General features: G+C 68.7%; 115 protein-coding genes, 1 tRNA gene and 1 riboswitch (2 of these 117 only partly in view). Of the genes, 50 read left to right on the top strand and 66 right to left on the bottom strand.

What is annotated here, in order from left to right; genetic code table 11:
- Window positions 1–584, bottom strand: the 5' portion of a protein-coding gene (locus tag RS83_RS17500; protein WP_045280953.1) for a PHP domain-containing protein. It extends 292 nt beyond the left edge of the window; 584 of the gene's 876 nt are visible here — the first part of the coding sequence; the start codon lies at window positions 582–584; the stop codon falls past the left edge of the window.
- Window positions 585–684: 100 nt separating this feature from the next.
- Between RS83_RS17500 and RS83_RS17505 the strand changes: the two genes are divergently transcribed.
- The 3 genes from RS83_RS17505 to RS83_RS17515 are packed head-to-tail and all read left to right on the top strand — an operon-like array spanning window position 685 to window position 4,079.
- Window positions 685–1,707, top strand: coding sequence for an endonuclease/exonuclease/phosphatase family protein (locus tag RS83_RS17505; RefSeq protein WP_045280702.1), 1,023 nt, complete (start codon window positions 685–687; stop codon window positions 1,705–1,707).
- A gap of 37 nt (window positions 1,708–1,744) precedes the next feature.
- Window positions 1,745–3,154, top strand: a complete 1,410-nt coding sequence (locus tag RS83_RS17510; protein WP_045280703.1) for an aminopeptidase P family protein — start codon at window positions 1,745–1,747, stop codon at window positions 3,152–3,154.
- A gap of 10 nt (window positions 3,155–3,164) precedes the next feature.
- Entirely contained in the window at window positions 3,165–4,079 is a 915-nt protein-coding gene (locus RS83_RS17515) for a phosphotransferase (RefSeq protein ID WP_045280704.1), read from the top strand.
- On the opposite strand, the gene RS83_RS17520 is transcribed toward RS83_RS17515, so the two are convergent.
- From RS83_RS17520 to RS83_RS17530, 3 genes are read right to left on the bottom strand one after another with little or no spacing between them, the layout of a single operon-like run.
- Window positions 4,066–4,719, bottom strand: coding sequence for an alpha/beta fold hydrolase (locus RS83_RS17520; protein WP_052679169.1), 654 nt, complete (start codon window positions 4,717–4,719; stop codon window positions 4,066–4,068). The genes RS83_RS17515 and RS83_RS17520 overlap by 14 nt on opposite strands.
- Window positions 4,716–5,345 carry a DUF4870 domain-containing protein gene (locus tag RS83_RS17525; protein WP_156153245.1) on the bottom strand — a complete coding sequence of 210 codons (630 nt, stop codon included), beginning with the start codon at window positions 5,343–5,345 and terminating at the stop codon, window positions 4,716–4,718. Before RS83_RS17525 ends, RS83_RS17520 begins: the two co-directional genes overlap by 4 nt.
- Entirely contained in the window at window positions 5,342–6,052 is a 711-nt protein-coding gene (locus tag RS83_RS17530) for a general stress protein (RefSeq protein ID WP_045280705.1), read from the bottom strand. The genes RS83_RS17525 and RS83_RS17530 overlap by 4 nt, the downstream gene beginning before the upstream one ends.
- An 87-nt stretch (window positions 6,053–6,139) precedes the next feature.
- Here RS83_RS17530 and RS83_RS17535 point away from each other — a divergent pair, with 87 nt between their 5' ends.
- The 3 genes from RS83_RS17535 to RS83_RS17545 are packed head-to-tail and all read left to right on the top strand — an operon-like array spanning window position 6,140 to window position 9,044.
- Window positions 6,140–7,408 carry a magnesium transporter MgtE N-terminal domain-containing protein gene (locus tag RS83_RS17535; protein ID WP_045280706.1) on the top strand — a complete coding sequence of 423 codons (1,269 nt, stop codon included), beginning with the start codon at window positions 6,140–6,142 and terminating at the stop codon, window positions 7,406–7,408.
- Entirely contained in the window at window positions 7,408–7,926 is a 519-nt protein-coding gene (locus RS83_RS17540; protein WP_045280707.1) for a DUF1003 domain-containing protein, read from the top strand. Before RS83_RS17535 ends, RS83_RS17540 begins: the two co-directional genes overlap by 1 nt.
- Window positions 7,923–9,044: an Mrp/NBP35 family ATP-binding protein gene (locus RS83_RS17545; RefSeq protein WP_045280708.1), complete on the top strand. Its 1,122-nt coding sequence runs from the start codon at window positions 7,923–7,925 to the stop codon at window positions 9,042–9,044. The genes RS83_RS17540 and RS83_RS17545 overlap by 4 nt, the downstream gene beginning before the upstream one ends.
- Window positions 9,045–9,098: 54 nt before the next feature.
- On the opposite strand, the gene RS83_RS17550 is transcribed toward RS83_RS17545, so the two are convergent.
- Complete coding sequence (locus RS83_RS17550; RefSeq protein WP_045280709.1) at window positions 9,099–9,785, bottom strand: hypothetical protein; 687 nt, start codon at window positions 9,783–9,785, stop codon at window positions 9,099–9,101.
- Window positions 9,782–10,156: a twin-arginine translocase TatA/TatE family subunit gene (locus tag RS83_RS17555; protein ID WP_045280710.1), complete on the bottom strand. Its 375-nt coding sequence runs from the start codon at window positions 10,154–10,156 to the stop codon at window positions 9,782–9,784. Before RS83_RS17555 ends, RS83_RS17550 begins: the two co-directional genes overlap by 4 nt.
- Before the next feature lie 86 nt (window positions 10,157–10,242).
- On the opposite strand from RS83_RS17555, the gene RS83_RS17560 reads away from it, so the two are divergent.
- Window positions 10,243–10,881 carry an O-methyltransferase gene (locus RS83_RS17560; protein WP_045280711.1) on the top strand — a complete coding sequence of 213 codons (639 nt, stop codon included), beginning with the start codon at window positions 10,243–10,245 and terminating at the stop codon, window positions 10,879–10,881.
- A 104-nt stretch (window positions 10,882–10,985) separates the two neighbouring features.
- On the opposite strand, the gene RS83_RS18635 is transcribed toward RS83_RS17560, so the two are convergent.
- The 3 genes from RS83_RS18635 to dapE all read right to left on the bottom strand — a co-directional run bounded on the left by RS83_RS18635 (window position 10,986) and on the right by dapE (window position 13,525).
- On the bottom strand, window positions 10,986–11,159 hold the full coding sequence (locus RS83_RS18635) for a DUF3117 domain-containing protein (RefSeq protein ID WP_017203323.1): 174 nt from the start codon (window positions 11,157–11,159) through the stop codon (window positions 10,986–10,988).
- Between the two features lie 93 nt (window positions 11,160–11,252).
- On the bottom strand, window positions 11,253–12,470 hold the full coding sequence (locus RS83_RS17565) for a membrane protein (protein WP_045280712.1): 1,218 nt from the start codon (window positions 12,468–12,470) through the stop codon (window positions 11,253–11,255).
- A complete protein-coding gene (dapE, locus tag RS83_RS17570; RefSeq protein WP_045280713.1) occupies window positions 12,452–13,525 on the bottom strand; it encodes a succinyl-diaminopimelate desuccinylase in 1,074 nt (357 codons plus the stop codon). Before dapE ends, RS83_RS17565 begins: the two co-directional genes overlap by 19 nt.
- A 130-nt stretch (window positions 13,526–13,655) precedes the next feature.
- Here dapE and dapD point away from each other — a divergent pair, with 130 nt between their 5' ends.
- Both dapD and RS83_RS17580 read left to right on the top strand, forming a co-directional pair.
- Entirely contained in the window at window positions 13,656–14,600 is a 945-nt protein-coding gene (gene dapD, locus RS83_RS17575) for a 2,3,4,5-tetrahydropyridine-2,6-dicarboxylate N-succinyltransferase (RefSeq protein ID WP_045280714.1), read from the top strand.
- Between the two features lie 234 nt (window positions 14,601–14,834).
- Complete coding sequence (locus RS83_RS17580) at window positions 14,835–16,217, top strand: DEAD/DEAH box helicase (protein ID WP_045280715.1); 1,383 nt, start codon at window positions 14,835–14,837, stop codon at window positions 16,215–16,217.
- A gap of 103 nt (window positions 16,218–16,320) precedes the next feature.
- Here RS83_RS17580 and RS83_RS17585 read toward each other — a convergent pair whose 3' ends face one another.
- From RS83_RS17585 to RS83_RS17610, 6 genes are all read right to left on the bottom strand, one after another.
- Entirely contained in the window at window positions 16,321–17,616 is a 1,296-nt protein-coding gene (locus tag RS83_RS17585; protein ID WP_082071716.1) for a citrate synthase, read from the bottom strand.
- A 193-nt stretch (window positions 17,617–17,809) separates the two neighbouring features.
- Complete coding sequence (gene dapC, locus RS83_RS17590; protein ID WP_045280716.1) at window positions 17,810–18,922, bottom strand: succinyldiaminopimelate transaminase; 1,113 nt, start codon at window positions 18,920–18,922, stop codon at window positions 17,810–17,812.
- Window positions 18,923–18,930: 8 nt separating this feature from the next.
- Window positions 18,931–19,251, bottom strand: a complete 321-nt coding sequence (gene fdxA / locus RS83_RS17595; protein WP_045280717.1) for a ferredoxin — start codon at window positions 19,249–19,251, stop codon at window positions 18,931–18,933.
- A gap of 9 nt (window positions 19,252–19,260) precedes the next feature.
- Window positions 19,261–19,731, bottom strand: a complete 471-nt coding sequence (locus tag RS83_RS17600; RefSeq protein WP_230113702.1) for a histidinol dehydrogenase — start codon at window positions 19,729–19,731, stop codon at window positions 19,261–19,263.
- A gap of 55 nt (window positions 19,732–19,786) precedes the next feature.
- Window positions 19,787–20,101, bottom strand: a complete 315-nt coding sequence (locus RS83_RS17605; protein ID WP_045280718.1) for an AzlD domain-containing protein — start codon at window positions 20,099–20,101, stop codon at window positions 19,787–19,789.
- Window positions 20,098–20,811 carry an AzlC family ABC transporter permease gene (locus tag RS83_RS17610; protein ID WP_045280958.1) on the bottom strand — a complete coding sequence of 238 codons (714 nt, stop codon included), beginning with the start codon at window positions 20,809–20,811 and terminating at the stop codon, window positions 20,098–20,100. The genes RS83_RS17605 and RS83_RS17610 overlap by 4 nt, the downstream gene beginning before the upstream one ends.
- A 102-nt stretch (window positions 20,812–20,913) precedes the next feature.
- On the opposite strand from RS83_RS17610, the gene RS83_RS17615 reads away from it, so the two are divergent.
- Window positions 20,914–21,462: a helix-turn-helix domain-containing protein gene (locus RS83_RS17615; RefSeq protein ID WP_045280719.1), complete on the top strand. Its 549-nt coding sequence runs from the start codon at window positions 20,914–20,916 to the stop codon at window positions 21,460–21,462.
- Window positions 21,463–21,532: 70 nt separating this feature from the next.
- Here RS83_RS17615 and RS83_RS17620 read toward each other — a convergent pair whose 3' ends face one another.
- Window positions 21,533–22,357, bottom strand: a complete 825-nt coding sequence (locus tag RS83_RS17620) for a hypothetical protein (protein WP_045280720.1) — start codon at window positions 22,355–22,357, stop codon at window positions 21,533–21,535.
- 282 nt (window positions 22,358–22,639) lie between these two features.
- On the bottom strand, window positions 22,640–24,553 hold the full coding sequence (gene typA / locus RS83_RS17625; RefSeq protein ID WP_045280721.1) for a translational GTPase TypA: 1,914 nt from the start codon (window positions 24,551–24,553) through the stop codon (window positions 22,640–22,642).
- Between the two features lie 101 nt (window positions 24,554–24,654).
- On the opposite strand from typA, the gene RS83_RS17630 reads away from it, so the two are divergent.
- Together RS83_RS17630 and RS83_RS17635 are read left to right on the top strand one after the other, a co-directional pair.
- The gene (locus RS83_RS17630; RefSeq protein WP_231587805.1) at window positions 24,655–25,455 is read left to right on the top strand and encodes a CPBP family intramembrane glutamic endopeptidase; all 801 of its coding nucleotides are present in this window, start codon (window positions 24,655–24,657) and stop codon (window positions 25,453–25,455) included.
- 80 nt (window positions 25,456–25,535) lie between these two features.
- Window positions 25,536–25,751 carry a hypothetical protein gene (locus RS83_RS17635; protein ID WP_045280722.1) on the top strand — a complete coding sequence of 72 codons (216 nt, stop codon included), beginning with the start codon at window positions 25,536–25,538 and terminating at the stop codon, window positions 25,749–25,751.
- A 191-nt stretch (window positions 25,752–25,942) separates the two neighbouring features.
- On the opposite strand, the gene RS83_RS17640 is transcribed toward RS83_RS17635, so the two are convergent.
- The 5 genes from RS83_RS17640 to RS83_RS17660 form a co-directional block, all read right to left on the bottom strand.
- Window positions 25,943–26,446, bottom strand: coding sequence for a PH domain-containing protein (locus RS83_RS17640; RefSeq protein WP_231587806.1), 504 nt, complete (start codon window positions 26,444–26,446; stop codon window positions 25,943–25,945).
- A 62-nt stretch (window positions 26,447–26,508) separates the two neighbouring features.
- The gene (locus RS83_RS17645; RefSeq protein ID WP_045280724.1) at window positions 26,509–28,188 is read right to left on the bottom strand and encodes a dipeptide ABC transporter ATP-binding protein; all 1,680 of its coding nucleotides are present in this window, start codon (window positions 28,186–28,188) and stop codon (window positions 26,509–26,511) included.
- A complete protein-coding gene (locus RS83_RS17650; protein WP_045280725.1) occupies window positions 28,185–29,138 on the bottom strand; it encodes an ABC transporter permease in 954 nt (317 codons plus the stop codon). Before RS83_RS17650 ends, RS83_RS17645 begins: the two co-directional genes overlap by 4 nt.
- On the bottom strand, window positions 29,128–30,057 hold the full coding sequence (locus RS83_RS17655) for an ABC transporter permease (RefSeq protein ID WP_045280726.1): 930 nt from the start codon (window positions 30,055–30,057) through the stop codon (window positions 29,128–29,130). The genes RS83_RS17650 and RS83_RS17655 overlap by 11 nt, the downstream gene beginning before the upstream one ends.
- 92 nt (window positions 30,058–30,149) lie before the next feature.
- Window positions 30,150–31,799, bottom strand: a complete 1,650-nt coding sequence (locus RS83_RS17660) for a peptide ABC transporter substrate-binding protein (protein WP_045280727.1) — start codon at window positions 31,797–31,799, stop codon at window positions 30,150–30,152.
- A gap of 245 nt (window positions 31,800–32,044) precedes the next feature.
- Here RS83_RS17660 and RS83_RS18865 point away from each other — a divergent pair, with 245 nt between their 5' ends.
- A complete protein-coding gene (locus RS83_RS18865; RefSeq protein ID WP_156153246.1) occupies window positions 32,045–32,254 on the top strand; it encodes a hypothetical protein in 210 nt (69 codons plus the stop codon).
- A gap of 63 nt (window positions 32,255–32,317) precedes the next feature.
- On the opposite strand, the gene gcvP is transcribed toward RS83_RS18865, so the two are convergent.
- From gcvP to RS83_RS17700, 8 genes are all read right to left on the bottom strand, one after another.
- Complete coding sequence (gcvP, locus tag RS83_RS17665) at window positions 32,318–35,164, bottom strand: aminomethyl-transferring glycine dehydrogenase (RefSeq protein ID WP_045280960.1); 2,847 nt, start codon at window positions 35,162–35,164, stop codon at window positions 32,318–32,320.
- 61 nt (window positions 35,165–35,225) lie between these two features.
- Entirely contained in the window at window positions 35,226–35,621 is a 396-nt protein-coding gene (gene gcvH / locus RS83_RS17670) for a glycine cleavage system protein GcvH (RefSeq protein ID WP_045280728.1), read from the bottom strand.
- Window positions 35,618–36,802, bottom strand: a complete 1,185-nt coding sequence (locus RS83_RS17675) for a glycine cleavage system aminomethyltransferase GcvT (RefSeq protein ID WP_045280729.1) — start codon at window positions 36,800–36,802, stop codon at window positions 35,618–35,620. The genes gcvH and RS83_RS17675 overlap by 4 nt, the downstream gene beginning before the upstream one ends.
- Window positions 36,803–36,956: 154 nt before the next feature.
- A riboswitch (glycine riboswitch) is annotated at window positions 36,957–37,051 on the bottom strand.
- 140 nt (window positions 37,052–37,191) lie between these two features.
- Window positions 37,192–38,052 carry an ABC transporter ATP-binding protein gene (locus RS83_RS17680; protein WP_045280730.1) on the bottom strand — a complete coding sequence of 287 codons (861 nt, stop codon included), beginning with the start codon at window positions 38,050–38,052 and terminating at the stop codon, window positions 37,192–37,194.
- Window positions 38,049–38,906, bottom strand: a complete 858-nt coding sequence (locus RS83_RS17685; RefSeq protein ID WP_045280731.1) for an ABC transporter ATP-binding protein — start codon at window positions 38,904–38,906, stop codon at window positions 38,049–38,051. The genes RS83_RS17680 and RS83_RS17685 overlap by 4 nt, the downstream gene beginning before the upstream one ends.
- On the bottom strand, window positions 38,903–39,886 hold the full coding sequence (locus RS83_RS17690; RefSeq protein WP_045280732.1) for an ABC transporter permease: 984 nt from the start codon (window positions 39,884–39,886) through the stop codon (window positions 38,903–38,905). Before RS83_RS17690 ends, RS83_RS17685 begins: the two co-directional genes overlap by 4 nt.
- Window positions 39,879–40,874, bottom strand: coding sequence for an ABC transporter permease (locus RS83_RS17695; protein ID WP_045280733.1), 996 nt, complete (start codon window positions 40,872–40,874; stop codon window positions 39,879–39,881). Before RS83_RS17695 ends, RS83_RS17690 begins: the two co-directional genes overlap by 8 nt.
- Before the next feature lie 42 nt (window positions 40,875–40,916).
- A complete protein-coding gene (locus RS83_RS17700; protein WP_045280734.1) occupies window positions 40,917–42,605 on the bottom strand; it encodes an ABC transporter substrate-binding protein in 1,689 nt (562 codons plus the stop codon).
- 258 nt (window positions 42,606–42,863) lie between these two features.
- Between RS83_RS17700 and RS83_RS17705 the strand changes: the two genes are divergently transcribed.
- Genes RS83_RS17705 through RS83_RS17735 form a run of 7 tightly spaced genes read left to right on the top strand, consistent with a single transcriptional unit; the run spans window position 42,864 to window position 50,195 of the window.
- Window positions 42,864–43,580, top strand: a complete 717-nt coding sequence (locus RS83_RS17705; protein WP_045280735.1) for an NUDIX hydrolase — start codon at window positions 42,864–42,866, stop codon at window positions 43,578–43,580.
- Complete coding sequence (nadA, locus tag RS83_RS17710) at window positions 43,577–44,911, top strand: quinolinate synthase NadA (protein WP_045280736.1); 1,335 nt, start codon at window positions 43,577–43,579, stop codon at window positions 44,909–44,911. The genes RS83_RS17705 and nadA overlap by 4 nt, the downstream gene beginning before the upstream one ends.
- The gene (nadB, locus tag RS83_RS17715) at window positions 44,908–46,452 is read left to right on the top strand and encodes an L-aspartate oxidase (protein WP_045280737.1); all 1,545 of its coding nucleotides are present in this window, start codon (window positions 44,908–44,910) and stop codon (window positions 46,450–46,452) included. The genes nadA and nadB overlap by 4 nt, the downstream gene beginning before the upstream one ends.
- Window positions 46,452–47,303, top strand: a complete 852-nt coding sequence (gene nadC / locus RS83_RS17720; RefSeq protein ID WP_045280738.1) for a carboxylating nicotinate-nucleotide diphosphorylase — start codon at window positions 46,452–46,454, stop codon at window positions 47,301–47,303. Before nadB ends, nadC begins: the two co-directional genes overlap by 1 nt.
- Complete coding sequence (locus RS83_RS17725) at window positions 47,303–48,439, top strand: cysteine desulfurase family protein (protein WP_045280739.1); 1,137 nt, start codon at window positions 47,303–47,305, stop codon at window positions 48,437–48,439. Before nadC ends, RS83_RS17725 begins: the two co-directional genes overlap by 1 nt.
- 23 nt (window positions 48,440–48,462) lie before the next feature.
- Complete coding sequence (locus RS83_RS17730) at window positions 48,463–49,410, top strand: glycosyltransferase family 2 protein (RefSeq protein ID WP_045280740.1); 948 nt, start codon at window positions 48,463–48,465, stop codon at window positions 49,408–49,410.
- Window positions 49,411–49,421: 11 nt separating this feature from the next.
- Window positions 49,422–50,195 carry an SDR family NAD(P)-dependent oxidoreductase gene (locus RS83_RS17735; RefSeq protein ID WP_045280741.1) on the top strand — a complete coding sequence of 258 codons (774 nt, stop codon included), beginning with the start codon at window positions 49,422–49,424 and terminating at the stop codon, window positions 50,193–50,195.
- Window positions 50,196–50,216: 21 nt separating this feature from the next.
- Here the strand turns inward: RS83_RS17735 and RS83_RS17740 are convergent, their stop codons facing one another.
- Window positions 50,217–52,259 (bottom strand): ABC transporter ATP-binding protein, encoded by a 2,043-nt coding sequence (locus RS83_RS17740; RefSeq protein WP_419760998.1) that lies wholly within the window; start codon window positions 52,257–52,259, stop codon window positions 50,217–50,219.
- A gap of 162 nt (window positions 52,260–52,421) precedes the next feature.
- On the opposite strand from RS83_RS17740, the gene RS83_RS17745 reads away from it, so the two are divergent.
- Complete coding sequence (locus RS83_RS17745; protein ID WP_045280743.1) at window positions 52,422–53,897, top strand: MDR family MFS transporter; 1,476 nt, start codon at window positions 52,422–52,424, stop codon at window positions 53,895–53,897.
- A gap of 57 nt (window positions 53,898–53,954) precedes the next feature.
- Here RS83_RS17745 and RS83_RS19025 read toward each other — a convergent pair whose 3' ends face one another.
- Window positions 53,955–54,101 (bottom strand): hypothetical protein, encoded by a 147-nt coding sequence (locus RS83_RS19025; RefSeq protein ID WP_197072151.1) that lies wholly within the window; start codon window positions 54,099–54,101, stop codon window positions 53,955–53,957.
- Window positions 54,102–54,202: 101 nt separating this feature from the next.
- On the opposite strand from RS83_RS19025, the gene RS83_RS17750 reads away from it, so the two are divergent.
- Window positions 54,203–54,796, top strand: coding sequence for a 1-acyl-sn-glycerol-3-phosphate acyltransferase (locus RS83_RS17750; RefSeq protein WP_045280744.1), 594 nt, complete (start codon window positions 54,203–54,205; stop codon window positions 54,794–54,796).
- A 65-nt stretch (window positions 54,797–54,861) separates the two neighbouring features.
- Window positions 54,862–55,386: a DUF6328 family protein gene (locus tag RS83_RS17755; RefSeq protein WP_045280745.1), complete on the top strand. Its 525-nt coding sequence runs from the start codon at window positions 54,862–54,864 to the stop codon at window positions 55,384–55,386.
- Between the two features lie 11 nt (window positions 55,387–55,397).
- Here RS83_RS17755 and RS83_RS17760 read toward each other — a convergent pair whose 3' ends face one another.
- Complete coding sequence (locus tag RS83_RS17760) at window positions 55,398–55,934, bottom strand: Dps family protein (protein ID WP_045280746.1); 537 nt, start codon at window positions 55,932–55,934, stop codon at window positions 55,398–55,400.
- Between the two features lie 90 nt (window positions 55,935–56,024).
- Between RS83_RS17760 and RS83_RS17765 the strand changes: the two genes are divergently transcribed.
- From RS83_RS17765 to RS83_RS17780, 4 genes are all read left to right on the top strand, one after another.
- Window positions 56,025–56,498 (top strand): GNAT family N-acetyltransferase, encoded by a 474-nt coding sequence (locus RS83_RS17765; RefSeq protein ID WP_045280747.1) that lies wholly within the window; start codon window positions 56,025–56,027, stop codon window positions 56,496–56,498.
- 106 nt (window positions 56,499–56,604) lie between these two features.
- Window positions 56,605–56,904, top strand: coding sequence for a Fe-S cluster assembly protein HesB (locus RS83_RS17770; protein WP_045280748.1), 300 nt, complete (start codon window positions 56,605–56,607; stop codon window positions 56,902–56,904).
- Window positions 56,905–57,047: 143 nt separating this feature from the next.
- Complete coding sequence (locus tag RS83_RS17775; RefSeq protein WP_045280749.1) at window positions 57,048–57,722, top strand: hypothetical protein; 675 nt, start codon at window positions 57,048–57,050, stop codon at window positions 57,720–57,722.
- A gap of 62 nt (window positions 57,723–57,784) precedes the next feature.
- Window positions 57,785–58,129 carry a LysR family transcriptional regulator gene (locus RS83_RS17780; RefSeq protein WP_045280750.1) on the top strand — a complete coding sequence of 115 codons (345 nt, stop codon included), beginning with the start codon at window positions 57,785–57,787 and terminating at the stop codon, window positions 58,127–58,129.
- Between the two features lie 3 nt (window positions 58,130–58,132).
- Here the strand turns inward: RS83_RS17780 and RS83_RS17785 are convergent, their stop codons facing one another.
- Both RS83_RS17785 and RS83_RS17790 read right to left on the bottom strand, forming a co-directional pair.
- Complete coding sequence (locus RS83_RS17785; RefSeq protein WP_045280751.1) at window positions 58,133–59,797, bottom strand: ABC-F family ATP-binding cassette domain-containing protein; 1,665 nt, start codon at window positions 59,795–59,797, stop codon at window positions 58,133–58,135.
- Between the two features lie 68 nt (window positions 59,798–59,865).
- Window positions 59,866–60,429, bottom strand: coding sequence for an alpha/beta fold hydrolase (locus RS83_RS17790; protein WP_045280752.1), 564 nt, complete (start codon window positions 60,427–60,429; stop codon window positions 59,866–59,868).
- 236 nt (window positions 60,430–60,665) lie between these two features.
- Here RS83_RS17790 and RS83_RS17795 point away from each other — a divergent pair, with 236 nt between their 5' ends.
- From RS83_RS17795 to RS83_RS17805, 3 genes are all read left to right on the top strand, one after another.
- A complete protein-coding gene (locus RS83_RS17795; protein ID WP_231587807.1) occupies window positions 60,666–61,154 on the top strand; it encodes a hypothetical protein in 489 nt (162 codons plus the stop codon).
- Window positions 61,151–62,128 (top strand): cation transporter, encoded by a 978-nt coding sequence (locus RS83_RS17800; protein WP_045280754.1) that lies wholly within the window; start codon window positions 61,151–61,153, stop codon window positions 62,126–62,128. The genes RS83_RS17795 and RS83_RS17800 overlap by 4 nt, the downstream gene beginning before the upstream one ends.
- Before the next feature lie 80 nt (window positions 62,129–62,208).
- Window positions 62,209–63,051, top strand: a complete 843-nt coding sequence (locus RS83_RS17805) for a hypothetical protein (protein WP_045280755.1) — start codon at window positions 62,209–62,211, stop codon at window positions 63,049–63,051.
- On the opposite strand, the gene RS83_RS17810 is transcribed toward RS83_RS17805, so the two are convergent.
- From RS83_RS17810 to RS83_RS17825, 4 genes are all read right to left on the bottom strand, one after another.
- Entirely contained in the window at window positions 63,039–63,749 is a 711-nt protein-coding gene (locus RS83_RS17810; RefSeq protein WP_045280756.1) for a hypothetical protein, read from the bottom strand. The two genes, RS83_RS17805 and RS83_RS17810, sit on opposite strands and share 13 nt — an antisense overlap.
- Window positions 63,750–63,777: 28 nt before the next feature.
- Entirely contained in the window at window positions 63,778–64,044 is a 267-nt protein-coding gene (locus tag RS83_RS17815) for a hypothetical protein (RefSeq protein WP_045280757.1), read from the bottom strand.
- A gap of 182 nt (window positions 64,045–64,226) precedes the next feature.
- A complete protein-coding gene (gene ychF / locus RS83_RS17820) occupies window positions 64,227–65,300 on the bottom strand; it encodes a redox-regulated ATPase YchF (RefSeq protein ID WP_045280758.1) in 1,074 nt (357 codons plus the stop codon).
- A 48-nt stretch (window positions 65,301–65,348) separates the two neighbouring features.
- On the bottom strand, window positions 65,349–66,089 hold the full coding sequence (locus RS83_RS17825; protein WP_045280759.1) for a class I SAM-dependent methyltransferase: 741 nt from the start codon (window positions 66,087–66,089) through the stop codon (window positions 65,349–65,351).
- A gap of 60 nt (window positions 66,090–66,149) precedes the next feature.
- Here RS83_RS17825 and RS83_RS17830 point away from each other — a divergent pair, with 60 nt between their 5' ends.
- Both RS83_RS17830 and RS83_RS17835 read left to right on the top strand, forming a co-directional pair.
- Window positions 66,150–66,743 carry a 3'-5' exonuclease gene (locus RS83_RS17830; protein ID WP_045280760.1) on the top strand — a complete coding sequence of 198 codons (594 nt, stop codon included), beginning with the start codon at window positions 66,150–66,152 and terminating at the stop codon, window positions 66,741–66,743.
- A 91-nt stretch (window positions 66,744–66,834) separates the two neighbouring features.
- On the top strand, window positions 66,835–68,187 hold the full coding sequence (locus RS83_RS17835) for a DNA recombination protein RmuC (protein WP_045280761.1): 1,353 nt from the start codon (window positions 66,835–66,837) through the stop codon (window positions 68,185–68,187).
- Between the two features lie 11 nt (window positions 68,188–68,198).
- Here the strand turns inward: RS83_RS17835 and RS83_RS17840 are convergent, their stop codons facing one another.
- Together RS83_RS17840 and glpX are read right to left on the bottom strand one after the other, a co-directional pair.
- Window positions 68,199–68,489, bottom strand: a complete 291-nt coding sequence (locus RS83_RS17840; protein ID WP_052679172.1) for a hypothetical protein — start codon at window positions 68,487–68,489, stop codon at window positions 68,199–68,201.
- A gap of 169 nt (window positions 68,490–68,658) precedes the next feature.
- Entirely contained in the window at window positions 68,659–69,645 is a 987-nt protein-coding gene (gene glpX, locus RS83_RS17845) for a class II fructose-bisphosphatase (protein ID WP_045280762.1), read from the bottom strand.
- Window positions 69,646–69,830: 185 nt separating this feature from the next.
- On the opposite strand from glpX, the gene fbaA reads away from it, so the two are divergent.
- The gene (gene fbaA / locus RS83_RS17850) at window positions 69,831–70,859 is read left to right on the top strand and encodes a class II fructose-bisphosphate aldolase (protein ID WP_045280763.1); all 1,029 of its coding nucleotides are present in this window, start codon (window positions 69,831–69,833) and stop codon (window positions 70,857–70,859) included.
- Window positions 70,860–70,936: 77 nt separating this feature from the next.
- Here the strand turns inward: fbaA and RS83_RS17855 are convergent, their stop codons facing one another.
- From RS83_RS17855 to RS83_RS17865, 3 genes are all read right to left on the bottom strand, one after another.
- On the bottom strand, window positions 70,937–71,467 hold the full coding sequence (locus tag RS83_RS17855; protein ID WP_045280764.1) for a DUF6264 family protein: 531 nt from the start codon (window positions 71,465–71,467) through the stop codon (window positions 70,937–70,939).
- Between the two features lie 240 nt (window positions 71,468–71,707).
- Window positions 71,708–72,499 (bottom strand): IclR family transcriptional regulator, encoded by a 792-nt coding sequence (locus RS83_RS17860; RefSeq protein ID WP_045280765.1) that lies wholly within the window; start codon window positions 72,497–72,499, stop codon window positions 71,708–71,710.
- Window positions 72,500–72,501: 2 nt separating this feature from the next.
- Entirely contained in the window at window positions 72,502–73,545 is a 1,044-nt protein-coding gene (locus RS83_RS17865; protein WP_045280962.1) for a 4-hydroxy-3-methylbut-2-enyl diphosphate reductase, read from the bottom strand.
- A gap of 136 nt (window positions 73,546–73,681) precedes the next feature.
- On the opposite strand from RS83_RS17865, the gene xseA reads away from it, so the two are divergent.
- The 5 genes from xseA to RS83_RS17890 all read left to right on the top strand — a co-directional run bounded on the left by xseA (window position 73,682) and on the right by RS83_RS17890 (window position 77,966).
- A complete protein-coding gene (xseA, locus tag RS83_RS17870; protein WP_045280766.1) occupies window positions 73,682–74,959 on the top strand; it encodes an exodeoxyribonuclease VII large subunit in 1,278 nt (425 codons plus the stop codon).
- 61 nt (window positions 74,960–75,020) lie between these two features.
- On the top strand, window positions 75,021–75,251 hold the full coding sequence (locus RS83_RS17875) for an exodeoxyribonuclease VII small subunit (protein ID WP_045280767.1): 231 nt from the start codon (window positions 75,021–75,023) through the stop codon (window positions 75,249–75,251).
- Window positions 75,248–75,892, top strand: a complete 645-nt coding sequence (locus RS83_RS17880) for a DUF4245 family protein (protein ID WP_045280768.1) — start codon at window positions 75,248–75,250, stop codon at window positions 75,890–75,892. Before RS83_RS17875 ends, RS83_RS17880 begins: the two co-directional genes overlap by 4 nt.
- Window positions 75,889–76,548: a carbonic anhydrase gene (locus tag RS83_RS17885; RefSeq protein WP_045280769.1), complete on the top strand. Its 660-nt coding sequence runs from the start codon at window positions 75,889–75,891 to the stop codon at window positions 76,546–76,548. The genes RS83_RS17880 and RS83_RS17885 overlap by 4 nt, the downstream gene beginning before the upstream one ends.
- The gene (locus RS83_RS17890; protein ID WP_045280770.1) at window positions 76,545–77,966 is read left to right on the top strand and encodes a class II fumarate hydratase; all 1,422 of its coding nucleotides are present in this window, start codon (window positions 76,545–76,547) and stop codon (window positions 77,964–77,966) included. Before RS83_RS17885 ends, RS83_RS17890 begins: the two co-directional genes overlap by 4 nt.
- 121 nt (window positions 77,967–78,087) lie before the next feature.
- Here RS83_RS17890 and RS83_RS17895 read toward each other — a convergent pair whose 3' ends face one another.
- The 3 genes from RS83_RS17895 to RS83_RS17905 form a co-directional block, all read right to left on the bottom strand.
- A complete protein-coding gene (locus tag RS83_RS17895) occupies window positions 78,088–79,470 on the bottom strand; it encodes a PhoH family protein (RefSeq protein ID WP_045280771.1) in 1,383 nt (460 codons plus the stop codon).
- 159 nt (window positions 79,471–79,629) lie between these two features.
- Entirely contained in the window at window positions 79,630–80,760 is a 1,131-nt protein-coding gene (locus tag RS83_RS17900; protein ID WP_045280772.1) for an aminotransferase class V-fold PLP-dependent enzyme, read from the bottom strand.
- A 44-nt stretch (window positions 80,761–80,804) separates the two neighbouring features.
- Window positions 80,805–81,584, bottom strand: coding sequence for an isoprenyl transferase (locus tag RS83_RS17905; RefSeq protein WP_045280963.1), 780 nt, complete (start codon window positions 81,582–81,584; stop codon window positions 80,805–80,807).
- Between the two features lie 98 nt (window positions 81,585–81,682).
- On the opposite strand from RS83_RS17905, the gene trhA reads away from it, so the two are divergent.
- A complete protein-coding gene (trhA, locus tag RS83_RS17910; RefSeq protein WP_045280773.1) occupies window positions 81,683–82,411 on the top strand; it encodes a PAQR family membrane homeostasis protein TrhA in 729 nt (242 codons plus the stop codon).
- 21 nt (window positions 82,412–82,432) lie between these two features.
- Here the strand turns inward: trhA and RS83_RS17915 are convergent, their stop codons facing one another.
- On the bottom strand, window positions 82,433–82,723 hold the full coding sequence (locus RS83_RS17915) for a hypothetical protein (protein ID WP_045280774.1): 291 nt from the start codon (window positions 82,721–82,723) through the stop codon (window positions 82,433–82,435).
- Window positions 82,724–82,791: 68 nt separating this feature from the next.
- On the opposite strand from RS83_RS17915, the gene RS83_RS17920 reads away from it, so the two are divergent.
- A complete protein-coding gene (locus tag RS83_RS17920) occupies window positions 82,792–83,178 on the top strand; it encodes a DUF4307 domain-containing protein (RefSeq protein ID WP_045280775.1) in 387 nt (128 codons plus the stop codon).
- Between the two features lie 97 nt (window positions 83,179–83,275).
- Window positions 83,276–83,764, top strand: a complete 489-nt coding sequence (gene greA, locus RS83_RS17925; RefSeq protein WP_045280776.1) for a transcription elongation factor GreA — start codon at window positions 83,276–83,278, stop codon at window positions 83,762–83,764.
- 184 nt (window positions 83,765–83,948) lie between these two features.
- Here the strand turns inward: greA and ilvA are convergent, their stop codons facing one another.
- Together ilvA and RS83_RS17935 are read right to left on the bottom strand one after the other, a co-directional pair.
- Complete coding sequence (gene ilvA, locus RS83_RS17930) at window positions 83,949–85,178, bottom strand: threonine ammonia-lyase (protein ID WP_045280777.1); 1,230 nt, start codon at window positions 85,176–85,178, stop codon at window positions 83,949–83,951.
- A complete protein-coding gene (locus tag RS83_RS17935) occupies window positions 85,175–86,371 on the bottom strand; it encodes an AI-2E family transporter (protein WP_082071720.1) in 1,197 nt (398 codons plus the stop codon). Before RS83_RS17935 ends, ilvA begins: the two co-directional genes overlap by 4 nt.
- 112 nt (window positions 86,372–86,483) lie before the next feature.
- Here RS83_RS17935 and RS83_RS17940 point away from each other — a divergent pair, with 112 nt between their 5' ends.
- Both RS83_RS17940 and RS83_RS17945 read left to right on the top strand, forming a co-directional pair.
- On the top strand, window positions 86,484–87,752 hold the full coding sequence (locus tag RS83_RS17940; protein ID WP_045280965.1) for a winged helix-turn-helix domain-containing protein: 1,269 nt from the start codon (window positions 86,484–86,486) through the stop codon (window positions 87,750–87,752).
- The gene (locus RS83_RS17945; protein WP_045280778.1) at window positions 87,749–88,651 is read left to right on the top strand and encodes a hypothetical protein; all 903 of its coding nucleotides are present in this window, start codon (window positions 87,749–87,751) and stop codon (window positions 88,649–88,651) included. The genes RS83_RS17940 and RS83_RS17945 overlap by 4 nt, the downstream gene beginning before the upstream one ends.
- Before the next feature lie 26 nt (window positions 88,652–88,677).
- On the opposite strand, the gene RS83_RS17950 is transcribed toward RS83_RS17945, so the two are convergent.
- From RS83_RS17950 to RS83_RS17960, 3 genes are all read right to left on the bottom strand, one after another.
- Entirely contained in the window at window positions 88,678–89,244 is a 567-nt protein-coding gene (locus tag RS83_RS17950) for a LemA family protein (protein ID WP_045280779.1), read from the bottom strand.
- Between the two features lie 92 nt (window positions 89,245–89,336).
- On the bottom strand, window positions 89,337–90,650 hold the full coding sequence (locus RS83_RS17955) for a D-arabinono-1,4-lactone oxidase (RefSeq protein ID WP_045280780.1): 1,314 nt from the start codon (window positions 90,648–90,650) through the stop codon (window positions 89,337–89,339).
- A complete protein-coding gene (locus tag RS83_RS17960; RefSeq protein ID WP_045280781.1) occupies window positions 90,647–91,894 on the bottom strand; it encodes an alanine racemase in 1,248 nt (415 codons plus the stop codon). The genes RS83_RS17955 and RS83_RS17960 overlap by 4 nt, the downstream gene beginning before the upstream one ends.
- A 101-nt stretch (window positions 91,895–91,995) precedes the next feature.
- Here RS83_RS17960 and RS83_RS17965 point away from each other — a divergent pair.
- A tRNA-Leu gene (locus tag RS83_RS17965) sits at window positions 91,996–92,068 on the top strand.
- Between the two features lie 17 nt (window positions 92,069–92,085).
- Here the strand turns inward: RS83_RS17965 and RS83_RS17970 are convergent.
- The 11 genes from RS83_RS17970 to RS83_RS18020 form a co-directional block, all read right to left on the bottom strand.
- On the bottom strand, window positions 92,086–92,787 hold the full coding sequence (locus RS83_RS17970) for a DedA family protein (protein WP_045280782.1): 702 nt from the start codon (window positions 92,785–92,787) through the stop codon (window positions 92,086–92,088).
- A gap of 85 nt (window positions 92,788–92,872) precedes the next feature.
- Complete coding sequence (locus tag RS83_RS17975) at window positions 92,873–93,721, bottom strand: hypothetical protein (protein WP_045280783.1); 849 nt, start codon at window positions 93,719–93,721, stop codon at window positions 92,873–92,875.
- Window positions 93,722–94,021: 300 nt separating this feature from the next.
- Entirely contained in the window at window positions 94,022–95,566 is a 1,545-nt protein-coding gene (locus tag RS83_RS17980; protein ID WP_045280784.1) for an NAD(P)/FAD-dependent oxidoreductase, read from the bottom strand.
- 20 nt (window positions 95,567–95,586) lie between these two features.
- Complete coding sequence (locus tag RS83_RS17985) at window positions 95,587–96,888, bottom strand: S8 family peptidase (protein ID WP_045280785.1); 1,302 nt, start codon at window positions 96,886–96,888, stop codon at window positions 95,587–95,589.
- Entirely contained in the window at window positions 96,885–97,427 is a 543-nt protein-coding gene (locus tag RS83_RS17990) for a DUF501 domain-containing protein (RefSeq protein WP_045280786.1), read from the bottom strand. The genes RS83_RS17985 and RS83_RS17990 overlap by 4 nt, the downstream gene beginning before the upstream one ends.
- 47 nt (window positions 97,428–97,474) lie before the next feature.
- Window positions 97,475–98,035: an FtsB family cell division protein gene (locus tag RS83_RS17995; protein ID WP_230113742.1), complete on the bottom strand. Its 561-nt coding sequence runs from the start codon at window positions 98,033–98,035 to the stop codon at window positions 97,475–97,477.
- A gap of 57 nt (window positions 98,036–98,092) precedes the next feature.
- Window positions 98,093–99,373, bottom strand: a complete 1,281-nt coding sequence (gene eno, locus RS83_RS18000; RefSeq protein WP_045280788.1) for a phosphopyruvate hydratase — start codon at window positions 99,371–99,373, stop codon at window positions 98,093–98,095.
- Between the two features lie 136 nt (window positions 99,374–99,509).
- Window positions 99,510–100,169 carry an O-methyltransferase gene (locus RS83_RS18005; protein ID WP_045280789.1) on the bottom strand — a complete coding sequence of 220 codons (660 nt, stop codon included), beginning with the start codon at window positions 100,167–100,169 and terminating at the stop codon, window positions 99,510–99,512.
- Between the two features lie 46 nt (window positions 100,170–100,215).
- Window positions 100,216–101,169: a CPBP family intramembrane glutamic endopeptidase gene (locus tag RS83_RS18010; RefSeq protein ID WP_045280790.1), complete on the bottom strand. Its 954-nt coding sequence runs from the start codon at window positions 101,167–101,169 to the stop codon at window positions 100,216–100,218.
- Between the two features lie 3 nt (window positions 101,170–101,172).
- Complete coding sequence (locus tag RS83_RS18015; RefSeq protein ID WP_052679173.1) at window positions 101,173–102,198, bottom strand: DUF1648 domain-containing protein; 1,026 nt, start codon at window positions 102,196–102,198, stop codon at window positions 101,173–101,175.
- Entirely contained in the window at window positions 102,195–102,545 is a 351-nt protein-coding gene (locus tag RS83_RS18020) for a GntR family transcriptional regulator (protein ID WP_045280791.1), read from the bottom strand. The genes RS83_RS18015 and RS83_RS18020 overlap by 4 nt, the downstream gene beginning before the upstream one ends.
- Before the next feature lie 100 nt (window positions 102,546–102,645).
- On the opposite strand from RS83_RS18020, the gene RS83_RS18025 reads away from it, so the two are divergent.
- Window positions 102,646–103,116, top strand: a complete 471-nt coding sequence (locus RS83_RS18025) for a DUF4442 domain-containing protein (RefSeq protein WP_045280792.1) — start codon at window positions 102,646–102,648, stop codon at window positions 103,114–103,116.
- On the opposite strand, the gene RS83_RS18030 is transcribed toward RS83_RS18025, so the two are convergent.
- Window positions 103,097–104,101 (bottom strand): LacI family DNA-binding transcriptional regulator, encoded by a 1,005-nt coding sequence (locus RS83_RS18030; RefSeq protein ID WP_045280793.1) that lies wholly within the window; start codon window positions 104,099–104,101, stop codon window positions 103,097–103,099. The genes RS83_RS18025 and RS83_RS18030 overlap by 20 nt on opposite strands.
- A gap of 102 nt (window positions 104,102–104,203) precedes the next feature.
- On the opposite strand from RS83_RS18030, the gene RS83_RS18035 reads away from it, so the two are divergent.
- Genes RS83_RS18035 through RS83_RS18055 form a run of 5 tightly spaced genes read left to right on the top strand, consistent with a single transcriptional unit; the run spans window position 104,204 to window position 110,494 of the window.
- The gene (locus RS83_RS18035) at window positions 104,204–105,214 is read left to right on the top strand and encodes an alpha/beta hydrolase (RefSeq protein WP_082071721.1); all 1,011 of its coding nucleotides are present in this window, start codon (window positions 104,204–104,206) and stop codon (window positions 105,212–105,214) included.
- Window positions 105,211–106,227 (top strand): alpha/beta hydrolase fold domain-containing protein, encoded by a 1,017-nt coding sequence (locus RS83_RS18040; RefSeq protein WP_052679174.1) that lies wholly within the window; start codon window positions 105,211–105,213, stop codon window positions 106,225–106,227. The genes RS83_RS18035 and RS83_RS18040 overlap by 4 nt, the downstream gene beginning before the upstream one ends.
- A 37-nt stretch (window positions 106,228–106,264) precedes the next feature.
- Window positions 106,265–107,563, top strand: coding sequence for an MFS transporter (locus tag RS83_RS18045; protein ID WP_052679194.1), 1,299 nt, complete (start codon window positions 106,265–106,267; stop codon window positions 107,561–107,563).
- Window positions 107,560–109,260, top strand: coding sequence for a CocE/NonD family hydrolase (locus RS83_RS18050; protein WP_052679175.1), 1,701 nt, complete (start codon window positions 107,560–107,562; stop codon window positions 109,258–109,260). The genes RS83_RS18045 and RS83_RS18050 overlap by 4 nt, the downstream gene beginning before the upstream one ends.
- 4 nt (window positions 109,261–109,264) lie before the next feature.
- On the top strand, window positions 109,265–110,494 hold the full coding sequence (locus RS83_RS18055; RefSeq protein WP_045280794.1) for an APC family permease: 1,230 nt from the start codon (window positions 109,265–109,267) through the stop codon (window positions 110,492–110,494).
- Between the two features lies 1 nt (window position 110,495).
- Here RS83_RS18055 and RS83_RS18060 read toward each other — a convergent pair whose 3' ends face one another.
- Window positions 110,496–110,678, bottom strand: partial view of an AraC family transcriptional regulator gene (locus RS83_RS18060; protein ID WP_045280971.1) — the 3' portion only. Its footprint extends 597 nt past the window's final position; only the last 183 of its 780 coding nucleotides appear in the window; its start codon lies beyond the right edge, outside the window — the gene reads right to left on this strand; it ends in the stop codon at window positions 110,496–110,498.

Here is a 110,678-nt window from a genome sequence, read left to right on the forward strand (position 1 = left end):
GCCACGCCCCCCGCATCCGCGATCAGCTGCACGGCGGTCAGCGGGTCGGGCGCGTAGTGCGGCTCGTAGTACCCCTCACGCGGGTGCAGGATGCCGTCGAAGGCGGCGCTGCGGTCCGCGACGATCCCCCTGGCGACCAGCGCGTCGGCGATATGCGGGCGGCCGACCGTGGCATCCCCCACCGTCTGATCGACCACATCCGACCACTGCAGGTCGTAGTCGCGGCCGATGTTGCGGACGATGCGCTCGGCCCGACCGATCCGGTCCTCCCTGATGCGTTCCGTCTCGGCACGCAGCGCGGCGTCGTCCGGATCGAAGAGGTACCCGAGCACGTGCACGCTGCGCCACTCGTGCTTCGCCGAGAGCTCCATGCCGGGCAGGAACGTCATTCCGAGCATCCCGGCTGCCTCGCCGGCCTCGCCCCACCCGCTCGTCCGGTCGTGATCCGTGAGGGCGACCGTGCGCAGCCCGTGCGCGTGGGCCTGCCGGATCACCTCGCCGGGGGCCTCCGTGCCATCGGAGTGGTTGGAGTGCAGGTGCAGGTCTGCTGGACCCGCAAACCGGCGGGGGTGATCTTCGGCCATCCTCCGAGCGTACCGAGCGTCGCGCACGGCGGACGCGAACACCCCGACCACGGCCGCGCGAGGCAGGGACTTCACAGCCACTTCTCCTACCCTGGAGGGGATGCTTCGACTCCTGGGGATCCTGTTCACCGTGCTGCTCGCGATCGCGACGGCGGTGCTGGTGTGGCCGCAGTTCTTCCGTCTGGAGCAGACCTATCCGTTCGCCCAGCTGGTGTCTGTGCGCGGCCTGGTGATCGGCGGTCTGCTGGTGGTCGCGGTGCTCGCGCTGCTGCTCCTGCTCATCCGTCCGCTGCGAGGGTTCGCCGCCTCGGTGCTGATCATCGCGCTGCTCGGGGCCGGCGCATCCGGCATCATCGGGGCGACTCGCGGCTTCGGCACGACCGCGCTGCCGGAGAAGACCGACAGCAGCGTCCGCGTGCTCACCTGGAACACCGCAGGAGAAGCCGTCTCCGCCGAGACCATCGCGCAGGAGATCCTCGACCAGAGTGCCGACATCGTCGCTCTCCCCGAGACCACCGAGGCCGTCGGCGAGCGCATCGCCATCATGCTGCGCGAGCAGGGGCATCCGATGTGGGTGCACCATGTGCAGTTCCGTCCCGATGTGCAGGACGGCCCGCAGTCCTGGCAGACCACCGTGCTCGTCTCGCCCGAACTCGGCGAGTACTCGGTGATCCAGTCATCGGAGGATGGCTCGAGCAACACCGGCTCGGTGCCGAGCGTCGTGCTGATGCCGATCGACGGCACCGGCCCGACCATCGTCGCGGTGCACGCGGTCGCTCCTCGCATGGAGGAGATGGAGCAGTGGAAGTCCGACCTCGACTGGATCGCCGACCAGTGCCCGCAGGGCGACGTGATCCTCGCCGGTGACTTCAACGCCACGATCGACCACATGGCGACGCTGGGTGTCGACGGCGGAGACATGGGCTACTGCCGTGACGTGGCCTCTCGCACCGGCAACGGGCTCGCCGGTACCTGGCCGAGCTCGCTCCCTGCCCTGGCAGGCGCCCCCATCGATCACGTGATGGCATCGCCGAACTGGACGCCGACCGGATCGATCGTCCGTGAGGACGCCGCCGGCAGCGACCACCGTGCGCTCGTCGTGCAGCTCGAGCCGGCCGGCTGAGCTCCCGCCCGCAGCCACCAGGTGACAGACTGGAGGGATGAGCACCGCAGAACGCGACACGATCGCCGAGCCCACCGTCGAGAACAGCACCACGAACCGCAAGCAGCCCTTCCCCCGCGGTTTCCTCGACACGATCTCGACCGGCTGGGCCGAACGCCCTGAGACGCTCCCCGCCCCGCGCCCGCAGGCTGCGTATGCGGCCGTGCGCCGCGCTGCCCTCTCTGCCGCGTTCCCCGGCACTCGTCTGGTGATCCCCGCCGGCTCGCTCAAGCAGCGCAGCAACGACACCGACTACGTGTTCCGCGCGCACTCTGCGTTCGCGCACCTGACCGGCTGGGCCTCCGACTCCGAGCCCGACTCCGTGCTGGTCTTCGAGCCGACCGACGGCGGCCACGACATCACGCTGTTCTTCCGTGAGCGCGCCGACCGCACCACCACCGAGTTCTATGCGGACGCGACGGTCGGGGAGTTCTGGATCGGACCGCGCCCTTCGCTCGCCGGCGTCGCAGCAGATCTCGGCATCGCGACAGACCACCTCGCCGCATTCGCCCCGGTCGAGGGGGAGCTCGTGCTCGACGAGAGCGAGGATCTCACCCGGGTGGTCTCCGAGCTGCGTCTGATCAAGGACGAGTACGAGATCGCCGAACTCCGCCGCGCTGTGGAGATCACGGCGAACGGCTTCGACGACATCATCCGCGAACTGCCGGCGGCCGTCGCGCATGCGCGCGGTGAGCGCGTCGTGGAGGGCGTCTTCCACCGCCGGGCCCGCGAGGACGGCAACGGTGAGGGCTACGACACGATCGCCGCCTCCGGCTCGCACGCGTGCTACCTGCACTGGACCCGCAACGACGGCACGGTGGTCCCCGGAGACCTGATCCTGGTCGATGCGGGCGTCGAGACCGACAGCCTGTACACCGCGGACATCACCCGCACGCTCCCCGTCTCCGGCACGTTCACCGAGGTGCAGCGCCGGGTCTACGAGACCGTGCGCGAGGCTGCGGATGCGGCCTTCGCCGCCGCGCAGATCGGCGTGCGCTTCCGCGACGTGCACGCCGCTGCGATGACCGTGATCGCCGCTCGCGTCGCCGAGTGGGGTCTGCTGCCGGTGACGGCGGACGAAGCCCTCGACGCCGACAAGGGCGGACAGCACCGCCGCTACATGGTGCACGGCACCTCCCACCACCTCGGCATCGACGTGCACGACTGCGCACAGGCCCGACGGGAGATGTACTACGACGGCATCCTGGCTCCCGGCATGGTCTTCACGATCGAGCCCGGCCTGTACTTCCAGATCGACGACCTCACGGTTCCTGCCGAGCTGCGCGGCATCGGCGTGCGCATCGAGGACGACATCCTGATGACGGAGGACGGCCCGGTGAACCTCTCCGCCGACATCCCGCGCACCGCTGACGAGGTCGAGGCATGGATCGCGCGGACGCAGCGCTGATCCCACCCCCATGCACGAGGGCGAGCTCACGCTCGACGACGAGCTCGCACGGGCGCTGATCGCCGACTCCTTCCCGGAACTCGGCGGTCAGGGCCTGCGGCGCGTGCACGCTGCCGGCACCGTGAACACGATCGTCCGCGTCGGCGTGGACCTCGTCGCGCGGTTCCCGTTGGCGGCCGCGACGCGTGAGGACCTCGCCGCGGAGGCCGCAGCCATGAGCGCGTTCGCCGCAGTCTGCCCCTTTCCGACGCCTCGCCCCTATGGCATCGGCAGCGGGAGCGAGCGCTATCCGTCCGCGTGGACGATGCAGACGTGGGTGCCGGGTGAGACCGCCCGACTCGACGCGCACACCGGCTCGCCATCGCTGGCGATCGACCTCGCCGAGCTGATCCTCTCGCTGCGTGCGGTCGAGGCGGACGGCCGTGTGTTCGACGGACAGGGCAGGGGCGGTGATCTCCGCGATCACGACGCGTGGGTCGACACCTGCCTGTCGAAGAGCGGGCATCTGCTGAACGTCTCGCGCACCGCGGCGCTGTGGCAGGCGCTCCACGACCTCCCGCGATCAGGACCCGATGCGATGAGCCACCGCGACCTGACCCCCTTCAATCTGCTGGTCGAGCGGCGATCGGGAGACGACCGACTCGCCGGCGTGCTCGACAGCGGGAGCTTCGGCCCGGTCGACCGAGCGCTCGATCTCGTCGGCGCCTGGCACCTGTTCGATTCCGGGCCGCGGGCGCTCCTGCGCGATCGTGTCGCTGCGACCGAGATCGAGTGGCGCCGCGGCGCTGCCTGGGCGCTGCAGCAGGCGATCGGGCTCGGCTGGTACTACGAACGGTCGAATCCCGCGATGGCTGCACTCGGTCTCTCGACGATCAGGCGATTGCTCGCCGATGCGGAGTTGTCGGCGCTGCTCAGCCGAGGATGAAAGCAGCGACGATCGGCGCGATGGAAGCCCCCGCCTCGGCCGCCGACCGTTTGACACCCTTGATCTCGAAGCTGTGCCCACCGCCGTCGATCCACGCGACGCGCGCATCCTGACAGGTCTCGACGACGCCTTCGAACTGCTCGAGCGGCTGGATGAACGGGTCGTTCGAGCCCTCGACGAACAGCTGCGGAACGACGATGGCCGGTAGATGCTCGGCGCGCGGCTTCTCGGGCTTGCCTGGCGCATGGAGCGGGTAGCCGAGGTATGCGAGACCGTTCACGGAGAGTCCCTCTGCGACCGCCATCGACGCCATCCGGCCGCCGTAGGACTTGCCGACCGCCCAGATGCGAGCAGCGGGGTCGATCGCGCGCGCGAACTCGACCACCGCGTTCCACGTCGCGACGGCATGCGCAGCGGGCCCCGGCATACGGCGCCCTTGTTCGACGTAGGGGAAGTTGAAGCGGAGCGTCGAGAACCCGAGGGCGGCGAGCGCCTCTGCGAAGCCGATCAGGAACGGGTGATCCTTCCCTGCCCCGGCTCCGTGCGCGATGATCACGATCTCGCCGTTCGTGCCCGGCGTCCAGTCCCCCGAGGCCGTCGAGGTCCCCGCGGGCAGTTCGACGGTGACCTGGACGGTCACGCTCGGAGGAACGGGATGGCGAAGGGCACGCGCATGGCCGCACCGGACGAGACGCGCACAGTTCCCATGATCACGAGCACCACGTGCACGATCGAGATCGCGAAGTAGATCGTGATCGGGATGCCGATCGGGAAGAAGCCGGTCGCGCCCGAGCTTCCGGAGAGCGAGAAGAGCACGACGACGTGCAGCACGAGCAGCAGCGTCGAGATCATCAGGTAGGTGAGGCCCCAGTTCAGCGCGGAGCGGGCGTTCTCGCGGGCGGGGCCGCCGGCACGTCTGGACGCTCCACCGCTCACCGCCATGGCGATGCCGGAGGCCAACCCGCCGAGGAAGGGGAACGGGATGAAGATCAGGAAACCGAGGACCCACGGGAGGAGCCCGCGCGGCGGCGTGACCGGCGGATATCCCGGTGCCGGGTAGCCCGGTGCCGGATATCCCGGTGCGATGTACCCGGGCGCCGGAGAGGGCGAACCGGGTGCCTGGAATGCCGGCGCCTGATAGGCCGGTGCCTGGTGGGCCGGCACCATGGGCGGCGTCATCGGCGCCGAAGCCGCGGGAGGCGGCGGCGGCGGAGCCGCGGGACCGGCGAACCGCTGTTCGGGCGCGGGATCGGCGGGAGTGGTCATCGAGCCGCGCCCTGCTCACCCTCCGGGCCGGTCACGGCGCCGGGCTCGCCTTCGGGAATCGGCGCGCTGGTGGGTTCAGGGGCAACCGGCGGAACGGCGGGAGCGGGCGCGGCGGCAGGAGGCGCTGCCGGACGGGGCGGCACCGGAGCACCGCCGGCAGGCTGCCCGACACCCCCGACAGGGATCCGCTCGCCGTAGCGCGGCGGTTCGTCGAGGTTGACCGGCGGACGTACCGGCTCCGGCCGAACGGCTCCGAGCACCTGACGTGCCTTGCCGAGCGACGCTGGCATCACCGTCACCTCGTAGTGATCGGCGGCGAACTGCGTGACGCTGGCGAAGTCGCGGCGACGGCGAACGATCGCGTAGGTCACGAGGCTCAACAGCATCCCGACAGCGACACCGATGAAGACGAACCCGACGAAGAGCTGGATCGGCACCTCGGGGTTGCCCAGCACGAGGATCGCCGCGAGGAACAGGCCGATCAGCACGCCGTTGATCGCGCCGGAGCGAGCGGCTGCTGCGTAGCCGAGCTTGCCGGTGACGCGCTCGATGGTGCGAACGCTCTGGCCGACGATCGCGATGTCGCGCGCCGGCACCTCCCCCGCGATCAGCTTGGAGACGGTCTTCTGGGCCGCCTCGTAGTCGCGCATCGACGCGACCATCTCGCCGGTGTCGTTGCTGTTCGCTGGTCGATTGAGCATGCTCATCCGGCTATTCTTCCACGCCCCACCAGCCGGGCGTCGGGAACCGACGACGGGGAGGTCACCACGACCCCCGCGCACTACGCTGGAAGCGTGAGCACACAACGGGTATTCGCCGCGCGCCTGGCAGGTTGCGCCGTCTTCGACCCCGTGGGCGACCGGCTCGGCAAGGTCCGTGACGTCGTCATCGTGTACCGAAGTACCGCGGCGCCGCGCGTGATCGGACTCGTCGTCGAGATCCCCGGCCGCCGGCAGGTGTTCCTCTCGATCGGCCGTGTCACGTCGATCCGTTCCGGGCAGGTCATCACCACCGGTCTCATCAATGTGCGCCGCTTCTCGCCACGCGCCGGAGAGGTGCGGGTGCTCGCCGAGCTGCTCGGGCGCCGCGTGACCTTCGCCGACGGCACCGGAACCGGCGTGATCGAGGACGTCGCGATCGAGCCGAACCGCCTCGGCGAATGGGCAGTGAGCCAGCTCTTCCTCCGTCGCCCCAAGACGAGCGCCTCGCCGTTCGCGAAGGGCCCGACCACCTTCGCCGCGTGGAGCGAGGTCGCCGAGCAGCGCGCCCCGGGCGAATCGCAGTCCGCGGAGCAACTGGTCGCGTCATACTCCGAACTGCACGCCGCCGACCTCGCGAACACGCTCCTCGACCTGCCGCAGCAGCGCATGATCGAGGTCGCAGAGGAACTCTCCGATGATCGTCTCGCCGACGCCATGGAGGAGATGCCGGAGGACGAGCAGGTGCACATCCTCGACCGTCTCGGCGACGAGCGCGCCGCCGACATCCTCGACCAGATGGAGCCGGATGACGCGGCCGACCTGCTCGCCCAGCTCGCGCCCGATCGCCTGGAGCACCTGCTCGAGCTGATGGAGCCGGAAGAGGCGGAGGACGTCAGGATGCTGCTGCGCTATGCGCCGGACACCGCCGGCGGTCTGATGACGCCCGAGCCGATCATCCTGTCGGCGGACGCCACGGTCGCCGAGGCGCTCGCGTTGATCCGTCGACATGAACTGCACCCGGCGCTCGCGGCCGCCGTGTTCGTCACGCTCCCGCCCTTCGAGACGCCGACCGGGCGTCTGCTCGGGATGGTGCACTTCCAGCGGATGCTGCGCTACCCGCCGCATGAGCGTCTGGGCGCGATCATGGACGACAGTCTGGAGCCGGTGCCGGTCACGGCATCCGCCGCCGAGGTCGCGAGGATGCTGGCGAGCTACGACCTGGTCTCGCTTCCCGTGATCGATGTGGCGCACCGACTGGTCGGCGCGATCAGCATCGACGATGTGCTCGACTATCTGCTCCCCGACGACTGGCGCTCGCACGACGAGGACGACAACATCGCGCCCGCGAAGGAGGTGCGCTGATGGCCCGCTCCCCCGGCCTCGATGCGCCCCTCGGTCGCGGAACGACTCGCGTCCGTCCGACCTCGCGCGACCGCTTCGGCCGCTTCACCGAGTGGGTCGCCCGCGCGATGGGCACCCCGGCGTTCCTCTTGATCCTGACCATGTTCTGCGTGCTCTGGATCATGTGGAACACCCTGCTGCCGGACGAGCTGCGCTTCGACGATGCCGCCCTCGGCTTCACCGCTCTGACCCTCATGCTGTCGCTGCAGGCCTCCTACGCTGCACCGCTCATCCTGCTCGCACAGAACCGTCAGGACGATCGCGACCGGGTGCAGATCGAACAGGACCGTCAGCGTGCGGAGCGCAATCTCGCGGACACGGAATACCTCGCCCGCGAGATCGTCGCTCTGCGCCTGTCTCTCGAAGAGCGCAACTCGCAGGTCGTGACGCGCGATGTGCTGCGGCATGAGTTGAAAGCACTGCTCGCCGAGCTCGAGGAATCGAACGAGAAGCCGTCCTCCGACGGCGCCTCAGCATGACCACCGCCGACAGCGTGCGTGCGGCGGTCGCAGCCGTCACCGATCCGGAGCTCCGGCGTCCGATCGGCGATCTCGACATGGTCCGCGACATCACGGTCGACGGCGGGCGCGCGAACGTGGGGATCGTGCTGACCATCGTCGGCTGCCCAGCGGCCGATCGCATCGAGACCGACGTCCGCAACGCAGCGGCATCCGTCGCCGGAATCGACGAGGTCGACGTCGAGGTCGGCGTCATGACACCTGCCGAGCGTAAGGCGCTCACCGAGAAGCTGCGTGACGGACGCCCTGCGCGGCAGATGCCGTTCGGCCCCGACTCGCTCACCCGTGTGATCCTGGTCTCGAGCGGCAAGGGCGGCGTCGGCAAGTCGACCGTCACCGCGAATCTTGCTGTTGCGCTCGCCGAGCAGGGGCTCGCGGTCGGGCTCGTCGACGCCGATGTGCACGGCTTCTCGATCCCCGGGCTCCTCGGCATCCCGTCCGGTACGCAGCCGACGCGCATCGACGACCTGATGCTGCCCCCGGTCGCGCACGGCGTGAAGACCATCTCGATCGGGATGTTCCTGCGCGACGGCGAGGCGGTCGTCGCCTGGCGCGGGCCGATGCTGCACCGCACCGTCTCGCAGTTCCTCACCGATGTGTTCTTCGGAGACCTCGACATCCTGCTGATCGACATGCCGCCGGGCACCGGCGACATCGCGATCTCGATCGGACAGCTGCTGCCGCACGCCGAGGTGCTCGTCGTCACCACACCGCAGACCGCCGCCGCCGACGTCGCGATCCGCAGCGGGCTGGTCGCTCGCCAGACCGGGCAGCGCGTGATCGGCGTCATCGAGAACATGGCGGCGTTCTCGCTGCCGGACGGCACCGTGATCGATCTCTTCGGCTCCGGCGGCGGCACGGCGGTCGCCGAGGCGCTGTCCGAATCGGGTGACGTCGTGCCGATGCTCGCATCGATCCCCCTGAGCCCGGCGCTCAGGTCCGGCGGCGATGCGGGTGAGCCCGTGGTGCTCGGCGATCCGACGGATGCCGCAGCCACCGCAATCAGGGCTGTCGCCAGGACCCTGTCACGACGCGGCCGCAGTCTCGCCGGACGCTCCCTGCCGCTGTCTCCTCGGTGACCCGCACGTCGAACTGATACTCACGGCTGAGTGCCGCTGAGCGCCGAGTGCCGCTCAGGACGAGCCGGCACCGGAGCCGGGCGCCTGCGCGCTGTCCGCCGCGAACTCGCCGCCGAATGCACGTCGGCTCGCGCGACGGCGAGCCGCGACGAGGCGCAGGGCGCGGATGCCGAGGATGATGCCGAGCAGCACGGCCACGAGCGGGCAGACGATCGCACCGAACGCCAGCACCGAGCCGATCGCGAAATCGGCACCGCCCGTGCGTCCGAGGCCGATGTCGCCGGCACCGAACGCATCGCCGGCGACCAGGAACTCGCCATCGTACGTCTGCAGGGAGTCCGTGCAGACCACGAGGTACTCGCCGGCGGTCGGTGCCGTGAACCGCGAGACCTGCTCGAAGCCCCATTTCGGCGTCATCCACCAGAGCGTGTCACTCCAGGTGAGTGACGGTCCGCCGTGTTGGCCGACCGCATCGCCGCTCGGGGCCGTGACCGCGCACGACATGGTCCCCAGGGTCGGCGAGATGCCGCGTCCCCAGATCCCCACGCGTGCTCCCGCATCGAGCTGCACAGCTGCGGGGCTCGATCCGATCGGCTGAGCGCTGGCAGCATCCACGGACGCGGTGATCGGGAGCACCCACAGAATCCAGATGAGGGCACCGATGACAGCGCAGCACACGGCCCCTGCGACTGCGATGCGATCGCGGTCGGTGAAGCGCGTCGGCCGAGCCGCTCGGATCACGTCGCTTCGAGGTCGTACGGCGGCTTGTTCGTCGCCGAGAACTCCTGCGGCGCCCGCGAGACGGCGGGTTCAGCGATCGTCGTCTGCGCTGCGGCAGCCGCGGCCGCAGGTGCAGGCGTCTCGAGCAGGGCTTCGCGGATGATTCGCCGAGGGTCGTACTGACGCGGGTCGAGCTTGCGCCAGTCGACGTCGTCCATCTCCGGACCCATCTCGTCGCGCATCCGGGTCTTGGTGTCGCGAAGATATTCGCCGGCCTTGCGGACCATGCGCGCGAAGCCCTCGGCGACCTTCGGAAGGCGATCCGGGCCGACGATGAGCACCACGATGAGACCGATCAGCATCAGCTTCTCGAAGGTGAGCCCGAATTGCATCTGTCCAGGCTACCGCCGCGCCTGCGCTCCCGGTGCACACCGAACGAATATCCTGGGAACACCACAGGTCATCGAGGAGACACGGTATGAGCGAACATGACGCGAACGCGCGGTTCATCCGCGAGTCCATCGTCGAACCCGACTCCATCGCCCGTGCGCGCGCGCACGCGGTCGAGCTGGGGGCCGCGCCGATCAGCGCAGCCGTCGGCTCGCAGATCGCGGTGCTCGCCGCCGCGACGAACGCCAGGTCGATCGTCGAGATCGGCACCGGCGCCGGCGTGTCAGGCCTCTGGCTGCTCCGGGGCGCACCGCAGGCGGTGCTGACCTCGATCGACAACGAGCCGGAGCATCTCGCCGCGGCACGCCAGGCGTTCTCCGACGCGAAGATCCCCTCGACCAGGGCGCGGTTCATCACCGGGCGCGCAGCCGATGTGCTCCCGCGCATGAACGAGGCGTCCTACGACATCGTCCTGGTCGACGCCGACCCCGAGAACGTGATCGACTACGTGTCGCATGGACTCCGTCTCGCCCGCGCCGGCGGCATGGTGCTCGTGCCGCGCGTGCTCGCCGGCGGACGCGTGGCCGACCCGGTGCAGCGCGACGAGATCACCTCGGCGTACCGCTCGCTCGTGCAGGAGACGCAGGAGTCCTCGGCGGTGTTGGCCACGGTCTCCCCCGTCGGCGAGGGGCTGTTGCAGCTGATCAGCATCGCGGATCGCGACTGATCGGAGCGGGACCGGCCTCCGCAGGGCCCACAGACCGAAGAGAAGGGCGACGGATCGGTTGATCCGTCGCCCTTCTCGGATCCTCGTGGAGGGATCCGGGTCGATCAGGCGGGTGCCACGACGGCTGCAAGCACGTCGTGAAGCTCCTTGGCCTCGGCGTCGTTCACTGAGACGACAAGTCTGCCGCCGCCTTCGAGCGGAACGCGCACGATGATGAGTCGCCCTTCCTTTACGGCCTCCATGGGTCCGTCTCCGGTCCTCGGCTTCATCGCTGCCATCGTGGCTCCTTTTCCTCGGTGGTATGTGATGAGTTTATCGGGTACGACGGGTACCTGGACGTCACGTGTGAGAAATCCACCCGAGCTTCACCGTCAGGGCACCTGCCAGAACGTGTTCCCGAGGGCGTACATGTGGTAGATCCAGAGCCACTGGCCGGCGAGTGCGACCACCAGGACGCCGCCCCGCCACAGCCGTGATCGCGGCACGGCGACCGCTCCCCAGAGCGGGCTGATCGGCAGGAGCAGACGGAAGGTGCTCGACTGCGGGAAGAACACGGCCAGCAGGTAGAGCAGGTAGCTGGCGCTCCAGAGGCGCAGATCCGCGCCGAGGGCGCTGACCTGCGGCGAGCGCAGCAGCGCCAGACCTGCAACGGCGACGAGGAGCACCAACGCGATCAAGCCCGTCCAGGTGGGGAGGCCCCACTGCACGAACCAGAACTGCGCGGCCTGGATCCAGCCCTCGAACGGGATGAACCCCTCCACGCCCCCCACGACCCAGTGCCGACGCCAGGCCAGCTCGGTCGCGAGATACGCCCCGGGCACACCAGTCACCAGTCCGGCGATGACCTGCCACGCGAAGCCCGACGCCGTCGCGAGCGCGCCGAGCACGACGATGTGCACGATGTCGGCTCGCGGCAGCGGCTCCTGCCTGCGGCGCACCCACCGGAGGATGCCGTGGAGTCCGAGGTACAGGGCGAAGGCGAGGATGCCAGGACGCGTGAACGCCATCACCGGGATCAGCAGATAGAGCCAGCCGTAGCGATGGCGAGCCACCGCATCGAGCGCGAGGAACAGCAGCATCAGGAACAGTGTCTCGGCATACGCGACCTGGAACATCGCCGCAAGGGGTCCCGATGCGAACAGCACCACTGCCCAGGTCGCGGCGGATGCTCCGATGCGGTCGCGCAGCAGCCGGTGCAGCGCGAGACAGGCGATGTACCCGGCGATGAGCGAGATCAGGAAGGCGCCGACGCCCCAGGAACCGAAGAGGAGACCGACCGCCTTCGCCGCGTACGAGAACACCGGCATGAACGCCCAGGCGTTCTCTGCCACCTCCCCCGAATCCGTGAGCGGCAGCTCGCTCGGGTACCCGTTCTCGGCGATCAGCCAATACCACTGCGCGTCCCAGGCGAGCACGAAGTCGCCGAGTCCGGGGTCAGCCCCGATCCGGGAGAGCGAGGTCGCGAGCGACGCGGCGAGCACGAAGAAGACACTCGTCACCACGCGTGCGATGAGGTAGATGACCGCGATGCGCAGTGCCGGCGGCGTCTGCGCCCAACGGCGAGCGAGGCTCAGCGCGCGGTGAGCCATGCGCGAAGACCCCGCTCGACGGCGTCGATCTGCGCCACGGGCACGCGCTCCTCGTCGTGGTGCGCGAGATGCGGGTCGCCAGGGCCGTAGTTCACAGCGGGGATGCCGAGGGCCGAGAAGCGGGCGACGTCGGTCCAGCCGTACTTCGGACGCGGTTCGGCGCCGACCGCGGCGACGAACTGCTGGGCGATCGGCGCATCGAGCCCCGGACGGGCGCCATCGGCAGCATCCGTGATCTCGACGTCGAAGCCGGCGAGCACACCGCGCACGTGCGCCTCGGCGTCCGCTGCGGACTTGCTCGGGGCGAATCGGTAGTTGACCTCGACCTCGCATGCGTCCGGGATGACGTTCCCGGCGACGCCGCCGCTGATGCGCACCGCGCTCAGGCTCTCGCGGTAGAGGAGCCCTTCGACCGCGACCTCCTTCGCCCGGTACTCGCTGAGTCGCGCGAGGATCGGAGCCGCGCGGTGGATGGCGTTCTCGCCGATCCAGGCCCGTGCGCTGTGGGCGCGGACGCCGGTCGTCCGGACGATCGCGCGAAGGGTGCCGTTGCAGCCGCCCTCGACCTCGCCGTTCGACGGCTCCCCCAGGATCGCGAAGTCCGCCTCGAAGAGATCGGGGCGGACGGCGGCCAGCAGACCGAGACCGTTCTTCGATGCCTCGACCTCTTCGTTGTCGTACCACATCCAGGTGATGTCGACGGCTGGATCGGTCAGCTCGGCAGCGAGCTTCAGCTGCACCGCGGTGCCCGCCTTCATGTCGACGGTGCCGCGACCCCACAGGTACGGGTCCCCGTCGATCTCGATGTCGCGGGTCGGCAGGTTGTCGTTGATCGGCACGGTGTCGATGTGACCGGCGATCGCGACCCGCTGCGCCCGACCGAGGGCGGTGCGCGCGACGATCGTGTTGCCGTGGCGGATCACCTCGAGATGGGCCAGCGGCGCGATGGCTGCCTCGATCTCGTCGGCGAGGCGCTGCTCGTCTCCCGAGACGCTGGGGATGTCGCAGATCGCGCGGGTGAGGTCGAGCGAGGAAGCTGTCAGATCGAGCACCATGCCCCCAGCCTAGTTGCGGCTTCCGGTCGCAGTTCCTGCCGTCAGGTCGCTGAGCCGACGGCACGAAGTGCGACCGGAACACATCGTCATCCGGCCAGGAGCGCGCACGCGTTCGGGATACCGTTGAGGCATGACTGAATCGCGCAGCGTCTGGGGCATCGGACTCACCACGATCGCCGGCAACGGCACCGTCCTGGATGCCTGGTACTCCGAACTCGGCACCGGCGATCTCCCGACGGATGCCGCGGCATCCGCCCTCGACTCGCTCACCGGACCGGACGAGCGGCGCGATGTCACGGTCGAGGCCGTGCAGCTCCGGATCGACCTGGATGCCGCGCCGGCATCCACTGCGGATGCCTACCTGCGTCTGCACGCGCTCTCACACCTGCTGGTGCGGCCCAACGATCTCAACCTCGACGGCATCTTCGGTCACCTGCCGAACGTGGCGTGGACGAACGCCGGCCCAGTGCATCCGGACGACGCCGCGCGCCTTCGACCCCAGCTGCAGCGTGCTGGCATCCAGGTGCAGGGACTCGACAAGTTCCCCCGTCTCACCGACTACCTGCAGCCGGCCGGTGTGCGCATCGCCGATGCCTCGCGGGTGCGCCTCGGTGCCTACCTCTCCCCCGGCACCACCGTGATGCACGAGGGCTTCGTGAACTTCAACGCCGGCACGCTCGGTGCTTCGATGGTCGAAGGCCGCATCTCGCAGGGCGTCGTGGTCGGCGACGGCAGCGATATCGGCGGCGGCTCGTCGATCATGGGCACGCTCTCCGGCGGCGGAACGCACCGCGTCTCCATCGGCGCACGCACGCTGCTCGGCGCGAACGCGGGCATCGGCATCTCCCTCGGCGACGACTGCGTGGTCGAGGCCGGCCTGTATGTCACCGCCGGCACCAAGATCGTGCTCGTCGACGGCCCGGTCACCGCCGACGGCGCGAAGCAGACGGTCAAGGGTGCTGAGCTCTCCGGCCAGCACGGCCTGCTGTTCCGCCGCAACTCGCTCAGCGGCGCGGTCGAGGCTGTTCGACGCGCCGGCGTCGGCGTGACCCTGAACGAGGCGCTGCACGCCTGAGCCCACGGCTCAGCACGTCCCCGCGACCGCCTGCGGGCTTCTCCAAGGTCTGCGTGATAGTGTCGTCGTGACGTCTTCGCCATGCGAGGCGTCTGCGTCGTCGACACGCTCCCGCGCCACTCACCCGGTTCTGGCCATTTCGAACGGCGAAACGATGCGCGATCCCGCGCCGTCGCCCACCCTCCCGCACCAGGACCACTCGTTCGTGCGTGCGTGCAATCTCGGAGATACTTCATGACTTCCTTCCTCGATCTCGGCGTGCCCGCCGACCTCGCAGCCGTCCTCTCCAAGGACGGCAAGACCGAGGCGTTCGCGATCCAGCGCGACACACTTCCCGATTCCCTCGCCGGTCGCGACCTCCTCGGTCGTGGCCGCACCGGCAGCGGCAAGACCATCGCCTTCGCCCTGCCGCTCGTGAGCCGCATCGCGGCATCCTCGCGCAGCAGCCGCCCCGGCCACCCGCGCGGTCTGGTGCTCGCACCGACCCGCGAGCTCGCCACCCAGATCGCCGCGACCATCGCGCCGCTCGCCGAGGCCAAGGGCCTCCGTGTCACCACCGTGTTCGGTGGCGTCAGCCAGCGCCCGCAGGAGCAGGCCATGCGCAGCGGCGTCGACATCGTCGTGGCGTGCCCCGGCCGTCTCGAAGACCTCATGAAGCAGAAGGTCGTACAGCTCGACGCCGTCGAGGTCACCGTGCTCGACGAGGCCGACCACATGGCCGACCTCGGCTTCCTGCCCGGCGTCACGCGCATCCTCACCGCCACGCCGGCCGGTGGACAGCGCCTGCTGTTCAGCGCGACGCTGGACCGCGGCATCGACACCCTCGCCCGCCGCTTCCTCTCCAACGCCGTCAGCCACGAGGTCGACGAGGAGAGCGTGCCGGTCGGCGAGATGACGCACCGCGTGCTCGTCGTCAACTCCACCGAGAACAAGACCACGCTGGTCCGCGAGCTCGCCTCGGGTACCGGCCGTCGCATCCTGTTCACGCGCACCAAGCACCAGGCCAAGAAGCTCGCCAAGCAGCTGACCGCCGCGGGCATCCCCTCGGTCGATCTGCACGGCAACCTGTCGCAGAACGCCCGCGAGCGCAACCTCAGCGCCTTCTCGGCCGCCCCGGCCGACGGCGGCGTCCGCGTGCTCGTGGCGACCGACGTGGCCGCCCGTGGCGTGCACGTCGACAACGTCGACCTGGTGGTGCACGTCGACCCGCCCATGGAGCACAAGGCGTACCTGCACCGCTCGGGCCGCACGGCACGCGCTGGTGCAGCCGGAACCGTGGTCACGGTCGTGCTCCCCGAGCAGCGCCGCGACGTCAAGGACCTGCTCCGCAAGGCTGCGATCTCGGCTGCCCTCGAAGACGTCACGGCAGCAGCCGTGAACGAGCTCGTCCCGGAGCGCGCCGAGCACGTGCGCCCCGCACCGGTGCAGGCCCAGCAGCCGCAGCGTCAGGCGAAGCAGCGCCCCGGCGGCGGCGAGCGTGCCGGCGCAGCGACTCCCCCCGCTCGTCGTCGTCGCCCCCGCTCCGGCGGACAGGGTGGCGGCCAGGGTGGCCAGGCGGGCTTCTCGCGTCAGGGCGGCCAGAGCCGTCAGGGCGGTCGCAGCTCGCAGGGTCGCTGACCCCAACAGCAGACAACACGAAAGCGGCGTGTCTCCCTCGGGAGGCACGCCGCTTTCTTAGGTCCTGGCCGATCGTCCGTGCGGAGGATCGGCCAGGTCGAGATCAGCGGGTCGGGAAGTCGCGCTCCGGCGATCCCGTGTACAGCTGCTGCGGGCGACCGATCTTGGTCTGCGGGTCGAGCTGCAGCTCACGCCACTGGGCGAGCCAGCCCGGCAGACGACCGATCGCGAAGAGCACTGTGAACATGCGCGTCGGGAAGCCCATGGCCTTATAGATCACGCCGGTGTAGAAGTCGACGTTCGGGTAGAGGCGACGCTCGCGGAAGTAGTCGTCGGCCAACGCGAGCTCTTCGAGCTCCTTGGCGAGGTCGAGCAGCGGGTCGGTCACGCCGAGCGAGGCGAGCACCTCGTCTGCTGCATCCTTGACGAGCTTGGCGCGCGGGTCGTAGTTCTTGTAGACCCGGTGCCCGAAGCCCATCAGCTTCACGCCCTCTTCCTTGTTCTTCACCCGCTCGACGAAGCGGGACACGCTCTGCCCCGAGTCGCGGATCTGGCCGAGCATCGTGAGCACGGCCTCGTTCGCGCCACCGTGCAGCGGCCCCGAGAGTGCCTGGATGCCGGCGGAGATGGACGCGAACTGGTTCGCCCCGGTGGAGCCGACCAGACGCACGGTCGAGGTGGAGGCGTTCTGCTCGTGGTCCTCGTGGAGGATGAGGAGCAGCTCGAGCGCCTTCGACATCACCGGGTTGACCTCGTACTCCTCGCTGTGCACGCCGAAGTTGAGCTTGAGGAAGTTGTCGACGAAGCTCAGCGAGTTGTCCGGGTAGAGGAACGCCTGACCGACGCTCTTCTTGTGCGCGTACGCCGCGATCACCGGGAGCTTGGCGAGCATGCGGATCATGTTCAGCTCGACATGCTCCGGGTTGTGCGGATCGGTCTGGCCCTCGTAGTAGGTCGAGAGCGCGGCGACGGCCGACGACAGCACCGACATCGGGTGCGCGGTGTGCGGCAGCGCCGAGAAGAAGCGCTTGAGGTCTTCATGCAGGAGCGTGTGGCGACGGATCTTCTCGTCGAACTCCGAGAGCTCGGATGCCGAGGGCAGCTCGCCGTAGATCAGCAGCCAGGCGACCTCGAGGTAGCTCGTGGTGTTCGCGAGCTGTTCGATCGGGTATCCGCGGTAGCGCAGAATGCCCTTGTCGCCGTCGATGAACGTGATCTCGGACTTCGTCGACGCCGTGTTCACGAAGCCGTAGTCGAGTCCGGTGTAGCCGGTCTGGCGGGTCAGCGTCGAGAAGTCGATGCTGCTGTTGCCGGCGGTGCCGTGCACCAGTGGGAACTCCGCGGTGGTCTCGCCGATCGTCAGCTTCGCTGTAGCCTGCTGGTCTGCCGCTGCACTCACGCGGACCTCCTCGTCGTGTCTGACTGCTCGCGTGTCGCGTGGATGTCAGCCATATCTCTTCTCAAGCCGGAACTGGCGATGTGGCGGAATGATGCCGCCCGGTCGGATCACGACCGGATCGCTTTTACAGCCTAGTAGGGACTCAGGCCTACTGTGACATCCGCCAAGCAGAAGATGCCGTCGATGAGGATTCCTACAGAGCGCTCTCACGCAGGCGGCGCGCTGCGTCGGCGACCCGCTCGGTCGGCGCGGTCAGTGAGAGGCGGATGTGCTCGGCGGAGTCGGATCCGTAGAACGGTCCGGGACCCGCCAGGATGCCGAGGTCAGCGAGGCGCGCGATGGAGTCCCACGCGTCCCTGCCCTCGGTCGCCCAGAGGTAGAGGCCGGCTTCGGAGCCGTCGATGCGGAACCCGGCTGCCTCCACGGCTGGGCGCAGCAGATCGCGGCGCTCACGGTAGAGCGCCTTCTGCGCTGCCACGTGCTCGTCGTCGCCGAGGGCCACAGCCATCGCGTGCTGGATCGGCGCCGGCGGCATGAGACCGAGGTGCTTGCGTGCAGTGAGCAGTTCGCCGACGATGCGTGCGCAACCGGCGACGAAGGCGGCGCGGTAGCCGGCCAGATTCGACTGCTTGCTCAGCGAGTAGACGCTGAGCAGGTTCGCTCGGCTGCCGCCCGTGACCCGCGGGTCGAGGACGGAGGGCACCGGTTCGCTCGCCCACGGCCCGTCCCAGCCGAGTTCGGCGTAGCACTCGTCACTCGCCAGCACGGCGCCGAGCTCGCGTGCGCGACGGACCGCGGCCGACAGCTCATCGACCGTCCAGGTGCGGCCGTCGGGGTTTCCAGGCGTGTTGATCCAGATGAGCTTCGTGCCCTCGGGCCAGCTCGCCGGGTCGTCGGCGGCGAGCGGCGTCGCACCGGCCGTGCGGGCACCGACCTCGTAGGTGGGATACGCGACGCGAGGGTGCACCACGATGTCGCCCTCGCCGAGTCCGAGCAGCGCCGGCAGCAACGCCACGAGCTCTTTGGATCCGATGGTCGGCAGCACGTTGTCGACCGACAGGTCGGTGACCCCGCGTCGGCGGGCGTACCAGTCGACGATCGCCTCGCGCACTGCGGGAGTGCCGACGGTCTGCGGGTACGCGTGCGCATCCGTCGCCTCGGTCAGTGCGCGACGGATCACATCGGGCGTCGGGTCGACCGGCGAGCCGATCGAGAGATCCACGAGACCGTCCGGATGCTGCGCTGCGCGCTCACGGAACGGGACGACGGCATCCCACGGGTAGTCGGCGAGGTCGCGGACGCTCACGTCGAGACCTACTCGCCCTGGGGCGGGAGCGCTGCGATCACCGGGTGGTCGAAGGAGTACACCCCGACCTTGGCTGCGCCACCGGGAGAGCCGATCTCCGAGAAGAACTCGACGTTCGCCTTGTAGTAGTCCTGCCACTCATCGGGCAGGTCATCCTCGTAGTAGATGGCCTCGACCGGGCAGACCGGCTCGCAGGCACCGCAGTCGACGCATTCATCGGGGTGGATGTACAACGAACGCTCGCCCTCATAGATGCAGTCCACGGGGCATTCGTCGATGCAGGCACGGTCCTTCACATCGACACACGGCAGGGCGATCACATACGTCACCCCTCCAGTCTACGGCGCGCGCGGCCCGTTCTCCTGCGAGGAGGCGGGGCTCGCCGGAACGGCGGTGATCAGCGGCTCCGGCGCGGCCGCGACCGCAGTCGTCGCAGCCTCGGTTCGAACCGGCAGCCGAGAGAACGACGGCCAGGCCACCACGAGCAGCACGAGACCTGCCACGAGGTACGTCCAGATCCGTCCGGCGAGCGAATCCTGCACCACGACCGAGCCGCCCGGACCGACTCCGGAGATCAGCAGCAGCATCCCGACCATACCGACGCCGGCGGCCAGCGCCGCACCACGGTCGTGCGTGAGCGTGCGCACCGCGATGAGGATCGCAGCACAGGCGATGGCCCCGACGATCAGGCCGACCGGGATCGGACCCCAGGTCAGGCTGTGGGCGATCGTGCCGGCAATGCCGTACACGCCGCCGACGAGGACCGCAGAGATCCACGACAACACTCTCGACATCCAGCTGACGCGCACGGGTCGATTCTACCGGCGCAGTCGCGCCTGGTGCTGCGCGGTTCGACCCATGAGCTCAGAGCGCGAGGCCCCACAGTCGCAGCAGGGCGGCCACGAGGGCTGCAGCGAACACCACAACGAGGAACGACTGCCGCAGCCACAGCAGCCCTCCGGTGACCAGGAGGGCCGGCACACGGGCGTCGACCATGATGGCCTGCCCCGCGCCGAGCGTCTGCACTGCCACGAGCGCTGCGAGCAGCGCCACCGTGAGCAGATCAGAGATGCGTGCTGGCCGCGGAGCTTCGAGCACCGTGGGCGGCACGAGATAGCCGACTGCCTTCAATGCGAGGCAGATCAGCGCGGCGAGCAGAATCGCGCTCCAGATGCTCATGGCGTGACCGCCGCTTCGTCCGCAGCGGCCGGAGCGGGTCGGTCGCCGAGCCAGTTGAACCAGCCGACCACGATCGCGACGACGGCAGCGAGCAGCACCGGGATTCCCGGCATCAGGAACGGCGTGACCGATGCCGCGATGACGGCGGCCGCGATGCCGACCGCGATGGCCTGCCGCTGCCTGAGCCGCGGCCACAGCAGTGCGAGGAACGCGGCAGCGGCCGCGGCATCCAGCCCCCACGTGCGCGGGTCCCCCAGCACGTCGCCGACGAGGGCGCCGACGAGGGTCGTGATGTTCCAGCCGACGAAGATGCCGATGCCGGTGATCCAGAAGCCCGCGCGTCGAAGGCGCGGGTCGTTCTGCGAGATCGCGACGGCAGTCGACTCGTCGATCGTGAAGTGCGCGGCGGCAGCACGCTGCAGCGCTCCCCCGCCGATCACGGGAGACATGCGCATTCCATACGCGACGTTGCGGACTCCGAGCAGCACGGCCGAAGCGATCGCCGACGGCAGGGCGGCGACGCCGCCGGCGCTGAAGACACCGACGAAGGCGAACTGCGAGCCGCCGGTGAACATCAGCAGGCTCAGCACGCAGGTCTGCCAGACGTCGAGACCGGATGCCACGGCGAGGGCGCCGAACGAGATCCCGTACGCGCTGGTCGCCAGGACGACGCCGAGCGCCTCTCGCCACACCTCGCGCTCGGGCGTCATCACCGGGTCGACCCGATCGTTCGATTCACTGAACACATGCTGATCATTCTGAACGCGCGCGTTGGCATAGTCAAGCGAACGATCGTTTGACATGATGAACGAATGGAGGATCTTCGAACTCGAATCGCCCGCACCCTGCGTCGGGAACGCGAGGCCGCATCGCTCTCGGTCTCCGAACTGGCTCGGCGCGCCGGCATCTCGAAGGCCACGGTGTCGCAGCTCGAGAGCGGCGCCGGCAATCCCAGCGTCGAGACCCTCTGGGCGCTCGGCGTCGCGCTCGGGGTACCGTTCGCCGTGCTGGTCGATCAGCAGGCGAACGCGCCGACCCTCATCCGCGCGGCAGACCTGGCCGGTGTGCCGTCGTCCGCCGCCGCCTACAGCGCGAGCCTGCTGTCGGCGAGCCCACCCGGTGCCAGACGTGATCTCTACCTGATCCAGGCGGAGCCCGGCGATCCGCGCCGTTCCGATCCGCACCACGTCGGCACCACCGAGCACGTGATCCTGATCGCCGGCGAGGCGCGGATCGGCCCGGTCGACTCCCCCGTCACGCTGCACCCTGGCGACTACCTGTCGTATGCGGGCGACGTTCCACACATCTTCGAGGCGACGATCGCCGGCACCAGCGCGGTCCTCATCTCCGAGCTCCGCTGACCCACAGCACCCGGACGCCGCGAAGGCCCGCCCCCGATCCGGGAGCGGGCCTGCAGCGCGACGGCGCGGATCAGTACCAGTTCATGGCCTGCGAATGCGACCACGCGCTGCACGGCGTTCCGTATCCGCGCGAGATGTAGTCGAGACCCCAGGCGATCTGGGTCGCGGCGTTCGTCTGCCAGTCGCTCCCGGCGGATGCCATCTTGCTGCCGGGCAGCGCCTGCGGGATGCCGGTGGCGCCGCCGTCTGCGTTGTACGCCTGGTAGTTCCAGCCGGACTCCTTGGTCCACAGCGAGCTGAGGCAGGAGAACTGGTCGGATCCCCAGCCGTAGCGGCTCGACGCCATCTCGGCAGCCGTCGCCTTGGCGCCGTCGACCGTATTCGACGCCGCCAACGCAGCCGCCGCCGCGGCAGCCTGCTCTGCGGCGGCGCGCTCGGCATCCTCCGCCGCCTTCTGCGCCTGAGCTGCCGAGAACGCCTCCTGGAGACTCGCGGTGCTCGCCTCGACCACCTGCGTGTCGGCGACGGTGTCGTCGGTCAGGTCGTTCAGCAGCAGCGCGGGGATCACCGCACGCTCTCCCAGGTCGCTGATGTGGTCCTGCAGCTCGCTCGTGGCGATGGATGTCGGCATGGCGCCGAGATCGAGCCCGGAGGCGGCGACCTGAGCCGTCAGGGTGTCGGCCGCGGTGACCGCAGCCTTCGCCTCGGTCAGCGCGGCATTGGCGGAGTCGGTGATGTCCCGGAGCGAGAGCTCCCGCGACGCAGCCGTGGTGGTGGCGGCGAGCTCGGCGGGACCGCCGTTCGCACGCTCGGCTCCAGCGGCCGGGGCGGAGACCACGCCGACCGTGAGCGTGATGCCGAGAAGGGCACCGGTGATCGTGGTGAGCAGCAGCATCGGACGTCGGGCGCTGACTGCGGAGTGAGCGCGCGCCGCTTCCGCGGCGCGCCGAGAAGCACGGGTGTTGTGAAGGTGAAGCAAAAGGTTCGACTTTCGGGTTGTCGTACACCCGGACCTGCGGGCAGGGCGGCTCATCGGGAGCCGGCTCGCCGGGCGCAAGTGTCCGAGTCTGCACGACAAACCTGAACAAAAAATATCCCTGACCTGGGTATTTCATGAGAAGAGGGCCCCAACCGCGCCGAAATCGACGGGATGGGACCCTCTCCTGGACAGCTGAGATCAGGCGTTGGCGTCCTGGCGCTTCAGACGAGCGGTCTCGCGAGCACGCGTGTTCGCGTCGAGCGCGACCTTGCGGATGCGGACGACCTCAGGGGTCACCTCGACGCATTCATCGTCGCGCGCGAACTCGAGGCTCTCCTCGAGCGTCAGCTGACGCGGGGGCGTCATCGACTCGAAGGTGTCGGAGCTCGCCGCACGCATGTTGGTGAGCTTCTTCTCCTTCGTGATGTTGACGTCCATGTCGTCGGCGCGCGAGTTCTCGCCGATGACCATGCCCTCGTAGACCTCCTGCGTCGGCTGCACGAAGAACGACATGCGCTCCTGCAGTGCGATCATCGCGAACGGGGTCACGACACCCTGACGGTCGGCGACGATCGAGCCGTTCTGACGCGTCGTGATGGAACCGGCCCACGGCTCGTAGCCGTGCGAGATCGCGTTCGCGATACCGGTGCCGCGGGTCGTGGTGAGGAATTCGCTGCGGAAACCGATCAGACCGCGCGACGGGACGATGAACTCCATGCGAACCCAGCCGGTGCCGTGGTTGGTCATGTTGTCCATGCGACCCTTGCGGTTCGCGAGCAGCTGCGTGATGGCACCGAGGTGCTCTTCCGGCGTGTCGATCGTCAGGTGCTCGAACGGCTCGTACGTCTTGCCGTCGATCTTCTTCGTGACGACCTGCGGCTTGCCGACGGTGAGCTCGAAGCCCTCGCGACGCATGTTCTCGACGAGGATGGCGAGGGCGAGTTCTCCACGACCCTGCACCTCCCACGCGTCGGGGCGTCCGATGTCGACGACCTTGAGCGACACGTTGCCGATGAGCTCCTTGTCGAGGCGGTCCTTGACCATGCGAGCCGTCAGCTTGTGACCCTTGACCTTGCCCATGAGGGGCGAGGTGTTGGTGCCGATCGTCATCGAGATGGCGGGGTCATCGACCGTGATCGCGGGCAGCGGACGAACATCCTCCGGGTCGGCGATGGTCTCGCCGATGGTGATGTTCTCGAAGCCGGCGATGGCGACGATGTCGCCGGGGCCTGCGGACTCGGCGGGGTAGCGCTCGAGGGCACGGGTCTTCAGGAGCTCCGTGATGCGTGCGTTCTGGTGCGTGCCGTCGGCGCGCACCCAGGCCACGGTCTGGCCCTTCTTCAGCGTGCCGTTGAAGACGCGCAGCAGGGCGAGGCGACCCAGGAACGGGCTGGAGTCGAGGTTCGTGACCCAGGCCTGCAGCGGGTGCTCGTCGTCGTACGCCGGTGCGGGCACGTGCTCGAGGATCGCCTCGAACAGCGGCTCGAGGTCGTCGTTGTCGGGCAGCGAGCCGTCAGCGGGACGGTTGCGCGAGGCAGCACCGGCGCGGCCGGACGCGTAGACGACCGGCACGTCGAGCAGTGCATCGACGTCGAGGTCGGGCACATCGTCGACGAGGTCGGACGCGAGGCCCAGCAGCAGGTCGTGCGCCTCTTCCTCGACCTCGGCGATGCGAGCGTCGGGACGGTCGGTCTTGTTGACCAGGAGGATGACGGGGAGCTTCGCCTCGAGCGCCTTGCGCAGCACGAAGCGGGTCTGGGGCAGCGGGCCCTCGCTCGCGTCGACGAGCAGCACGACACCGTCGACCATGGACAGGCCGCGCTCGACCTCGCCGCCGAAGTCGGCGTGGCCGGGGGTGTCGATCACGTTGATCGTCACCTCGCCGTCCTTGGCGTGGACACCCTTGTAGGTGATCGCCGTGTTCTTCGCGAGGATCGTGATGCCCTTCTCGCGCTCCAGGTCGTTGGAGTCCATGGCGCGCTCATCGACGTGGGCGTGTTCGCCGAAGGAGCCCGTCTGACGCAGCATGGCGTCGACGAGTGTGGTCTTGCCGTGGTCGACGTGCGCGACGATTGCGACGTTGCGGAGGTCAGAGCGGAGGGCGTGCGCCATGCATGAGTCCTAAAGAGTGTGGGGTTTTGTCGAGAAGCCGACGTTCCAGGATAACGCACGCACACGGTCGGTTGCTGTATACAGGCCGTACCATCGAGATCGTGACCCTCGAACCACCGCTTTCCGAGCGAGCGAACCGAGTCGAACCGCGCGCGCGGCTGTGGTGGGAGATCGCGATCGTGCTCGCGCTCGGCCTCGGCCAATCGGCTGTCTATGCGATCGTGCAACTGGCCTATCGCCTCACGGACAGCACACCGCTGGCCGATCAGACCACGACGCTGAATCCGTCACGCAGCGACCGCGAGCTCTTCGATCTGATCTATCAGGTGCTCTCGATCGGCTTCTCCCTCGTGCCGGTGCTGCTGGTCTGCTTCCTGCTCTGGCAGACGGCACGGCCCCACCTCGGTCGACTCGGACTCGACGGCACCCGTATCGGCACCGATGCCGGGCGCGGTGTGCTGCTCGTGCTCGCGATCGGCATTCCCGGCCTCGCCCTGTACATCGTCGGCCGCACGCTCGGGTTGTTCGTCGCCGTGAACCCGGCCGGCCTCGATGCCCACTGGTGGACCGTGCCGATCCTGCTGCTGGCGGCCGCTCGCGCCTCGCTGCAGGAGGAGTTCGTCGTGCTGGGCTATCTCTTCGCCCGCCTGAAGCAGCTCGGCTGGAGCCCGTGGACGATCATCATCGCCACCTCGATCCTGCGCGCGAGCTACCACCTGTACCAGGGGCCAGGCGCCTTCATCGGGAACCTGGCGATGGGACTGCTGTTCGGTTGGCTGTTCCAGCGCTCAGGACGACTGATGCCGTTCCTGGTCGCCCACTTCCTGATCGATGCGACCGTGTTCGTCGGCTACCCGTGGGCCGCTGCGACCTGGCCTGACGTGTTCGGGCTGCCAGGTTGACCGCTGATGTCACTTCCCGTCACCTGCGCTCTCACCTACTGTTGACACTTCCATACGCAGGACACGGAGGGAAGGATCTCATGAAGATGAATCGCGCAGCCAAGCTGAGTGCCACGATCGTGATCGCCGCTGGAATCACACTGCTCGGTGTGACTCCCGCTTCGGCCAGTGTGTTCGGGCCGTACTCGTCACCGCAGCAGTGCAATGCGGATCGAACCGATTTCGTCCGAGGCGGCGGCAAGGCTGCCCCCTGCATCCCTGGAACGGGTGGCTGGTACTTCCAGTCGTATCAGTGATCGCTTGCGCCATCGACGCTCGCAATGGACCGAGAGCGGCCAGGGGCGCCCACCATGACGTGGGCACTCTCCCGAGAACACCGATGGCTGAGCGCGGGAGACCGCGACGCTGTGCCCCCTGCGCTCCTGCGTGAGGGGCACAGCTCGTCTCGCTTCGTGATCACGCTTGAGCGGCGGCAGGCGCGAGTCCGTCAGCCGGCAGACACGATCAGCACAGAGGCGACCGCCCATGCCAGGATGATGCCGAGCGCGCCCAGCGCCTTCCAGTCCCACTGGCGACTGATCGACGTGCTCGCCGTCACACCAGCGGCCTGCCAGCGGTCGCGGATGTCGGTGAGATCGCGGAGGCCGGCCGGTGCTGTCTGTGCATCCTCATCGCGCATCCGGCTTCGACGAGGGCGGGCGTGGGCCGGACCACCGAAGCTGGTGAGGTCGGCGCCGTCCTGCAGCGAGAACACCAGCTGCCAGCGGAGATCGATGTCGCGAACCTGGCTCCACCCGAACGAAGTCCGGCGAAGCAAGTTCTGCACCAGAACGCCTTCGCCATCAACCCGCACGTGCGACACGAAGCTGATCTCATAGACGACCCAGAGGCCGAGCAGCACCCAGGGCGCGAGCAGCAGCATCGGCCCGCACCCGCTCTTGAGCGCGGCATCTCCGAGCAGGAACAGCGCAAGCAGGCCGGTCAAGACCATGGTGATGACGCCTGAGGGCGCACGGTACGTCCGTACGCCCTCAGGTGCGGGAGCCGCCGTCACTATCCCTGGCCTCCCAGGGGGATCGACACACCGGGGATCGCCTTGAGCAGGCGGTCGGTGTACTCCTGCTGCGGATTCGCGAAGATCTCGTCCACGGTCCCCTGCTCCACGATCTTTCCTCGCTCCATGACGCAGACGAAGTCACTGGAGACGCGGACGACGGCGAGGTCGTGCGTGATGAAGAGATACGTCAGTTCGAGTTCCGACTGGAGCTCTGCGAGCAGCTTGAGGATCTGATCCTGAACGAGCACATCCAGAGCCGAGACCGCCTCATCGAGCACGACGATGTCCGGCTTGAGCGCGAGCGCGCGTGCGATCGCGACTCGCTGACGCTGACCGCCCGACAACTCGTTCGGATACCGGGTCGACAGGTCCCGCGGCAGCGACACCTGATCGAGGAGCTCGAGCACCCGTTCCCGTCGGGACGACTGGTCACCGATGCCATGGATGTTCAACGGCTCCGCGATCGTGTTGCCGATATTGCGCAGCGGATCCATCGAGCCGTACGGATCCTGGAACACCGGTTGCATACGTCGCCGAAGCCCGAACGACTGCGCGTTCGAGAGGTGCGACACGTCCTGGCCGTCGATCTCGATGAGACCGGACGTCGGTTCTTCGAGCTTCAGCACCATCTTGGCGACGGTCGATTTCCCCGAACCCGACTCTCCGACGAGCGCGAGCGTCTTGCCCTTCGGGATGTCGAAGGTGACATCGTCGACCGCACGGAACGCCTCACTGCGGAAGTTCCCCTGACGGATCCGATAGTCCTTCGTCAGCCCGGCGACCCGAACTGTCGGAGGAGCATCGGTGAGGTCGTCGACCGTCTTGATGCCACGGTCCTCGACGATCGCCTGGATGCGCTGCGAGGCGATGCTCGGCGCGGCGCCGACCAGTCGCTTCGTGTACGGATGCTGCGGATTCTCCAGAATCGCTCGACTGGGACCGGCCTCCACGATGTCGCCACCGTTCATCACGATGATCCGCTCCGCACGTTCTGCCGCGAGGCCGAGGTCGTGCGTGATGAGCAGCACCGCAGTGCCTCGATCGCGCGTCAACGACGCCATGTGATCGAGGATCACACGCTGGACCGTGACGTCGAGCGCGCTGGTCGGCTCATCGGCGATCAGCAGCTTCGGGTCAGCTGCAAGACCGATGCCGATCAGTGCTCGCTGACGCATACCCCCCGAGAACTGGTGCGGGTACTGGTGCAGGCGCCGCTCGGCATCCGCGAGTCCGGCCTGCTGCAACACCTCGACAGCACGGTCACGGACCTGACCACGCCCGGAGGCCAGGCCGTTCGCACGGACGGCTTCCTTGACCTGAAAACCGATCGACCAGACCGGGTTGAGGCTCGCCATCGGGTCCTGCGGCACGAAACCGATGTCCTTGCCCCGGACATCCTCGATCTCGTGGCGGTTGAGCGTCGTCAGCTCGCGACCCTCAAGCGTGACGCTGCCACCGGTCACCGTCCCCGTTCCAGGGAGCAGGTTGATGATCGCGGCCGCCGTCGTGGATTTGCCGGAACCCGACTCCCCCACGATGGCCACGGTCTCGCCCGCGTGAACGTCGAACGAGATGCCGTGGAGCACCTCTCGGGATCCGGCCTGCCCGCGGAACGCGACCTTGAGGTCGCGCACACTCAGGATCGGCTCGGTGGGCTGCTGTGCGTGAACGCTCATCGCTGTGCCCTCGCCTTCGGGTCGAGAGCGTCTCTGATGAGTTCGCCCAGCATGATGAACGCGAGCACGGTGATCGTGAGCGCGAGAGAGGGATAGATGAGCGACATCGGCGCGATTCGCAGCGACGTCTGGGCGTCGCTGATGTCCTTGCCCCACGACATCACGTCGCCACCGGCGCCACCGCCGAGTCCGACACCCAGGAATGTCAGTGTCGCCTCGGCGACGATCGCACCTGCGAGTGCGAGCGTCGCGAGCACGAGCAGCGGCGCGATCGCGTTCGGGAGCACGTGCGACAGCAGCGTGCGGAAGCGTGAGAGCCCCAGCGCGCGTGACGCCGTGACGAACTCCGCCTGGCGCACTCGAAGGATCTCAGCACGGACGACGCGGGCAGTCGATGCCCACGCGAATCCACCGATCGCGATCGACAGCGTCAGCACGTTGCGGAAGTCCGAGTACACCGTCATGACGACGACAGCAGCCAGCACATACGGGATCGAGAAGAAGATGTCGCCGATGCGGGACAGCACTGCATCGACCCAACCGCCGTAGTATCCGGCCAGCGCGCCCATGACCAGGCCGATGCCGGAGCCGATGATCGTGGAGATCAGGCCGACGCTCAGCGAAGTGCGGGATCCCCACACGATGCGCGCATAGATGTCGCATCCCTGGAAGGTGAAGCCGAGTGGATGCCCGGCTGCCGGACCGCCGTTCGAGTTGGCGAGCTCGCAGCCGTTGTTCGGCGGCGTCTGAGTGAACAGCGTGGGCCAGACGGCCATGAGCAGGACGATCCCGATGATGACGAGGGAGATCCAGAACATCGGGCGACGGCGCAGGTCATGCCAGCCGTCACGCCACAGGCTGGCGGGCTTGCCCGACACCACGACGGCGTCGGTCTTGGCGGGGGCCTTCGTCACCGGGGCGACGAAGTGATCGGATGGTTCAACTGACATAGCGAATCCTCGGGTCGAGCAGTCCGTAGAGCAGATCCACGAGCAGGTTGACGAGAACGTAGATGATCACGAACACCGTGACGAACGACACGATCGTGGGGCCCTCGTGCTTCAGCGTCGCGTGGAACAGGGTGTTTCCCACCCCTGGAATGTTGAAGATGAACTCGGTCACAGTCGCACCGACGAGCAGCACGCCGAAGTTCGTGGCCGAGTTCGTGATCACGGGGATCAGCGAGTTCCGCAGCACGTGCACGGGAATGACCCGACCACGGGAGAGTCCCTTGCTGTACGCCGTCCGCACCCAGTCCTGATTCAGTGTGTCGAGAACCGAGCCTCGCATCAGCCGCATACTGGTCGCGAAGAGGCTGAGACCGAGCACGATCGCCGGGAGCCACAGATCGTTCCAGTCGTTCTGACCGCCGACCGTGGCGCGGAACCAACCGAGCTTGATCGCCAGGAAGTACTGCGCGAGGAACGCGACGACGAAGATCGGCATCGACAGGAAGACGAGGGAGACGACGAGCGCACCGTTGTCGAAGAGCTTGCCCTTGCGCAGTGCGGAGAAGGTTCCCACGACGATCGCGAGCAGGAACTCGATGCCGATGGCCATGATCGCCAGGCGTCCGGTGATCGGGAGTGTCCGTGAGAGCACCTCGTTCACGGACTGGCCGGAGAAGGTGGTTCCCATGTCGCCCTGGAAGACGCCGAGGATGTAGTAGTAGTACTGCACGAGGAACGGTTCGTCCAGGTGATACTGCGCGCGGATCGCCTCGAGCAACGCGGGGGCCGGCGGCTTGTCACCGAACAACGCCGCAATGGGGTCGCCCGGCATGAGGAAGACGAGTGCGAAGATCAGCAGCGTCGAGCCGAAGAAAACGGGGACCAGCTGAAGCAGTCGTCGAATGATGTACGAGAACATCCCTCTCCTTTCATGGAGACGTTCCCAGGGGACACGGCTACGAGGCGGCGACGGTGATCGTCGCCGCCTCGCGGCTCAGTCCTCCATGGGGACTAGTTCGTCTTGGTGATCTCGTAGTAGAGCGGCACGGAGTTCCAGCCGAACACGACGTTGTCGACGTTCTCACCGAAACCACCGGACACGTTCTGGTACCACAGCGGCACAGCCGGGAGGTCCTTCAGCAGGATCTCCTGAGCCTTCTGGTAGTCCTCGATCGCCTTCGCGGGGTCGCTCGCCGATGCACCCTGCTCGAGCAGCGCGTCGAAGTCGGCGTTGGAGTAGTCGCCGTCGTTCGAGGAAGCACCCGTGGAGTACAGCGGGAACAGGAAGTTGTACAGACCCGGGTAGTCAGCCTGCCATCCGGAGCGGTTGGCGGTCTGGATCGTGCGCTTTCCGTCGGCGCCGCGCTCGTTGACCGTCGCACGCAGGGTCGCGAAGTCGACGAAGGGTGCTCCGGATGCCTCGATGCCGAGCGTGTTCTTGATCGAGTTCGAGACGGCGTCGACCCAAGCCTGGTGGGCGCTGTCCGAGTTGTACGCGATCTGGAAGGTTCCCGACCACGGCGAGATGGCGTCGGCCTCGGCCCACAGCTTCTTCGCCTCGTCAGGGTTGTACGTCAGCACGTCGGCTCCCTCGAGGGAATCGCTCCAGCCATCGAGCACCGGCGACGTGAAGTCGCTGGCGGGCGTGCGGGTGCCGTTGAAGATCTTGTCGGTGATCTCGTCGCGGTTGATCGCCATGGAGATGGCGGCACGACGGAGCTGGCCCTCTTCACCTGCGAAGTGCGCGACCTGCTCGCCGATCGTGAACGACTGGAAGATCGCGGCCGGCTGGTTGACGGCACGGTCACCGAGCTCGTCCTCGAACGTTGCGATCGAGGTGTCGGGGATCGCGTCGATCACGTCGAGCTCACCCGAGAGGAGATCAGCGTACGCAGCGTCGAGCGACGTGTAGAACGTGATCGTCAGACCACCGTTGACGACCTTGCGGTCACCCTTGTAGTCGTCGTTCTTGACGAGCGCGATGCTGACATCGTGCTGCCATGCTCCATCGCCGTCGAGCTTGTACGGGCCGTTGCCGATCGGGTTCTCACCGAAGGCGTCCATGTCGTCGAAGGCGACGTCGGGCAGCGGGTAGTACGCGGAGTATCCGAGGCGAGTCGCGAAGTCCGCCGCAACCGGCGAGGTCAGCTCGATCGTGAAGGACAGGTCGTCGACCTTCTTCAGACCGGTGAGCTCTGCGTCAGCCGTGTCGCTGTAGCCGACGATGTCGCTGAACCAGGACTGGTTGAGCTGCTTGTTCGAGAGCAGCGCGCCGTAGTTCCACGCCTTGATGAAGTTGTCGGCCAGCACGTCGGTGCCGTCGGTGAACTTCTGGTCTTTCTTGAGCTTGACCGTGATCTCGGTCGGGCTGTCGACCGTGATCTCCTCGGCCATGTCGTTGACGAGCGCGCCGTCGCCGTCATAGAACGCGAGTCCTGCGAAGATCGAGTCGAGGATCTTTCCACCGCCGACCTCGTTGGTGTTGGTCGGGATGAGCGGGTTCTCCGGCTCGGACCCGTTCGCGGTGACGACTGCGGTTGCATCGCCGGCGTTCGGCTTGCCGGAATCGGTGTCACCCGAGCTACCCGCGCAGCCCGCGAGCGCCATGGCGCCGATCGCGAACAGCGCGACGCCCGCGAGGGCGATCTTGTTGCGCTTCACTTTTGTCCTCCTGTGGACTCAAACGACATTCTGCGCGCTCGTAGTGGAGCGCGCAGGGATACATGAGCCTAACCCGGTGCAGCGCGAGTATCCCCACTCGGCTAATCAACCGTTACTGAGTGGTGACCATCTGTAACATCCGGGAAACACGCCGCAGCCACCTGAGGTGTTTGCCGTCTCACGAGTGAATCGCTACATTTGGCGGACCAATCGGAGGGAAGTCAACGATGACGAAGAAGAGAATCATGAGCGTGGCAGCGGGGGCTGCCTTGGTCGCAGGCATGGCACTGTCGGCACCGCTCGCCGCGCAGGCAGCGAGCGGGTGGGCGGGGGCCTACATCGAGAGCAGCCATTGCCAGGCTGATCGTCGCCTGTATGTGCAGGAGGGCTATTCGGTCGGCCCGTGTCAGAACCGTCCTGGACTCCCAGGACAGTGGTTCAGATGGTCGAACTGACAACTGGATGACCGCGGAATGGGCCGGCGGTCGCGAAGATCGCCGGCCCACTCTCGTTCATCCTCAGGCGAAAGCCTCCACTGGCGGGCACGCGCACACGAGGTTGCGGTCGCCGTACGCCTGGTCGATGCGGCGCACCGGCGGCCAGTACTTGCCGGCCACGAGCGCATGCACCGGGTAGGCCGCGTCCTCACGCGTGTAGGCGTGCTCCCACTCCCCCGCGATCAGCGACACCGCGGTGTGCGGAGCGTGCACGAGGGGGTTGTCGTCCGCGGGCCAGCGGCCGGCGGCCACGGCATCCGCTTCGGCCTTGATCATGATCATGGCCTCGATGAAGCGCTCGATCTCAGCGAGGTCCTCCGATTCCGTCGGCTCGACCATCAGCGTGCCCGCGACCGGGAACGACATGGTCGGCGCGTGGAAGCCGTAGTCGATGAGCCGCTTCGCGACGTCGTCGACCGTGATGCCCGTGGCCTCCTTGAGCGGACGCAGATCCAGGATGCACTCGTGCGCCACGCGACCGTTCTCACCCGCATAGAGCACCGGATAGTGCTCGCCGAGGCGAGCTGCGATGTAGTTCGCGGAGAGCACGGCGGCCGCGGTCGCCTGACGGAGGCCGTCCGCCCCCATCATGCGCACGTAGGCCCAGGAGATCGGCAGGACGCCGGCCGAACCGTACGGCGCTGCCGAGACGACACCGCCCTCGAACACGAAGCCGCCGGCGTGCTCGGCGCGCTGCGCGAGCGGATGCGAGGGCAGGAACGGCGCGAGGTGCGCCTTCGCCGCCACCGGGCCGACACCAGGCCCGCCACCACCGTGCGGGATCGCGAACGTCTTGTGCAGGTTCAGGTGCGAGACGTCGCCGCCGAGGTCGCCGAACCGCGCATAGCCGAGCAGCGCGTTGAGGTTCGCGCCGTCGACGTACACCTGTCCACCGGCGTCATGCACCGCGGTGGTGATCTCGACCACGTCCTGCTCGTACACGCCGTGCGTCGACGGGTACGTGATCATGAGCGCCGAGAGCTCATCAGCATGGTTCGCGATCTTGGCCCGCAGGTCGTCGAGGTCGACGTTGCCGAGCTCGTCGCATGCGACCACGACCACCTTCATGCCGGCGAGCACAGCGGATGCCGCGTTCGTGCCGTGTGCCGATGACGGGATCAGGCACACGGTGCGCTGGTCGTCGCCGTTCGCGAGGTGATAGCCGCGGATCGCGAGGAGCCCTGCGAGCTCGCCCTGCGAGCCGGCGTTCGGCTGCAGCGAGACCGCGTCGTACCCAGTCACCTCGGCGAGCCAGCCCTCGAGCTGCTCGATGAGGTCGAGATACCCCTGCACGTCGGACGCAGGAGCGAACGGGTGGATGCCGGCGAACGCGGGCCACGTGATCGCCGCCATCTCCGTGGCAGCGTTGAGCTTCATCGTGCACGAGCCGAGCGGGATCATGCCCCGATCGAGCGCGTAGTCGCGGTCGGCGAGGCTCTTGAGGTAGCGCATCATGGCCGTCTCGCTGCGGTGCGCGTGGAAGACCGGGTGCGTGAGGAACTCCTCGACACGACGCAGTTCCTCCGGGAGGGCGTCGCCTGCGCCGCCGAAGCCGAACGCGCGCTCCTGCCTGCCACCGAAGACCATGGCGACCTGGTGCAGCTCGGCGGTCGTCGTGGTCTCGTCGACCGAGATCCCGACGGTGTCCGCGTCGACCGCACGGAGCAGGATGCCGTAGCCGTGGTGCGCCTGTGCCACGTACTCGGCCGCCCGCCCCGGGACCAGCACCTGCAACGTGTCGAAGAAGGCTTCGTTGGCGACCTCGATGCCGGCCTCGACCAGCCAGTCACGCAGCAGCGTGGTCTTCGTCGCGACGTCGCGGGCGATCGCCTGCAGTCCGTCCGGACCGTGATAGACCGCGTACATCGACGCCATGACGGCCAGCAGCACCTGCGCGGTGCAGATGTTGCTGGTGGCCTTCTCGCGACGGATGTGCTGCTCGCGCGTCTGCAGCGAGAGGCGGTAGGCGGGCTTGCCGTCGGCATCCACCGAGACACCGACGAGTCGGCCGGGAAGCTGCCGCTCGAGTCCTGCACGCACGGCCATGTAGCCGGCGTGCGGACCGCCGAAGCCCATCGGCACGCCGAAGCGCTGGGTCGTGCCCACCGCGACATCGGCGCCGAATGAGCCTGGCGAGGAGATGAGCGTCAGCGCCAGGAGGTCGGCCGCGACGACCGCGAGGCCGCCCGCGAGATGGGCTGCGTCGATCACTGCCGACGGGTTCCACACGCGGCCGGAGGCGCCGGGGTACTGGACGAACACCCCGAACAGCTCGGCGGGCAGTTCATCGCCTGCGGCGAAGTCCACCGACACGAGCTCGATGCCGACGGCATCCGCACGCGTGGCGAGCAGCGCCTTGGTCTGCGGCAGTGCATCCGCATCGACGGCGAACACGGGGCTCTTCGACTTCGATGCTCGGCGTGCCAGCAGCATCCCCTCGGCGACGGCGGTCGACTCGTCGAGCATCGACGCGTTCGCGGTCGACAGCCCGGTGAGGTCGGCGACCATCGTCTGGAAGTTGATGAGCGCCTCGAGACGGCCCTGTGAGATCTCCGGCTGATACGGGGTGTAGGCCGTGTACCAGGACGGGTTCTCGAGCACGTTCCGCTGGATCACCTGCGGCGTGATGGTGCCGAAGTAGCCGAGACCGATCATCGGCCGGTTCACGGTGTTCCTGGAGGCGAGGGCGCGCAGCTCCTGCAACGCCTCGGTCTCACTCGCTGCCGCGGGGATGATGCTGTCGATCGCCGAGCCGGTCGATGGCTCGGTGAAGATCGACGCCGGGACGGCCTGGCGCATCAACGTGTCGATGGGGCTCTGGGAGCCATCCGCGGCAGAGGACTGAGCGACCCCGAGCGCGTCCAGCATCTGGCGCTGGGCGTCGGCCGTGGGTCCGATGTGACGATCGGCGAAGGTGACCACTGCTCGATCAGCCCTCCGTCAGAGCGACGTACGCGTCACGGTCGAGCAGACCGTCGATTGCGCCGTCCGCGACCGTCACCTTGATCAGCCACCCGCCGGCGAAGGGCTCGGCGTTGACCAGGGAGGGGTCGTCGACGACCGCGTCGTTGATCTCGACGACGGTGCCGGCGACGGGAGCGTAGAGCTCGCCGACCGACTTCGTGGACTCGATCTCGCCGACCACGGCGCCGGCCGTGATCTCGGTGCCGACTGCCGGCAGCTCGACGAACACGACATCGCCGAGCTTCTCAGCGGCGAAGTCGGTGATCCCGATCGTGAGCACCTGGGTTCCCGAACCCGTCGAAGGATCCGCCGAGATCCACTCGTGCTCTTCGGTGTAGTGCAGTGCGTTGAGGTCGGTCATTTTGTCCTCCGGTAGAAAGGCAGGGCGGTCACGGTCGCGGGGATCTTCGTCCCACGCACATCCAGGAATACGGTCGTTCCCGCTTCCGCGGAAGCAGGCGTCAGATAGGCCATCGCGATGGGATGACCCAAGGTCGGGCTGAGCGCCCCGCTGGTGATCTCACCGAGCACGGCACCGTCATCGTCGACGACCGCGTACCCGGCTCGGCCGGCGCGCTTGCCCTCGGCGACGAGCCCGACGAGCACCGGTGCGTCAGGCGCGGCATCCACGGCGTCCTTGCCGACGAAGCTCTCCTTGTCGGCCACGACCACGCGACCGAGACCGGCCTGCGCCGGCTTCGTGTCGAGCGTCAGCTCGTGTCCGTACAACGGCATCCCCGCCTCGAGTCGCAGTGTGTCGCGCGCGGCGAGGCCGGCCGGCACGAGGCCGTGCGGGGCACCGGCGACGATGAGTGCGTCCCACAGGGCGGGAGCATCCGACGCGCGCACCATCAACTCGAACCCGTCTTCCCCGGTGTACCCGGTGCGCGCGATCAGCAGCGGCTCACCCAGGAACAGCGCGTCGGCCCACGCGTAGTACTTCTGCTCCGCCCACGGGGTGCTGAGCTCGGTGATGCCTTCGGTCGCCGCGACGATGGCCTGCGCGGCAGGGCCCTGTACGGCGAGCAGTGCGAAGGAATCGGAGACGTCCTCGACGTCGACCCCTCGATCTCCGATGAATCCGGCGAAGCTGCGCTCCTCGTCCGGCCCGCGGGCAGGAAGTGCACGCTCGAGAAGCGAGGGGAAGGATCGCACGCGCGAGGCGAGAGCGGCATCGACGTATCCGCGATTGTCCGCGTTGGCGATCACGAGGTAGCGGTCTTCCGCGATCCGGTACACGATGACATCGTCGACGATCCCGCCCGCCTCGGCGAGCACCAACGAGTACTTCGCCTTCCCGATCGGCATCGTGGAGAGGCGGCCCGCGAGCGCGTAGTCGAGGAACGCCGCTGCGCTCTCCCCGGTGACGAGGAACTCCGCCATGTGCGAGATGTCGAAGATGCCCGCTGCCTGGCGCACCGCGTGATGCTCGGCGAGGTCGGACGTGTAGCGCACCGGCATCTGCCAGCCGCCGAAGTCGGTGAACGACGCACCGAGCGCCTCATGGCGGTCGCGCAGCGGAGTGAAGCGGGGGTCGGACATGGAGTTCTCCCGTGCTCGGTCGGGCGGAGCAGCGATACGGCTACTCCTCGGAACTCCCCCTCTGTCATGGGCCTGAGAGTTTCACCCAGTCGCGGAGGCGGGGCTTTCACCGTCGGCGGACCCCGATGAGATCGAGATCGCTTTTCAGAGTGGCCGGAACCGCGCGGTACGCATACCTGAGAGATTGGCGGGGAGGCTTGCTCCTTCGGTGCCCGGCTGCGTTCGCCGGGGCTCTCCCGCGTGGGTCATTCGGCCTGTCTTCAGTTGTGGGATCAGTCTAGCCGGATGCCTCGTCAGGATGAGAGCGCGTTCCGGTCGCAGTTCGTGTCGCCCGCGACGAGCGCGGGCGGCGGCAACTGCGACCGGAACAGGAGCGCCTGGACGGATGCTCAGCTCCCCGCGAGCTCCGCACGCACCTCGTCGCGGAGGCGGCCGAGGTTGTCGGGCTCCGGAGCCGCCCCGAGCAGCGTCTTGGTGTAGTCGTGCTGCGGGTTCAGGATGACCTCGTCGGCGGGCCCTCGTTCGACCACGTCGCCGTGATAGAGCACCATGATCTCGTCGGAGAAGTGCCGCGCGGTCGCGAGGTCGTGCGTGATGTACAGCACGCCGAGGTTCTCCTCCCGCTGCAGTTCGGCGAGCAGGTTCAGCACGCCGAGACGGATCGACACGTCGAGCATCGACACGGGCTCGTCAGCCACGATGAACCGGGCGCCGGGGGCGAGTGCCCGCGCGATCGCGACACGCTGACGCTGCCCGCCGGACAGCTCGTGCGGACGCCGCTCGGCGAAGCTCTCTGCCGGCGACAGCTTGACGCGGTCGAGCAGCTCGAGCGCGCGCTCCCGCACCTGCGCGCCGGACCACTTCGGGTGGTGCAGCCGCAGCGGTCGCTCGAGGTGATGGACGATCGTGTGGAAGGGGTTCAGCGAGGCGAACGGGTCCTGGAAGACCATCTGCACATCGGAGCGGTAGCGCGCGAGCGCGCTGCCCCGCGTTCCTGAGGGCTTCCCGTCGAGCAGGATCTCGCCGCTCGTCGGCGTCTCGAGCTTCATCAGCATCCGCGCGATCGTGGACTTGCCGGAGCCGGACTCCCCCACCAGGGCGACCGTCTTCCCAGGCGCGAGGGTGAAGGACACGTCCTTCACCGCGTGCAGGGTGGTGGTCTTGAACCCGGACCGCAGCTGGAAGTCCTTCACCAGGTTGCGTGCCTCGAGTGTGGTCGTGGCGACCGCGGCATCCGTCTTCGTGCTCATCGGACCTGCTCCTGACTCTGCTGTGCACCGGTGCGGACGAAGTCGCCCCGGTCGCCCTTCAACGAGGGGAAGCTCGACAGCAGCTTCTTCGTGTACTCGTGCTGGGGGGTGCGGTAGATCTCCTCCGCCGTGCCCTCCTCGACGATCTGGCCCTGCAGCATCACCGCGATCCGGTCACTGATCTCGATCAGCATCGGCAGGTCATGGGTGATGAAGATGACGGCGAACCCGAGCCGCTCGCGCAGCCGCATGATCTCGCGGATGATGCCGCGCTGCACGACCACGTCGAGCGCTGTGGTGGGCTCGTCCATGATCATGACCTGCGGGTCGAGCGCGAGCGCCATCGCGATCATCATGCGCTGGCGCATGCCGCCGGAGAGCTCGTGCGGGAAGCTCGTCAGGCGAGACGGATCCACCCCGACCAGTGTGAGCAGTTCCTCGGCCCTGGCGGTCTTGTCCTTCTTGCTCATGCCCGGGCGATGCGTGTCGAAGATGTCGAAGATCTGCGCCTTCACGCTGATCACCGGGTTCAACGAGTTCATCGCACCCTGGAACACCATCGAGATCTTGTCCCAGCGGAAGGCGCGGAGCCCCTCGCCGTCGAGGCCGACGATGTCGATGTCATGACCGTCGCGGTCGTGGAACACGATCTCGCCGCCGGTCATCAGCGCCGGCGCCTTCAGCAGGCGGTTCATGCCGTACGCGAGCGTGGTCTTGCCGCAACCCGATTCGCCGGCGACGCCGAGGATCTCACCCCGGTGCAGCGTGAGCGACACGTTGCGGACAGCCTTCACCGGCGGGTCGACCTCGTATTCGATCGAGACGTTCCGTGCGGTGAGAACGGGGTCGCTCATGCCGTGACTCCCTTCGTCTTGGCAGCCTTGCGCACGCGGCGGGCGGCGTCGGGGGCGTTGCGGAGCTTCGGGTTGATGACCTCGTCGATCGCGAAGTTGATGAGGGCGAGTCCGGCGCCGAGCACGGCGATCATGACTCCTGGCGGGATGAACCACCACCAGGCTCCTCGTCCGAGCGCCTGGCCCGACTGGGCATCGTTGAGGATCGTGCCCCACGTGATCGAGGAGTTCGGTCCGAGGCCGAGGTACGACAGGCCGGCCTCGCCGAGGATCGCGAAGATGATCGCGAAGAGGAACTGCGCAGTGAGCAACGGCAGCAGGTTCGGCATGATCTCGACCAGGATGACCCGGAACGAGCGCTCCCCCGCGACCTTCGCGGCGTACACGTAGTCGCGAGTGCGGAGCGACCGGGTCTGCAGGCGCAGCACGTACGCGGCGCCGGCCCACGACGTGATGCCGAGCACGAACGCGACCAGCTGCCAGCTGCGCTGCGGGACGAACGAGGCGATCACCATGACGAGCGGCAGGCCGGGGATCACGATCATGACGTTGGTGATCAGCGCGAGGCCGTCTTCACGCCAACCGCCGAGGTAGCCGGCGAGCACACCGAAGACCAGCGAGAGCACGATCGCGATGGCTCCGGCGACGAGTCCGACCAGGAGCGATCCCTGCGCGCCGATCGCGAGCTGCGCGAACATGTCGTTGCCGAGCTTGGTCGTGCCGAGCCAGTGCTCGGCCGATGGCGCCTCGAGCGCCGGGTTGTCGGTGCTGCGCGGATTCTGCGAGAAGATCGGCGCGATGATCGCGAACAGCACGATCGCCAGCACCAGCACCGCTCCGACGATGAACTTCGGCGAGCGGCTCGGGAGGAGACCGCGACCCTTGCGCTTCTTGTGCGTCGCGAGCGTGATCGTGCTCGCGGGCGACGTGGTGGGCTGATCCTTCACGATCAGCGTCGAGGTCGTGTCGGTGTCAGACATTCTGGCGAGCCCTCGGGTCGATGAATCCGTAGACGAGATCCATGATGAAATTGGCGGCGAGCACCGTGATCGTGATGACCAGGAAGAGTCCCTGCATCAGTGCGTAGTCGTTGTTGGTCACGGCCTGGAACATCAGCTTGCCGATGCCCGGGTAGGTGAAGACCTGCTCCATGACGATGGAGCCGGCCACGACGAAGCCGAGCGTGATCGAGAACCCGGCGATCGACGGGATCGCGGCGTTGCGTGCGGCATACGTGGTGAGGATGCGCCGCGGGCGCAGCCCCTTCGCCTCTGCCGTGAGCACGTAGTCCTCGGCGAGCGTCGACACCATCATGTTGCGCATGCCGAACAGCCAGCCACCGACCGAGCTGATCACGACGGTGAGCGCCGGGAGGATGGCATGCGAGAGCGCGTTCGAGAAGAACGCCCACGTGGGCTCCGGTCCGTCCGGGAAGTCGAAGACGTCGTAGCCGCCGAAGATCGGGAACCAGCCGAGCCCGACCGCGAAGACCGCGACCAGCAGCAGCGCCATCCAGAAGTACGGAATCGACTGCAGGACCGTGGTCGCCGGGATCAGGTGGTCGACCCAGGTGCCGCGCTTCCACCCCGTCCAGGCGCCGAGCACGACGCCGAGGATGAAGGAGATCACCGTGGCCGTGCCGACGAGGATGAGCGTCCAGGGCAACGCCTGGCCGATCAGGTCGGCGACCGGGGTCGGGAACTTCGTCACCGAGACGCCGAGGTCGCCTTGGAACATGCGTCCCCAATACGAGAGGTACTGCTCCCAGAGCGAGGAATCATCACCGCCGAGCAGGAGCTTGATGTTGCGGATCGTGGTCTCGGAGACCTCGCCGCCCGCTCGCTGCATCTTGGCGATCATGATGTCCGCCGGGTTCCCCGGCATGAGCCGGGGAAGCAGGAAGTTGATGGAGATCGCGGCCCACAGCGTGAACGCGTAGAACCCGATCCTTCGTGCATAGAACTTCATGTCACTCGATCCTTGACTTCCTGCTTCCCCGACCGCGGCCGGTTACTTCGCCGGCTGCAGCTGCGTCAGGACGTAGCCTGCCGCGATCGCACCCCAGGACGGCGGGAAGGCGTAGAGGTGATCCTCGGTCGGCCATCCCGTGAAGTCCTTCGTGTTGTAGAAGGTCTGCGTCGCGTTGATCACGAGCGGGATGTACGGCAGGTCGCGGACGATCTCGGTCTGGATCGTGCCGTAGAGCTCCTTCTTGGTCGCCTCGTCGTTCGTGGCCTCGGCAGCCTTGATCGCTGTGTCGACCGTCGGGTTGCTGTACCGGCTGAAGTTCCAGCGTCCGGTCGGCACCTCGGCACCTACGGGACCGGTGGAGCCGACCTCGGTCCCACCGAACCAGTCGCGGTAGATCTGGAAGGGGTCGGCCACAGAGGTGCCGATGACGCCGCCGACGATCAGCTGGAAGTCACCGCTCTGACGCGAGTCGGAGAACTCCTGCCACTGCACGGTCGAGGCGTTGACCTTGATGCCGGCTGCCGCGGCCTGCTCTGCGATCAGCTTCGCCGCGTCGTTGTAGTCGGTCCACCCGTCGACCGAGGTCAGGGTGAGCTCGAGCGGCACGCCGTCCTTCGCGTAGAAGTCGCCGTCCTTGGTGTACCCGGCCGCCTCGAGGATCTTCCCCGCCTCTGCGGCGTTCGCCTCCTGGGGGCTGACCGCGTTGGCCTCGTCCGCGACCCACTTCTCGTCGCGGGGCAGCAGTGCGAACGTCGGGGAGATGTCACCGGTGAGACCGACGAACGCCTTGTCCTTGATGGCGCCGCGGTCGATCGCGACGTTGAGCGCCTGGCGCACTGCGACGTCGGTCTGCGGGCCGGTGCAGCCGAGCTCCGCGTTGGAGCAGGTGTAGAGGACGGTCGGGTCCTGCGGCGTGTTGATCCAGTCGATCGCGCCGTTGGCCGTCACATCGTCCGGGTTCGGGATGAACATGCCCGTCCAGTCGAGCTTGCCTGCGGCGAGCAGGTCCTGCGCGGTCTGGTTGTTGTCGACCGCGATGTATTGAACCTTCTTGACGCCGAGCTCGTCGGCGTCGCGGTAGTTCTCGTTCGCGACCAGGGTGTACGACTCGCTCGTGGTCTTGTCGACCACGTACGGGCCGGAGCCGACCGGCTCCTCGTTCGCGAAGTTCGCGTAGTCGCTGACATCCGCCCAGATGTGCTCCGGAAGGATGTACGTCGACCCCAGACGCTGGAACTCGGTGGTGTACTGCGCCGAGTCGTACGTCAGCACAACGGTCGTGTCGTCGGTAGCCTCTGCGGAGACGAGCCCGTTGCCCTCGGGGTTGTTGGCGTCGTACTCGAACGAGAACGCGACGTCCTTCGCAGTGAGGGGCTCGCCGTCGCTCCACTTGAGGTCGGGCTTGATGGTGATCGTGATCGCCGTGCCGTCCTCGTTGTACTCGTACGAGTCGCCGATCATGCCGACGGGCTCGGAGTCCGCGGTCTTGTTGAAGAAGAAGAGCGGTTCGTAGATCGGGCCGAGCGCGCCGTGGAGCACGGTCGGTGCGAAGGGGTTGTAGTTCGCGGTGATCGGGGTCTGGCTGCCGGCCCAGACGCGAAGGGCACGGTCGCCGTTCGCATCGCCGTCGCCACTGCCGCCCGAACCGCAGGCGGTCAGACCCAGAACGAGGACGGATGCCCCCGCTACCGCGGTGAGCGCGATCTTGCGCTTGCCTGTACGGATCATTCTTGTTTCCTCTCGGTGCTGCACTGCAGGAGGGGTTCTCCGGTTGGATTCGACCCTCGGGGGTGGATCGGCGCCCCCGCGAGGGCTTCCTTCCCTCGGAACGGGTTTGTTAGGACAGTAACCTAACAAAACACGCACTGGTGGACAAGCGTTCTCCGGACGCCCGCATAACGTTTCGGACTCGGCGCAATCCGTCGTCACGAAGTCGCACTAAGGGTCGCCATGACACTAAGATCGATCATGGAGGTTAAGGTGTCTATGACTCGAACCGAGGAGATCCGCGTCGCCGTGTCGACCGTGATCCTGACGCTGCGCGCATCCGCCGGCGGTGAGCCCGGGCTGTCGCTGCCGCTCGTCCGCCGCACCCGTGAGCCGTTCGCCGACCGTTGGGCGCTCCCGGGCGGGTGGCTCACCGCCACGGAGGCTCCGGTCGACGCCTCAGCCCGAACGCTCGCCGAGACGACCGGCCTCGCCCCCAGCTATCTCGAGCAGCTGTACGCCTTCGGGGCCGTCGACCGCTCCCCCACCCGCGTCGTGTCCATCGTGTACTGGGCACTGCTGCGGCAGGACGATGTGGTCGCGCAGAGCGCCGCCCACCTGGCATCCGGCCGCGCACCCGAGAACGTGCAGTGGTTCGATGTCGACCAGCTGCCTGAACTCGCCTTCGACCACGCCAAGATCATCGAGTACGCACTCTGGCGACTCCGCAACAAGGTGGGGTACAGCCGCGTCGCGCATGGCTTCCTTCCAGCGGAGTTCACCCTCGCCGACCTTCGCGAGGCCTACGAGGCCATCCTCGGCAAGAGCCTCGACCCCGCCAACTTCCGCCGACAGGTCGAAGCCGGTGGCAACCTGCTCCCGACCGATCGCTTCCGCACGGGCAACCACCGTCCCGCACGCCTGTACCGCTACAACACCGATGTCGAGCTGGCCGATCGCGGCCCGCTCGGTCCCGAAGAATCGAGCACGCGATGAGCATCACCTTCGTCCCGACCCCGGCCGTCCCGCCGGTCGACGCCTCCGTCGATCACGCGATCCAGGACATCGTCGCCGGCACCTCCACGGATGCGACCTGCGCGACCGATCTCGCCGCAGGCCCCTGGGACTTCGATACGCGCCCCGGGTACGGCCCCGGCTCCTCGATGGGTGACGTGATCCCCACCGGGTCGCCGCGCCAGGGCGAGCTCCCCGCCGCGTATCGCGAGGCATCCGAAGAAGAACTCGACGAGCGCGTGCGCGCTGCGAAGGCCACCCTCGGCGACCGCGTCGTGATCCTCGGGCATTTCTACCAGCGCGAAGAGGTCGTGCGGCATGCGGACTACGTCGGCGACTCGTTCCAGCTCGCGACCGCGGCGAAGGGACGACCGGATGCCGAGGCGATCGTGTTCTGCGGGGTGCACTTCATGGCCGAGACCGCCGATCTCCTCTCCGGACCGGAGCAGGCTGTCATCCTCCCCAACCTCGCCGCCGGGTGCTCGATGGCTGACATGGCCGACATCGACCAGGTGGAGGACTGCTGGGAGCAGCTTGCAGAGGTCCTCGGAGATCTCGATGCGGAGGACGCCGATGGGCGCGTCCCCGTCATCCCCGTGACGTACATGAACTCATCCGCGGCGATCAAGGGCTTCGTCGGCCGTCACGGCGGGATCGTCTGCACCTCGTCGAACGCGCAGACGGTGCTCGAATGGGCATTCGCCCGCGGACGCCGGGTGCTGTTCTTCCCCGACCAGCACCTCGGCCGCAACACGGCGAAGGCGATGGGCGTGCCGCTCGAGCAGATGCCGATGTGGAACCCGCGCCGCCCGCTGGGCGGCTCCACCGCCGAGGAACTGCACGACTCGCGGGTGATCCTGTGGCACGGCTTCTGCTCGGTGCACCGACGCTTCACCGTCGGACAGATCGACCAGGCGCGCGCCGAGCACCCCGGCGTGCGGGTGATCGTTCACCCGGAGTGCCCGATGGAGGTCGTGGATGCCGCTGATGAGGCGGGCTCCACCGACTACATCCGCCGCGCGATCGACGCCGCAACGGAGCCCACGGCGTTCGCCATCGGCACGGAGATCAATCTCGTGCGTCGTCTCGCCGCGCAGTACCCGCAGCACGAGATCTTCTGCCTCGACCCTGTCGTCTGCCCGTGCTCGACGATGTACCGCATCCACCCCGGCTATCTCGCCTGGGTGCTCGAAGAACTGGTCGCCGGCCGCACCCCGAACCGGATCACCGTCAGCGCGGATGTCGCCGATCCCGCACGCATCGCCCTCGAGCGCATGCTCGCCGCCAAGCCGCCGGTTCCGGTCGGTGCATGATGCAGGTCATCGTCGTCGGCGCAGGGATCGCCGGTCTCACCGCCGCGCTGCACGCACATGAGTCCGGTCACAGCGTCACGATCGTGACGAAGGGCCGGCTCGGCGACGGCAGCACCCGGTACGCCCAGGGCGGGGTCGCCGGCGTCTACGGTCCGGGCGACTCGGCGGCGCAGCACGCGGCGGACACCCTCGTCGCCGGCGCAGATCTGTCGGACGCCGCGGCCGTCGAGGTGCTCGTGACGGACGGCGCCGCTCGTATCGCCGAGCTGATCGCGCGCGGCGTGGCCTTCGACCGCGACGCCGACGGCCAGCTGCTGCTCGGCCGCGAGGCGGCGCACAGCCACGCGCGCATCGTGCATGCCGGCGGCGACGCCACCGGAGCGGCGATCTCGCTGGCGCTGGCCGACGCGGTGCGATCGACGGAGATCAGGATCGTCCAGGACGCATTCCTGCTGGACCTGCTGCGGAGCGACGGTGCCGTGCGCGGCATCCGGCTGCTGATCGATGGCGACGAACGGCAGTTGGACGCGGATGCCGTGGTGCTCGCGACGGGCGGTGCAGGACACCTGTACGCGCACACCACGAACCCCGCCGGCATCACCGGCGACGGCATCGCCGCAGCGCTGCGGGCAGGGGCGGCGGTCAGCGACCTGGAGTTCATGCAGTTCCACCCGACCGTGCTGGCGGCAGGGCCGGCGTTCCTCATCTCGGAAGCCGTGCGCGGCGAGGGTGCGACGCTGATCGATGCCGCCGGACGGCGTTTCGCGTTCGACGCGCACCCGGACGGCGAGCTCGCCCCGCGCGATGTGGTGTCACGGGCGATCGCTCGACAGGCGGTGGCACAGGGCTCTCCCGTGCGGCTCGACGCGACCATGCTGGGCGCGGACCTGCTCGCGCGGCGCTTCCCCACGATCGACCGCGTCACCCGCGAGCGCGGATTCGACTGGGCCGGCGAGCCGATCCCGGTCACCCCTGCCGCGCACTACCTGATGGGCGGCATCGACACCGATCTCGACGGTCGCACCACGATCACCGGCCTCTTCGCGGTCGGCGAGACAGCCCGCACCGGGGTGCACGGCGCGAACCGCCTCGCGTCGAACTCCCTCCTCGAGGGTGCCGTGTTCGGCGCGCGAGCCGCCGCCGCGCTGGGCCGCCCTTGGCCTGCGGCGTCGACGGCCGCGTTCCGGTCGCAGTTCGCGCCGCTTCCGACGCCCGCGAGCGGCAGCAATCGCGACCGGAACACCGTCGTCGAGCCGGCCGAGTTCTCGCGAGCCGCCCTGCAGCGGCTCATGTGGGAGCTGGTGGGACTGCTCAGGACGGATGCCGGACTCGGCGACGCCCTCGCGACCATCCGCGCGTGGCGAGACCTCGTCCCCGCTCCGCGCACGCTGTCCGAGCACGAGGATGCGAACCTGCTGCTGCTCGCGGAGGCGACCACGACCGCCGCGCTCGCCCGAACCGCATCCGTCGGCGCCCATTTCCGCGTCGCGGAGCCCGTCGAATCCCCCACCGTCGAAGCCCCCGTCCTGGAGACCGTCTGATGCTCACTGCTGCTACCCTCACCCGCGTCGTCAGCGCCGCTCTCGAGGAGGATGCCCCGTGGGGCGACCTGACGAGTGTCACCCTGATCCCGGCAGTCGCCACCGCGACCGCAGATCTCGTCGCTCGCGAACCCGGCGTCTTCAGCGGCGGCGAGGTCTTCACGTCCGCCTTCACGCTGACCGATCCAACGGTCGTGGTCGACCTGCACGTCGGCGACGGCGACGAGTTCACCCCCGGTGATGTGCTCGCCTCGGTCTCGGGCCCCGCCCGCAGCATCCTCACCGCCGAGCGCGTCGCACTGAACTTCACGCAGCGGATGAGCGGCATCGCGACCCTGACCGCCGCCTACGTGCGCGCTGTCGAGGGCACGAACGCGCGCATCGCCGACACTCGCAAGACCACCCCAGGGCTCCGCGCCTTCGAGCGCCATGCGGTGTTGTCCGGCGGCGGCAGCAACCATCGTTTCTCGCTGTCGGATGCCGTGATGGCGAAGGACAACCACCTCGCAGTCCTCACGCGTTCCGGTATCGACGTCGCGTCGGCGCTGCGCGAGGCGCTGACCAGATTGCCCCACACGACGCATGTCGTCGTCGAGGTGGATCATCTCGACCAGATCCCCGCGGTGCTCGACGGCGGTGCGCACACCGTGCTGCTCGACAACTTCTCGCTCGACGATCTGCGTGCAGGCGTCGCACTGATCGGCGATCGTGCGAACGCCGAGGCATCCGGTGGGGTGTCGCTGGAGACCGTCGGCGAGATCGCGGCGACCGGCGTCGATGTGATCTCGGTCGGCGCGCTCACGCACTCGGCGCGCGCGCTCGATCTCGGGCTGGACGTGCAGATCGCCTGATGCTGTACCTCGATCACGCCGCGACTTCTCCGGTGCGTCCGGAGGTGCTCGAGGCGATGCGCCCGTACCTGACTGGCGTGTTCGGCAACCCCTCGAGCCATCACACCGCCGGCGAGGCTGCGGCGAGCGCGCTGGAGGACGCGCGAGCACGGGTCGCTCGGGTCCTGGGGATGCGCGCGGGCGATGTCATCTTCACCGCCGGCGGCACCGAGGCCAACAATCTCGCGGTCAAGGGCATCGCCCTCGCGGCGCTGGCTCGTGAGCGACGACACCTCGTGGTCTCCCCCATCGAACACGAGTCGATCCTCGAATCGGCGGAGTACCTGCGGCGCTTCCACGGGTTCGACGTGACCGAGATCGCCGTCGATGCCCCCGGGCGCATCGCCCCGGAGGCGCTGCGCGAGGCCCTCAGAGAGGACACGGCGGTCATCTCACTCGGACACGCGAACAACGAGATCGGCACGGTGCAGGATGCCGCGGCCCTCACCGCCGTCGCGCGCGCCGCCGGCATTCCGCTGCATCTCGACGCCGTGCAGTCGGCCGGCTGGATCGCCCTCCGCGACCTCGCCGCGGATGCGATGTCGATCGCAGGACATAAGCTCGGGGCACCCAAGGGGATCGGCGCCTTGGCCGTTCGCGGGCGTGTGCCGCTGGAGCCGCTGTTGCACGGCGGCGGCCAGGAGCGCGGACGCCGGTCGGGCACCGAGAACGTGGCAGGGGCCGTGGCGCTCGCGACAGCGCTGGACCTCGCCGACGCTGAACGCGAGGCGGTGTCCGCCACGGTGGGCGCGGCGACCGCGCGCTTCATCGCCGCCGTGCTGGCCGGTGTACCGCACGCCGAGCTGACCGGTGACGCCGACCATCGCCTGCCGGCGACGGCCAGCTTCACCTTCGCGGGGACGAGCGGGGAGGCCGTGCTGCTCGAGCTCGAGCGACGCGGGGTGATCTCCTCGAGCGGCTCTGCGTGCGCTGCCGGCAGCGACGAACCGTCGCACGTGCTGCTCGCCTGCGGCATCTCGGCTGAGGTCGCCCAGACCTCGGTGCGATTCACCTTCGGTCGCGAACCGCTGCCGGAGGATGCGCCAGTGCGTCTCGCAGCCCTGGTCGCCGATGCCGTGCGGGCGGTCTCCGCCTGACGCAGCGGCCATAGAATCGGCGGGTGACTGCATCCGACCCGATCGTGACGGTGATCGTCCCAGGGCGCGACATCGCCCCCTTCGCTCCGGCCGCACTGGCCTCGCTCGTGGCGCAGACCGAGCCGCGCTGGCGCGCGATCCTCATCGACGACGGCTCGACGGACGACACCGGACGGATCTTCGCGGATGCCGCGGCCTCCGACCCGCGCTTCACGGTCGTCCGGCACGAGGCCTCCCGTGGGCTGGGGGCCGCGCGCAACGTCGCCCTCGACCTCGTCGAGACGCCATACGTCGGCTTCCTCGACGCAGACGACGAGCTCACTCCGACCGCGCTCGCCAGGCTGACCGGCACGCTCGAGCGGACCGGCAGCGACTTCGTGGTCGGCGCGTACGTGCGCCTGCGCCCCGAGGGCGACGGCTACACCGAGGGGCGTGTGCAGCCGTGGGTCGCCGCGGCGACCGAACCGGAGCGGCTCGCCACCTCGATCGACGAGCACCCTCGAGCATCCGCCAACATCGTCGCGTGGTCGAAGCTGAGCCGCATCGAACTCTGGGACGACCTGCGCTTCCCCGAGGGCGTCGCCTATGAGGATCAGGTGGTGGCGCAGCTGATGTACACGCGGGCTCGCGCCTTCGATGTGATCCCGGACGTCGTCGTGCGGTGGCGCGTCCGCGCCGACGGCACATCGATCACACAGGGCAAGGCGCAGCTGTCGGTGCTGCGCGACTACATCGGCGCGCTGCGCGGCGGCATCAGAGTGCTGCACGAGGCCGGCGCGGTACAGGCCGTCACCGCCCGCCTCGACCTGATCCTGGTGATGGACATCCCGCCCCTGCTCGAGATCGCCGCCTCGCACACCGATCCCTCGTACGCGCTCGAGGTCGACGCCTTCCTCGACGAGCTGCGCGCACTGCCCGAGTACGCGGACGCCGCGCCCGACCCGACACTGACCGCCGGCCTCGCCTGGTGACAGGAGCCATCATGAACACGTTTCTCGCAGACCTCTTCTCGCTCGACGGCCGCACAGCGGTCGTGACCGGCGGCAGCTCGGGGATCGGACGCGGCATCGCGACCGCGCTCGCCCGCGCCGGGGCTGCGACCGTGATCGTCGCCCGCGGCGAGGACCGCATCGTGCAGACCGTCGACGAGCTGCAGTCACTCGGATGCCGCGCGGCCGGCGTCGTCGGCGACCTGAGCACCCGCGCCGGGATCCATGCCGTCGCCGATGCCGCCGTCGAACCGTTCGGCGAGCCAGACATCCTGGTGAACTCCGCCGGCATCAACATCCGGCCGAACTATGCCGAGATCACGGAGGACGACTGGGACGCGACGATGACCGTGAACGCGCTTGCCCCGTTCCTGCTCGGGCAGCGCTACGCGACAGGGATGGCCGAGCGCGGATTCGGGCGTCTCATCCACATCAGCTCGCAGCAGGCGCATCGGGCGTTCGTCGGCAGCGGCATCTACGGCGCTTCGAAGGGCGCGGTCGAGTCGCTCATGCGCTCGGAAGCCGAGGCGTGGGGCGGCACCGGCGTCACGAGCAACACGCTCGTGCCGGGGTTCGTGCTCACCCCGCTGAACGCCCGCCTGCAGCAGGACGCCGAGAAGGTCGCTGCCCTCGCGGCGCGCACCATGATCGGGCGGAACGGCATGCCGGAGGACTTCGCCGCGGCGGCGGTGTTCCTCGCGGGTGCCGGCGCCGGGTACATCACCGGGCACTCGCTGTTCGTCGACGGCGGCCTCTCGGTGCACTGACCCGCAGGGGTCGCCCTCGCCTCAGGCGTGCTCGGGATATGTCCGCTCATCGACCTGCGGACCGTCGAGCAGTGGGACGGATGCGGTGAGCGTCGCCACCGCATCCTCACCCACCGAATCAGTCGGCGCCCGGTCGGCCCGACGGTCGGTGAACGCAGCCCGGACCCCGCCGGTCACGGCTTCCTCCACCACCGCTTCGGTCGTGAGCACACGAGAGGCGGCCACCTGCTGCGCTGCGAGCTCGGCGTACAGCCCGCCCTTCGCGAGGAGCTCGGCGTGCGTGCCGGACTCGACGATCCGTCCTGCCTCGAGCACATGGATCACGTCCGCGCCCATCACGGTGGACAGCCGGTGCGCGATCGACAGCGTGGTGCGTCCGCGCGCCGCCTCGTCGAGGGCTTCCTGCACCACTCGCTCCGACACCGTGTCGAGGGCTGAGGTCGCCTCGTCGAGCAGCAGCACCGGCGGATCCTTCAGCAGCACGCGGGCGATCGCGATCCGCTGCTTCTCGCCGCCGGAGAGGCGATAGCCGCGTTCGCCGACGACCGTGTCGTAGCCGTCCTCGAATCCCGCGATGATGTGGTGGATGTTCGCAGCCGTGCACGCCGCGATCAGTTCCTCCTCGGTCGCCCCGGGCTTGGCGTAGAGCAGGTTCTCCCTGATCGTGGCGTGGAACAGGTACGTCTCCTGCGACACGATGCCGACGTCGTCGATGATCGACTCCTGCGTGAGGGTTCGCACGTCGGCCCCGGCGAACAGCACCGAGCCGCTGTGCGCCTCGTACAGCCGGGGCGCGAGATACAGCACCGTCGTCTTGCCGGCGCCGGACGGCCCGACGAATGCGACATGCTGCCCCGGCTCCGCCGTGAAGGAGACCCCCTGGAGCGTCGGGCGGGCGTCGGCGGTCGCATCCGGGTACCGGAACACGACGTCGGCGAACTCGATCCGCCCGCGGGGACCCGGCGCCTCGGCGACGGCGATGGCGTTCGGAGCATCCTGGATCTCCGGGACGAGGTCGAGATACTCGAAGATGCGCGCGAACAGTGCCGAAGAGGTCTGCAGGTCGAGCGAGACGCGCATGAGGCCCATCAGCGGCTGCAGCAGCCGCGCCTGGACCGTCGTGAACGCGACGACGGTGCCTGCCGTGATGGCACCGGCGCCGCCGGCGATCAGATAGCCGGAGACGAGATAGATCACCGCGGGAACGCTGGCCATCAGCACCTGGACGACCGCGAAGAACCCCTGACCGCTCATCGCCCGTCGCACCTGCAGCGTCACCTGGTTGCGGTTCTCAGCCTGGTATCGCGCCGACTCGGTGCGCTGCCGGTTGAACGCCTTCGACAGCAGCATCCCCGAGACGCTCAGCGTCTCCTGCGTGATCGTCGTCAGCTCGGACAGCGACTCCTGCGTCTCTCCCGCGATCCGTGCGCGCACCTGGCCGACCTTGCGCTGCACCACGATCAGGAAAGGCATCAGCACGACCGCGATCAGCGTGAGCCGCCAATCGATCAGGATCATGGCCACGAGCGAGGCGATCACGGTGACGACGTTGCCGAGGATGCTCGTCACGGTGTTCGTCAGCACTCCGGACACACCGCCGACGTCGTTCTGCAGGCGCGACTGGATGACCCCTGTCTTGGTGCGGGTGAAGAATCCGAGCTCCATGGCCTGGAGATGCTCGAACAGACGAACCCGCAGATCACCGGTCACGCTGTTGCCCACGGTCGAGGTGAGCCAGGTCTGGCCGACCCCGAGCACCGCGGAGAACAGGAACAGCCCCACCATCGCGACGACGAGCCAGATCAGCAGTTGGATCCGGGGACCGCTCCCGTCGACCGGGAAGAGCGCGTCATCGAAGATCCGCTGCACCAGCAGTGGCGGGATCACGGCGATCGCAGCACCGACGATCACGAGGATGCCGGTGAAGAAGATCCGCAGCTTGTAGGCCCGGAACAGCGTGACCACGCGCGCGCCGAGCCCGCTGATGCTCGGCGCCTCGGCGTTCTGCCTGCGCTGCGCCGCCTCATCGACGCCTCGGAACCCGCCTCGACCGCCGCCACCCATGCTCATGTCGCCAGCGTAGTCATGGCATCCCACATCAGGGTCGACCCAGCCCACCCTGAACGGATCCGATGGATCGGGAATGAAATGTCTGAAGCCCCGGTTACGCTGAATGGTCCCAGCGCACTCGCGCACTCCCCCCCCTTCTTGCGCCCAGGAGGCCGTATGTCTGCCGTCGACACCGGTTCGATCAAGACCCCCGCTCCCGCAGCAGGCGCGATCTCGCGCTCCGACATGCGGGTCATCTGGCTGCTCCTCGTCGCAGCCTTCGTCGCCATTCTCAACGAGACCACGATGGGGATCGCGATCCCCCACCTCAACACCGACCTCGGCATCCCGCCGGAGCTCGGGCAGTGGCTCACCAGCGCGTTCATGCTCACGATGGCGGTCGTGATCCCCACGACCGGCTTCATCCTGCAGCGATTCACGACGCGTCAGGTCTTCATCGCCGCGATGATCGCGTTCTCGCTCGGCACGCTGGTCTGCCTCGTCGCCCCCGGCTTCGGGATGCTGCTGGTCGGCCGCGTGATCCAGGCCGCCGGTACCGGCATCATGATGCCGCTGCTGATGACGACCATCATGAACGTCGTCCCGCCGCAGTCGCGCGGCCGCATGATGGGCCGTGTCGGCCTCGTGATCTCGCTCGCTCCCGCCATCGGCCCGACGCTCGCCGGCGCAGTCCTCGAGCTGGCGAGCTGGCGTGCGCTGTTCGCGATCATCCTGCCGATCGCGCTGATCGCGCTGGCGATGGGTTCGAAGTGGATGACGAACCTCGGCGAGACCCGCAAGGTCCCGCTCGACGTGCTCTCGATCCCGCTCGCCGCGCTCGGCTTCGGCGGCATCGTCTTCGGGCTCAGCCAGTTCGGCGGCGAGGGCGGATCCGGCGAGACCGCCGGCATCATCTCCCTGGTCGTCGGTGCGGTGTCGCTCGGACTGTTCGTGTGGCGCCAGCTCGTGCTGCAGCGCATCGACGACGCGCTCCTCGACCTGCGCGTGTTCCGCTCCGGCAACTTCACGCTGTCCGTGATCATCATGTCGATCCTCGCGCTGTCGATGTTCGGCACGCTGACGCTGCTCCCGCAGTACCTGCAGAACGTCGCAGGCCTCAACCCGCTCGAGTCCGGGCTGATCCTGCTCCCTGGTTCACTGCTGATGGGTCTGCTCGGGCCGATCATGGGACGCGTGTACGACGCGCGAGGCACCCGCCCGCTGCTCATCCCGGGCACGATGCTGGTGTCGGCCGCGCTGTTCTACTACTCGACGGTCGGCGAGCACACCGTCTGGTGGGTCCTGATCATCGTGCAGGCCGCCATGTCGGTCGGACTCGCGATGTCGTTCACCCCGCTGTTCTCCGCATCGCTCGGCTCACTGCCGCGGCCGCTGTACTCGCACGGTTCAGCAGTGCTGAACACGCTGCAGCAGGTCGGTGGCGCCGCAGGCGTCGCGCTGCTCCTCGTCACCTACTCGTCGATCCTGCACGCGGGCGAGCAGGAAGGCCTGTCGACCGCGGTCGCCGGAGCCCCGGGTGCACGGATGGCGTTCCTGATCGCGGCGATCATCTCGCTCGCGACGGTGGCGCTGAGCCCGTTCGTGCGCAAGCCGGCAGACGACGCCAACGGCGACTTCCACGGCGGCCACTGATCGCTCTGCCGTCGGGGCGGTCTCTGACCGTTCCGACGGCGGCGTGACGCCGGATCGCTACGGCTGCTTGGGAGCCGAGAAGTGGCAGACGCCGCCGCTGCAGTAGCCCGCGGCGTCATCATCGAGCAGGTTCAGGGCGTCGGGCAGCGGCGACAGCACCAAGGGTACGTCGTGCTCCGAGACGGCCTGCTCCGTTTTCTTCATCCCTCGATGCTACGCCTCCTGGGGGGCGGGGGCGCCGGTTCGGCATATCCGGGCCCGCGGGCACCCAGCGGACGAACGCACCGATCGCCTACGGTTGAGGCATGCTCCGACGATTCCTCGCCCGCATCTACTGGGCGTTCAGCCGCTGGACACTGGTCGGGCACGACGCCGTCCCGACCAGGCCCACGATCCTGATCGGCGCGCCCCATACCTCGAACTGGGATTTCGTGCTGATGCTCGCGATCTCCTGGCGCCTCGGGATCGACGTGCACTGGCTCGGCAAGAAGAGCCTGTTCCGCGGCTGGCGCGGTCCGATCATGCGCAGCATCGGCGGCGTGCCCGTCGACCGCTCCGATCCTGGACGCGTGGTCACGGACGTCGTCGGACAGGTGCATGCCGGTGAGGTGTTCGGTCTCGTGATCACACCGGACGGCACCCGCGGCGGCAACGACTACTGGAAGTCAGGCTTCTACCGCATCGCCCGCGAGACCGGGATGCCGGTGACGCTCGGGTTCGTGGACCGCACGACCATGACGAGCGGTCTCGGCCCGACGCTGGAGCTCACCGGAGACGTGCAGGCCGACATGGATCGGATCCGAGCCTTCTACGCCGACAAGACGGGCCTGCGCCCAGAGCGCCGGACCGAGCCGAGGCTGCGCGAGGAGCAGACCGAGACCACTCCGACGACCGACTGAATCGGGCCGCGCCGGCTGACCGCACCGTCTGGACACCGACGAACTCTGCGCACGACACTGGTGTCATGACCTCCGATCCCTCAGCCGCCGACTCGGTCGAACACGACGATCGCGTCGACGGGCGCGACGAGACCCCGAACGAGCGAGCGGACCGCAACTGGGACGAGCTCATGCAGGAGCTGCGGGTGATGCAGACCGGCACGCAGATCCTGACCGGGTTCCTGCTCGCCGTCGCCTTCCAGCCGCGGTTCACCGACATGGACGCGCTGCAGGTCGACGTCTACGTCGTGCTCGTGGTGCTGGCGTCGCTCGCGACGATCCTCGCCCTCGCTCCTGTGGTGATGCACCGGGCGCTGTTCGGGCGCCGACGCAAGCCGGAGCTGGTCCGCGTCGCCGCGCGCATCGTCAAGGTCGACCTCACCGTCATCGCTGCGTTGACGATCGGGGTCACGACGCTGATCGTCGACTTCACGGTCGGCCGGACGGCGGGCATCGTCGCGCTCATCGCCTCGGTGATCGGTGTGACGCTGCTCTGGTTCGCACTCCCCGCTTCGTGCGCCGCGCATTCAGCGACGACGCACGAACGGTGAGCTGACGGGGTTCAGCGTCCGGCGGGGCTCCGGTTCTCGGCGCTGACCATCCACGCGAACTGCTCGAGCTTCTCGATCACGGCATGCAGGATGTCTGCGGAGGTCGGGTCCTCCTCGTCGACCTCGTCGTGCACGCCACGCATCGTCGCGACCGTGGCGTCGAGGCGCTCCGTGATGAGGTCGATCGTCTCCGATGTCGACACCTCGCCCGCCGGGAACTCCGGCAGCGAGGTCTTCGCGGCGATCGTGGCGCTGCGTCCGTCCGGCACGGCGTGCAGGGCGCGCATCCGCTCGGCGACCGTGTCGCTGAACTCGCGCGCCGCGTCGATGATCTCGTCGAGCTGGCGGTGGGTGTCGCGGAAGTTCTGCCCGACGACGTTCCAGTGCGCCTGCTTGCCCTGCAGCGCGAGTTCGAGCAGATCGACCAGCACCACCTGGAGGTTGGCGGCGAGCTCCTTCGAGGCCGTGAAGCCGCGCTCTGCGCCCTGCCGTCGCGTCGTCTTGGAGCCGCGCGTCGTGGTGGACTTCGTCTTCGTGTTCTCAGCCATGCACGCGACGGTACTCGTCAGGCGCGCCCCACCCGAGGGGGTTGACAGCGCAGACTCGCCGCCCGGATCGTGGCAGACGGAAGGAGCACGATGCACACAGAACTCGAAGTCACGATCACCCCGCTCACCGATACGGATGCCGGGGAGGTGCTGACCCTGCAGCGAGCCGCGTTCGTCTCTGAGGCGCAGATCTACGGCAGCACGGACATGCCGCCGCTCACGCAGACGCTGGAGCAGGTGGTCGCCGAGTTGCACGAGGGCAGCGCGCTCGGTGCGCGCCGAGGGGCACGCCTCGTCGGCTCGATCCGTTACCGGATCGACGGCGAGCTGCTGCTGATCGGCCGCATCGCGGTCGCGCCCGACCAGCAGGGCGAGGGCATCGGACGGCTCCTGCTCGAGGCGACGGAGGAACGCTCGGGAGCCGCGGAAGCCGAGCTGTTCACGGGCAGTCTGAGCGAGGCGAACATCGAGCTGTACGAGCGGTGCGGCTACTCAGCGAGCGAACGCGTGCCGGACGGCGACGGCACGGAGCAGGTCTTCATGCGCAAGCGGCTCGCAACATAGGAGGTTCCTCCGAACCGCCGCAAGGGGGTTGAAGCCCGACGCCACGTGGGGCATCGTTGCCCGGACGTGTCGCGACCGCGGCATGCCCCGAACGGAAGGAGAGCGCATGCTCACCCTCACCGACAACGCCACCGCCATCGTCACGACGCTCGTGAGCCGTCAGAGCGATACGCCAGAAGCAGGGCTTCGCATCCACTCCACACCCGCACCGGAAGCGGGAGGCGGCGCACGACTCGCCGTCCTGGTCACCTCTGACCCCGAACCGCAGGATCAGATCGTCGAGGTGTCGGGCACCCGTCTGTTCCTCGACGAGACCGCGGCCACCGCGCTCGAGGACAAGATCCTCGATGCGGGTGTCGACGACGAGGGGTCCGTGTCGTTCGCGGTGCTCCCGCAGGTCGCCTGACGCAGATTTCCGGATGCCGCGGCCCACTGGGTCGCGGCATCCGTCGTCTCTGCGTGCGACCGCGGCGAATTCTTCATAACGATTGATCAGCGGGGGTCATGCCACGGCGGGCTGCACACGATACCTGCTTCTAGGATCGATTCATGTCACACCGCGTCCTTCTCCCGCTTGCTGCGGGCGCCATCGCCATCGGCCTCCTGACCGGATGCACGAACCCCGCTCCAGCGCAGTCGCCCTCGACTTCGGCTTCGGCAACGCCGTCGGCGTCCGCATCCGAGGCCCCCACGCCGCCGGCCGAGGTCGCTCAGCTCACTGTCACGATCGACGGAATCTCGTTCGCAGACGCTTCGGGCAGTCGCAGCGCCAGCTTCGCCGAAGGTGCGGCGCTGATCGCCCTGCTCCACGAGGTCATCGGAGAACTCCCGGTCGGCGAACCGCTCGAGGGACCGTATGGCGGTGACTCCGGACTCGTCCGATATGCCTGGGACGGCATCTCGGCCATCGTCTACGCCAACGGCGAAGGGCCGGCGTCCGTCGCCGTGACCCGCAGCGAGGTCGGAGCGGTACCGATCGTGACGGATCTCGGTCTCACAGTCGGTTCTTCCCGCAGCGACCTGCTCGCGGCCGGAGCCTCCACGCTGACCGAGGACAGCGATCCGGCGACAGCCACCGAACTCCGTCTCGGCGGCCGTGATGTACCCGATACGTCCTCGCTGTCCCGACCCGGCTCGGTCGGCCAGGAGTTCACGCTGTTCCTCCTCGACGGGGATACCGTGACCCAGATCCAGATGCCGTCGAACGACTTCGGCGACATCTGAGCGCTCCCCCACCGCGTACCCTGGAAGACGTCGCGCATCCCGCGCGCCGTCGAAGGGTTCCCGTGAAGATCGCACTGCTCCGTCGTTTCGTGGTCCTCGCCGAGGAACTGCACTTTCCACGAGCTGCCGAGAAGCTCGGGATCCCGCTGGCCTCGCTGCACACCTCGATCGACAAGCTCGAGGAGGAGGTCGGGCATCCGGTCATCCATCGTGAGAGCCCGACGCGTCTGACGAAGGTCGGCGAGCTGCTGCTGGTCGAGGCGCAGCAGACGGTCGCCGCAGCACCGGCACCTGCGCCGAAGCAGCAGGCACCGGGCGGCGGCAAGGCGAAGGCGTCGAAGGGCAAGGGCCGCGCGCCCATCGTGAAGGGCCAGCCCAAGCCATACAAGAAGCGGCAGGGCCGCTAGGCCCTATCGCTCGGAGACCTGACCGCGCTCGACCTGCCAGCGACGCTCGATGCGCACGGTGTCCAGCATCCGTCGATCGTGCGTGACGAGCAGCAGCGTGCCCTCGTACGATTCGAGCGCCTGCTCGAGCTGCTCGATCGCCGCGAGGTCGAGATGGTTCGTCGGCTCATCGAGCACCAGCAGGTTCACGCCTCGGGCCTGCAGCAGCGCCAGCGCGGCCCGCGTGCGCTCCCCCGGTGAGAGCCCATCGACCGCGCGCGCGACATGGTCGGCACGCAGTCCGAACTTCGCCAGCAGCGTGCGGACCTCGCCGGATGCCATCTCGGGCACCAGCGCCTCGAACGCGTCGGCGAGCGGTGTCGATCCGACCAGGAGCGACCGCGCCTGATCGATCTCGCCGATCTCGACGCTCGCACCGAGGCTCGCCGACCCCTCAGTCGGATTCTGACGCCTCAACAGCCCTCGCAGCAGTGTCGACTTCCCGGCGCCGTTCGGACCGGTGATGCCGATCCGATCCCCCGCATTCACCTGCAGTGACACCGGTCCGAGCGTGAAGTCGCCCTGCCGGAACACCGCGGCGCTCAGCGTCGACACCACCGAGCTCGACCGGGGCGCCGAACCGATCGTGAATTCGAGCTGCCACTCCTTGCGCGGCTCCTCGACCTCGTCGAGCCGCGCGATCCGGCTCTCCATCTGCCGCACCTTCTGCGCCTGCTTCTCGCTGGACTCGGTCGACGCCTTCCGGCGGATCTTGTCGTTGTCCGGCGCCTTCTTCATGGCATTGCGCACACCCTGGCTCGACCACTCCCGCTGGGTCCGCGCCCGAGCGACCAGGTCCGCCTTCTTGTCGGCGAACTCGTCGTATTTCTCGCGCAGGTGGCGCCGCACCGTGGCCCGCTCCTCGAGGTACGCGTCATAGCCGCCGCCGTAGATGCGGTGCGAGTTCTGCGCGAGATCCAGTTCGAGCACTCGCGTCACCGCCCTGGCGAGGAATTCACGGTCGTGACTCACCAGCACGACACCACCACGCAGACCGCGCACGAAGGCTTCCAGGCGCTCCAGCCCGTCGAGGTCGAGATCGTTGGTCGGCTCGTCGAGCAGGACGATGTCGAAGCGCGACAGCAGCAGGGCCGCGAGGCCGACGCGTGCCGCCTGTCCGCCGGAGAGCGAGGTCATCAGCGCGTCCTCGGCCGCACCGCCTTCGAGCTCGAGGCCCAGCTCGGCCAGGACCGCAGGAATCCGCTCGTCCAGGTCGGCCGCGCCGCTGGCGAGCCACCGGTCCAGTGCCGTCGAGTAGGCGTCAGCGGGGTCGACTCCCGCCGGCGCGAGGGCGGGGTCCGCGAGTGCGGCCGCCGTGGCATCCATGTCGGCCGTAGCCTGCGCGCACCCGGTGCGCCGCGCGATGTACTGCGCGACCGACTCGCCCTCGACCCGCTCGTGCTCCTGCGGCAGCCATCCGACGAAAGCGTCGGACGGCGCGAATGAGATCGTGCCGCCGGCCGGCGCGTCGGCACCGGCGAGCAGACGCAGCAGCGTGGATTTGCCTGCGCCGTTGACACCGACGACACCGACGACATCTCCGGGCGAGACGGTGAGATCGAGCGAGTCGAAGAGGATGCGATGGCCGTAGCCACCGGCGAGGTGCTGCGCGACGAGCGTTGCGGTCATCAGACCATCTTCTCAGTCGCGCACGCGCTCCTCAGCCAGTCGCAGCGTGCTCGACGTCGTGTGCGCGGTCAGTCCCAGTCCAGGTACTCCTCGATGATCACGCCCGTCTCGATCGGGTGATGGATCGGGAACAGGTGGTCTCCGGCGATCGTCTTGATGCTCGAGCGGTCCGGCATCGTGGCCTGCAGGCGCTCCGCGTTCGCAGCAGGGTTGTCGTCGTCCTCGGTTCCCTGCACGATCAGCACCGGGATGGCCGGGGCGACCGGGATGTCCACGTCCTCGACCCCGAGCAGCAGGAGTCCGTTCGCGCGCGCGACGTGCGCCGCCACGAGTGCGCGGGCGATCGTGCCGCCGAATCCGTGTCCGCCGATCCAGGCATCGTCCATGCCGACGTGATCGACCACGGCGAGGACATCGGCGACGCGCTCGTCGAGCGTGGCCTCGGTGTCGGCGCGGTGGCCGACCCGGAGGACGTGGAAGCCTGCTTCCTCCGCGAGGTAGTGCGCCGCGACGCCCAGCACGTCGGCGGAGAGTCCCCGCTCCTGGATGAGCACCAGCCGAACCGGTCCGTCGCCCTCATCCACGAAGGGAATCGCACGTCCATCGGGTTCGAAGATCTGGGTGTCGACCATTCTCAGCAGTCTCCTCGCGGGGTTCGTCAGCAGCGTTCGTCAGCAGGCGCGGCACAGGTCGTCCGGTGTTCGTGGGGACGCCCGAGCGGGCCGCATCAAGCGTATCCGGCCGCAGGGTAAGGCGCACCTTCCCTCGCTGCCGCCTCTACTCCTCGACGCCGAGCACGTCAATCGGCTTCCGAGCTCGTGCCGGTGCTCGAAATGATCGGTCGGTGAGCATCCGACATGATCGGTCGGTGAGCATCCGACGATCATCCATCCGCGCGATCTCGAGCGCCATGACTGCTGCGCTCGTGGCCGTTCTCCTGGCAGGTTGCGGGCTCAGCATCCCGGCAGATCCCGATGGCACCCTCGAGTCGGTCAGCGGGGGCGAGCTCCGGGTCGGCGTCTCGCCGGACGGCGATCTGGTGCGAACCGACGGCGGCACCCCCTCGGGGACCGTCGTCGAGCTGGTCGACGACTTCGCCGCGAGCATCGACGCGAAGCCGACCTGGACGGTGGCCACCGAGGAATCGCTGGTGCGGATGCTGGAGAGCGGCGATCTCGATCTGATCGCCGGTGGCATCACCGCAGACACGCCCTGGCTCGACAAGGCGGGGGTCAGCCGCGGCTACCGCGGGATCGACGGGGCCGACGGGCGCGAGCTCGTGATGCTCGTGCCGCTCGGTGAGAACGCGTTCCTGTCGCGTCTCGAGGGGTTCCTCGATGAGGAGATCGGACGATGAGTCGGGTCCACGAGTTCGGACGCACCGACCTCCCTCCCGAGCAGGCGAGAGCGCTGCGATCGGCGGTCCGCTGGGAGTGGTTCACGATCGCCTACACGAGCGTCACGATCGCGGTGATCGCGCTCGTGGTCGGCAACTCGCAGGCGATGCGGACCGCATGGATCGAGGACATGCTGTCGCTGATCCCCCAGGTCGCGTTCCTGGTCGCGCTGCTGTTCGTCAGACGCCGTCCGAACCGCACGCATCCCTACGGCCTGCATCGCGCGATGGGCATCGGACACCTCGTCGCCGGCGTCGCCCTGTTCGTGGTCGGCGCGAACCTCGCCGTGGAATCCGTGATCGGTCTGATCGCGGGCGAGCATCCCACCATCGGAACCGTGCAGCTGTTCGGGCACACGATCTGGCTGGGGTGGCTCATGGTCGCGGTGATGACGGTCGTCATCGTCGGCCCGATCTTCTTCTACGGCCCGGCCAAGGCCAGACTCGCGCCCGTGCTGCACAACAAGCTCCTCTACGCCGATGCCGACATGGCGAAGGCCGACTGGCAGACCACCGTCGCCTCGGTCGTCGGCGTGCTCGGCGTCGGGGCCGGGGTGTGGTGGCTCGACGGTGCGGCGGCGATCTTCATCTCGCTCGGCATCATCTGGGACGGTGTCCGCAACACCAAGGCAGCCGTCGTCGATCTGATAGACCAGCGGGCACGTACCTACGACAGCGCGAAGCCGCATCCGCTCGCCCACGACATCGTCGCGTATCTGCGTGCGCAGCCGTGGGTGCGGGATGCTGCGGTGCGCCTGCGCGACCAGGGCCAGGTCTTCCAGGTGGAGGCGTTCGTCGTGCCGCGGCGGGGCAAGGTCGCGGTTCGCGACGTCACGACCGTCGCGCAGGGCATCGCGGACCTCGACTGGAAGGTGCAGGACGTGGTGATCGTCCCGGCCGAACAGTTGCCGGTCGAGGCGGACCCGGCGCGGTGACGGCACCGTCGGGTGCGACGCGGCCATAGACTCGTGCCGCTGCCGCAGCGGCCGGGTCAGCCACGGGAGGAGCGACGACGATGAGCGATGAGACGCTGGAGTCGATCGCCGCCGAGCTCTACAGCGGTCCGCCCGCGGAGTTCATCGCAGCGCGGGATGCCAAGGCCAAAGACGCGGGTGCTGCGCTGTCGGCGCAGGTCAAGGCACTTCGCAAGCCGTCGATCGCCGCCTGGGTCGTCAACGTGTTCGCTCATGAGCGTGCCGATCAGCTCTCCGAGGCGCTGCAGCTCGCGGAGGAGCTGCGCGAGGCGCAGGAGGATCTCGACGCCCAGACGCTGGCGAAGCTCGGCAGAGAGCGACGAGCGCTCACTCGCCGCCTCGCCCAGGGCGCTGCCGAGCTGGCGAAGGCTCGCGGCGAGCGCGTCACCCCCGCAACACTCGACGCGGTGCAGCAGACGCTCTCGGCCGCATTCTTCGACCCGGACGCGGCTGCGGCCGTCGCCTCGGGCCGCCTCATCCGCGAGCTGGAGTCGTCGGGCGGTGTCGATCTCGGCACTGTGGTCGCTGGCGCGATGCCTGATGCGCCGTCGCCGTCGCCCGCCCCCGCAGATGAGGTCGGCGCGCGTCGTCGGCGACGCGACGCGGAGCGCGCACTCCGCGAGGCCGAGAAGGCACGCGATCAGGCCGAGCGCGCCCACACGAAGGCCGACACGACACGCAAGGATGCCGACCGGCGTTCAGAGGATCTGCACGCCCGGATCGCCGAGCTCGAAGCCGAGCTCGCGAAGACGAGGACGGATGCCGAGCGAGCCGAAGTCGATCTGCAGACCGCCGAGGAGCGCGAAGCGGCGACGGCCGACGACCTCACCGCTGCCTCGAACGCGGTCGCCGAGGCGCAGGAAGCACTCGATCAGCTCGACTGAGCGCGGTCACCCCAGGGCACGTAGTCACCGCGTCCTTCCCACTCCCCATGCTCGGAGAGCGGCCGGAACCGCATCGTCGTGAACTCATGGTGGAAGTCGCGCCGCTCGCGCTCCGCCATCGCGCTGGAATGACGGTGCGCGGCTGCGCCATCATCGCGGCCGAACACCATGCCGGTCATGGCGGCGGTGCTTGTCCAGATCGAGAAGGTCGAGATCGTCCGCGGCGCACGGATCGCCGCGGTGGCGAGCGTCGTCTCGGGATGATCCCGCACCTGGCGCTCGACCGGCCGCCCCCAGTGCAGGAAGCGCGGGAGCTCCGGCAACCGCATCCGAGCGAGCGTGACCGCGACCACAGGTTCGTCACGCTTCATCCGACCAGCCACCTCCGGAAGCGCCGACAGCTCGCGCACCGCACCCCACCGGCGTACGAACTGCAGCCGGAGGTGCCAGCCCTTGTCCAGCTCGCGCCCGAACCGATGCGAGGCCAGGAACTCCTCGAGCGCGGCTTCGTCCGCCCACTCGGCGAACACTGCGACTCTGCGCACCTGCATCCGCCGCGTGGAGACCACCGGCGCCCCCAGCTGCATGCCGGCGAGCACCTCGATGTGGCGGAGCCCCGGCGCCTTCGGCGCGCGAAGGATCCCGCCGATCGCGGCGATCACCGGCATCCGCGCGAGATGGAACGAGTAGATGCTCAACCTGCCGCTCCGGTCGGTGCTGCCAGCATCAGCCGCCGACCGGCTGACCGTTGAGAGCGGAGAAGAACAGGTTGAACCACACGACGATGAAGCCCAGCTGGATCAGGGCCCCCACAGGCCCGATCACGAGCGCCCACCGGGCGAGCCCGGCTCCGGTCTCCCGGTTTCCTGGCGTCCTCAGCTGACGGAGTGCGAACACGGCGAGGATGGCGCCGGCGACGGGGATCATGAATGCGGCGATGAAGCTGACGAGCGCCAGCGTGTTGGTGCGCGGCGAAGTGGAGACCGTTGTCATGAGGGCTTTCCGGTTCGTGGAGTTCACACGAGTCGTTGCGTCTCGTCTGATGGAGCTCCACGACGTCACCGTCAGGCAGCCTGCTCGTCATTCTGGCTTGCGACGGCGGACACGTGCAACATCCGACGAGACGGAATCGAACACGAACGGGGCGCTCCGTCAGCCGCGCATGAACGCCCGCCTCAGTTGTTGAAGCGGAACTCCACGACGTCGCCGTCCTGCATGACGTAGTCCTTGCCCTCGAGACGGGCCTTGCCCTTGGCACGGGCCTCCACCACTGAGCCGGTCTCGACGAGGTCGTCGAACGAGACGATCTCCGCCTTGATGAACCCCTTCTCGAAGTCGGTGTGGATGACACCGGCGGCCTGCGGCGCCTTCGAGCCCTTGGGGATCGTCCAGGCGCGGGCTTCCTTCGGTCCGGCGGTGAGGTAGGTCTGCAGTCCGAGCGTGTCGAAGCCGATTCGCGCGAGCTGGTCGAGGCCCGATTCGTCCTGACCGGTCGAGGCCAGCAGCTCCGCGGCATCCTCCGGGTCGAGATCGATCAGCTCCGACTCGATCTTGGCGTCGAGGAAGATGGCCTTCGCCGGAGCGACGAGCGCGGCGAGTTCCGCCTTGCGTGCGTCGTCGGTCAGCACCGCCTCGTCGACGTTGAAGACGAAGATGACGGGCTTGGCGGTCAGCAGTCCGAGCTCGCGGATCGGCGTCAGGTCGATGCCGGCGACGCTGAGCAGCACGCCGCGCTCCAGCGCATCCTTCACGGCGACGGCGGTCTCGAGCACGACGGGCTCGATCTTCTTGCCGCGCACTTCCTTCTCGTACCGCGCGATCGCCTTGTCGACGGTCTCGAGGTCGGCGAGCATGAGCTCGGCGTTGATCGTCTCCATGTCGGATGCCGGGTTCACGGCACCGTCCACGTGCACGACGTCGTCATCGGCGAAGCCGCGGACGACCTGAGCGATCGCATCCGCCTCGCGGATGTTCGCGAGGAACTTGTTGCCGAGTCCCTCGCCCTCGCTCGCTCCGCGCACGATGCCGGCGATGTCGACGAACGACACCGCGGCAGGCAGAATGCGCTCGCTGCCGAAGATCCCGGCGAGCGTGTCGAGCCGAGGGTCAGGCAGGTTCACCACACCGACGTTGGGCTCGATCGTCGCGAACGGATAGTTCGCCGCGAGCACGTCGTTCTTGGTGAGTGCGTTGAAGAGGGTGGACTTGCCGACGTTGGGCAGGCCGACGATGCCGATAGTGAGAGCCACGGGGTAGGAGTCTACCGGTCGCGGATGCTGCGGATGCGGGGAGGGCGCTCAGTCACGAACGGTGCGGAACGCCCCCGTCACGTAGGGGAGGTCGATCGTGTCGTCGGCGTCGAGGCCGAGCTCGTCGAACAGAGCGTCCATCTCGCGGCGGATCCGGGCCTTCTCGTCGCCCGATGCCGTGATCACGTAGCTGCGCGACGACGCCATGCTGTGCAGCTGCCACCGGGTGATCGGCCGCGACCACTCCCAGGAATCCTGCTCCAGCACGCCGAACGGCGCGGACACGACGGGGTCGCCCGCCGCCAGCATCTCTTCGGCAGCACTGCCGTGCATGATCGCGGTGAGCCGGCGCACCCACTCCTGGCGCTCGTCGCGGATGTTCCAGATCAGCCCGAGCACTCCCCCTGACCGCACCACGCGGCCGATCTCGGCCGAGGCGGCGACCGGCTCCACCCAGTGCCACGCCTGCCCGAGCACGACCGCATCGACGCTCGAATCCGGCAGCGGCAGGCGCTCCGCCGAGCCCACGAACGTCGGCACGCCGGGGATCGAGACGCTGAGGGTCGCGAGCATGGCCGGGTCGGGATCGAGCGCGATGACCTCGGCATCCGGTGCCGCGAGCAGGGCGCGGGTGAGCTTGCCGGTGCCGGCGCCGACGTCAGCGATCCGTCGCGACCCATGGGGCATCGGCTCGAGCATCCATGCGACCGCCGCGAAGGGATATTCGGGTCGTCCTGCCTCGTAGTCGCCCGCCCGTGCACCGAAAGACGTCGCCCGCTCATCTGCCATGTCGCCAGCCTACGGCGAGTCATCCGGGCCGTGCCGAATCCGCGGGAGAGAGTGAATGACGTGCCCCTGGACTTCACCGCCATCGACTTCGAGACCGCGAACTCCAGCCCTGCCTCCGCCTGTTCCGTCGGACTCGTGCGCGTGCGCGACGGCGAGGTCGTCGCCATGACGGGATGGCTGATCCAGCCTCCGGCCGGTCACGACGAATTCCAGGAGTGGAACGTGCGGATCCACGGGATCCACGCTTCGGACGTGCGTTCGGCGGCGACGTGGACCGAGCAGTTCTCCCGCCTCTGCGAGTTCGCGGGGGACGACGTGCTGGTCGCGCACAATGCCGGCTTCGATCTGAACGTGCTGCGCCGCGCCTCGGAAGCCACCGGCGGCGACTGCCCGCCCTACCGCTCGCTCTGCAGCCTGCAGGTGGCGCGGAAGGTCTATGACCTCGACTCCTACCGGTTGCCGGTTGCCGCCGCAGCCGCAGGATTCGCCGAGTTCTCGCACCACGACGCGCTGGCGGATGCTCGCGCCTGCGCGCAGATCGTGATCGATTCCGCTCGTCGTGTCGGTGCAGCGGATGTGCACGAGCTCGCCGACGCACTGAGCCTGCGTGTGACGCAGCCGCCGGCTCGTGTGCCGGAGCGCGCTGTCGCCTAGCCGGCACCACCTGGGGCCGCCCGTTTGCCCGGCGCGACCGGCCGGCCGCGCCGCTCCCGCCGATGTCCGACCCCTCGGGCACGATGGGCACATGGATGCTGCATTGATCGTTCTCCTCGTGCTCGCGGCCCTCGCCGCCGGCGGTGCGCTCGGCTGGGCGCTGCATGCCGGACGAGGGGCCGCCACGCTGGCGCGCGCCGAGGCCGAGCTCGCAGCGGCTCGCGACGACCGCGATCGGCAGTACGACCTGTACCGCGATGCGGTGGAGCACTCGCGGGCCGAGCAGCGCGCCGAGGCGCTCCGGGTGCAGCAGCAGAACGCCGTCCTCACTGCGCTCGCCCCTGTGCGCGAGAGCCTGCAGCAGATGCAGAGCAAGGTCGCCACGATCGAGCAGGAGCGCCACGAGCAGTTCGGCACCCTCGCCGAGCAGCTGCGACGTGCGCAGGAATCCGACGAGGCGCTCCGCGCCACCACCGAGTCGCTCGCCGGCGCATTGCGTTCGACGGCCACCAGAGGCGTGTGGGGCGAGACGCAGCTGCGGCGCGTCGTCGAGGCCGCAGGACTCACCAGGCACGTGGACTTCGACCTGCAGGCGACGATCGCCTCCGACCGCGGTCAGGGCCGCCCCGACATGGTGATCCGCCTCGCTGGGGGCGCCTCGATCCCGGTCGACGCCAAGGTCCCGCTCGATGCCTACCTCGAAGCCTCGGCGTTGCCGGCAGGCGATGCGCACGAAGCGCAGCGACGCACGCTGATGCAGCGGCATGTCAAGGCGGTCAGGGCTCATGTCGACGCGCTCTCGAAGAAGGCGTACTGGTCGGGCCTCGATGCGAGCCCCGAGTTCGTGATCTGCTTCCTGCCGAGTGAGTCGCTGCTCGCCGCGGCGATCGACGAGGACCCGACACTGCTCGACTACTCGTTCAGTCGTCGAGTCGCGCTGGCCTCACCGGTCAACCTCTGGGCTGTGCTGAAGACGGTCGCGTACACGTGGACGCAACAGGAGGTCTCGACCGAGGCGCGCGCGCTGCTCGCGCTCGGCACCCAGCTCTACGACCGGCTCGGAGTGCTCGCAGGACACGCGGATGACCTCAGGCGTGCGCTCGAGCGCACGGTCGACAGCTATAACAAGTTCGCCGGCTCGCTCGAGAACCGGGTGCTCGTGACCGCCCGGCAGTTCCCCGGGATCGACTCATCGGCTCTCGACGCGAAGCCGCAGCCCGTCACTGCCCCGGCGCGACGGTTCACTGCGCCGGAACTCGTCGACACGACCGAGGCGGAGCCGGATACCACGACCGAGCACGAAGACACGCTCGACCGGGGCAGCACAGTCACGCACGACACGATCGAGAGCGTGCAGGGCGCGATGCTCGCCGACGTCGGAGACATCCGCGGTCGGCTGCTCGACAGCGACGACAGGTCCACTCGAGGCGCCGACGCCGACTAGCGGGGCGACGCTCAGGCGATGCCGGGGACGCCGCTCAGCAGCAGGATGACGAGTCCGCTGGTCGCGAAGAACGCGCCGATCATCCACCACGCACTGACTTCGTGGCCCTCATCCCGGCGGACGCGGAAGAGCACGTCAGCGCGGCGAGCGGGATCGACCGCCGTCGGTGCCGGGGCGACCGCGACGGGAGGGACGGCAATGCCCTGTTCCACGTCTGCGCTCACCCGGAGAATGCGTCCGGTATTCGTCGTGACGATCTTGGTCGGTGCGGCCTTGGAGCCACGCGTCTGCTGCGTTGTCATCTGTTCGTCCTCCTCTGCCCGCGGTGCCTGGGGGCTCCGCGACGGCGACAAACCCAGTCACAATTGTCACACGGGGTCGCTGGAAAGAGGGGATCGGCTCCGGCAGAGGCGATACCGGGTCGGTAACGATGCCCGCCGTCGCGTCAGGATGCGACGGGAACGACGACTGTCAGAGCCACTTGGAGACGAGGTGCTCTGACGCGATGCGCCGCAGCGTGCCGGACGCGCCGCGCAGGACGACGCTCTCGGTGTACACGTAGCCGCGCTCGCGCCGCACTCCGGCGACCAGCTGACCGTCGGTGACACCGGTGGCGACGAAGATCGTGTTGTTGCCCTGCACCAGATCGTCGGCCTCGTAGACGCGATCCATGTCGAGACCGGCGTCGATGCCGTGCTGACGCTCGTCGTCATCACGCGGCCACAGACGACCCTGGATGTGCCCGCCGAGCGCCTTGATCGCGCAGGCGGTCACGATGCCCTCCGGGCTGCCGCCGACACCGACGCACATGTCGGTGCGAGCGTCGTGGCGTGCAGCGTTGATGCCACCGGCGACGTCACCATCGCTCATCAGACGCGTGCCGGCACCGGCATCCCTGATCTCCTGGATCAGCTGCTCGTGACGCGGACGGTTCAGCACCGACACCACGATCTCGTCGACCGGCTTGCCGAGCGCACCGGCGAGCTTGCGGATGTTCTCGCCGATGGGCAGCCGGATGTCGACGACACCGACACCGGCAGGCCCCGTGACGAGCTTGTCCATGTAGAACACGGTGGATGCGTCGAGCATGGTGCCGCGATCGGAGACGGCGATCACCGAGAGCGCGTTCTGGCGACCGGCAGCCGTCAACGAGGTACCGTCGATCGGGTCCACGGCAATGTCGCACAGCGGGCCACGACCGGTCCCGACGACCTCGCCGTTGAACAGCATCGGCGCGTTGTCCTTCTCGCCCTCGCCGATCACGACGCGGCCCTGGAAGTCGACCGTGCCGAGGAATGCGCGCATCGCGTCGACCGCAGCACCGTCAGCGGCCTCCTTCGCGCCTCGACCGATGAAGGGGACCGCCCGGATCGCCGCAGCTTCGGTGGCGCGCACGAGCTCCATCGCGAGGTTACGGTCGGGACGAAGCGGACTCAGATCTGCTGTCAGGCTCACCATGACGTCAGCCTAGCCATCGAGGCACGCAGAATCGGCTCCTTTCGTCTCCCAGAGAACGAAGGATTCGAGCTTCTTAACAATCCAGTAGGACGCCGCATCCGTAGCGACGCGCTCGACTGCGGAAACGCATCGCGCTCCCCGATAGAGTGACAGCTGTCCCGGCTCACCTATACGCAGGAGTTCTCATGCCAGTCGCCACCCCGGATCAGTACGCCGAAATGCTCGACCGCGCGAAGGCCGGCGGCTTCGCGTACCCGGCATTCAACGTCTCGAGCTCGCAGACCATCAACTCCGTCCTCCAGGGACTCACCGAGGCCGGCTCCGACGGCATCATCCAGGTCACCACGGGTGGAGCCGACTACTTCGCCGGTCAGACCGTCAAGGCACGCGCCACCGGCGCGCTGGCCTTCGCGCGGTTCGCGACCGAGGTCGCCAAGAACTACCCGATCACCGTCGCCCTGCACACCGACCACTGCCCGAAGGATGCGCTCGCCGGCTTCGTCGAGCCGCTGATCTCCGCCTCCGAAGAAGAGGTCAAGGCCGGGCGCAACCCGATCTTCCAGTCGCACATGTGGGACGGCTCGGCCGTGCCGCTCGCGGAGAACATCGAGATCGCCAAGGACCTCCTCCCCCGCATGAAGGCGATCAACGCGATCCTCGAGGTCGAGATCGGCGTCGTCGGCGGCGAAGAGGACGGCGTCGCGCACGAGGGCTCGAACGACGCGCTCTACACGACCTTCGCCGACGTCGACCAGGCCGTCCAGGCACTCGGCCTCGGCGAGCAGGGCCGCTACATCGCCGCGCTCACCTTCGGTAACGTGCACGGCGTGTACAAGCCGGGTGGTGTGAAGCTGCGCCCCGAGCTCCTGGGCGACATCCAGGCGCAGGTCGCCGCGAAGTACAACACGGGCGCCAAGCCGCTCGACCTGGTCTTCCACGGCGGATCCGGCTCGACCGACGAAGAGATCGCACTCGCCGTCGCGAACGGTGTCATCAAGATGAACATCGACACCGACACCCAGTACGCGTACACGCGCGCGATCGCCGACTACATGTTCAAGAACTACGACGGCGTGCTGAAGGTGGATGGCGAGGTCGGCAACAAGAAGCAGTACGACCCGCGCGCCTGGGGCAAGGTCGCCGAGACCGCGATGGCCGCACGCGTCATCGAGTCCACGCGCCAGCTCGGCTCGTACGGGCAGTCCAAGAGCTGAGCGACGGGCCACTGAGCCCATCGAAGTGAACGAGGCGCCCGGCTGATCAGCCGGGCGCCTCGTCTCATGTCATCCGGTCAACCGCCGGGCATCTGCTCCAGGTAGGCGATGAACGCCGGGTCGTTGAACATCGGCACCGCGATGCAGGCCGAGACGACCGCCATCGTGATGACGGCGCCGACGAGCGGCACCCACCACGTGAGCTTGCCCCGCCGGAGCCGCCGGATCGAGAGCGCGGCCGTAAGCGCCCAACCGACCACGAGCAGGGCCGCAGCGATTGTTCCCCACAGCCTCCCCTGCGCGAAGTTCGAGAACTCGCCGTCGATCCCGAAGATCTTCATGCTCTGGTCCATGACCGTCGGCAGATCGAGGTATGACACGCTCGTGATCACGACGTTCACGAGGCCGTAGGCGAGGAGACCGATCGTCGCGAACCGGTCGACGGGGCGGGAGCGACTCAGACCACGGGCCTGCTCGGCAGGCTCGGATGGCGGCGACTGCACCACCGGGGGCGCCGGCGGGAGCTCGCCGAGCGGCGGGAGCCCTGCGGCTCGGCGCTGCTCCTCAGGTGTCGCGAGTTCGCCGTACTGGGGCCGTTGATCGGTCATCTCGCCATGCTAACCGCACCTGATCTGTGCGGTTCTCAGCTGCCGGTGCCGGAAAAAGAATGGCGGCCCCGGAGAATTGGGGACTCCTCGGGGCCGCGGACTCAGTGCGCTGGGGACGCTCTTCATCCAGGTCGGTGACGGAACGCTGGGGACGATCCGTCGACCAGTAGGGCCGTTTGCACAGACCGCTACATTCCTGATCATAGGGAAGGCGACCGGCACTCCACCAGCCCGGTTTCTTCAGATGGTGAACTCGCCGGCCAACTCCGCAGCGTCGAAGGAGTGCGCGCCGAGCTGCAACGACAGCCGCCGAGCGGAGCGCTGCAGCTTCGTGACGAGCGCCCGATTGACGACCGCCTGGTCGGATGGGAGCGAGATCGCGAGGGATGCCGTGAGGTTCGGCGCGAGCACCGGCACCGCGACGCAGGTGGCGCCGATCGCGTACTCCTCCTCGTCGATGACCCACCCCGGGGAGTGCTCCAGCTGGGTGAGCAGCGTGCGGCGATTGCTGATGGTGCGCGGCGTCAACTCCTCCAGCCGGTGCCTGGAGAGATAGTCGAGGCGGTCCTCGTCCGGCAGCTCGGCGAGGATCTGCTTGCCGAGCGCGGTCGCGTGCCCACTCGACTGCAGACCCACCCAGAGCTCGACCCTGGGGTTGTGCACCGCATCGACGATGTCGACGAGGTGCATCTCGCCGTCCGCGTACCGAGACAGGTACGCGGTCGCGCCGACCTCATCGGTGACCTCACGGAGCGCCGAGCGCACCCGCGCGAGGAAGACCCCGCGGGAGTCGGTCTCCTGCTGGAAGGCCGGAAACCGGGACCCCAGCACGAGGCCGTCAGGCTCCGACGTCAGGTACCCCTCATGGATCAGGGTGCGCACCAGGTTGTACGTCGTGCCGGGCGTGAGCCCAGTGATCGCGGCCAGCATCTTGACGGGAAGCGGTCGCGGCGAGTTCGCGACGATGTCGACGAGCCGCAGGGCCCGCTGCACCGATCCGATCAGCGTCGGTTCCGCTTCCGCGGCGTTCAACGTTACGCGCCTCCTCCGGAGGGACGTCCGCCCAGCGCCCGTGCGTCGCGCTGCCCTGCAGCATCCTGACGCAGTTCCTTGGGCAGCGAGAACATCAGATCCTCTTCAGCCGTCTTGATCTCCTCGACGTCGCGGTATCCCGCGTCGTCCAGCGCCGCGAGCACTTCGCGCACGAGCACCTCGGGCACCGAGGCGCCACTGGTGACACCGACGGTCTCGACGCCGTCGAGCCACTCCTGCTGCACCTCTTCGGCGTAGTCCACGCGGTAGGCGGCCTTGGCACCGTACTCGAGGGCGACCTCGACCAGACGAACGCTGTTGGACGAGTTCGACGAGCCGACGACGATGACGAGATCAGCGGCAGCAGCCACCTTCTTGATCGCGACCTGGCGGTTCTGCGTGGCGTAGCAGATGTCGTCGGACGGCGGGTTGTGCAGTTCGGGGAACCGACTGCGCAGGCGGTTCACGGTCTCCATCGTCTCGTCGACCGAGAGCGTGGTCTGCGAGAGCCATACGACCTTCGACGGGTCCTTGACCTGCACGCGGTCCGCGTCGTCAGGGGAGTTCACGATCGTCACGTGATCGGGCGCCTCACCGGCGGTGCCCTCGACCTCCTCATGGCCCTCGTGGCCGATGAGCAGGATCTCGAAGTCGTCCCGCGCGAAGCGCACGGCCTCGCGGTGCACCTTGGTGACCAGCGGGCAGGTCGCGTCGATCGCGTGCAGTCCGCGATCGGATGCCGCGTTCACGACCGCCGGCGAGACGCCGTGCGCGCTGAAGACGACGTGTGCTCCCTCGGGGACCTCGTCGACCTCCTCGACGAAGATCGCACCCTTGTCCTCGAGCTCGGTGACGACGTGGATGTTGTGCACGATCTGCTTGCGGACGTAGACGGGGGCGCCGTAGCGCTCGAGCGCCTTCTCGACGGCGACGACCGCACGGTCGACGCCGGCGCAGTATCCGCGGGGAGCGGCGAGCAGAACCCGCTTCTGTCCGACGACGGGGTTATCCTGAAGCCGCCCGGACGCCGCGCGCACTCGTGGGATGCGGGGGGCAGGGAGATGAACGACAGTCGAGGTCACCCCTCGATTCTACCGGCGCCTGCCCTGGAGGGGCCTGGGTACTCGACACCGGCTTCGTAGGGTTGTAAACCACGAGCATGAGCAGGACGACACGCGACAGATGACAGCTTTCGAAGCCAGCACCGCCCCGGGCGAGACTCCCCCGGCGGATGCCGTCGCGCCGCGGGACTCCACGGCAGACGCACCGACGTCGGTCGCACGCCTGAACGGCACGATCCGCGACTTCATCGCCCGCTGGAACACGGTCTGGGTCGAGGGCGAGATCACGTCCTGGAACGTGCGGGGCGGCAACGTCTTCGCCCGACTCAAGGACACGCAGTCCGATGCGCAGATCTCGATCCGCATCTGGTCGAGCGTGCGCGGCCGCATCCCGTCCGACCTCGCCGTCGGCGATCATGTCGTGGCCGCGGTCAAGGCCGACTATTTCGTGAAGTCCGGCGACTTCAGCTTCGCGGTGTCCGCGATGAAGCACGTCGGCCTCGGCGATCAGCTCGAACGGCTCGAGAAGCTCCGAGCCCAGCTGCGCCGCGAGGGACTGTTCGACCCGGCCCGGAAGCAGCGCCTGCCGTTCCTCCCCCACGTCATCGGACTGATCACGGGTGAGCGATCGGATGCCGAGAAGGATGTGCACCGCAATGCCGAGCTGCGCTGGCCGCAGGTGCGCTTCCGTACCGAGTACGCCGCGGTGCAGGGCGACCGATGCGTCCCCGACACGCTCGCCGCGCTGGCGCGACTGGACGCGGACCCGGAGGTCGACGTCATCATCATCGCTCGCGGCGGCGGCGATCCGCAGACGCTCCTCGGCTTCAGCGACGAGCGCCTCGTGCGTGCCGTCGCCGCCGCATCCACGCCTGTCGTGAGTGCGATCGGCCACGAGAACGACCACCCGCTGCTCGACGACGTCGCGGACCTGCGCGCCTCCACGCCCACGGATGCCGCCAAACGCGTCGTCCCCGACGTCGGTGAGCAGCGCGCGCTGATCGCCCAACTGCGCTCGCGCGCGACGACACGGCTCACGCAGCGCCTCTCCCACGACATCGCGCAGCTCGAGCAGCTGCGATCGCGCCCGGTGCTGCGGTCGCCAGCGCCGATCATCGACACCCGTGCGCATGAGCTGTGGCTGCTGCTGTCGCGCGGCCGCGACACCGTGACGCGCCGGCTCGACCTCGCCGGTCGCCGCACCAGCGAGCTGCGCGCCTCCCTGCGAGCGCTCTCGCCCGCTGCGACGCTCGCCCGCGGCTACGCGATCGCGCACCTCGAGGGGGGCGTGATCCTGCGGGATGCGGCGGATGCTCCCGCCGGCAGCGCCCTGACCATCACGGTCGACCGCGGCTCGCTCGCGGCCCGCTCGGAGGGCGAGATCGCCGAACAGTCGTGACCGCTCCCGGTGCGTCCATTCGGCCGCCATCTCTGTCAGCCGCACGCCGTAGGATGGAGGAGTGAGCGCGCTGAACGACACCCCCGTGGAGACCCTGTCGTTCGAGGCCGCTCGCGACGAACTCGTCAAGGTCGTCGCCGAGCTCGAACAGGGCTCCCCCACACTCGAGCATTCGCTCGCACTCTGGGAACGCGGTGAGGCCCTCGCTGCCCGCTGCGAGGAATGGCTCCTCGGCGCGAAGCGCCGGCTCGACGCGGCCCGCTCCTCGGCATCCGATGAGGCGGAGGCATGAACAAGCCCGCCCCGATCGTCGCCGAGCTCGGTCGTCCCGAGACCCCGGAGGAGACCGCAGCCCGCAAGGCCGCATCGAGCAAGGCGTACCGCTCGAGCCAGACGATGCGCAGTCTCGTCGCCGCGCTGCTGGTGACGCTCGCCGTCGTCCTGGTGATCGTGTTCGCGGTGCCGCGCGGTGAGCCGACGACCGCGAAGGTGATCGACGTCGCCGCCATCGCGGCCGACGTCGAATCCACGATGGACAGCCCGGTCATCGTGCCGGAGGCCGACGCGTTCTGGCGCGTGAACGCCGCAGCACTCGAGAGCGGTGCGACCGTGGTCTGGAATGTCACGCTCGCCCCGGCAGACGAAGACGAGCGCGGGTTCGTCCGGTTCGCGCAGGCCTTCGACGCGGATTCCTCCTGGGCGCCCCAGAAGCTCAACGGCATCGCTCCGACCGACACCGTGACCATCGGCGGCGTCGAGTGGGACGTGTTCAAGCCGGGCAGCGCCAACTCCAACCAGAACGTCAGCTACGCCATCGGCACGCAGGCTGGCGACGACTACGTGCTCCTCTACGGCTCCCGGTCCGCCGCGTCCACCGCGGAACTGGCCGAGACGCTCATCCCGCAGATCCGCGCACTCTCGGAGGCATCATGACGCACCCCCTCACCCCCGCAGCCGCCTGGGCCCAGATGCAGGACGGCAACCGCCGTTTCGTCGCCGACGAGCCGCGGCATCCGAACCAGGATGTGGCTCGCCGCAAGGACCTCGCTGCTGCGCAGAACCCGGTCGCGACGCTGTTCGGATGCTCCGACTCCCGGCTCGCCGCCGAGATCATCTTCGACCTCGGCCTCGGCGACCTGTTCGTCGTGCGCAACGCCGGTCAGGTCATCGGCGAGTCGATCGTCGCGAGCCTGGAGTACGCGGTCGCCGTGCTCGAGGTGCCGCTGATCGTCGTGCTCGCGCATGACTCCTGCGGCGCGGTGCGCGCCGCGATCGACGGCACCGCGATCGACGCCGCTCCCCTGCCGCCGCACATCTGGAAGCTCATCGCCCCGATCGTGCCGGCAGCGCGCAAGGTCCTCGCCGAGAGCGGCGGCTCGACCGTCGACGAGATCGACGCCGAGCTCGTCGGCATCGAGCACCTGCGCAACACCGTCGCCGATCTGCTCCACTCCTCTGAACTCATCAGCAACGCCGTCGCCGAGGGCCGTCTCGGCATCGTCGGCGCCAACTATCGTCTCGCCGAGGGCACGGCCGTGCCCGTCATCACCGTGGGCATCGACCCCGAATCTCAGGAGGCATCGGAATGACCGACACCCACCAGCGCAGCGGCGAAAGCTCGCAGGGCTACCGCATCGAGCACGACACCATGGGTGAAGTGCGCGTTCCCGTCAACGCGCTCTACGGCGCCCAGACGCAGCGTGCGGTGGAGAACTTCCCGATCTCGGGCAAGGGGCTGGAATCGACGCAGATCGCAGCCCTCGCCCGTATCAAGAAGGCTGCAGCGCTCGCGAACAAGGAACTCGGCACCCTCGACGGAGCGATCGCCGACGCGATCGCCCAGGCGGCAGACCAGGTCGCCTCCGGTGCGCATGACGGAGAGTTCCCGGTCGACACCTACCAGACCGGTTCGGGCACCTCGTCGAACATGAACATGAACGAGGTCCTCGCGACGCTCGCGACCCGCATCCTCGGTTCGACCGTGCACCCGAACGACCACGTCAACGCCTCGCAGTCGTCGAACGACGTCTTCCCGACCTCGGTCCACATCGCAGTGACCCAGGCGCTGATCGACACCCTCATCCCCTCGCTCGACCACCTCGCCGTCGCCCTCGAGGCCAAGGCCGAGCTGTGGAAGACCGCCGTGAAGTCGGGACGCACGCACCTCATGGATGCGACCCCCGTGACCCTCGGCCAGGAGTTCGGCGGCTACGCCCGCCAGATCCGCCTCGGCATCGAGCGCGTGCAGTCGGCGCTCCCCCGCGTCGCAGAGGTCCCGCTCGGCGGCACCGCGGTCGGCACCGGCATCAACACCCCGCTCGGCTTCCCGCAGAAGGTCATCGCGCTGCTTGCAGCCGAGACCGAACTGCCGATCACCGAGGCCAAGGACCACTTCGAGGCGCAGGCAAACCGGGACGGTCTCGTCGAGGCGTCCGGCGCCCTCCGCACGATCGCGGTCTCACTGACGAAGATCAACAACGACCTGCGCTGGATGGGATCCGGCCCGAACACGGGTCTCGGCGAGCTGCACATCCCCGATCTGCAGCCCGGCTCCTCGATCATGCCCGGCAAGGTCAACCCGGTGGTCCCCGAGGCCGTGCTGATGGTCTGCGCCCGCGTGATCGGCAACGACGCGACCGTTGCCTGGGCCGGAGCATCCGGTTCCTTCGAGCTGAACGTCGCGATCCCGGTCATGGGCACCGCGCTGCTCGAGTCGATCCGTCTGCTCTCGAACGCCTCGCGTGTGCTCGCCGACAAGACGATCGACGGCCTGCAGGCGAACCTCGACCGCGCGGCATCCTTCGCGGGCATGAGCCCGTCGATCGTGACGCCGCTGAACAAGCTGATCGGCTACGAGGCAGCGGCGAAGATCGCGAAGCACTCGGTCGCCCAGGGCATCACGGTGCGAGATGCGGTGATCGACCTCGGCTACGTCGAGCGCGGCGACCTCACCCTGGAGCAGCTCGACGAGAAGCTCGACCTGCTGTCGATGACCCACCCGGGCTGATCCACACCTGACACTCGGCGGATGCCGCGGGGCCTTGTGCCTCGCGGCATCCGACCCGACAGGCCCCATGGAGACGGCAAAGAGCGGATGCCGCGGGCGCGACATCCGCTCTCCACCATCGTCAGCTGAGCTCTCCGCCCTCCAGGAGCTCGGTGACGAGAGCCGCGATCGCGGAGCGCTCGGAGCGCATCAGCGTCACGTGTCCGAACAGATCGTGTCCCTTGAGCGTCTCGATCACGCTCGCGATGCCGTCATGGCGGCCGACACGGAGGTTGTCACGCTGACCGACGTCGTGCGTGAGGATGACGCGAGAGTTCTGCCCCATGCGGCTGAGCACCGTCAGCAGCACGTTGCGCTCGAGGGACTGCGCTTCGTCGACGATCACGAACGCGTCGTGCAGCGAGCGTCCGCGGATGTGCGTGAGCGGCAGCACCTCGAGGAGCCCTCGTTCGATGACCTCTTCGACGACGTTGCCCGAGACGACCGAACCGAGTGTGTCGAACACCGCCTGGCCCCACGGTCCCATCTTCTCGCCCTGGTCGCCCGGGAGGTAGCCGAGTTCCTGACCGCCGACGGCGAACAGCGGTCGGAAGACGATGATCTTCTTCTGCTGCTGCCGCTCCAGCACGGCCTCGAGGCCGGCGCACAGCGCGAGCGCCGACTTGCCCGTTCCGGCGCGTCCGCCGAGCGAGACGATGCCGACCTCCGGGTCGAGCAGCAGGTCGATCGCGATGCGCTGTTCGGCGGAGCGACCGTGCATGCCGAAGATGTCGCGATCGCCGCGCACCAGCCGGTACTCGCCGTCACCGGTGACGCGGCCGAGTGCCGAGCCGCGCTCGGAATGGATGATCAGGCCGGTGTTGATCGGGAGTCCACGTGCGTCCTCGCTGATCCCGACCTCGCTCTCGTACAGGTCGCTGATGTCGTCGCCGGAGAGGTCGAGCGTGGTGAGCCCCGTCCACCCCGAGTCGACCGCCTGCTCGGCCAGGTACTCCTCGGCGCGAAGACCGAGGGAGGCAGCCTTGACGCGCATCGGAAGGTCTTTGGAGACGATCGTGACGTCCTGCCCGTCCTGCGACAGGTGCATCGCGACCGAGAGGATGCGAGTGTCGTTGTCGCTCAGACGGATGCCGGCTGGCAGGACCGACGAATCGGTGTTCGCGAGCTCGACGCGGAGCGTGCCGCCCTCGCCGACCTCGACCGGGAAGTCGAGACGGCCGTGCTCGATGCGCAGATCGTCGAGGTGCCGCAGCGCCTGCCGTGCGAAGTAGCCGATCTCAGGGTCGTGCCGCTTGCCTTCGAGCTCGGAGATCACGACGACCGGAAGCACCACGGAGTGCTCTGCGAACCGGAAGAACGCCTGCGGATCGCTCAGCAGCACCGAGGTGTCGAGGACGTAGGTTCGCAGGTCCTGATCCGGATCCGCGGATGACGCCCGCCTCGTCGTCTTACGGGTGGACTGCTGCGCGGTGCTGGTGGACTGCTGCGCTGTACGTGTGGTCACGACCCACTCCCGACCCGGGGATGATCCCCGCCTGAGAACGAGTCGACCTGGGGCCACGAGTCGCGAACCTGAAGGCCGACTCGACCGGGCTCTTTGCCCGATGCCTTGAAGCTACGACCAGTCACCGACAGAACGGTGCCTCGACACGCCAACGAATTCCTACGCGAACGTGAACGTCTCGTTTCCGAATGCTGTGAGTGCGTCGTCGAGCAGCTGCAGCGTGTCCGTGTCGGTGCCGGCGTGGGCTGCGACACGCACTGACGCACCTCGCGCCGTGACCACGAGCCCCGCATTTGCGAGCGCGGCGGCGAGACGTGCCGGCTCGTCCGGCGAGAGCACCACGATGCCCGCCCGCTGCGCACGCTCCAGCGGCGAGCTCACGGCGATGCCGTGCCGATCCGCGATCTCCAGGATCACGTCGACGTGCTCCTGGATGCGGGTCTCGATCGCCGCGACCCCGGCGTCGCGCACATCACGCGCGCCGATGGCCAGCCGACCGGCCGCGAGCGTGTCGGGGCCGCTGACCGTGTACGCCCTGGCTGATGCCGCGGCGGTCGGCAGATCATCGACCGGGAGCCCGTCCGTGGCTGCTCCGGTGATGCCGCTGAGCATCGGCGTGATGCGTTCGCGCGCCCGTGCGTTGAAGCGCGCGAACGCCGTGCCGCGGCCGGCCCTGAGCCACTTGTACCCGTGACCCACCACGACATCTGCCGCGGCATAGTCCGCCTCGACCACGCCGAAGGACTGCACGGCATCGAGGATCAGCAGCCGATCCGGACCCAGCAGCTCGCGGAGCGCGGCGAGATCGACGCGGAAACCGGTGCGGAAGTCGACGTGGCTGACGACGAGCGCTGCGACGTCATCGTCGAGCACCTCCGCCACCGCATCCGGGGTGACGCGGCTGTCGTCCGGCGTGATCCATCGGGGCGTGAGCGCGCCGTGCGACGCCGCGGCAGCGCGTTCGAGGGTCAGGCTGATGCTCGGGAACTCCGCGGTCGAGGCGATCACGCTGCCGGCGAGCCCGAAGAGCGCATGCTGGAGCCCCTGCGTGGATGACGGCTGCAGGGCGATCTCCGCGGCATCCGTCCCGAGCAGCTCGGCCACCAGCTCCTGGGCCTGCCCGATCCGTTCGGCGACGAGTGCGAGCGACGACGGTCGTCCGCTGCCCAGCAGGTCGGCGTCCGCGAAGATCTCCTCACGCACCGAGGGCGACAGCGGGCCGAATGCGGCCCAGTTCAGGTAGCCGGGTTCGCTGTCGAACGTGCTGAGATAGTCCTCGAATGTACCCACTTCGTCATTCTGACAGGTCAGCGGCTCCGCCACCGGCCGTCCATCTAGCGGCCGAAACGCCGATCCCGGTCGGCGTAGTCGCGGATCGCGCGCAGGAAATCGACCTCGCGCAGGTCGGGGCCGAGCGCCTCGACGAAGTAGAACTCGCTGTGGGCGCTCTGCCACAGCAGGAAGTCGCTGAGTCGCTGCTCGCCGCTCGTGCGGATCACGAGATCCGGGTCGGGCTGCCCTCCTGTGTACAGGTGCTCGCCGATCATCTCCGGTGTGAGGTGCGCCGCCAGGTCCTCCATCGTCCCGCCGGACGCCTCGTGCGTGACGAGAATGCTCCGCACGGCGTCGACGATCTCATGGCGTCCGCCGTAGCCGACAGCGAGGTTGACGTGCAGTCCGGTGTGGTCCTTCGTGCGCTCCTCGGCATCGGCGAGCACTCGCGCGAGCTCCGGGGGCAGGATGTCGGAGCGGCCGACGTGCTTGACACGCCAGTCCCCCTCCTTCGACAGGGCCTCTGCGAGTTCGGCGATGATCTCGATGAGGTCGTCGAGCTCAGCTGAATCACGCTTGCGCAGGTTGTCGCTCGAGAGCAGGTACAGCGAGACGACGCGTACGCCGAGCTCATCGCACCACCCGAGGAACTCGCGCATCTTCAGCGCACCAGCCCGGTGTCCGTGCGCGGCCGTGCTGTAGCCGAGCTGGCGAGCCCACCGACGGTTGCCGTCGATCATCATCGCCACATGATGCGGGACGGATGCTCCGTCCAACTGCCGACGCAGCCGGTTGCTGTAGAGCCGATACAGCGGCCCTCGCCCCTGGCTCTCGCGTGAAATCACCTCCCTACGCTACCGTGCCGCGACCATTTCCGACGGTGTGGAAGCTGTGGGTCATGTGCCTCTTCCGGCATGCGGCGCGGCATAGAGTGGGCCTCGTGACCACACCTGCGCCATCGGAACCCGACCTCCCTCAGCTGCCCCTCCTCGAGGCGGCGGCGGCCGATGCAGCGGTCGAGATCCGTCCGACCTGGCGCGGCTGGATCCACGCCGGCACGTTCCCGGTCGCGATCGTCGCCGGCATCGTGCTGATCGTCGTGGCACAGGGCGGGGCGGCGAAGTGGGCGGCGGCCGTGTTCATGACGAGTTCGCTGCTGCTGTTCGGCAACTCGGCGCTCTATCACCGCTTCGACTGGAGCCCCCGCGTCAAGCTGCTGCTGAAGCGGATCGACCACGCGAACATCTTCCTGCTGATCGCCGGAACCTATACGCCGCTCGCGACGCTGGCGCTGCCCCCGGAGAAGGGCACGCTGCTCTTGAGCCTGGTGTGGGGCGGCACGGTCGTCGGCATCCTGTTCCGCGTCTTCTGGATCCATGCACCGCGTTGGCTCTACGTCGCGCTCTACCTGCTCATGGGGTGGGCGGCCGTGATGTTCATGGCAGACCTGCTCGCGGCCAACGTCGCGATGATGGTGCTCGTGGTCATCGGCGGTCTGCTCTACACCGGCGGTGCGATCGTCTACGCGATCAAGAAGCCGAACCCGTGGCCCGGCCGCTTCGGCTTCCACGAGATCTTCCACGCCTGCACGGTGCTCGCGTTCATCTGCCACTGGACCGCGTGCCTGCTGATCACGCTCGCGCCGCTGTCGCCGTCGCTCGGGGCGTGACCCTGCGGGCGTGACACTCGATCAGGTCGTGCGCGGATCCGGGTCGTCGTCGCCTTCACGGACGATCGGGAGGTCGGCATCGGTCTCGGTGGCCTCGTCGGCTGCGCGTGCAGCTTCCTCGGCATCGAGCTCGTCACGCACCTCTTCGCGGTACCGCACCCGGCGGATACGACGGTTCATGTCCCAGATGAGGAAGATGACCGCGATCACCAGGAGGATGACTGCCGCGAAGCCCACGAAACCCGGGGTGACGGACTCCGGTGCCACCGTCATGGTGGGCGTCGGCATCGGGGTCTCGGTCAGAGCGAACATGTGTCGGCCTTTCGTGCGCAGGTCGCATAACCTGGAAGTACCAGCCTAACGACCGGAAGACCCCTCCCGTGACGACAGCAGCACAGCTCGATGACCGATACGGCCGCACCCGGCGACGTCGGACGCCGTGGATCATCGGCATCGCGATCGCTGTGCTCCTGGTCGGAGCCTTCGGATGGATGACCGTGGCGCAGTCCATGAGCTCGGTCGACGCGGACGACCTCGGGTACGAGCTCGTCGATGAGCACACCGTCGACGTGCGTTTCCAGGTCACCGGCGTGCAGGGCAAAGACGTCGTCTGCATCGTCGAAGCGCTCGACGAGGAGTTCGGCGTCGTGGGCTGGAAGCTCGTCGAGATCGCCGCGGGAGACAGCCATTCGAAGGCCGTCGCCGCCACCATCCCGACTGTCAGCGAAGCCACGACAGGTTTGGTGAACACCTGCTGGGTCGCCTAGACTGACCGCAGACAGATGACGCCCTGGCCCAGAGCCGGGGCGTCTTGGCATATCCCCCGCAGTTCGCGGCCGGGATCCGGATAGAAGGAGCTTCGTCATGTCGACTGATGCTCAGGTTCCCTTCCTCACGCAGGAGGCGTACGACCGGCTCGTCGCAGAGCTGGAACACCTCTCGACCACGGGACGCGACGAGATCGCCAAGCGCATCGAGGCCGCCCGCGAAGAAGGCGACCTCAAGGAGAACGGCGGCTACCACGCCGCGAAGGACGAGCAGGGCAAGCAGGAGGCGCGCATCCGCACGCTGGAGAGCCTCCTGAAGACCGCGAAGGTCGGCGAGGCGCCTGCCAGCCGTGGCGTCGTCGAGCCGGGCACGGTCGTCACCGCGATCGTCGCGGGCGGCGAAGAGGTCTTCCTGCTCGGCAGCCGCGAGATCGCCGCCGGCAGCGATCACGACGTCTACAGCGAGGCCAGCCCGCTCGGACAGGCCATCCTCGGACTCAAGGTCGGCGAGAAGTCGTCGTACGAGGCTCCGAACGGCCGTTCCATCGCCGTCGAGATCGTGAACGTCGAGACCTACACCGGCTGATCACAGCCGCTGACGCAGAACGCCCCTCCGACTGATGCCGGAGGGGCGTTCTCGTGTTCCGGGCCCCCTGAGCCTGTCGAAGGGTCCCTGAGCCTGCCGATGGGTCCCTGAGCCTGTCGATGGGTCCCTGAGCCTGTCGATGGGTCCCTGAGCCTGTCGATGGGTCCCTGAGCCTGTCGAAGGGTCAGTCCGGGACGACCAGCGGCTCGAAGCCCGCCAGACGGAGCGTGTCGAGCGTGTGCTGCGAGTGCTCCGGTCCGCGGGTCTCGACGCTGAGCTCGAGGATGACGTCGCTGATCTGCAGCCCGTGGCCGTGGCGTGTGTGCATCGCCTCGATCACGTTGGCGCCGGCCTCGGCGATGAGCTCGGAGACCCTGGCGAGCTGGCCCGGACGGTCCGGCAGCGGGATGCGGATCGTGAGGTAGCGGCCGGACGCCGCGAGTCCGTGCGAGACCACGCGCTGCAACAGGAGCGGGTCGATGTTGCCGCCGGACAGCACGGCCATGGTCGTACCGGTCGCGGAGACCTTGCCTGCGAGGATCGCGGCGACACCAGCCGCACCGGCCGGCTCGACGATGACCTTGGACTGCTCGAGCAGCACCAGGATCGCGCGCGCCAGATCGTCATCCGAGACGGTGACCACCTCGTCGACGTACTCCTTGATGATGTCGAACGGGATCGCGCCAGGACGCGCGACCAGGATGCCGTCGGCGATCGTCGGCCGCGTCACGATGTCGACCGGGTGGCCAGCCGCGAGGGAGGGCGGCACGGCGGCGGCGTTCTCGGCCTGGACGCCGATGATGCGGACCGTGCGTCCGAGCTCGGCGGCACGAGCCTTCACGGCAGCTGCGACCCCGGCGATCAGGCCGCCGCCTCCGATGCCGAGGACGATGGTGTCGACGTCGGGTGCGTCTTGGAGGAGCTCCAGGCCGAGCGTCCCCTGACCGATCACGACGTCGCGGTGATCGAACGGAGGGATCAGCACGGCACCGGTGCGCTCCGCGTACTCCGCTGCGAGACGCAGCGATGTCGCGACCGTCTCGCCCTCGAGCACGACCTCTGCGCCGTACCCGCGAGTCGCGAGGAGCTTCGGCACCGGCACGCCGAGCGGCATGAAGATGGTCGCCGAGATGCCGAGCGCCTGCGCTGCGAGAGCGACGCCCTGCGCATGGTTGCCGGCGGATGCCGCGACGACGCCGCGCGCGCGTTCCTCCGCGCTCAGACGTGAGAGGCGGTACGCGGCACCACGGATCTTGAACGAGCCGGTGCGCTGCAGATTCTCCATCTTGAGCAGGACGGGTACCCCGAGCACGTCGGAGAGCGCCCGAGAGGGCAGCGTCGGCGTGTGCGAGATCACCTCAACCAGACTCTGAGCTGCGTGCTCGAACTCGGTCAGGCTGGGGACTGCGCTCATCGATTCCTCCGTCGCCGCTCGCGCGGCACTGTACTCCAGATCAGATCTCCACTGGGTCCGACGCCCGTGCGCCACGACCCCGAACTCACCGTCACCGCGAACACGTTCACGAATGCCGCCAGCGGCACGGCGAACAGCGCTCCGGGGATGCCTGCGATCATCGCGCCACCCGCGACCACGAGCACCACCGCGAGCGGGTGCACCTTCACGGCGGAGCCCATCATGATCGGCTGCAGGATGTGCCCCTCGATCTGCTGCACTGCCAGCACGACCAGCAGCATGAACAGCGCGGTCAACGGACCGTTGTACACGAGCGCGAGGAACACCGCGATCGCGCCGGTGGCGACTGCACCGACGATCGGGATGAACGAGCCGAGGAAGACGAGCACGGCGACCGGGAGCGCCAGCGGCACCTGCAGCAGGAACGCACCGAGGCCGATGCCGATCGCGTCGATCGTCGCCACGAACAGCTGCGTCCTGGCGTAGTTCACGATGGTCGCCCACCCGTTGCGGGCTGCACCGTCGACGGCCGGACGGGCCTTGCGCGGGAACAGCTTGACGGTCCAGCGCCAGATGCCTGCGCCGTCGGCGAGCAGGCAGATCAGGATGAACAGCGACAGCACTGCGCCGGTGGCGACATGACCCACGGTCGTGCCGATCGCGAGCGCGCCGGTCCACAGCGCCTGGGCCTGCTCATTGAGGAAATCGAGCCCCTGCTGCAGGTAGTCCGAGATCTGCGTATCGGAGAGGTTGAGCGGCCCGTCGTGCAACCACACCTGGAACTGGTCGAAGGCCGCAGCCGAGCTCGTCTGCACCTTGGGCAGCTCGAGACGGACCTGCCAGACCACGAGCCAGACCAGCCCGGAGACGATCGCAGCTGTGCCGAGCAGGGAGATCGCGATCGCCAGCCAACGCGGGACGCGGTGCCGCAGCATCCAATCGAATGCGGGCCAGAGGAGCGCTGTGATGAGGATGCCGACCATCAGCGGGATGACCAGGAGCTTCAGCAGCATCACCAGCCAGATGAACACGCCGATGGCCGCCGCGATCAGCAGCAGCCGCCAGGCGTACCCGGCGGTGATGCGCAGCGGCAGCGGAACGGCCTCATCGGCCTCGGTCGTCACCGTCTGATCGGTCGGCTCGAGGCGCGGGCGGAAAAGCTGGGTCAGCCAGGATCGCCGCTCATCGTTCATCGCCCAAGTCTACGTCGCCACCGTATGCCGTTCGACGCATCGATGTCGGCGCGTACCGGCGCATGACCATGCCGGCGGCCGGATGTCGGAGGGCGGGGATACGCTGGCCGACGTGACGGAAACCCTCAGCGCCGCGCAGGCGCGACGCATCGCGCTCGCTGCCCAGGGTTTCACTCGCGCTCGCCCGACATCGGTGTCAGCCCGTCATGTGCATCGGGTCATGGATCGCCTGGGGGTGCTCCAGATCGACTCCGTCAACGTATTCGCACGGTCGCACTACCTCCCACTCTTCTCCCGTCTCGGCTCGTACGATCCCACGCTGCTCGACCGGGTCTTCCTGTCGCGCACGACGCACTACGTGGAGTACCTCGCGCACGAGGCGACGTTCATCCCGATCGACGACTGGCCGCTGTGGCGATTCCGCATGGACGACTTCCGCCGCCGCTGGGCGGGCGAGGACTCGTGGATGAGCAGCAATGCGCGCACGCTCCAGTGGGTACAGGACGAACTCCGCACGCGCGGCCCGCTCCGGCCGGCCGATCTCCGCGCGGATGCGCCGCGCGAGCGCGGCACCTGGTGGGACTGGGACGACGTGAAGCTCGCGCTGGAGCATCTCTGGCGCACCGGCGATGTCGCGATCAGCGGCCGCAAGGGCTTCGAGCGCACCTATGCCCTCGCGGACCACGTGATCCCGGATGCCATCCGAGCACGCGAGGTTCCCCGCGCGGAAGCCATCCGCACGCTGATCTCCCGCGCTGCGCGCTCATCGGGCGTGGCGACGCAGTCCGACCTCGCCGATTACTACCGGATCCGCGACAGGGCCGCCATCGCGCAGTCGATCCAGGAACTGACGGATGCCGGGGAGTTGATCCCGGTGCAGGTGCGCGGCTGGGAGCGCGGCGGCCGCCCACTGCCCGCCTGGCGGCACCGGGATGCGGTGCTCCCCCGGCGCGTCGACGCCGCGGCGATCCTGACCCCCTTCGATCCCGTGGTGTGGTTCCGCGACCGCGCGCTGCGTGCGTTCGAGCTCGACTACCGCATCGAGATCTACGTTCCGGCCGAGAAGCGGCGCTACGGCTACTACTCGTTGCCCGTGCTCGTCGGCGACCGCATCGTCGCCCGTGTCGACCTCAAGGCCGATCGCGCGCACTCGACCCTGCAGGTGCAGTCGGCCTGGTGGGAGCCGCAGGCGCGGCCGGAAGACGCCGAGCCGGTCGCGCGCGAGTTGGCCCTGGCCGCCTCGTGGCAGGGCCTCGACCACATCTCGGTGTCGGGATGGGGCGACGCCTCGGATGCCGTGCACCGCGCCCTGGTCGGACACGACACCATCGACGGCGGCTCGGTGCGGCGTCACGTCCACGTGAGTGAGCGCACCCCATGAGTCGCCGCGGTTCGTGGGTGCTCGGCGTCGGCATCGCCGCCGTGCTGCTGCTGGCCGCTGGGATCTGGCTCTGGCAGTCATCGAGCGGGCCCGCGACCGCAGAGGACACCGCGACCGCGTACCTGCGCGCGCTCGAGTCCGGTGACGTGAAAGCCGTCGACTCGACCGGTCCTGGTATTTCGGAGGAGACCGGCACAGCGTTCGCGGGAGCGGCGGAGTACATCACGGACGGCGCGGTGGGCGACGTCGATCAGCAGGGCGACACCGCGGCCGTCGATGTCTCCTTCCGGCTCGACGGCGAGAAGCGAAGCGCGACGCTGACCCTCACACGGCAGGATGGCGCGTGGCGGATCGACTCCTCCGGTCTCGGCACGCTGACCGCCGTTCCCGACAGAGGAGCGTTCGTCACGGTCGGCGACGCCGTGTTCGCAGCCGACGACGGCATCACGCTGCTGCCTGCGCGCTATCCCCTCTCGGCAGCACCCGACGACCTGCTCGACGGCACGGCGTTTGTCGCGGTGCTCCCGGGTGAGAGCGTGGAAACCGCTCTCGCCGTCGAACTGCGCGACGCCGCCACCGGTGCCGCCCAGGCCGCGCTCGACGAGCGCCTCGAGGCGTGCACCGCGAAGGGCGGCGAGCAGCCGGAAGGCTGCGGCATCCGAATCCCCTGGGGCACCGAGTTCCGCGAGGTCGCAGACGTGCGCTACCGCATCGATACCCTTCCCTCCATCGCGCTCTCCGGTACCGGCTTCACGGCAGGCGGAGGCGTGCTCGTGGCCACGGTCACCGGCACCGGCCACGACGGCGCCGAGCGCACCACGACCTACCGGACGGAGTCCTGGATGGTCCGCGGTGATGTCACGTTCACGGAAACGACGATCGCGCTGACCGTCTGGTGACGGTCAGCGCGATCGGGTGGTCTGTGTCAGAACTGCACGCGAGGCGGTTCTGAGATCGCGCCGCTGTCGGCGACCTCGAAGAACTCGCGCTCGGTGAATCCGAGGCCCTTGGCGAAGAGGTTGTTCGGAAAGACCTTGATCTTCGTGTTGAGCTCGCGCACGCCACCGTTGTAGAAGCGCCGCGCCGCCTGGACCTTGTCTTCGGTGTCGACCAGCGACTGCTGCACCTGCAGGAAGTTCTGGCTGGCCTGCAGCTGCGGATACGCCTCGGCGACCGCGAAGAGCGAACGCAACGCCTGCTGGAGGTGGCCCTCGGCGATTCCAGCGTCAGCGGGCCCGCTCGCATTCATGGTCTCGGCACGAGCGCGGGTGACGTTCTCGAACACCGCTTTCTCGTGCGAGGCGTAACCCTTCACCGTCTCGATGAGGTTGGGGATGAGATCGGCCCGCCGCTTCAGCTGCACCGTGATGCCGCTCCACGCCTCATCGACGCGAATCTTCAGCTGCACGAGTGAGTTGTACGTCGCCCACAGGTAGATCCCGACCAGCAGGATCACACCCACAACGATCAGTACCGGCACAAGCCATTCCATCAGAGGCCCACCCTTCCTCGTTTTGTCTCATCCTATCGGCGCTGTCTGCACGTGTACTGGGCGTGACGACCGATATCGGCTCCGAAAACTGTTCAGGAGCCCAGAACTCGCTCGAGATAGCGGTTGGCGAACCGGCGTTCGGGGTCGAGGCGCTCTCGAAGGGCCAGGAAGTCATCGAATCGCGGGTACCGCTCGCGCAGCCGCTCGGCATCGAGCGTGTGCAGCTTGCCCCAGTGCGGGCGGCCGCCGTAGGCGAGCATGATCTGCTCGACGGCCTCGAAGTACACCGTCGGATCCGCGCGCCAGTACCGGTGCACCGCGATGTATCCGCTGGCGCGGCCGTGCGCGGTCGAGAGCCAGCGGTCGTCCTCAGCGGCGAAGCGCACCTCGATCGGGAACTCGATCCGCCAGCCGCGCTGTGCGATGAGTTCCTGCACGGCGCGGAACGCCGGCTCGACGTTCTCGGCCGGCAGCGCGTACTCCATCTCGCGGAAGCGCACGTTCCGGTGCTGCGTCAGCACGCGGTGCGAGTGATCCGTGTACTCGCGGTCTCCGGTGAGCTTCACGGCGAGCCTGCTGAACGGCGGCGTGATGGCGGGTGCCAGTCGGCCGGCCGCGCACACGGCGCGGTAGACCCCGTTCGAGAGCAGCGTCTCGTCGATCCACCTGCCCGCGACTGGGAGCGGTCGGCGCTTCGTCGATTCCGGCAGCCTGGACTGGCGCTTGGTGAGCGCGACGTCGGTGTGCGGGAACCAGTAGAACTCGAAGTGGTCGTGCTCGGCGACGCGCTCCGCGAGCGTCGTGAGCACCTCATCGAGCGGCACCGGCTCGTCGATCGCGTGCATCACGAACGCCGGCACGCACTGCAGCGTCACCTCGACGAGGATGCCGAGGGCACCGAGACCGAGCGCGACCGCCGGAAGCATCTCGCTGTTGCGGGTCTCATCGATGCGCAGGAATTCGCCGGCCGCGGTGACCAGCGTGACACCGACGACCTGCGCCGCGAGGCCGCCGAACCCGGCGCCGGTGCCGTGGGTCCCGGTCGAGATGGCGCCGGAGATGGACTGCCGATCGATGTCGCCGAGGTTCTCCATCGCGAGTCCGTACGGGGCGAGAAGCGCGGGGATGCGATGCAACCGAGTGCCCGCGAGCAGCGTGACGCGCCCGCTGGCGGTGTCGGCGGACACCAGCCCCTGCATGTCGTCGAGTTCGAGCAGCACTCCCGGCGCGACCGCGATGCCGGTGAAGCTGTGCCCGGCGCCGACCGCCTTGACGGGCAGTCCGTGGGCTGCAGCGGCGATGACCGCCCGCTGCACGCCTTCGGGAGTGCGCGGACGTTCGACCCGCACCGGACGGACGGATGCCGAACGCGCCCAGTTCTGCCAGGTGCCGCCGATCCGCGTCACAGGAATGCCTTCCCCTCACCGCGGTACGTGGGCAGCTCGTCGATGACCTCGTCTCCGGAGACCAGGTGATAGCTCTCGATGCGCTCGGCGGGCTCTCCGCTCTTGGCGTGCCGGAACCAGACTCGGTCGCCGACGCCGAGGCCGGTGGCCGCCCGACCCTGCAGGGGCGTCTGCACCTCACCGGCCGCCTCGCGCGGCATCGTGCGCAACCCCTCGGGCCAGACCGGGCGCGGCTGCCGCGACGCGAGCGGAGGACCCGACGCGATCCAGCCACCGCCGAGCACCGTGGCGATGTCGGACGCAGGTCTGCGCACCACGTCGAATGCGAAGGCCGAGGCCGGTGCCGGCTGGAAGGACCGATAGCCGTCGAAGAGGTGCCCGCCCAGCAGGCCGCTTCCCGCACTCGCCTCGGTGAGCGACTCATCGCTGCCCGTGAACTCCAGGGATCCCGTGCCTCCGCCGTTGATGAACTCCAGCGGGGTGACCGTCGACACCGCATCGGCGATGGCTGCTCGCCGCTCGCGCAGCTCGGCACGCGAGCGCGCCTGCACCATCCGGATCAGCGGTGCGTCGGGCCCAGCGTCGTCGCCTTGACCGGCGATCTGCGCGTCGTACATCTGCAGACCGACCAGGCGGAAGCCCGGACGTGCGGTGACCCGACGTGCGAACGCCGCGACCTCGCCGGCGCTGAACAGCGCGGAGCGACGCACGCCGATGTGGCCGAGCAGCGCCGACCGCCACGAGGCATCCACGTCGATCGCGACGCGGATCTCTGGGCGCGAGCCTGGACCGGCGACGCTGTCGATCAGGTCGAGGTGCACCGGGTCGTCGACCATCAGGGTGATGCGCTGCACCGCCTGCTCGTCTGCGAAGAGCTGTTCGAGCCCGGCGCGATCGACGGTCGGATATCCGAGCACGATGTCGTCGTGGTCGGCTGCGAGCCACAGCGCCTCAGCGAGCGTGAAGGCGAGGATGCCGTGGTAGCCGGGCAACGCCAGCACGGCGTCGAGCACGGCACGCACGCGGACCGACTTCGATGCGACGCGGATCGGCAGACCGCCGGAGCGCACCAGCAGGTCCATCGCGTTGTAGCGCAGCGCCTCACGGTCGATGATCGCGACGGGCGCCGGCAGATGACCGGTCGCGGCGGAGAGCCGGTTCCAGTATCGAGATGGGTCGTCCCACTCGGGAGCGACGACGGGACGAGCCGCAGCGGGGCTCAGATCGGCGGTGAGGTCGAGCACTCCCCCACCATACGACGTGGGGCACCGAGATTCACCCCTCGCGGCACCGGGTTTCGTGCCGGGTCCGATCGTGGCGACCCCGCTAGGCTGACCAGGGCCACGCCCCCGTAGCCCAATGGCAGAGGCAGGCGACTTAAAATCGCTTCAGTCTGGGTTCGAGTCCCAGCGGGGGCACTCTCGAATCAGCGGCGTCAGTCGCTCATCCGATCGATCGCCGCGGCATCCGCCCGTGCCCCACGCGACCGCGGGGTCCTCGCCTCACGTACTCGACGGATCACGAGGACCACGAGTGCGACCGCGATCGCCGTGTAGACCACGGCGTCGACGTATCCGAGGGAGTGCTCGAGCTTCTCGTGCTGGGTGCCGAGGGCGGCGCCGACGCCGATGAGCATCGCGTTCCAGATGCCGCTGCCGATGATCGTGTAGACGCTGAAGCGCACGAGTCCCATCCGTGACGCCCCGGCCGGGATCGAGATCAGACTCCGCACGCCTGGCACCATCCGCCCGACCAGCACGGTCCACGCGCCGCTGCGCGCGAACCAGTGGGATCCTCGGTCGAGGTCGGAACGGCTCACCAGCCGTGTCGCGGCGAGCAGGCGGATCGCCCGTTCCATCCCGATCGCTGCGCCGAGCCAGTACAACAGCATCGCGCCGATCCACGACGCGGCGGTGCTCCAGACGATGAGCCAGCCGAGGTTGAGCTCGCCGCTCTGGCTGAGGTACCCGGCGAACGGCAGGATCACCTCGCTCGGGATCGGCGGGATCAGTACTTCGACGAACACGAGCACACCGACGCCGATATCACCGAGAGCGGTGAGGATATCGGCGGCGAACCCGGTCAGTCCGGTGAAGCCGTGGTCGGCGTTGGTGGCGATGGCAGTGGCGGGGCTCATGACGGGCTCGTCTCTGTCTGGGGCTGTCCGGCCATCGTAGGCGAGACAGATGCACTGATCCTGTGCGCGCCGGATGACGGGTCAGTCACTTGCCGAACAGGTCTCGGATGCCGGGGATGCCGAGGTCGCCGAGCTTCTCGCCCCAGCCGCTCGCCGTCTCGCCGAACCCGGAGACCGCTTCTCCGGCTGAGCCGAGCACCCCCTCGGCCGCACCGGTGATGTGCTCCGCGTCGAACCCGCCGGCGAGCGACTCCACGTCGAGACCCTGCAGCAGCGAGTCGACGTCGAGGCCCTGCGCGAGCGCGTCGAAGTCGACGCCGAGCCCAGCAGCCTGCTCGAGCAGCGGGCCCGCGACCGAACTCAGCACTGCTCCTCCGGCGACCGCGCCCAGCAGACCGACCGCCGCACCGCCGACCGCGGCACCGCCGATGCCACCGCCCGCCCTGCCTCCCCGCACTCGCGACAGCAGCGCGCGCATGCGTCCAGGACGAGCCGCTTCGGTGCGGCCTGCTGCGCGCGCGAGGTCATGGGCGGAGGCGGACGACGGACGTTCGCCCGGCGTGAGCTCCGCCTGCATCCGCTCCTGCACCTGCGCACGCTGCGCGGGCGTGAGCCGTTCGAACGCTTCCCGATGCATCTGCTCCACCCGGTGCGGGTCGGCAGTCTGCAGGAGATAGTCGTAGCGCGCGATCGCGGCGCGGTCGGCATCCGAGACCGCGGACGCGCCCGCAGCTCGCGCAGCCCCGACGGGCGGCGGCGGCGCGTAGCCGTCACGGGACGACGAGTGCGCAGGAGCCGGGCTGTACGGCCGATGCTGCGTCGGTCGTGGCGCTGGAACGGCACCCTGTCGAGCCGAGGAGTCTCCGGACTCGGAGGCCAGGTGCTTCTCGACGGCCTTCGCAGCCATGCCGAGCAGGCGGGAGAGCTTTGCCATGGTGGTGATTCCTTCTGTGGCGAGTGGACAGCCACGGAATCTCCGCGAGATCGAGACGAGGAGGGTCACCATGACGGTCCGTGAACACGGACGCCAGGTCTCCTCCGCCCCGAGGGGCCGGTGGGCCGGGACACGACTTCATGTCCGTAATGACGACACCACCGCAGACGGGAGTACTCCCCTTGCTGTTCCCGACCGTAGCGGGGTCAGCTATGAATCGTGTGCGAACTGCATGGTGGGTGAACGACGAACGGCCCCGCGCGAGTGCGCGAGGCCGTTCGATCGTGGGTGAGCGTCCGACTACTTGGCGGCAGCCTCGGTCACCGCAGCGTGCTCGGCGGGGTCGGTCGTCGCCTCGCCGGGAGCCGCAGCAGCAGGTGCCTTCTTCGCGGGCGCCTTCTTGGCCGGGGCCTTCTTGGCGGGTGCCTTCGCAGCCGGCTCGGCCTTCACGGCAGCCGGGGTCTCCGCAGCGGCTGGTGCCTTCGCGGCGGCGGGTGCTGCCGGCGCGGCCGGAGCGTCGGCTGCCGGACGCGGGCGAGCGGCGAACTCCTCGAACACGTAGCGCGGATTCTGCACGGTCTCGAGGTTCACGAGGTCGCGGCCGAGCCACAGGTTGTTCCACCAGCCCCCGATGACGCGGAACTTGCGCTCCCACGTCGGCATCGCCAGGCCGTGGTACCCACGGTGCGCGACCCAGGCGACGAAGCCCTTGAGCGCGATCTTCCCGGACTGGAAGACACCGTTGTAGAGGCCGAGACCTGCGACGGCACCGAGGTTCTTGTGGAAGTACTCCTTGGGGTTCTCCCCACGGAGCACGGCGACGAGGTTCTTCGCGAGCAGCTTCGCCTGACGCACGGCGTGCTGGGCGTTCGGCACGCAGAACCCGCCGACACCGCCACCCGACAGGTCGGGAACAGCCGAGACGTCACCGGCAGCCCAGGCACCCTCGACGAACGCCTCGGGCGTTCCGACTCGCAGATCGGCACGGGTCTGGATGCGACCGCGCTCCTCGACGGGCAGGTCGCCGCCGCGGACGACGGTCGGGTTGGCCATGACGCCGGCGGTCCAGACGATGACATCGGTCGGGATGACCTCGCCGGTGGAGAGCTCGACGTTGCCGTCGACCGCGCTGGTGAGCTGCGTGTCGAGGTGCACGTTGGCGCCGCGCTTGGCGAGGTCCTTCAGCACCCACTCGCTCGTCTGCAGCGAGACCTCGGGCATGATGCGGCCCATCGCCTCGATGAGGTGGAAGTGCGTGTCCTCGAAGCGCAGCTGCGGGTACTTGCCCACGAGCGAGGAGGCGAGCGAACGCAGCTCGGCGAAGACCTCGATGCCGGCGAAGCCACCGCCGACGACGACGACCGTGAGCAGGCGATCGCGCTCGGGGCCGGCCGGCAGCGATGCAGCCTTGTCGAAGTTCGACATGACGCGGTCGCGGATCGCGACGGCCTCTTCGATCGTCTTCAGCCCGATCGCGTTGTCGGCGATGCCCGGGATCGGGAACGTACGCGACACGGCACCGGCGGTGACGACGATCTGGTCGTACGCGAATTCGTAGGGGTCACCCACCGGAGGGGTGATCGTCGCCGTCTTCTCGGCGTGGTTGATGTTCGTGACCTTCGCCGTGAGCACGTTCGTGCGCTTGAGGTGACGACGATGCGCGACCACGGAGTGGCGGGCCTCGATCGAACCGGCGGCGACCTCGGGGAGGAAGGGCTGGTACGTCATGTACGGCAGCGGGTCGACCATGGTGACCTCGGCCTCACCCTTGCGGAGGTGCTTCTCGAGCTTCCACGCGGTGTAGAAACCGGCGTAGCCGCCACCGACAATCAGAATCTTGGGCACAGGGGGACAACTCCTTGGAGTCAGGGTTGTGGCGTGCGAGATGCGCGCGCCGATCGGATGCGCCGGGCAGCAGCGGTGACGCCAAGCGCTATCAGGATACCAGGGACTGTGAGCGCGATGAGCGGCAGGGTACCGTAGCGCAGTGAATCAGCGCTGGGAAGGAGCGGGGAACCGGCTTCCGTCGGGGCATCCGCGTCCGGAAGCGGCGGCACCTGCACCGGCGTCATGGTGGCCTCCGGCTGCGGCTCGGTCGCCGCTCGACGGTACAGGCGGATCCATTCGGCGAGGTCACCCATCGGATTCTTGTCGACCGAGGGCAGGACTGCGTTGATCGCGGCCGCCGCATCGACGAGCCCGTAGCCGTAGAGCGGATCCTGCGGCTTGATCGCGCCATCGACGGGGATCGCCGTCTTGATGATCCGGTTGATGACGTCGTTCGCCTTCAGGTCGGGATGCGCGGAGCGGATGAGGGCAGCGATCCCCGCCACGATCGGGGCGGCCCCACTGGTACCTCGCCAGGAGGCGAGCTTGCCGTCGGCCGACATGCCGAGCAGCCCCTCACTGGGTGCCGAGATGCCGATCGTGATCCCCTGGGTCGAGGCTTCGACGCTGGCCGTGCCGGTCTGGTCGACGCCGCCGACCGTGAGCACACCGGGGATCGTGGCGGGCGCCCCGATGATGCTGGTGCCGCTCCCCCGGTTGCCGGCCGCGACGACGACCACGACGTCGTGTTCGAAGGCGTAGAGGAACGCATCGTCCCAACTCGTGTCCCAGTCGAGGGTGTTCGTCGTGAACGAGAGATTGATGATGTCGGCGCCGTTGTCGACGGCCCAGCGCATCCCCTTCGCGACCTGCTCCGTGAACGGGACAGCGGCAGCCGCGCCGAACCCGACCGAGATCGACAGCAGGTTCGCCTCCGGCGCCACGCCGATCATCCCGGTGCCGTCCGGGGCTCCCCGTCCGGCGGCGAGCGAGGCCACCCAGGAGCCGTGATTGCCGTCGAGCGCGCCGAGCGGGGTCCGGCCGTCCGGGGTGCCGGTGCCCGAGACATCGGTGCCGCCGACGACGGCGTCGCCGAAGGTCTCCGGCACCTTGCCGATGCCGGTGTCGATCACGGCGATCGTCACACCCTTGCCGCGGGTCGTCTGCCAGGCCTCGCGGATGCGGGCGCCGTCGAGCCAGTACTCGGAGGCACGGGTCGGGTCGCTCGGATCATCCGGCACCGGGCCGGTGCTGGGCGGTGCGGTCGCGCCGAGGAGCAGGACGGATGCCGCCACCACCGCGATGGCGGCGGCGCTGCGCAGCATCCGTCGTGCGGTCATACCGCTGACGCCGACTCGTCGCGAAGCGCTGCTCCGGGGTCGTCGCAGCGGCACTCCGCCGGGGTCCAGGACGACCGGGCGAGCGCTTCGTCGCCGATCGGGTTGACGCCGGGGCCTGCGGCCAGCGCGTGACCGGCGAGGGCGTGCAGGCACTTCACGCGCGTCGGCATGCCGCCTGCCGAGATGCCGTCGATCTCTTCGACGTCACCGAACTGCGCACGGTCGGCGAGGTACGCCAGGTGCGCGGAGCGGTAGCCGGCGGCGACGGACTCGTCCTCGGCGAGAAGAGCGGCGAGCTCAGGCATGACCTGCGTCGCCTCGAGCGTCGACATCGCCGCAGTGGCCGCCGGATGCGTCAGGTAGTAGAAGGTGGGGAACGGCGTGCCGTCGGGCAGCCGAGGAGCGGTCGACACGACGGTCGGGTTGCCGCACACGCATCGGGCTGCGATGCCGACGACGCCGCGGACCGGTCGACCGAGCTGGGCCGAGACGACGGCGAGTTCGGCGGATGTCGGGGCGGGGAAAGGCGGCGTGGTCACCCCACCAGCGTACGGGAGCAGACCGGGAATCCCCTCCGCGCTGCCCCTCAGCGGGTGACGGCGGCGGTGTCGCTCAGACCGGCCGAGGTCAGCGTGCGCAACAGCTGCGGCATCCAGTCCGCTGGCTTCTCCTCGAGGGTGTCGCTCACCGGGTCCTGCTCTCGAGGCAGCGCCGCGGCATCCAGATCGTTGTCGATCAGGTACACCACCTCGCCCGGCTTGACGTAGTACAGGCGCTCGCGCGCCTGGGTCGTGATGTACGCGGGATCCTGCCAGCGCTCGCGCTCCTTCTGCAGCGCTGCGATCTCGGTCTCGCTGACCTGCACCGAGGCCTCGAGCGCCGCGATCTTCTGGCGCTGGTCGATGAAGGTGCCGAGCGTGGGCACGAGCACCCAGGCCCCGAGCACGACCAGCGACAGCATGATCACCGAGAACGCGGACAGGCGGATGCCGGAGGCCCACTCGCGGACGTCCACGCGCGGTGCTCCCTCGCGCTGCGCGCCTCGAGGGCGCGGCGTTCGCGGGGTCTTCGCCCGTGCGCCGGGCTTCGCGCTCTGCGCGGCCGATGCACCAGGAGACGCCGAAGGAGGAGCCGGTCGTCGTGCCACGGCTCCTCCTCCGTCACTGCCGCATCTGGTGTGCGGCGCCTACTGTCTCAGTTGCGCTCAGGCCTGCGAACGCGGGAACGCCGAACGACCGGCGAAGACCGCTGCATCGCCGAGTTCTTCCTCGATGCGCAGAAGCTGATTGTACTTCGCCACGCGCTCGCTGCGAGCAGGCGCACCAGCCTTGATCTGACCCGCGTTGGTCGCGACGGCCAGGTCGGCGATCGTGGTGTCCTCGGTCTCACCCGAGCGGTGCGACAGCATCGCCGTGTAGCCGGAACGCTGCGCCAGGCTGACCGCGTCGAACGTCTCGGTGAGCGTGCCGATCTGGTTGACCTTCACGAGCAGCGAGTTGGCGACGCCGCGCTTGATGCCGTCGGCCAGGCGCTCCGGGTTCGTGACGAACAGGTCGTCGCCGACCAGCTGCACCTTGGAGCCGAGCACGTCGGTGAGGTGCTTCCAGTTCTCCCAGTCGTCCTCGGCGAGCGCGTCCTCGATCGTGACGATCGGGAAGTCGTTGACCAGGCCGACGTAGTACTCGGTGAGCGCCGCGGCGTCCCAGTCCTTGTTGTCGAGGCGGTAGACGCCGTCCTTGAAGAACTCGGTCGCTGCGACGTCGAGGCCGAGCGCGATGTCGGTGCCGGGCGTGAAGCCGGCCTTCTCGATCGCCTTGACCAGGAAGTCGAGTCCCTCGCGGTTGCTGGGCAGGTCGGGGGCGAAGCCACCCTCGTCGCCGAGGCCGGTCGCGTAGCCGGCGGCCTTCAGCTCGGCGCGCAGCACGTGGTACGTCTCGACGCCCCAGCGCAGGGCCTCGGAGTAGGTCTCCGCACCGATCGGAGCGAGGAAGAACTCCTGCATGTCGATGCCGTTGTCGGCGTGCTCGCCGCCGTTGATGACGTTGAACAGCGGAACGGGCAGCACGTGCGCGTTCGGGCCACCCAGGTAGCGGAACAGCGGCAGGTCTGCCGAGTCGGCGGCCGCCTTGGCGACCGCGAGGCTCACGCCGAGGATCGCGTTGGCGCCGAGACGCTTCTTGTTCTCGGTGCCGTCGACCTCGTTGAGGATCTCGTCGACGATGCGCTGCTCGCTGGCCTCGACGCCCTCGAGTGCCGGGCCGAGCTCGTCGATGACAGCCTCGACAGCCTTCAGCACACCCTTTCCGCCGTAGCGGCTCTTGTCGCCGTCACGCAGTTCGTACGCCTCGAATGCGCCGGTGGATGCCCCGGAGGGGACGGCGGCGCGCTGGACGATTCCGTCGTCGAGGAGCACCTCCACCTCAACGGTCGGATTTCCGCGCGAGTCGAGAATCTCGCGTGCGCCTACAGCCTCGATCAGTGCCACTGATGTGCTCCTTGTTCAGGGAAAGGTGTGTGTGGAGCGTCGTCGATCCGCGCCCAGTCTAGCTCGCCCCTTCGACAGGCTCAGGGACCCATGACGGGGAGGCCGGGGGTCGGGCGCAGGTCGGCGACCGGCGCCGTCACACCACGAGGGCGAGCGCTACGCCGTCCCAGCCCTTGACCCCGACGGTCTGCAGCGCGGTGGCATCGAAGCGGGGGTCCTCCCCCAGCATCCGCAGTCCGTCGCGCGTGCCGTTGACCTTCGGGTCCGTCGAGTCGTGGCGCACGATCTCGCCCTCCCTGCCGATGTTGTCGAGCACGATCACGGTGCCGGGGTGGCCGAGCTTCGCGGCCCAGTCGAGGTAGATCGTGTTGGATTCCTTGTCGGCGTCGATGAAGACCAGATCGAATCCGCCGTCCAGCGTCGGCAGCACGTCTGCGCCCCGACCGACACGGATCTCGACTCGGTCGCCCACACCGGCGGCGTCGATGCTCGACCGCGCCACTGCGGCGTTCTCCGCCTCGGCCTCGACGGTCACGACACGCCCCTCTGGACCCACCGCCCTGGCGAGCCAGATCGTCGAATAGCCGCCGAGCGTGCCGATCTCGAGCACTCTGCGCGCACCGCTGATCCGCACCAGCAGGTTCAACAGCTTGCCGCCGACCGGCGCGACCTCGATCTCGGGGAGACCGGCCGCACGCTGCGCCTCGAGCGCGTGCTCGAGTGCTGGATCGTGACCGACGAGCGTGTCGGCGAGGTAGGCGTCGGCATTCGACCATGCTGCTGGCGTTGATTCCATGGGCTCAGCCAACCGCGGGCGCCGGTGACCGTCAAGTGGTCAGCGGTCAGGAACGCGGCGCCGAGAGCAGCCGTCCCCGTGCGCCGGCGAGCTCGGGCTGCTGCCGGAACTGGCCGGTCAGCGTGAGCACCACGATGACCACGGCGATCACGATCCACGCCGCCACCCCCAGCGGCCCCGCGAGCGCGAGGTCGGGCTGGGTCGCCGCGAAGATCAGGATCATGCCGCCTGCGGCGTTCAGCGAGCCGTGGGCGATCACGGCGGGCCACACGGATGCGGAGCGCAGCCGCAGCCAGCCAAGCAGCACACCCCACGCGACGCAGCCACCGATCATGAACAGCACGCCGGTGATGTCGGTGCGCCCGAAGTTGTAGCCGAGGAGGATGACCGGGCTGTGCCAGAAGCCCCAGATCGCTCCGCTCAGCAGGAGCGACGGCCAGGTGCCGAGCGGCCGCAGAGCCGGCAGCAGCCAGCCGCGCCAACCGAGCTCCTCGCCGAACGCCGGGATCGCGTTGATGAGCGCTCCGACCGGGATCATCGCGAGCTGCGCAGCGACGAGCACGCCGATCGGGGGCAGCGGAACGCCCTCGGGGAGCAGCGCCTCGAGCTGCGCCGAGAATCCGGAGAAGGCCAGGTCGAGCTGCACGAACCCGAGTACTGCGGCAACCAGGATGCTGAGGGCGACGAGCACGGGCGGTGCCAACCAGGCGAGCACCAGCAGCCAGATGACGCGCTTCGCCGGACGCAGCGGCCACAACCCGAGGAACCGGACACGCTCGCCCTTCGCCGGGACACGCAGCACGAACGTGACCACGAGCGCGGCGAGCGCAGGCGTGAACATCATGATGGGGAGGAGCACGGCGGTGACCGGCTCGGCGAGGCCGTCGCCGAGCCACAGCGGCAGACTCACGAGCCAGGCGAGGCCGCACGCGAGCACCGTGTAGGCGATGACAGCGGTCCAGGGGACCCGGCGGGTGCTGTCGACGAGGGAATCGGTCATGTGTCAGCCTTTCTTCTCGGCGGCGGTCGCGAGCACCGCGGCCCCCGTCTCTGCGTCATCGACCGTCACGACGAAGCGGCGTCCGTTCGTCCGGGTCACTTCGATGGCGGAGCCACCGCGGAGCACGACGCCGCGTCGTCCGTCCGTGGCGATTCGATATCCCCACCCGCCGAACTCGGCGAAGGGGTCGACATGCACGGCCCTGACGTGCGCGATGTCGGCGGCTCGGATCTCGATCCGCGGCCAGCCGACGGCGGATCGCACCAGGAGGCCCGAGGCACTCGCACGGACGCGGAACGTGAGAGTGGTCGCGGTCACGAGCACCAGGAACACGGCGACGGCCAGAGTGAACCACCCTGCTCCCACATCTCGAGCGAGCAGCACCACGGCTGTCGCGATGCTCAAGAACACCGCGACGCCCAGGACGATCAGTCCGGAGCGGGCGATCGAGACCGTCCTGATCCACACGGCGCGCTCCTCCGCGGCGAGCGGCATCGGTGCCGCCTCGGCAGCAGATTCATCGCCGGCGACGACGACGGCGGGTTGCAGCGCCCACGCCGCCACCCCCAGTCCGACCATCGCCACGAGTCCGACGAAGACCCAGAAACCGATGTCAGGGGTATCGGCAGCATTCGCGAGACCCCGCTGCGCGCCGACAGCGGCGAGCGCGACGGTCGACAGCAGCGCTGCGATTCCCATGTTGCTCGCGCCGAGGAATCGCGCAGTCGCCGACCACTGCGGACGACTGGGGAGCCGGTCTCCTCCGGCGTCCGGCATCCGGTGCGCGAACAGGGCGATGAGTGTGAACAGCGTCACCATCCCGCCACCGAAGCCGATCAGGACGGCCAGATTCGTCCAGCGGGGACCGAAGCCGTCGACCCCGTCCGTCCCCCAGTGGATCGCCGACGGGTCGGGGATCTCGGGCATCCAGGCCGCGATCACGAGCGAGGACAGGATGATCATCGCGAAGGGCACGATCACCCCCACCCACCAGAAGGCGCGTCGGGCACGGCGGACATCGGCGTTCATACTGCGGTCTCCTTGATCAGAGCGGCGAGGGTGGCAGGAGAGAGCCCGAGTGCGGCGGCGCGGCCGACGAGCGCGGAGATGTCCTGCGACAGTTCCGCCAGTGGCGCGGCGGAGGCGGAGATCACGGCGCCCCGCCCACGGCGCAGGTCGATCAGACGCTCGTCGCGGAGCTGCTGGTACGCCCTGAGCACCGTATGGAGATTGATCTCCAGCGCCTCGGCGAGCTCACGGGCGGACGGCAGACGATCGCCGGGCGACACTCGGCCCGCGACGATGTCGGCGCGCACGGATGCCGCGACCTGCTCGTAGAGCGGGGCGCCACTGCTCAGGTCGACCTTGATCAGCATCCGTCCTCCTGTAGTTGGCTTAATTCTAGTGAAAATAGAACAATTGTCGCAACCCTCCACCCGACTACGCCGGAGCAGCCGGTTCGGTCACACTGACCCCATGCGCATCACTCCCCGCCGACTCGCGGTCGGTATGAGCCTGTGGGCCCCGAACCTGTTCAGCGGCATCCGCATCCGCCGCTTCAGCGAGGACTGGACGCACGCAACGGTCGAGCTGCACGTGAACCCCATCACACGCAACTACGTCAAGACGGCGTTCGGCGGTTCGATGTCGGCGATGACCGACCCGTACTTCTTCATGCTGGTGATGCATCAGCTCGGCCGCGACTACGTGGTGTGGGACACTCGCGGTGAGATCGAGTTCCTGAAGCCGGGGCGAGGCGTGCTCACGGCCGAGTTCCATGTGTCGGCGGAGCAGGCTGCAGCGCTCCGCGAACGGGCTGCCGGCGGCGCCAAGGTGCTCGAGTGGTTCGAGACCGTGATCACCGACCGCACGGGCGACGTCGTCGCGACGGTGCGTCGCGAGGTGTACATCCGCGAGAAGAAGCGGGTCACCGCCGCTCAGGGCTGAACCGGAGACCCAGCGTCGACGACCTCGCGATCAGCGTCGGGGCGAGCCGCACGGTGCCGTGCTCGGTGGATGCCCCCGACACCAGCCCGAGGACGAGCTCGAGGGCTGTGCGCCCGCTCTCCTCGAACGGCTGCCGCACGGTCGTGAGGTCGAGCGCCGCTGCGACCTCGCCGTCGTCGTAGCCGACGACCGCGAGCGGGGCGGTGTCATCGTCGTCGCGCAGCGCGGACAGGACCGCGACCGCGAACTGGTCATGGTTGGCCACGATCGCGGTGGCGCCCGCGACTCGGGCGGCAGCGATCACGCGGCCATCGACCGACACGGGATCGGCGACCGCCCGGTCGATCACCTCCACGGACTCCATCAGTCCCTCGATGCGGAGCATCCCGGCCGACACGTATGCCGGCGACCGCTGCGGCTCGTGCACGAAGAGCACGCGCCGATGCCCCAGTCCGGCGAGGTGACGACCGATCTGCGCGCCGCCATCGCGGTCATCGACGAGGACGACCGGCCCGCCGACGTCGGACCGCGTCGGCACCACATCGACGTAGACGACCGGGATGCGGGCCGCCCTGCTCGCCCGCCGTGCGGCTCCACCCAGCGGCACCCCCATCACCACGAGTCCGGTGGCATCCGTGCGGGTGGGCAGCACATCGAGCAGCGGCTCGTCGGCAGCGGCGGCGGAGTCGAGGTCGTACGGGATGATGTCCACCGCCGCGTCCCTGGCTCGACGGAGCATCCCGGACAGGCGACGCAGGTACGAGGGGTACGTGGTGAACGGTGCGGCGACCGCGATGCGAGCCGCTCCGACACGTCGCCCCTGCGCCATCCGATACCCGAGCGCGGTGGCCGCCGCGACGATGCGCTCGCGGGTCTCCGGGCGCACTCGATGGGGCGCGCTGACCGCCAGGGACACGGTGGAGATGCTCACGCCCGCGCGCTCCGCGACGTCGTAGATGGTGACCCGTCCAGGGCGTGCGCGCATGAATCGACTTCCTTCTTCATCGAAGTTCTTCGATTGCCCAGACTAGGGCGCAACCCGCGAGGGCGGAACCCGACCTGCGGAGATCATCGAAGGAGATGCCCGATGCCGACACCACGGTCCCGATTCCGGCGCCCGACGCTCGACAGCTCGGTCGCCGCGTGGGAGGAGCGCGTCGCTCCGCTGCTCGCGGCGGAGCCGGCAGACCCGGCCGGACGACGCAGCATCGCGGCGCAGAACGACGACGCCGTGAGCGCCGCGCTCGGGATCGCACCGCTGCCCACCGCCTCTGAAGAACACATCGTCGCGGTGGACGGGCACGCCGATGTTCGGGCCCGCGTGTACTGGCCCGGCGAGGAGCGGACGCCGCCAGGGGCAGGGCTGCCCGCGCTGGTGTACTTCTACGGCGGCGGATTCACGATCGCCGGGATCGACTGGGTCTCCTGGGACGCACGGCTTCGCGCGAGAGCACGGGATGCCGGGATCGTGATCGTCGCGGCCGACTACGCCCACGCACCCGAGGAGCGGTTCCCCACCCAGCCGGAGCAGTGCTGGTCGGCGTTCGAGTGGACGCACGCCAACGCAGAGCGACTGGGTGCGTCGCCGGATCGGATCGCCGTGGGTGGAGCGTCATCCGGAGGCGACCTCGCCGCTGCCGTGACCCTCATGAATCGCGATCGCTCCCGGCATCCGATCGCCCTGCAGCTGCTGGAGAACCCCGCACTCGACCTGACGATGGGGCACGCCGACATGACCGGCATCGACGCGCGCATGCCCGGGGTCATCGTGCGCGCGTCTGGCCGCACCCTGGTGCGGCAGTACCTCGGCGACGACGCCGCGACGGCACGTCGACCGTATGCCTCACCGCTGCTGGCGGCATCGCACGAGGGGCTCCCTCCGGCCCTGATCATCACCTCCGAACTCGATCCGCTGCGCGGTGACGGCGAGGCGTACGCGCGGGCGCTCTCCGCCGCAGGCGTGCCGGTGACGGCGATGCGCTTCATCGGACAGACACATGGATCGCTGGGTTCGACCGGGTTCGTGCCGGCGGCGGACACCGCGCATCGCCTCATCGTCTCCGAGCTGCGCACGCTTCACGAGGGAGGTGGGGCATGAGCGATCAGGAGCAGGGCGGGCCGGCGCTGAGTCCGGAGATCCAGGAATGGATCCGGCGCATCCGTGAGCACTCCGCGACGCTTCCCGAACTCGAATCCGCCGACCTGCATGCGCGCCGCAGGGCGCAGCGGGAACTGAGCGACCTCCTGGCCGTCGAGTTCACCGAACCGATTCCAGCCGGCGTCGAGATCGACGCCCTCGAGACAGCGGGTGGCTCTGGGCCGCTGCGCGCCCGCCGGTACCGCGCATCGTCGGCGAGCGGCACGCTGCCGACGATGCTCTGGATGCACGGTGGCGGCTGGGCCGGCGGCACGATCGACGAGCTGCTCAACGACCGCCTGTGCGCGGATCGGGCGCTGCGCTCCGGGGTGCAGATCATCGCGCTCGAGTACCGCTTGACCCCGGAGCATCCGTTCCCCGCCCCCGTCGACGACGCCGTCGCGGCGTTGGCTGACCTGCGCGCGCGGGCGGACGAGCTCGCGATCGACCCGGGCCGGCTGGGCATCGGCGGCAACTCAGCCGGAGCGACGATCGCGGCGACGACGGCACTGCGCCAGCGGGACGCGGGAGCACCGCTGCACCATCAGGCGCTCGAGGTGCTGCCCGCGGCGCTGCGGCTCTTCGGCGAGTCGATGCGCCGCTCCCTCGGCGCCGCGGAGCTGGAGAGCGCCGAGCGCCTCGCCGACGCCTATCGAGCCGGGGCACCTCTCGCCCAGGCCTCTCCGCTGGATGCGCAGGATCACCGAGGACTCGCCCCCGCACTGATCCTCGCCGCCGAGTTCGACCCCCTCAGAGACGGCGCGACCGCCTATGCCGACGCGCTGCGGGATGCCGGCGTCCCCGTCGTGCTGCGCATCGGCGCCGGCCACGATCACGCCTCCCCCGGTCTCACCGGCCGCTGGAAGGGAGCACGGGAGTGGCGTGATGTGTTCGTCGATGAGCTCGCCGAGGCGTACCGCCTGACCTCCCGCCCACCCGCCGATCCGGTGACGACCACCGACGCGCACGCATGACCTGCTCCCACCACCCGACCGAGACCCGGAGACGATGATGTCCACCCACGCAGTCGATCCTGTGTTCCCCACCGACCCTGCTCCCCCGCTCACCGCCGACGCGATCCCCGGACAACGCCAGACCCGGTGGTTCTGGGTCGCCTTCGTGCTCGCCTGGCTCGGATCCGGCATCGCGCAGGGCGTCGCCGGCGTCGCGATCCCCCAGCTCCTCAAGGAATGGGACCCCGACCAGGCGACCGGCAACCTCAGCATCATCCTCACCCTCGGCGGCGCCGCGATCCTCGTCACGACGCCCGTGTTCGGCCGACTCAGCGATCGCTCGATGTCGAAGCTCGGCATCCGCCGGCCCTGGATCCTCTCCGGCTCGCTGATCGCACTGCTCGGCTACGGAGTCCAGGCGACCGCCCCCTCGCTCCTCCTGCTCGGCGTCGGGACGATCCTGGTCCTCGTCGGCTGGGGTGCCGTGTCGATGACCGTCCACACGCTGTTCGCCGATCAGATCCGCCGCAGCATCCGCGCCATCATGTCAGCCGTCACGGGTGCCGCCACCGCGGTCGGTATCCTCGGCGGCGTCTCGCTCGCGGGCATCGTCGCCCCGACCGGCCAGCTCGGCATGTTCCTCATCCCGGGCGGTCTCTCGGTCATGCTGGCGATCATGCTCTTCTTCACCCTGAAGGACATCCGTCGCCTCGAGCCCGCCGAGCCGATGGACTGGAGCGGCGTCCTCGCCACGTTCTGGCTGAGTCCGCGCCGCTACCCCGACTTCGCCTGGGCCTGGGTGTGCCGCTTCTTCATGACCGCCTCGATCGTCTCGGTCACGAGCTACCTCTACCTGACGATCTCGGGCCGCTTCGGCATCGACGACCCGGCTGAGATCGCCTCGGTGCAGACGCAGGCGACGGCCGCCTTCACGCTGATGAACCTGGTGATGGCGTTCATCTTCGGCGTGATCTCCGATCGGACGGGGCGCCGCAAGCCGAGCGTCATCATCGGCGCCCTCGCGAGTGCCGGCGGGCTGGTGCTGGCGATCTCCTTCGGCGACATCGCGTTCTTCCTCATCGGGATCGCGATCGTCGGCGCCGGTCAGGGCGCCTACATCGCCGCAGACGTCGCCCTGATGACGGAGTGCCTGCCGTCTGTCGAAGACGCCGGCAAGGATCTCGGCATCGTCGCGCTCGCCTACCTGCTGCCGGGCATCCTCGTCCCCGTTTTCGGATTCTTCGCGACGCGCATAGGCTCGCCGACAGGCGAGAACTTCGCGGCCCTCTACATCGGTGCCGTCGTGATGGCCGTGATCGCCGCGTTCGCGGTCACCAGAGTGAAGGGCGTGCGATGACCGATGCTCCCCGTCTCAGCGGCGCAGCCCGCCGCGAGTACCGGCGACTCTCCCGAGCCGCAGACATGCCAGCGCCGACCCATCCGGACGTCGATCGAGTCGCCGACATCCCGGTGTCGGCTGACGACGGCACCCTGCTCCTCACCGACCATTGGCACGCAGCGGGATCCGGCGGGCACACCGTGCTGATCCGCACCCCCTACGGCCGCGACGGCATCGGCGGAGTGGCGCGGTTCCTCGCCGAGCGGGGGCACCACGTGGTGGTGCAGAGCTGCCGGGGCACGTTCGGATCGGGCGGATCATTCGACCCGCTGCACGACGAGGTCGCTGACGGACAGGCGACGATGCGATGGCTTCGAGCGCAGCCGTGGGCCACCGGTCGCGTGCACTCCTGGGGCGGCAGCTACTTCGGCGTGACGCAGTGGGCGTACTGCGACGGTGACGAGCGTCCTGACGCCATGGGCATCGCGATCTCCGCCCGACGCTTCGACGACGCGATCCTCTACCCCGGCGGCGGATTCTCGATCGACACCCCGCTCACCTGGGCCTACGCGCTCGACATCCAGGAACGGACGCTGCCGTCGAAGATGTGGGCGCTGCTGCGCGCCCGTCGAGGTTTCCGCCGCGGGGCGCTGGCGGTCCCTCCGGCCGACGCCGTGCGCGTGGCACGTGGGAGCGATCCGCAGTTCTTCCGCGACTGGGTGCAGCACAGCGATCACGGCGACCCGTGGTGGGAGCCGATGCACTTCGCGCAGGACGTCGACACCATCCCGCCCGTCACCCTGGTCGCCGGCTGGCAGGACCTGTTCCTGGTCGGTCAACTCGTGGACTACGCCGCGCTCCGCGACGCGGGGCGCCCGGTGCGACTCATCGTCGGCGACTGGGTCCACGGCGCCCCGGAGATCACCGAGATCGGCGTGCGCGAGGTACTGGGCTCCTTCGCCGGCACCGCGCCGACCGACGGCGTGCGCCTCGACGTGACCGGAGGAGGAGGGTGGCGGGAGATCGCGAGCTGGCCGCCCCCGCACGAGGCGATGACCATGGAGCTCACCGGCGACGGACGACTCGCGCGGGGCGGCGCCGAGAGCCCGACTGTCGAGCTCACGTATCGGTACGACCCGGCGGATCCGACGCCGGATGCCGGTGGCCGGACGCTCAACCCGTTCTCCGCCGGGCGTCGCCGGCAGCACGTTCGCGAACACCGGGACGACGTGCTCGTCTTCACCGGCGACCCGCTCACGGAGGACCTCCTCGTCATCGGCACGCCGGAGATCGCCCTGTCGTTCACATCATCGAATCCCCGCGCCGACCTGTTCGTGCGTCTCTGCGAGGTGGATGCCCGAGGCGTCTCACGGACGCTCACCGATGGATACCGACGACTCTCACCCCTCACGGATGCCGACGACGCGGACACCGACGACGTCGGCCGGGTTCGACTCCGACTGGCCCCGCTCGCGCACCGCTTCGCGGCCGGTGCGCGTCTGCGCGTGCAGGTGTCGTCGGGCGCGCATCCCCTGCATCTGCGCAACCCCGGGACGGACGATCCCGTGCGCGACCACTCGCGGCTGATCCCCAGCGATCAGATCGTGCGCGTCGGAGGACGCACACCCGCCACGCTCACCCTGCCGGCCCAGGTGACCGTCACGGCGAGCGCTGGAGCGGCGTCACCCGTCGTTCACCGTCGCATGCCACGATGACGGGATGCCGCTGGCCCGCCGACTGACCCTGCGCGACGCGATCGCGATCGGCCTCGGCTCGATGATCGGAGCCGGGGTGTTCTCGGTCTGGGCACCGGCGATCGGTGCAGCGGGCAGCGGCGTGCTCGTCGCCCTCGGCATCGCCGCGATCGTCGCGTACTGCAACGCCACGGCGTCGGCGCAGCTCGCGGCAGCGCATCCCGTCGCCGGCGGCACCTACGCCTACGCCCGCGCCGAGATCGGTCCGTGGTGGGGGTTCGTCGCGGGATGGTGCTTCGTGATCGGCAAGATCGCGAGCTGTGCAGCCATGGCCATGACGTTCGCAGCCTATGCGGCGCCCGCCGGTTGGGAGACCCCGGTCGCCGTCGGGGCGGTCGCCGCGCTGGCTGCCGTGAACTGCTTCGGCGTCACCCGTACGGCGCTGCTCACCCGCATCCTCGTCGTGTGCTCGCTCCTCGGTCTCGCACTGGTCGTCGCGGTCGGGCTGCCTGCCGCCGGCGGCGGGGCGTCTGCTCCACTCCCCGATGCGACCGCCCACGGCGTGCTCCAGGGCGCGGGTCTGCTCTTCTTCGCATTCGCCGGCTACGCGCGCATCGCGACGATGGGCGAAGAGGTCGTCGACCCCGCCCGCACGATCCCCCGCGCGATCGTGTTCGCGCTCGGCGGCGCGGTCGTGGTCTACACGGTGGTCGGCATCACCGTGGTGCTCGTGCTCGGAGCGGATGCAGCGACCAGCACGGCTCCCCTCGCCGACATCGTCACCGCAGCCGGGTGGGAAGCACTGACGCCAGCGGTCCGTGTCGCGGCTGCCGCCGCCTCGCTCGGCGCACTGCTGGCGCTGCTCACCGGGATCGGCCGCACGACCCTCGCGATGGCCCGCGAACGCGATGTGCCGTCGTTCTTCGCCAGGATCGACGAGCGGTGGCAGGTGCCGCGGCGCGCGGAGGTCGCGATCGCGCTGATCGTGATCGCGATCGTGCTGGTTGCCGACCTGCGCGACGCGATCGGCTTCTCCTCGTTCGGGGTGCTGCTCTACTACCTGATCGCGAACGCCGCGGCCTTCCGGCAGTACGATGCTGCACGTCGGTACCCGCGCGCCCTGCAGGTGGTCGGCGCGCTCGGCTGTCTGCTGCTCGTGAACACCCTGCCGATCCTCGCATCCGTCGTCGGCACCGTGGTGGTGCTGCTCGGTGTGGGGTACCGCATGGTGCGTCTGCGCGTGCAGAGCGACTGACTCACCCGTCGACGTCAGCGCGATACGTGCGCGGCGCGATACCGAGCACCGCCCGGAAATCCCGAGACAGATGCGCATGATCCGCGTAGCCGAGTTCCGCCGCGATCGTGGACAGGTCGGTGCCAGGATCGTCGCGGAGCAGCTGCGCGGCATCCTGCAGACGACGGCGTCGGATCATCGCGGC

The sequence above is a fragment of the Microbacterium oxydans genome (assembly GCF_000956525.1).
Taxonomy (GTDB): Bacteria; Actinomycetota; Actinomycetes; order Actinomycetales; family Microbacteriaceae; genus Microbacterium; species Microbacterium oxydans_A.

Bases quoted from the DNA above. Each gene is read 5' to 3' on its own strand.
- RS83_RS17505 (WP_045280702.1), top strand. From the start codon at position 685: ATGCTTCGACTCCTGGGGATCCTGTTCACCGTGCTGCTCGCGATCGCG.
- RS83_RS17510 (WP_045280703.1), top strand. From the start codon at position 1,745: ATGAGCACCGCAGAACGCGACACGATCGCCGAGCCCACCGTCGAGAAC.
- RS83_RS17515 (WP_045280704.1), top strand. From the start codon at position 3,165: ATGCACGAGGGCGAGCTCACGCTCGACGACGAGCTCGCACGGGCGCTG.
- RS83_RS17525 (WP_156153245.1), bottom strand. From the start codon at position 5,345: ATGACCACTCCCGCCGATCCCGCGCCCGAACAGCGGTTCGCCGGTCCC.
- RS83_RS17530 (WP_045280705.1), bottom strand. From the start codon at position 6,052: ATGAGCATGCTCAATCGACCAGCGAACAGCAACGACACCGGCGAGATG.
- RS83_RS17540 (WP_045280707.1), top strand. From the start codon at position 7,408: ATGGCCCGCTCCCCCGGCCTCGATGCGCCCCTCGGTCGCGGAACGACT.
- RS83_RS17545 (WP_045280708.1), top strand. From the start codon at position 7,923: ATGACCACCGCCGACAGCGTGCGTGCGGCGGTCGCAGCCGTCACCGAT.
- RS83_RS17555 (WP_045280710.1), bottom strand. From the start codon at position 10,156: ATGCAATTCGGGCTCACCTTCGAGAAGCTGATGCTGATCGGTCTCATC.
- RS83_RS17560 (WP_045280711.1), top strand. From the start codon at position 10,243: ATGAGCGAACATGACGCGAACGCGCGGTTCATCCGCGAGTCCATCGTC.
- RS83_RS18635 (WP_017203323.1), bottom strand. From the start codon at position 11,159: ATGGCAGCGATGAAGCCGAGGACCGGAGACGGACCCATGGAGGCCGTA.
- RS83_RS17565 (WP_045280712.1), bottom strand. From the start codon at position 12,470: ATGGCTCACCGCGCGCTGAGCCTCGCTCGCCGTTGGGCGCAGACGCCG.
- dapE (WP_045280713.1), bottom strand. From the start codon at position 13,525: ATGGTGCTCGATCTGACAGCTTCCTCGCTCGACCTCACCCGCGCGATC.
- dapD (WP_045280714.1), top strand. From the start codon at position 13,656: ATGACTGAATCGCGCAGCGTCTGGGGCATCGGACTCACCACGATCGCC.
- RS83_RS17580 (WP_045280715.1), top strand. From the start codon at position 14,835: ATGACTTCCTTCCTCGATCTCGGCGTGCCCGCCGACCTCGCAGCCGTC.
- RS83_RS17605 (WP_045280718.1), bottom strand. From the start codon at position 20,101: ATGAGCATCTGGAGCGCGATTCTGCTCGCCGCGCTGATCTGCCTCGCA.
- RS83_RS17610 (WP_045280958.1), bottom strand. From the start codon at position 20,811: ATGACGCCCGAGCGCGAGGTGTGGCGAGAGGCGCTCGGCGTCGTCCTG.
- RS83_RS17615 (WP_045280719.1), top strand. From the start codon at position 20,914: ATGGAGGATCTTCGAACTCGAATCGCCCGCACCCTGCGTCGGGAACGC.
- RS83_RS17620 (WP_045280720.1), bottom strand. From the start codon at position 22,357: ATGCTGCTGCTCACCACGATCACCGGTGCCCTTCTCGGCATCACGCTC.
- typA (WP_045280721.1), bottom strand. From the start codon at position 24,553: ATGGCGCACGCCCTCCGCTCTGACCTCCGCAACGTCGCAATCGTCGCG.
- RS83_RS17635 (WP_045280722.1), top strand. From the start codon at position 25,536: ATGAAGATGAATCGCGCAGCCAAGCTGAGTGCCACGATCGTGATCGCC.
- RS83_RS17640 (WP_231587806.1), bottom strand. From the start codon at position 26,446: ATGGTCTTGACCGGCCTGCTTGCGCTGTTCCTGCTCGGAGATGCCGCG.
- RS83_RS17645 (WP_045280724.1), bottom strand. From the start codon at position 28,188: ATGAGCGTTCACGCACAGCAGCCCACCGAGCCGATCCTGAGTGTGCGC.
- RS83_RS17650 (WP_045280725.1), bottom strand. From the start codon at position 29,138: ATGTCAGTTGAACCATCCGATCACTTCGTCGCCCCGGTGACGAAGGCC.
- RS83_RS17655 (WP_045280726.1), bottom strand. From the start codon at position 30,057: ATGTTCTCGTACATCATTCGACGACTGCTTCAGCTGGTCCCCGTTTTC.
- RS83_RS18865 (WP_156153246.1), top strand. From the start codon at position 32,045: ATGAGCGTGGCAGCGGGGGCTGCCTTGGTCGCAGGCATGGCACTGTCG.
- gcvP (WP_045280960.1), bottom strand. From the start codon at position 35,164: ATGCTGGACGCGCTCGGGGTCGCTCAGTCCTCTGCCGCGGATGGCTCC.
- gcvH (WP_045280728.1), bottom strand. From the start codon at position 35,621: ATGACCGACCTCAACGCACTGCACTACACCGAAGAGCACGAGTGGATC.
- RS83_RS17675 (WP_045280729.1), bottom strand. From the start codon at position 36,802: ATGTCCGACCCCCGCTTCACTCCGCTGCGCGACCGCCATGAGGCGCTC.
- RS83_RS17680 (WP_045280730.1), bottom strand. From the start codon at position 38,052: ATGAGCACGAAGACGGATGCCGCGGTCGCCACGACCACACTCGAGGCA.
- RS83_RS17685 (WP_045280731.1), bottom strand. From the start codon at position 38,906: ATGAGCGACCCCGTTCTCACCGCACGGAACGTCTCGATCGAATACGAG.
- RS83_RS17690 (WP_045280732.1), bottom strand. From the start codon at position 39,886: ATGTCTGACACCGACACGACCTCGACGCTGATCGTGAAGGATCAGCCC.
- RS83_RS17695 (WP_045280733.1), bottom strand. From the start codon at position 40,874: ATGAAGTTCTATGCACGAAGGATCGGGTTCTACGCGTTCACGCTGTGG.
- RS83_RS17700 (WP_045280734.1), bottom strand. From the start codon at position 42,605: ATGATCCGTACAGGCAAGCGCAAGATCGCGCTCACCGCGGTAGCGGGG.
- RS83_RS17705 (WP_045280735.1), top strand. From the start codon at position 42,864: ATGACTCGAACCGAGGAGATCCGCGTCGCCGTGTCGACCGTGATCCTG.
- nadA (WP_045280736.1), top strand. From the start codon at position 43,577: ATGAGCATCACCTTCGTCCCGACCCCGGCCGTCCCGCCGGTCGACGCC.
- nadB (WP_045280737.1), top strand. From the start codon at position 44,908: ATGATGCAGGTCATCGTCGTCGGCGCAGGGATCGCCGGTCTCACCGCC.
- nadC (WP_045280738.1), top strand. From the start codon at position 46,452: ATGCTCACTGCTGCTACCCTCACCCGCGTCGTCAGCGCCGCTCTCGAG.
- RS83_RS17725 (WP_045280739.1), top strand. From the start codon at position 47,303: ATGCTGTACCTCGATCACGCCGCGACTTCTCCGGTGCGTCCGGAGGTG.
- RS83_RS17735 (WP_045280741.1), top strand. From the start codon at position 49,422: ATGAACACGTTTCTCGCAGACCTCTTCTCGCTCGACGGCCGCACAGCG.
- RS83_RS17740 (WP_419760998.1), bottom strand. From the start codon at position 52,259: ATGGGTGGCGGCGGTCGAGGCGGGTTCCGAGGCGTCGATGAGGCGGCG.
- RS83_RS17745 (WP_045280743.1), top strand. From the start codon at position 52,422: ATGTCTGCCGTCGACACCGGTTCGATCAAGACCCCCGCTCCCGCAGCA.
- RS83_RS19025 (WP_197072151.1), bottom strand. From the start codon at position 54,101: ATGAAGAAAACGGAGCAGGCCGTCTCGGAGCACGACGTACCCTTGGTG.
- RS83_RS17750 (WP_045280744.1), top strand. From the start codon at position 54,203: ATGCTCCGACGATTCCTCGCCCGCATCTACTGGGCGTTCAGCCGCTGG.
- RS83_RS17755 (WP_045280745.1), top strand. From the start codon at position 54,862: ATGACCTCCGATCCCTCAGCCGCCGACTCGGTCGAACACGACGATCGC.
- RS83_RS17760 (WP_045280746.1), bottom strand. From the start codon at position 55,934: ATGGCTGAGAACACGAAGACGAAGTCCACCACGACGCGCGGCTCCAAG.
- RS83_RS17765 (WP_045280747.1), top strand. From the start codon at position 56,025: ATGCACACAGAACTCGAAGTCACGATCACCCCGCTCACCGATACGGAT.
- RS83_RS17770 (WP_045280748.1), top strand. From the start codon at position 56,605: ATGCTCACCCTCACCGACAACGCCACCGCCATCGTCACGACGCTCGTG.
- RS83_RS17775 (WP_045280749.1), top strand. From the start codon at position 57,048: ATGTCACACCGCGTCCTTCTCCCGCTTGCTGCGGGCGCCATCGCCATC.
- RS83_RS17785 (WP_045280751.1), bottom strand. From the start codon at position 59,797: ATGACCGCAACGCTCGTCGCGCAGCACCTCGCCGGTGGCTACGGCCAT.
- RS83_RS17790 (WP_045280752.1), bottom strand. From the start codon at position 60,429: ATGGTCGACACCCAGATCTTCGAACCCGATGGACGTGCGATTCCCTTC.
- RS83_RS17800 (WP_045280754.1), top strand. From the start codon at position 61,151: ATGAGTCGGGTCCACGAGTTCGGACGCACCGACCTCCCTCCCGAGCAG.
- RS83_RS17805 (WP_045280755.1), top strand. From the start codon at position 62,209: ATGAGCGATGAGACGCTGGAGTCGATCGCCGCCGAGCTCTACAGCGGT.
- RS83_RS17815 (WP_045280757.1), bottom strand. From the start codon at position 64,044: ATGACAACGGTCTCCACTTCGCCGCGCACCAACACGCTGGCGCTCGTC.
- RS83_RS17825 (WP_045280759.1), bottom strand. From the start codon at position 66,089: ATGGCAGATGAGCGGGCGACGTCTTTCGGTGCACGGGCGGGCGACTAC.
- RS83_RS17835 (WP_045280761.1), top strand. From the start codon at position 66,835: ATGGATGCTGCATTGATCGTTCTCCTCGTGCTCGCGGCCCTCGCCGCC.
- RS83_RS17840 (WP_052679172.1), bottom strand. From the start codon at position 68,489: ATGACAACGCAGCAGACGCGTGGCTCCAAGGCCGCACCGACCAAGATC.
- glpX (WP_045280762.1), bottom strand. From the start codon at position 69,645: ATGGTGAGCCTGACAGCAGATCTGAGTCCGCTTCGTCCCGACCGTAAC.
- fbaA (WP_045280763.1), top strand. From the start codon at position 69,831: ATGCCAGTCGCCACCCCGGATCAGTACGCCGAAATGCTCGACCGCGCG.
- RS83_RS17855 (WP_045280764.1), bottom strand. From the start codon at position 71,467: ATGACCGATCAACGGCCCCAGTACGGCGAACTCGCGACACCTGAGGAG.
- xseA (WP_045280766.1), top strand. From the start codon at position 73,682: ATGACAGCTTTCGAAGCCAGCACCGCCCCGGGCGAGACTCCCCCGGCG.
- RS83_RS17880 (WP_045280768.1), top strand. From the start codon at position 75,248: ATGAACAAGCCCGCCCCGATCGTCGCCGAGCTCGGTCGTCCCGAGACC.
- RS83_RS17885 (WP_045280769.1), top strand. From the start codon at position 75,889: ATGACGCACCCCCTCACCCCCGCAGCCGCCTGGGCCCAGATGCAGGAC.
- RS83_RS17890 (WP_045280770.1), top strand. From the start codon at position 76,545: ATGACCGACACCCACCAGCGCAGCGGCGAAAGCTCGCAGGGCTACCGC.
- RS83_RS17915 (WP_045280774.1), bottom strand. From the start codon at position 82,723: ATGTTCGCTCTGACCGAGACCCCGATGCCGACGCCCACCATGACGGTG.
- greA (WP_045280776.1), top strand. From the start codon at position 83,276: ATGTCGACTGATGCTCAGGTTCCCTTCCTCACGCAGGAGGCGTACGAC.
- ilvA (WP_045280777.1), bottom strand. From the start codon at position 85,178: ATGAGCGCAGTCCCCAGCCTGACCGAGTTCGAGCACGCAGCTCAGAGT.
- RS83_RS17935 (WP_082071720.1), bottom strand. From the start codon at position 86,371: ATGAACGATGAGCGGCGATCCTGGCTGACCCAGCTTTTCCGCCCGCGC.
- RS83_RS17945 (WP_045280778.1), top strand. From the start codon at position 87,749: ATGAGTCGCCGCGGTTCGTGGGTGCTCGGCGTCGGCATCGCCGCCGTG.
- RS83_RS17950 (WP_045280779.1), bottom strand. From the start codon at position 89,244: ATGGAATGGCTTGTGCCGGTACTGATCGTTGTGGGTGTGATCCTGCTG.
- RS83_RS17970 (WP_045280782.1), bottom strand. From the start codon at position 92,787: ATGAGCCCCGCCACTGCCATCGCCACCAACGCCGACCACGGCTTCACC.
- RS83_RS17975 (WP_045280783.1), bottom strand. From the start codon at position 93,721: ATGGCAAAGCTCTCCCGCCTGCTCGGCATGGCTGCGAAGGCCGTCGAG.
- RS83_RS17985 (WP_045280785.1), bottom strand. From the start codon at position 96,888: ATGACCGCACGACGGATGCTGCGCAGCGCCGCCGCCATCGCGGTGGTG.
- RS83_RS18005 (WP_045280789.1), bottom strand. From the start codon at position 100,169: ATGGAATCAACGCCAGCAGCATGGTCGAATGCCGACGCCTACCTCGCC.
- RS83_RS18010 (WP_045280790.1), bottom strand. From the start codon at position 101,169: ATGACCGATTCCCTCGTCGACAGCACCCGCCGGGTCCCCTGGACCGCT.
- RS83_RS18015 (WP_052679173.1), bottom strand. From the start codon at position 102,198: ATGAACGCCGATGTCCGCCGTGCCCGACGCGCCTTCTGGTGGGTGGGG.
- RS83_RS18020 (WP_045280791.1), bottom strand. From the start codon at position 102,545: ATGCTGATCAAGGTCGACCTGAGCAGTGGCGCCCCGCTCTACGAGCAG.
- RS83_RS18025 (WP_045280792.1), top strand. From the start codon at position 102,646: ATGCGCATCACTCCCCGCCGACTCGCGGTCGGTATGAGCCTGTGGGCC.
- RS83_RS18030 (WP_045280793.1), bottom strand. From the start codon at position 104,101: ATGCGCGCACGCCCTGGACGGGTCACCATCTACGACGTCGCGGAGCGC.
- RS83_RS18035 (WP_082071721.1), top strand. From the start codon at position 104,204: ATGCCGACACCACGGTCCCGATTCCGGCGCCCGACGCTCGACAGCTCG.
- RS83_RS18040 (WP_052679174.1), top strand. From the start codon at position 105,211: ATGAGCGATCAGGAGCAGGGCGGGCCGGCGCTGAGTCCGGAGATCCAG.
- RS83_RS18045 (WP_052679194.1), top strand. From the start codon at position 106,265: ATGTCCACCCACGCAGTCGATCCTGTGTTCCCCACCGACCCTGCTCCC.
- RS83_RS18050 (WP_052679175.1), top strand. From the start codon at position 107,560: ATGACCGATGCTCCCCGTCTCAGCGGCGCAGCCCGCCGCGAGTACCGG.
- RS83_RS18055 (WP_045280794.1), top strand. From the start codon at position 109,265: ATGCCGCTGGCCCGCCGACTGACCCTGCGCGACGCGATCGCGATCGGC.